Raw genomic sequence first — 112,883 nt, forward strand, 5'->3', positions numbered from 1 at the left:
AGCCGTAAGCTAGTGTAGCGTTCTGTTCTTGATGGAACCTATATGAATTCGGCGTCTCCAATGCTCTACTGCGACCACAACGTGGAGAGAGCGAGTGCGAGTTGCCCCCGAGATCATGTTGACCGACGAGGAGCGAACCAAGTTGACGAGGCTGGTTCGGTCAAAGCTCACGAGCGTGAGGCTGGCGCAGCGCGCGCGCATCGTGCTGCTGGCCGCCAACGGAATGCAGAACAAGGACATCGCCGAGCAGTTGGGAATCGGACGCGTGCAGGTGTCGCGTTGGCGTGAGCGGTATGCACAATCGGGGGCTGGCCGGTATCGAACGCGACTTGCCGCGCGGTGCGCCGCCGGTGAAGGTGGACACGGCCGCGGCTGGTGGAACTGACCACGCAAAGCCAAGCCCGAAGCAGCCACGCACTGGAGCACGCGCAAGATGGCCGCCGAGTTGGGCGTGAGCGCCAGCACCGTCATGCGCCATTGGCACGCCCACGGGTTGAAGCCGCACATCGTGCGCGGCTTCAAGGTCTCGCGCGATCCGAAGTTCGTCGAGAAGCTTGAAGACATCGTTGGCCTCTACATGTCGCCGCCCGAGCACGCGCTGGTGCTGTGCTGCGATGAGAAGAGCCAGGTGCAGGCGCTGGATCGCACGCAGCCCGGCTTGCCGTTGAAGAAGGGGCGTGCGGCCACCATGACGCATGACTACAAGCGCAACGGCACGACCACGCTGTTTGCCGCGCTCAACGTGCTCGATGGCCAAGTCATCGCCCAGTGCCAGCAGCGCCACCGCCATACCGAGTGGCTGAAGTTCCTGCGCAAGATCGACCGCGAGACGCCAAGGACAAAACGCTGCATCTGATCGCCGACAACTACGCCACCCACAAGCATCCTGCGGTGCAAGACTGGCTGGCCAAGCATCCTCGATTCAACATGCACTTCACACCCACCTCGGCATCATGGCTGAACATGGTCGAGCGGTTCTTTCGCGACATCACAACCGAGCGACTTCGCCGCGGCGTATTCACCAGCGTGCCGGAACTGGTCGACGCCATCAACGAATACATCGCTCACCACAACACCAACCCCAAGCCGTTCATCTGGACCAAGAGCGCTCGCGACATCCTACAGAAGGTCATTCGCGCCAACCGCCGCTTAAGTTCCAAACAGAATGGAACGCTGCACTAGCGAGGTAGGCGTTCGCGCTGTTTTCCGAGAGCGCCTGCATTGCAGTGTTGGCTGATTAGGCCGCTTCTCTGCGATGAGGAAGCGCTTTGGTTCTTACCAGCCAAGCCGGTGTACGACCGCGACCGGACCACGTTTTGCCGGTTTTGGGATCCATGTACTTGGGCGGCAATGGGGATTTCGCCACGGTGTTACCGCCATCCTTCGCAGGCCGCCCGCGACGACGCTTTGTAGCAATATCGAGTCGGAGCCGGCCAGGAAACAGCCTGCCTTGGCAGCCTGTTGCGCTGCAGGCGCGTGAACACCCGGTCAGCCCAGAGCGCTTGATCGGTGCGGCTGCTGGATAGCCGCGACTCATATGGCTCCACTACGTCGTCTGGGGCGACCAGGCCAAGCTTCGCACTCAGGATCGCCAGGCGAGCTGGTGGCGCACGCAGTAGGCCACCGAGAACCTGAAGAGAGCGCCCTGATAGAGCTCGCGAGCCGGGGCTGCGTGGTCCAGCTTCCTGCCACAACAGGCCACGAGGACCAGCGTGTCGGCAGACGCTTCCGCGCGGGGCGGGCAGTCGAGAGAGAAGGACATGTCAGGGATTGCCGTTAGTGGAGCGATCAGAATGGCAAGTCGGCCTACACCCACGCAAACTGGTCCAGCGACACCCCGCGTTCAAATTTATTGAGCCTCTCTTCGCCGTAGGAATAATGTGGAGTGGTACGCAATTCGGAATAAGCGGCTAGCCCGCCCCAAGCGAACGTCCTTCAAAACCATTGAACCCACGCTCACTTTAGCTGACTTGAGTTGCGATTATATTTGCGAGTACCATGCTAAAACGAAAGAAAAAAGGCGCCTATTTGCGGCGCTTCCTCGAGGTCTGCTGAGACCCGATCCAGCCGGAGTCAATTCCATGCCGTTCGTTCTCCCCGCCGTCAAATCGCCATCGACCAATGAAGGGGAGCAGCGGCGTCCGACGCCGGCAGCAAGTCCGCGATCGTTCAGCTTTTTCGCTCGTCCGCCGGCCGCCGCACCGGCCAATGTGGCGCCGCCGAGCAATACCACGCCGACAGCACCGAGTGGGGAACAGCCGCGTGAGAGCACGGCTGCGCCGGCGCGGCAGCCGGCGCCAAAGCCTGCTGCTGTCTCCGGCCCGCCCGGTTCAGTTTTGGATCCGCCCGCACAGCGGCGACACCGGTTCAGGCGGCGCAGCAAACTCCGCAGGCCGCGTCCTTCGGCACTGCGGCCACCCCGCGGGCCACCGCAACGGCTAGAGCAGCGGCATCGGCCAAAGGCTTCAGCTTCGGGTCGACCTCGCTGCGCCCCGCTGCCCAGGCAGCGCGAACCTACACCGATCAGCAGCGCGCGATCATCGAGGCGCAAGCTGACATCGTAGTGGCGGAGGCATATGCCGGCACCGGAAAGACCACCACCGCCGTTGGCTTTACCGAGGCGCGCCCCGACCTGCGGACCTTGTACCTGGCATTCAATCGCGCCAACGCCAAGGCCGCGCAAGGCAGGTTTCCAAGCCACGTTACCTCAATGACTACGCACGCCCTTGCGTACTCCGTGCTCACGCAGGACCAGCGCTCGCGTGTGGAAAACATCTGGAAGCCGGCGACCATGCGCAAAGACATGGCCGTCATCGGCCTCGATGTCCGGTACCGCGAGGCGGCTATCACCCAGCGCATCCTGGCCAGCTTCTTCGCCAGCAGGGATGCTGAGCCGACTGCAGCGCACGCCGATGAAGCGCGTAAGGTCCTGAATGCACAGGACTTCACGGTCGAGCAATGCGTGCGATATGCGAACCGCGTTTGGGGTGCCATGAAGGACAAGAGTGGCCGGATCACGATTCCGCATGACGCCTACCTGAAGATGTTCGTGCAAAGCAAACCCAATCTGGGCTACCAGATGCTCGTCTTCGACGAGGCACAGGATGCAAACCCCATCACGGCTCAGCTGGTCGAGTTGCAGCGGGAGTTCGGTACGAAGCTGCTGTACTTGGGAGACCGCCACCAGTCGATCTACGCGTTCCGCGGCGCGACCAACGCCATGGAGGGTTTGCCTGCGAACGCCACGGTGCTGCCGCTCACTCAGTCCTGGCGCTTCGGACCGAAGACGGCAGGAATTGCGAACCAAATTCTTTCTGAGCTGAAGGGCGAGACCAATCAGATCGAGGGCCTGGGCAGTGACGCACCCTGGCGCGAGGGCGCGCCGTATGCGTTGCTCTCTCGTTCCAACGCGGAGCTGATCAAACAGGCAGTTGCCCGGCGGGGCCGCGGGGTGCACTGGGTTGGCGGGATCGAGGGTTACAAGGTGCACATCCTCGAGGACGCGTGGCGCCTTCGCTCCAACCAGCGAACCGATATCAGGGAGCCATTCATCCGGGACAACTTCACGTCCTGGCAGGAGTTCGAGGATTACGGCGAGGAGACCAAGGATCCTGAGGTGAAGATCCTGGTTGAACTGGTCGACCAGTACCGTCATGAGATTCCGCAGCTCGTGGCGGAACTGCGCGCCAACGAGGAGAAGAGCGACAAGTTCGCCGACTTGGTTGTCGCCACGGGACACAAGGCAAAGGGCCTCGAGTGGGACCAGGTGAAGCTTGCGGACGACTTCACCGTGCTCGAGAAGGCGGAGCAGTCCATGGCGGACTTCGGTCGGATCGGCGCGCAGGAGGCAATGCGTGACGATGGCACTGATCAAGAGCTCAACCTGCTCTATGTGGCGGTCACGCGCGCGATGAAGTCTTGCCAGCTCAACACCGAGACCTTGGCGTGGATTGCGGATCTACCCGCGCATCGACAGCGGCGGGATGAAGCGGACATGAGGGTGGCAGCAGCCGCCCGACAGCGTCTCGGCGCCGAGGCCGTGAGAGTGCGCAGGGAGATCCTGGAGGTGACGGACAACGCCTTCATCCACCTGACGCCGCCCCGATTCTAAGTTTCTCCGGGGCGCCTGCCAGCCCGTCGCCCCCGTTTTCAACCCACCACCACCCATCCACACCTGTTCGAGGGAGATTAGATGACCACGCTCACCATTCTGCAGAACGCTGGCGGCATGCATGCCCACGCCAACCAGATCCTGGCCGGCACGTTCGGCGCGATCGACACCACCGGGAAGTTCCACATTGACCCCGCGCTGGTGCCCGCCTCCTATTTCTTCTCTCTGATGCGCAATGGTGTTGCGGTGCAGCCCGGCGACGTGACCACCATCGAGGCCGGCGACGCCGTCGTCAACGCAGTAAAAGCCATGTTGACGCATAGCCTGGGCGAGCGCTGGCAGGAGGCATACACGCGCGCCGGCCAAGTCGCCGCCCGCCGACCGATTCCGGGCAACGACGTAGCGCAACTCACCGACGGCGTGACGCCTGCTGTCGCGGGCCAGATCCAGGCAATCACGAGCTCCCCGACGGTGATTGCGCAGGCGCTGGCCAGCGAGGGCGAGATTGCGGGCGAGGGCGTGCGCCAGGCTCTGGAGGGGTTTGCCTGCCAGCCGTTCGAAGTCGGTGTCGCGCTGAAAAACATTCGCGTGGACATCTGGCGGGAGGACGAACACCCGGATAGCGAAGACCGGCTGGATGCGGACGATGAGACGATCTACCGATTCCTGGAGCAGCCCACCGATGAGCACTTTGCTGTATCGACCTCGGCCGATGCCGTTACGGCTGGCTGGTCGGACGAGCGATTCTCCCCGGTTGTTGCCCTGGCAAACCCCGCCCCTGCGATCAACGCTGGCGGTGCGAGCGACGCCTATGCCGATGTCGGAGCGACCATGCGGGTCATGGCACGCAGCGCCGAAGAGGCCGCAGAGATCGCGGCGGCCGTATTCAGCAATCCGCAGCTGCGTCACATGTTCGTCAACAACATCAATTTTGCCGCGGACCAGATCTACCGAGTCGACCAGGCGCCGAATGATGGCGAGTGGGCCGGGCAGACCGCAACGGAAACCGCTGACGACGTGATCAATCGTGCACGGGAGCGATCGCGCGAAGGCGGGTGGGGAATCTAAGCAGAAAAAAAAGAAGGCGCCCGGATGAGCGTCCTAAGCAGAAAGCCCGGGCTCAATCGGGCTCGGAAGTGGATCGCAGTATAGCACCATATAATTCGGCGTAGCGTATCAACACGAAGTTCAAAGATATTTTTGAACCAATGAGCGCGCGAGCCAAAGAGCGATTGATGAAGATTCGGAAGGATCTGCGGTCGATGCCGGCCGACCTGCCGTCGGCGTTGATTGGCGATGGCGGGCACGCAGAAATTGGTACGCATGACAACGGGCCGCGGTACACAGATGCTGCTGTGCTCGCATCCAGAGGTGCGACTGCCTCAGTGGGTGCCGCGGCCGGCGGTAAGGTGGAGGGCGCAGCGCGAACGTCATTCCGTTTTGGTCAGGCGGCAAAAGCCACCGAGCCGGCGCAGGAGCCGCCTATGAGCGCTGATGCGACGACCGCCGCGGAGATCCCACGTATCGGAGCAGATCGGCTGCCTGGCGCGCGGCCAAGCTTCAGCTTTGCTGCACGTCCGCCGGTCGCGCATAGCGCCGCGAGGGACGCCCGGCCGGCCGAGCACTCGTGCGACAGCGGTTCCGCCGAGGGGCAGTCGCCGCGAGCGGGGCCTACCTGGAAGCCAGCGAAGAAGTCACAGAGGTTGGCAACTTTGAGGCGCCGCCGGCGTTGGAGGTGGACGATCTCGATGCACCATTTAAGCAGGCCGAGTCGGCGGGGACGGTCCGTCGCGCGCGGTTCGACGCGCGTGTGGCTGCCCGCAATGAGACCTCGCCGCCGGCGTACTTTGGCTTTCAGGGCCGCGGTGAAGAGGGCGGGAACCAGCCCTGCGGCATACCTGGGAGTGCGTTTATCGGATATCCGTCCGACCTTCCGATCGGGACGGCCTTCTCGCGGGCCGTTTGGGCACGCGCAACACGTCAGGCGGGGCCGGAGCACGCAGTTGTTGAGATTCGCACGGCCCACGGCGGCGCGGCGATGGTCGTGGTTCCCTGGAGCCAGGCAGGCTCTACCCACGGAAGCAACTTCAGCCCGTGGCCCGAGATCGACCGCGCACTGCTCGTTGAGGTCCAGCATCGAAGCTACGCGGAGCAAGGCTATCGGAGCGTCCGGGTCGGCACCGCTGGTTTCCACAAAGAATTGGGGATTGTGGAGATCGCGCGGCCCGATCTCGCCGCGCTCAAGCGTGAGTTGGGCGGGGAAACCGACCGCGTCTTCTATGCAACGGTGCAGATTGCGGCCGATCCGGGTTCACCTCACTCCCCCGGTCAGACCGAACGGGAGTTCTGGGTAGTGCTCTCGGAGGATACGGTCCGCCGCCTGGCAGCAAGGGGGTATCGCCAACAGATCGAGCCGAGGCAACGCACCCTTGGCATCTGGCATAACGGAATACTTGCTGCCGGCGGCCGTCCGGAGCTGCGGCTCGCCGACGAGAATGCTGGTCTGCAGGCATTGCCGCCTGCGGCCCCGCCGAACCCGGCGCCGGGTTCATCGCTCGATGCCAAGTGGTCGGAGGCGGAAGGCGACTTCGTGCTGGACACCGTCGAGCGCCTGCTGGCCGGCGGGACTCCGACTATCCAGGCGGAGGAGGCCGGGATATGGGAATTGTATGAGCACCGCAGGGTGAAGCTGGGCCTGCCGGAGTCGGCACGGCCGGCGTTCCTGCAAGAGCCATTCAATGCCGGCGCGCAGTGCCCTGATGCACCGTCACCTGGTGAATCCAGTGTGGCTCCCGGTGAGATCCGCCGGGTCGAGGCCACCGGCGAGCTGCCGGCCAATTCAGAGGGTGACGATGTCGTTGCCGAGCCGCCCCGGAGTCCTCGCTTTGCGTTTGGCGGGCGACCGCGTAGTTGAGGAGAGAGTAAATGCCAATCGATTTCCGAGCGCTTCTTGATCCCGCGAGGATCCGCGAAGCCGAAGCCATACGTGCGGAGCAGGAACGGGTGCAAGCTGCCCGTGACGCCAGGATGCGAGCCGCCCTCGCTGCGCTTGGGCACGCGGAGGTGGCGAGCCGCCTGAACGAAGCCGAATCCAGGTTCGTGCGGCAGGCAACTGCAAGGTGGTACAGCTCCGGATACCTGACCGAAGCGCAGACGAATTGGGTAATGGATCTGGCGGGCCGCAACAGCCTGATATTGCTGGATCCCGCCGGAACGTACGTCCTGCATGATGTGAATGGATATATCGTGCGATCGGAGAGCCGATCCGGCGGCTCGATGGTGGTGGTGCCCGACGTCGACACACTCGTCGAGCACGCCAAGGACGCGAGCTGGTCTGATCGAGACATCGGCGCCATTCAGCAGCGATGGGGCGGGCGGCAAAACCAGGCTACGCACGTTGGGCGATTCAGGTTCGGCGCAGCCGGGCAGGCTTCGACTGAGGACTCTCTTTGCCGCCAAGAGCGCCAAAGAGCTTGAGCATAGGAAGCCAGACGATGAAACAGGCTTTGACCGTCAACATGCATGTCGCCGACATGAAGCGTGCTCGCTCGGCGGCGGACCGGCTCGGAATGGGGTTTGAGGAATACGTCCTGCTGTGCGCGCACCTGATAGGTTCCGCAGTACTCGAGGGGCGGAAGACCATTGAGGTACCGGCTGGGTCTGCAAATACCGAGAACTGGAACGAATCGGGGTTGAAGTGCGTGCGAAGAATCTACGAGCAGGTGGCGGCCTGATGGCCGTATTACTCATGGGAACCGCCCTGCTCAGCGCTTGGGGATTGGGGCCCTTGAGACAGACAGAAGGGCTCCAAGCGGGCTTGTTCTGTGCCGGCTTGGTGCTGCGTTACCTAATCTAGAGAGGCCGCCAGCAAGCGGGGGACTGGGCCAACCACGTGCGACCTTGGCACGCCGGGCTGTCCAATTCCACGAGGACAAAGCCACCTCTGGCGCGCTTATGGAGCGTTCTTCTTGGCCTCTCTACTATCGCAAGCGGCTTGTCGCTTCACAATCGCATTCAGCGTGTCGACAAATGCCAGCGAAAGCCTCGACAGCGGCTCGATGTTGACATTGTAGATTTGCACTGAGGCATTTACTTCCGTACGCACAGGCACTGCGACAATATTCCGCCAGGCTTGGCCAAATACCGTCATGGCGTCGACAAGGGCGATGTCCGCGCCAGCCTGTGCCAAGAATCCCATTGTGGCGCTAATCCCGACGGGACACCGGCTTAGCACGCGGGCCTGGGGACGTCCGCAGGATCTCGTGCACGAGGACCTGATCTGCTACGGGTCGGACGTGCCAATCAGCCTGCTGGTGCACCACGTTTTCGGCAAAGAATGCGCGCAGCCCGATGTCAAGGTGCAGGTAGAACAAGCGCATGTGGCACGCGCCCAGCAGCCGGGCTCCAGATTGGGATGGGACAGCGGCATATTTGACACGGCCAAATCCACCTGCCCTGACAGGAGGGTGCGCAACATGTTGCTCGCGATCTGCGTGCGAACCACAACGCGCACGGCGGGATGAGCCCTTGCGGAAACTTGCAATGGGGTTTGGCAGCAACGTCTATCCCATATTCGGACTGCAGGAGATTCTTACGCTGCCGGTGCGATTGGCCACCAAATCTTCTGCCACCCCGTTCACGCGCTCCACTCCTTCGTAGACGGCATTCACTTCACCTAACAGTCGACGGGCCTCGGGCGTAGGGTGCAGGCGGCCCTTTGTGCGGACAAACAGGGTCAATCCAAGCCGTTGCTCAGTGTGCGCCATCAGTCGACTGATGGCGGGCTGGGAAACAAAGAGCAGCTTCGATGCGCCACTGATCGACACGGTCAGCATGACTGCGCGAAATACCTCGAACTGGCGAAGGTTCATCTTCATGATGATTAACGTGGTGTTAATGGCCTCAGACAAAAAAGCATAAGGCGGTTAAGTGGCCTGTGTTTACACTGCGTCCCATGGATTCAGCGCGCGCCGCAATGAGCCATGCGGCACATGGTGTGATCAACTGCCGGACAGGAGACTATATGGGCAGCCTCAATTGGAAACCGCCGGTGGCACCCCCGAGCAACTCGCTGCGACCATCCAGAAGGAAAGCCGGCGCTGGGCCGCCCTGATCCGCCAGCGACAGATTTCAGCGGAGTGAGCGCAGTACTTACTCCCGCGCCTTTCCTGACGAGCGGCTGACTACCTCCGTGAGGTAGTCGTGATACTGGTCTTCGCGCTGCGGTCGGCGGCGCCGTAGCGCCGGCCGTGCCTTGGCTCTGCCAGGGCCAAGATGTCCGCGCCACGCTGTCCTAATCCTCTTCTTGTCTGAACATATTCGCTCCCATAGTCCGGGACGCGGTAACGCACATCTTTTGTCAAAATTTTATTGAGCGAGCGATGAAACGCAAAGTATTGGTGTTCCGTAGCAGACGAGCTCTGGCATTCGGCCGCTCTCTCGGCCTTGCCGCATTCGCGACCTGCATGGCATTTCCTGCCCTTGCCGACGTCGAGCTCGACGGCCGGAACGCTACCCCTGAATCCATCGTTCGCATCGCTCGCGGCGAGCCTGTCCGCATTTCGCCGGCGGCACGTCAGCGCGTCCGCCAGGCTCACGACGTCTTGCTGGATGCCGCCCGCGCAGGCAAGCAGATCTATGGGCTGACCGTCGGCGTCGGTCTCAACAAGGACCGGTCCATGGTCGATGCCAAAGGCGAGCTGACCAATGAAATCGTTGAAGCGTCGCGTCGCTTCAACATCGCCCTGCTGCGCGCGCATAGTGGTGGCGCCGGACCCGACGCGCCGGTTGTCGATGTCCGCGCCGCGATGGCTGCTCGCCTGAATGCCTTGCTTTCCGGCGGTGGCGGCGTGCAAGAAAATATCGTCGACGCGTACGTTCGCTTCCTGAACGAGGGCATTACGCCCGCGATCCCGTCCATCGGCTCCATTGGCGAGGCAGACATCACGATCCTCAGCCATGTCGGCGTGGCTATGCTTGGAGAAGGCGACGTGTACTATCAGGGCCGTCGGCAACCGGCGTCCGGCGTTCTTCTGACTGTCGGTATTGCACCGATTCAGCCGTTTGGCAAGGACGGCCTGTCCATCCTCAGCTCCAACTCCTATGCCTCTGGCCTGGCTTCGCTGGCGCTGGTGGATCTTGCGAATCTGAGCCGGCACTCAAAGCTCGTCTACGCGTTGAGCTTGCAGGCGCTCAACGGCAATGTCTCGCCGTTCCTGGAAGACTCGCTCGCCCTGCGGCCATTCCCGGAGACAGTCAAAGCCGGGGCGGAATTACGCCGTCTGTTGAGCGGTTCCAGTCTCTGGAACCAGGATGCGTCCCGCCGTCTGCAGGATCCGCTCAGTTTCCGCACCGGTGTTTTCCTGATTGGCGAACTGGATCGCACACAGGCGGAATTGCGCGCACTGCTGAACGTGCAGTACAACGCATCGGATGACAACCCGGGGGTGGCAATTGGTGTGAAGCCACGATCGGCCCGATGGCAAGAGCAGCAAAGCTATCTGCCCAAGGGCGGGGCAGTGCTCCCCACCGCAAACTTTGTGCCGTTGCCTTGGGTACTTGCGTTTGAGCAGACTGCGATTGCGCTAGGGCATCACTCGCTGGCATCTGCCCAACGCATCGGACGCCTGAACGATCCCAACTTCACGAGCCTTTCGCGGTCCCTCGGCACTGAAAATACGGTCCATGCGTTCGGTGCCATGGAGAAGCCCGCTATCGCGCTCGCCGCGGAAAACAAGGCGCTGGCGCTACCGGTTTCGATGGATTTTTCGCCATCCTCCGGCAACATTGAAGATGTCGCGACCAACGCTCCCGCCGTCGTGCAGCGCGTACGCAAGCAGATCGACAACGCCTATGCACTGCTAGCCATTGAAACCGTCCATGCCGCACAGGCGGCAGAACTGCGACGCCGCAAGGATCCCGGGTTCACGTTGTCGCCCGCCACCCAGGCGCTGGCCGATGCCTTGCGCAAACGCGTGGCCTTTCTCGAGCAAGACCGTCCCCTGACAGGCGACTACCGGGCGGCGGCCGAAGTGCTGCGAGCCTATATGCCCTGATCTGGCCAGCGGCACAACCAGACTACGCCGCGTGGCTTCTTCCGCTGATGCGGTGAAGTCACGCCAGGCGAGATGCGGCAGGGCACGGCGCTCTTGCCAGCCCGCTGAACGCCCATTTTCCAAAAATAAAAGGCTTGTCAAAGGAGGGGAAGCTCATGAAGAAGCAATTCTATGCAGGCATGCTGCTGGCGATGGGGTCCCAGTTGGCTACTGCAGAGTCGTCTGTCACGCTCTATGGCGTTGGCGACGTCGGATTTGAGTACCTGACCAATGCCGATGCAGCTGGGAGCAAGCAGCTTCGCATGGCAAGCGGAAACGTTTCGGGCTCGCGCTGGGGCCTACGCGGGGTTGAGGATCTTGGCGGCGGCAGCAAGGCCGTCTATGCGCTCGAAAGCGGCTTCGATCTGGACACAGGGATGGGCCAGGGTGGTCGGCTCTTCGGCCGACAGGCTTATGTGGGACTGGAAAACCAGTGGGGACGTGTTACGCTGGGTCGGCAGCAGAATGCGCTCTTTGACCTGTTGATCAACTACGATCCGACGGGACTTGCAACTCGGTACTCGGCGTTTATGCTAGACCCCGCCCTGGTTGGCCGTTACGACAATACAGCAAAGTACTCAGGAAAGTTCGGGCCAATCACCGCAGTGGCACTATACAGCTTTGCACGCGGCACCACCGTGACGAGTGGCACCGGCAGCGCCTTCGCAAGCGAGTCTCCTGGGGACGTCAAGAGCGATCGCACACTCGGCGGCGGCCTAGAATACGCAGCCGGCTCATTCGGCGCGACGGTGATCTATGACCAGCAACAGGGCACTGCCGGCATCTCCGGACAGAATTCCGGCCAGGCTGACCGGCGCCTTGCGGCGGCCGGCAACTACATGCTGGGACAGTCGACGATATCCGTGGGCTACCGTTGGTTCAGGGGGGACGTCGGCGTTGCCCCGGGCGGTCAGGCGCGCCGCAATGATATCTATTGGCTCGGCTACCGCCTGCAAGTGTCGCCAGCAGTGGGTCTCGCAGCGGCAGGCTATTACTTCAATGACAGGAACTCCGGGCAGGATCCATGGAGCCTCGTGGCGTCGGTCAACTATGCCTTGTCCAAAAGAACCGACGCATTCCTAACCGTGGGCTATGCGCACAACAAGGACAATTCACGCCTTGGGTTGAATGGATTTGGCACGGTGACCACAGGGCAAAGCCAGACAGGGGTCACCATTAATCTCCGACACAAGTTTTGATTGGGGCCAGCGGTAAGTACGGCTATCTGTTCGAACCAGCCGCTCCTTTCGGAGCGGTCGGATGTCTCAGAAGGGTCCGGTACCGCCGGCCGCCCTTCGATCGCGACCCTCCCTTGGCGGCCATCCACGGAGGCTCGCCAACCACTTCCCGTAGAAACTCGAACGTCGGCGTCGACCAGCTTACGGACCTTCGCTCGAAATACATCCGACTAGGTCCGCTAGTCGGGCTGGTTCACGCCCAAATCCTCGCGGCTTTCGGGCTGTTACGCACTGGTAATGGCGCTGTCGCGGGCGCCGTAATGTTCGATGACTTGCACGATGATCTTTAGCGTCTCCTCCAGATGATGGACGGTCTGGCGCTTTGCGACTTCCACATCTCGTCAAACTCGGCTGCTCTCTCGTCTGCTGGAACATCTTCAGGCGCGCTGAGCAGTCTCTTTGAAACGATCTCTCAGCAGCCAAAGGTAACCGGCTGCAAGCCTGCTGGCGTCGGAGTTGTGTGAGCAATGCTCGGCCAGTGCCGCGTCCGGATTGACCTCGCCGCCAAGCGTGACAATGCCAGCTCGTAGGTGAAGGATCATCTCCTGGGGCAGGATAACGAGGAGACGGGCAAGAGGTTGTCTCGGTAGGCCGTCGCACAACAATACTGTCAGGCGAGGGTCCGCGGCGCGCTCCCATGCGTCCATCGCCTCACGCGGGCAAACTATCGGCCCGGCCGCCACCAACCAGATGTCGTCCCCATCCTCCCCGAATAGCACTGTCACGGATCCTATGGGATTACCGTCGGCCTGATGCAGGCCGACCGCAGCGATGCGTGTCTCGGCAAGCGCCGTGGGGCGCGGGATCGCTTCGGTCGGCTCAACGACCAGCGTCAGCCCCGTAAGCGGGGAGAAGTAGGCGAACTGCGGCATACCGGTCACTCAGATATCGGACCGCGCCACGCGACCCATGCCGCGCAACCGGTGATGGCTACAGCATCGAGCGTGGCCGCATTCGGAGTCGGCATTGCCATAGCCGTCGCCGTAGCAACGGCTCCGGCCAGAATAAGGGAGATGCCCATAATGGTCAGATAGCCAAGGTCAACCCGACGTCCGACTTGGGGATGGTCCTCGTCGGGCACCTCTGGCGCAGGAGCAACCGGTGCAGGCAGAGCGACATGGTGCTCTGGCCCCTTCGTGGCGGCGATCTCGAACATGGTGTCAGCCTCGGCCTGGGCAAGAGCCTCGATGCGGTCGAAATAGGCGTAAGCGGTCCTGCTTGCAGAGTGGAGTTCCATAGAGATGTCTTATCGACACGACGAGTTCCGACTAAAGCCATCCGATTATATTTCGGCGCAAGTTGACACAACGAAATAAAAAGAGGCAGAATCGCACCCGTAATTCGGAGCGCGCTTGAACGCGCGTAGACGCGCTTGAAGGCGCTTTAAGGCGCTAGGACGCGCTTGGGTGGCACGGTTCGGCGGTCACTGGCGGGCGGGTGCCCGCCAGCGCTGCCATCAAATCAGATCTCGAGGAAATCATGGCGAGCAACCAATTCAATGACGTAGGCGGCGGCGTACATCCGGTCGGTGTGGACGACGGTCACTTTGGTATCAAGGTTGTCGCTGGGCCTGGCCGCTCTTTCGTCATGCCGGCCCGCGCCTGGGCAGGGAAGCTGTTGACGGCGCAGTTCCATGACAGTCAGGCCCCCGACAATGTCTACGAAACGGCGGACGGCGAGTTTGTTACCATCACAGCGAGCGACGTGGCGGCACCCGCAGTTGATACCCGATCGGCGGATTACCCGACCTCGAGCGTGAACCGCGCCCTGGTGGCGCATGCGCTGATCGAAGCCGGCGCGGCCGGCCACCAGGTGTCTATCGTCACCGGCCTGCCGGTCGACCGGTTCTACCTGCGAGGAAGCAAGAACGTTGAGCTGATCGAGGCAAAGAAAAGCAGTCTGCTGCGGCCCCTCGCTCGTCCGGCGGGAGCCGAAGGTCTGGCGCCGCTTGCTACGGTGGTGGACCACGCAGTGATCTCCGAAGCGGTGGCTGCGTTCCTGGACGCTCAGCTCGACTTCGATGGCAACGAGGATCCGGAGTTCAGCGAGATCTCAGAGGTCATGCCGGTGGCGGTTGTGGACGTCGGGGGCAAGACTACGGACATCGCTGTCGTCCGGGAGGGCGGGGCTGGGCTCTATTCGGAGAAGTCCGGCACAGCAGAGGTTGGCGCGCTCTACCTCTATGACCAACTCGACCGCCGCCTTCGCGAGGCCTTCCAGCTGAAGGAAGAGGTTCCCTTTGCCTATCGCAAGCGTGCAATTGAGACCGGCACCTACATGCTGTACGGGAAGAAGCACGACGTCAGCGAAATGGTGAGCGACGCACTGGATGACTTCGCGGTGCAGGTTGGCCACGAGGTTTCGAAGCGCCTGAAAGATGCCAGCATCTTCGGTCGTACCCTCTTCGTCGGAGGTGGGGCACGACTGCTTGCCAGCCGTCGCGCCCAGGTCTTCCCGGGCGTTCCCGCCGAGGGCATCTGGATCCCCGACGAGCCCGAATTCGCCAACGCGCGCGGCATGTACAAAGCCGCCTACGCAAGCCTCTTCCAACGGTGAGCGCCGTGCCGGACATTCGCCTCAACTTCACGATCAGCCTCGAAGAGCATCCCGAACTGGCTTACCTCAAGGCCGGCGCCGGCCGCCGCGGTGGCCGCAGTACCGAGGTGATTCGGCTTCTGAAGCTCGGCGCGAAGGCGGACATGGCGCTGCGGGCGATCGAGGAGGACCGGTTGACCAAGGCCGCCAGGGAAGGCTTGCTTGCCGAGGGCTCACCCCTGAGGCATCGCAATGGCGGGGCAGCTCTGGCTAGACAGACTGCGGCGCCGGTCGCGTCAGCTCCGCCGGCGCCGGCTGCGGCGAGCCCTCATGCGCCGGCGGGCACCGCCTATCCAGTGGATGAGCCACATCAATTGCCGACTGCGGGTGCGCTGCCGACCCAAGCAGATCCGCACGTTTCGCGGGGCGGGTTTGCTGCGAACGCGGAAAGGACCCAACCCGGGGCGCCGCGGCGTAGCGGGAAATCCAAGGCGTCAGCATTCATGGGCTGACGGACTAGAACTTCGGAGAGCAATACAAATGAAGACCCTCATGGAGATTGCGCAGGCGGATCGGTACGACCTAGGTCCCGACGACCTGGTCATTCGAAATGCGATGGCCGACTTGGCGGTATGGCTTCGCCAGAAGCTTGGTTGCCTGACGGCCGTGGCGTCCGGTAGCCGAATCGTGGCGGTGTCGCCGGAACTGAAGGCCGCACTGCTTGCGCTTGAGCACGGCGGCGAAGCGGGGCAGGCCGCCGTGGCCGCCGTACCTACGGTGAACGAAGAGTAAGGGTCTGGACCAAGTCTTCCCCGCATCCCCACAAGTTATGGCGTTTTCTACCCCTGGTCCTTTCCGGGTTGACGAGTCCGAGTGGAAGGCGGCTGTTGATGCCGCTCGCGCCGCTTGGCTGGCCAAGTGGCCCAATCATTGCCGGCGTTGCCACGGTGACCCTGGGGAGTACAACCCCGCTGCTGACAGGCTGGAAGGGGTGTGCCCGGAGCGCACGCCCACCGGAGCGTGCCCGCGTTGTGGATCGAAGATGGCGCCACCGTGCGCCGTCTGCGCGGACTGCCAGTGGAAGCGCGACGGGGACCGGGACTGGGACGAGAACAACAACCACTGCCCATAGTGAATTTCTCAACTGAAGCGGAAAAAGTGATGATTCGAGCGAACGCTGCGCACGTACGCAGCCTGATCCTCGTCGGTGCGATCGGCGTAGTAGCTGCCCTCGCAGGCTGCGCTGCCGCCCCCGGCAGCTCTGGCGCCACCGAAGCAGAAAAGGCGATCAGCGCGCAGATTGATAGCGCAATTTCTCAAGTCAAGGACCTGCCGGGCTGGAGTGTGGCAGCTGATGCCGCGCCGCAGCCGGCCGCGTTGGGTGGCAAGTACCTCTCCGGCTCGTTTCAGGGCGACGCGGCGCAGCTGCTGAGTGTTTTGGCGCGATCGAGGGGCATGAGGTTCCAGGTAACCGGCCCAAACCCCCGGCTTCCGCTGTTTGTCTTTGTTGACGCCCAGGGAATGACGTTCGAGGACCTGTTGCGTGATGTCGACAAGCAGTTTGGTCAGCGCGCTAACGTGGTCTTGGGCAACGATCTGATCGAGATCCGGTACCGGTAAGCAGTTTCGTCCGCTGCTTTAAAATTCGTCGCAGTATTACAATACGAAAAATGATTGGCGGATGGCCGCCTTTCTCTCTGCTACGCAAGGAATGGTATATATGAAACTCAAGCTGATGGCGGTGGTCGTCGGACTGGCCTGGGAAGTCGCGGCCAGTACGGCTGCGCACGCCCAGCCTGGCTCGGAGAACCTGCAGAGACTGCTGAACCCGACAAAGGGCGACCAGCTTGTCTTGCTGTCACCGGTACGTACTGCGGCGCTTCGGGCGATGGCGCAGGCCATAGGCACGCAGACCGGAATGATCGAGCGTGCACGGGAAATCGGACGGGTGATTGAGCGGCGCCAAGCGGATCTGGATCGCAGCTTCCGCTTTGGTGACCTGGTGATGGGACAGGGCGTTCTACCGCCGGTGATCATCAAGACCGAGAACGCCCGGACGGTCTCAAAGAGCGCGATGCGCGTTGCCGGGGCGGTCTACAAAATTTCCGAGCCGGCCCGCTTCCAGAGCGGCTCTCCGAGCTGGCGCGACTGGTTGCTGATGGGTTTGCCGACTGCCGACGAAATGCCACCGCTTCCGACGAACGAGCAGCTGCTGCCGCGGGACGCTGAGGAGCGCAGATACTGGGATCAGCAGGTCAAGGCGGCCTTCGAGGATGGCCGGCGCCAGGCGCAAGAGATCTTTGATAACAACCTGGCGAATCTGAAGCAGGTCTACCTCGGCATGCGCACCTTCTACGATCTGTATCAGCGTGGAATGGTGAGTCTGCCCGAAATCGCCCGCACACAGGACATCGTCAACAAGGACGATCCGAACACCATTGTCGTGGGCGACACCTTGTTCCGAATCACGGTCAATAGCGACTTCGTGACGAAGCCAGACCGCTGGGTGCCCCTCATGGCCACGCCCGGTGCTGAGACTCGTGCGGCCACCGAGCGAACTGAGCGGATGATGCGTCGCCCACCGGAGCCGGCCGCGCCGCAGAGTCACAAACCCCTCCGGGCAGACGACCTGACGCGGTTCATTCAGCAACTGCCCGCTGCGCAGTCCCCCATGAGCCCCCAGCCGGCGCCCCAGCCACAGCCAACCACCGCCCAGAGTCCGATCCAGGTGATGACGCCGGCCATGCCGAACCCCGCCTCGGTGGCTCAGATCGAAAGCGGTCCGCGCACGCACCAGTACGCTTCGTCCGTGGACGAAATGCGGGCGCTGGCAGAGCAGGCGGCGCAGCTCGCACAGCGTGCGGAAGAGGCGCGACTCGCCTCAATGAAGGCTCTGCAGGCGCTACAGGTAGCCCAGTCGGCAGGGGCGGCCATGTATGGCAGCCAGCCCGGCGCGGTCGCCGGTCAGCAAGTCTATGTGGCTATGGCCGCTCCGGTGCCGCCGGCAGCGAACCATGGGGCCTGGAACAGCAGCCCAAGCTATCCTGCGGCGCAGCAGCAGGCCGCCCCACCGCCGACCTATCAGCGCGTGGTGTACCTCCCGCCGGCGCCCGCGCGCGCCGATCCTGCGCCAACGCCGGTCCCCGTACGCAGTGGATACCACGCGCCGCTGTGGCAAGACTCGCCCCGGGCAGGGAGCGGATCATGAGCGGATCAAGCTTGCCATTTCCCCTCAGTGTCAACTTCACGCGGGACGAGTTCTACGAGTTCCTGCGGGCTGCCACATCTGTTGCTTCAGATATCCTGATTCAGTCGGGGGACTACGGCTGGATCGAGGTCTATGGTAAGCAGGTGAAGGCGACTACCCGAATGCTTGAGGGTACCGAAATCGAGCGCGCGCTGAGCTTCCTGTATGACGGCTCTGGCGTGTCGCAACTAGCCGACGGCAAGCCAATCGACGCCGAAGTCGAGATCCAGGCGGTGCCCGGGGACTTTGATCGCGTGCTCCGGTACCGGATGAACGCGACCGGGTCGCGGGTGGGGCGCATCGCGCGCGGGATCTCTATCACGATGCGGGTGGTGCCCGAGGCGCCGCCGCCCTATGACGAACTCAACCTGCCACAGGACATTACGGACAACCTGTTTCCGCGCTATGGCCTGGTTCTGGTTGTCGGTACCACCGGCTCCGGGAAGTCGACGCTACTGGCATCCGCCAACCGACGCAGGCTTGAGACGCCCGGTGCACCAGTCAAAATCATCACCTTCGAGGACCCGATCGAGTTCACCTATGGCTATGGCTATGGCCAAACCCCGCAACCATCACAGGTCCAGATTGGCAGCAACCTGAAATCTTTCGCGGAAGCCGGCCGAAATGCCATGCGCCGCAAAGCGGACGTCATCGTCATGGGCGAGTCGCGTGACCGCGAGTCGATTAACGCGTGCTTCGAGATGGCCCTGACTGGTCACGCGGTCTACTCCACCCTGCACGTTGACACCCCGGCAGAGGTCTTCGCGCGCATGGTGAGCTTTTTCCCTGAGGAGGCCCAGCCGGCAGCCGCAAACAAGCTGCTCGACACCCTGAAGCTGGCCATCGCGCAAAAGCTTCCTCGCACGACCGATGGCAAGCGTGTTGCCGTGCGCTCCTGGCTGACGATTGACCGCGAAGTCAAACGCGCTCTGGAGCAGCAGCCGTTTGAGCGGTGGGGATCGATCACCCGTGAGCTCCTCGAGCAGCGGAAAACCTCCTTTGACCACCAGGCGCTTCCGCTTGTCGCTGAAGGGATTCTGGACTTTCAGGCATTCCGCGATGCGACCAACATGACGATCCGCGAGGCAGCTGCCTTCCTGGAGGAACACGGGCAAACTCACCGGATCCCATCGAGCCGAGAACTACTTCTGGAGGCGGCATGAAGATCGCGGATTGGGTGAGATCTGCCGAGAGTATGGGGCTGCCATTCACCAACATCCCGGCGTATTGCAGCTTCCCGATGCTGGTATGTCTGTTCTACGCGCGACTGTGGACGATGGGCTTCGCCATCATCATGACCGCCGTCGTCTGGTGGTTGCAGCGAAAGGGATACACGCTCAGCTGGATGATACGCCGGGCCCGGTCAAAGCTGCGAGGGGAGCGCGTTTCAGCGAGGCCTATCTGGCACGTGCGCCGTTTCTCCCGCCTGCAGGACCCCGGCGAGGAGTACTGAGCAGATCCGATCAAAACGGTTGGCCCCATTGATGATATTTCGGCGTTACATGTTAAAATGAAATATGACGACTGCCGCAAGCGCGGCCGTGGAGGAATCGAATTGAAAAATGGCATGCAGCGTCGCAGAACCCTTCGTATGGGGGCAATGATCGCGATGGCGGTCGCGGCAAGCTCCGCGTTTGGCTTTATTGATGAGCGGCAGGCTGTACCGCAGTCACCGACTGCACCTTCGGGTGCTGTAGCCGCGACCTCCGTCGCGATGGTGGTACCTGGCGCAGCCCGTCGTGGTCCGGATGCCTTGCAGGGCGACTTCTCCGGGGCCGAGTGGTATGCCCCGTACCCAGGACCATATGGCCCAATGCCCCTGGCGGACTCCCTGATCGCGCAGCTGGTGCCGATCATCGGTCCGATCAGGCTCGAGGGAGAGTCGGGTTTGCTGCAGACGCCGGTGGTGATCCCCCAAGGTGTCGCGCGTAGCGCAGCGTTGCTCACGGTCGCCGAGCGCGCAGGGGTGGTGGTGCGCGTAAAGGGAAGCGTCGTGAGCATCGAACCGATGCGCGTAAGCCCGATGGCACTGGCCGAACAGATGGTGCCTGCGCGGCAGGTCGCGTCTAGCCCGTTGGCGCCGCCCGTCTATCAGGATCCTGCAGCGTTGCTGCCAGTGGTCGGGCCGGCGGGCTCACCAGCCCCACAGCCGTCGTTCAATCCGGCTCCGATCGAACGCTGGGTCTCCCAATCTGACAAGGGGATGACGCTCAAACAGGTGCTCAAGGAATGGGTCGACCGTACTGGTCAATGGAAGCTGCGCTGGAATGCGTCGACCGACTATCCGGCACCCGATATGGAGTGGAGTGGGGATTTCCTTGAGGCGGTTGACCGCACCATGACGCCGTACATGCGAGTGAAGCGCCCGATCGAGGTGGTGCTCCATAAGGAGCAGGGGATTCTCGAAGTCGTGGACAAGCGCAACTGAGGCCAGACAATATGAAGCACAACACGATTGGCCAGCGAGCTGGCAACGCCCGAGTCGCCCGCGTTGGGGCGACCGCGCTGGCAGCCGTGCTGCTGGCCAACGGTTGCGCGCTACAGCGCGTGAGCGAAGGGATGGACAAGGGCAAGGAGGTCGCTGACCGGGCTTCGGCGTTGGTCAACGGCATGCGCACTCAGAAGCCGGCTTCGTCGCCGTACTCGGCTATTCGCGAGGGGTCCGGGCTATACGTCGATGACTCGCCGATTCCGCTTGGTGGGAATGCGGGCAAGGGCGAAAAGAGCCCTCTTGACTGCATGGTGACCTTCAGCCCCTATGCGCCCACATCGATCAGCGAGTTTGCTGACGACGTAGCGAAGCGGTGCCGCGTGGCGGTCAACGTTACCCAGGAGGCGTTGCAGCAGCTTAGCGGCATTGGCCCATCCGGGGCGCCGTCAGCATCCAACCGGACACCCGCGGGGGGGTTGCCATCGCCGAACCTCAACGGTGGCGGAAACACGATAAGCCTGGCGAACAGTTCGATTTCGGCGCCGCGCGGTATTAGTCAGGCCGGTGTCATCACCGGAATTCAGTGGCGTAACCGGCCGCTTCGAGGGCTTCTCGACCTTGTTACCGCTCGCCTCGGCCTCGGCTACAAGGTCGACGATAGCGGCATCACGATCTACTACGTAGACACCCGGGTGTTCAACCTGGACATCATCCCGGGAAAGATTGACGTCAATACGATCGTCCAGTCAGGCAAGACGAGCGGAAGTTCGGCCACCGGCAGCGGCACGCAGGCATCGAATCAGTTTGACTCTGCAGGCAGCCGCCAGTCCACCAAACTCGAACTCCAAACTGACATGATCGAGGGGATGCAGAATACTCTGAATGCCCTTGTTACAGCGAACATCGGTAAGGCGCATCTCAATCCGGCGACGATGGCCGTCACGGTTACTGACCGTGCGGACGGTATTGCTCGCGTAGAGTCCTACGTGAAGGCGGAGAACAAGCGCCTTACCCGTCAGGTGACGCTTAGCGTTCAGGCCTTCACCGTCACGCTGAAGGACGAAGACAGCGTTGGGCTCAACTGGGACGCCGTGTACTCGTCGCTCAATAAATACGGCATCAACTTCAAGTCGGCGTTCTCCGTGCCGACGGGCGGTGGATCGGCCTCGGTTGGCGTCGTCAGCCCCACGAGCCCGTGGGCGGGTACCAAAGCGATGGTTGATGCATTGTCGACGCAAGGTCGAGTTTCGACCGTGACAACTGCGTCCGTGACGACGCTGAACCTTCAGGTCGCGCCACTACAGGTCGGCCGCAGCCAGACCTACATTGCAAGCTCCTCCAGCACGGCTGTCTCGAACGTGGGCAACCAGATCTCTCTCGTGCCTGGCAACTTCACGACCGGCTATAACATGTCCCTGTTGCCACTATTGCTCGATGGTCAGGAGCTGCTACTTCGATACGACGTCAACCTGAGTTCGCTACTTGATCTGCGTCGCATCGAAGCCGGTACCTCCAAGATGGAAGCTCCAGATTTGGATAACCGGATCCTCAGCCAGAAGGTGAAGCTGAAAGCCGGCCAAACCTGGGTGCTCTCGGGCTTTGAGCAGATGGGGGATGACACCACCCGCAGCGGCACAGGCGACGCGCGTTTTTGGCTCCTGGGCGGTAATCAGAGCCGCAAAACCTCGAAGGACGTCATGGTGTTCTTGGTAACACCCGTGGTCGTCGAGTAAAGGGCGGACATGGCGAGAGCTAAGAGAGGTGGCCGCACGGCCAGTCTGGCGCCGACCACGGACGTTATAGTGATTGCGGGCACGGCTTATGCTGTCGGTTTGCTCTGGCAGTCGGCGTCCAAGCCAAAGGGCTTCATGCGAGAGGTCAAGGGATTCACCAAGCAATATGGCCTCCGACAGTTCGTCGTGCGAGAAGGCTCGATGACGCAGATAGGCTACGTTGTGACCGCGCCGGGTACGCGGCCGTTTCGGAAGGCTCAGGCGCTGGTGCCGACGCTTGCGGATCAGCTGGGCACATCTTGGCTCGGCGTATTCGAGGTCACTGAGCGCATGTTCGTGATGGCTGGCGTGCACAATGGGGCGATCATTCCTGAGGCTGACATGGCCGGCAGCGAGGCGAGCGTCCGTGCGCGGTTCGACGAGATCGTGGGGCTGCCTTGGGCCAAGATCTATGCGCCTCGGAGTTTCTTCGCCGCAGCTGAGAGCCTTAGTCTGGACGCGGTGTTGAGCCGTGACGCCTTGAAGCGGGCCCGCTCGGGCCGTGCGCGCGTTTATCCGATTCGATCGACCGGGCCGGATTTTGGGCGGCGCGAGGTCATCCTGTACGGCGGCGCCGCGGCGGTTGCCCTCGCTGGCACCCTCATTCAGCATTACCTTAATGTTGCCCGCGAGGAGGAAGAGGCGATGCAGGCGGCATTCACCGCTGCGCGCGATGCTGAGAACCTCGAGAAGGAACGAAAGGCTGCCATCGAGCAGGTCAAACGCAAGGCCCCGGTCCCGCAATGGCCAAATGAGCCGGCGGCCACGACGGTGCTCAGCCGGTGTATGGATGCGGCTGTAGAGGACGACCGAATTCCCGCCGTCATTGAAGGTTGGCGCTTCAATAACGTGACATGCGATGGCACGCGCATGACCGTCAGCTACGACCGCACCCCTGGTGCAAGCGAAGACGGTTTCCTGGCTGCTGCCCGGACGCATTTCCCGACCGTGAGTGTCACACCGGAGGTCGGAACGGCGATCGGACCAGTTGGTGCCGAAGCTCCCATGTTGCCGCGAGGGGACGTACACCTCACAACGTCAGAGCAGGCTGAACTGGAATGGAACTCCCGCTTCCAGCGCCTGAATGTGATGAAGGTACCCGAGCTCACCAAGAAGCAGCCGCCGCCAAAAGAGCCACCCCCGCCAAGCCTGGTGAAGCTAATTGGCGAAGCTCAGGCGCAGGTGCCGGATCCTTGGTGGAACGAGTACACGTTCTCGGTTTCCAGTCCGTTTCCGATTGACCAGGTCATGGGACCGCTCCTCGATCCCGGTTTGGTGATCTCGGAAGTCAAACTCTCGGCCGGCGCTGGTGATGCGCTTGGGGCCGGAAAGCAAGTTGGCCTGCAATGGACGATCAATGGAGTGGTATATGCAAGAAAGTAGTCTTCGGTCTGCAATTGCCTTGGTAGTCGGTGCAGTCCTTGCCCTGCCAGCGGCCGCGGCGCAAGACGATCCCGCGGACGTTGTCGCGCAGAAGCGATCGCTTGCCGTCTGGTCTAGCCTTCACCAGCAGACGATGGTGGTGGAGGCGCAGCTCACGCTGGCAAAGAAGCAGCAGGAACTAGAGGCGCTTCAAGGCTCTTCGGCCCGCGCTAAGGCAGCGGCGGCAGCCGCCGAGGCCACGCGGAAGGACACCGGGATGCCAGTCGTAGCCCGCATCAGTGGCGAATCGGGCAAGTTGTTCGCAGTGGTAACGTACCCCGACGGACAAGAAGCGGAGCTTGGCGCCGGCGAGCGGCTGCGTGGAAGCGGTTGCCGGGTAGAGTCCGTATCCGACTCGGCAGAGCGGGGCGTTCCGGCTCGATGCGGGAAGAAGACTGTTCGACTGAAGTATGCCTCTGAGCGCAGCGCCAGCCAGGCCGGAGCGGCGGCGCCGCAAACCCAGGCAGTGACCCAACCGGGCTTCCAGAACGCGCAGCTGTCGCCGCCGGCGATGATTCCGGTCACGGTAGGCCAGCCACCCATCTCGCAAATCAAAGCGCAATAGAGGCGCACGATGGATAAAGCGACAGACCGAGTGCGCGATGCGATCGCGAACGCGCGAAGGCGAGGGCTTGTTGCATGGTCCGCCGCGCGCGGACTGTATCCGGCAAATGACGCGGCTCGTAAGCTGCTGTGTCTCACCAGTGACAGCGTGCTGCATGTCCTGACCGGCCAGCAACTTAACCCACACGTCAAGAGCTATCTGCAGCTGGTGCGCGCGCGAGGGGGCGATTCGATCCGCACACGGGAGGTTGGGTACCACGAGCTGGAGCTTCTCTACAGCGAGCTTTCTGGCGATGGCGAAACGGGTAAGGTGGGTGCAAACGAGGTGCAAGCGTCGGATCGGCAAACCGAGGTGATCGGCTACGTGAAACAGGCCGTTGCCGAGGATGCCTCCGATATCCACTTGGTTGTTGGGGACGAGGTCGGAACAATTGAGTTTCGGCTTGACGGCGACTTGTACGAGTTCTACCAGTTGTCGGCGCAGCACGTCAGGGATCTGATGTCCTCTATATACCAGTCCATGTGCGACGTTGCCGACGAGACCTTTAAGACTACCCGCAGTCAGGACGCAAGGCTGAGCTCTGCCTATGTCAAGCAGATGGGCATCTACGGTGCCCGGGTAAGCACGAGGCCGACCGACAAGGGCATCATGATGGTGATCCGGCTCTTGTACAGCAAACATCAGGCGGCGAGCTCGATCGCATCCCTCGGATTCCTCCCAGAACAGACAGAGGATCTGAAGACGATGCGCAGGTCTCGTTATGGGATCAACGTTGTGACCGGGCCAACCGGTTCGGGTAAGTCGCTCACGCTGTCCGTGATCATGGGAGAAACGCTGGAGGAGGGCCGCCAGCGGATGGCCGGCTCGCCAGCGGCGGGTGGCCGCGGCCGCCCTACCGGCATTCGGGCGATCTCGATTGAGGACCCACCTGAGTACAGCGTGCCGGGCATGCTGGCCACGCCGCTGAATTCAGAAGGGGCAACCGAGCAGCAAATCTCCCAAGCCTGGTCGACTGGGATCTCCGATCTTCTGCGAAAGGACCCGGATGTCCTAATGATTGGCGAAATCCGGGACAAATCCTCGGCAATCGCCGCATACCGCGCGGCCATGACTGGACACGTGGTCTGGACGACCTTGCATACAAACGACGCCACATCCGTGCCACAACGCCTGGTCGATCTCGGCGTTGACTCGAGCATGATCCTTGATCCGATGCTAACCACGGGGTTTGTGAATCAGTCCTTGACCAAGAAGCTGTGCAAGGCCTGCTCCAAGCCGTACGCGGAGCACAAGCACGAGTTGCCGGCGGATCTGGTCGAGCGCATTGAGCGATATTGCGATCCGACCAACATCCGTCTTCGCGGCCGGGGGTGTAACGAATGCCGCGTCGGTGCAGTGGGCCGGGTGATGGTCGGAGAGACTGTCGTGCCCAACGGCGAATTTATGGACATTTATCGGGATCGAGGCAAGATCGCGGCTCGAAAGTACTGGGTAACCGAGCTGGGCGGAGTTACCAAATGCCAAGCCATGATCAGGCGGATCAACGCTGGCGATGTCGATCCCCGAGACGGGGAGGCCGACGTGTCGCCGCTCGATACTGATCTGCGCATGATTGGTGTCGCTGGCGGTACATCAAACTCAGGTAGCCGGCTGCGCGCCGCGTAAGGAGCAGAAGTGTTTGAGAAGGCAGTGGAACTGTGGGAACAGCTGCAGCACTGGAGAGCTCGGCAGGCGATTGGCGTGGATGCGCGGATCGACTTTTACAACCAGATGTCCCTGATGCTGAAGATGGGCCTACAGATCCTAACGGCCCTGGACCGACTCTACGTCATCGAGTCAAGCGAAGGCCGTCGCCCAAGCAGGCCGGCAGCTTTGATGCTGGCAGACATCATGCACTCGATCCGGGAGGGAAAGTCACTAGGCGAGGCACTGGAGAGATGGGGCTCGCCTCAAGAAGTAGCGCTGGTCAAGGCTGGCGAGGAGGCCGGCAACCTCGAGGACCAGCTCGCTGTGGTGGCCGACATGTTGGCGGCAAAAGGCGAGATGGTTGGGACCGTTCTCAGCGCGACGGGATATCCAGTGGTCGTAATCGGCTCGGCCTTCGGGATGCTCTACATGATATCGACTGTAGTGGTGCCAAAGTTGTCCAAGCTTACGCCACCTGACCGCTGGGATGGCGCTGCGAGGCTCCTCAACCAGGTAGCGAGCATGGTGAACAACTACTGGGCGTTGGTGTTCCTCATTCCTGTGATTTTGGGGGTAATCGCCTGGTCGATTCCAAACTTGAGCAAGGCGGAGATCCGAGTCTACCTAGACAGGATCCCGCCATGGTCCTTCTACCGTGCGCTGCATGGCTCTGGATTTCTCGTGAACATGTCGGTGATGCTGAAAGCCGGTATCCAGATGAGTGAAGCGTTGCTACTCCTCTCGGAGGAGGGGGGGCCATGGCTGCGGACCCGAGTTAGGGCCATCTTGCACGGGATCAATCAAGGGAAGACATTAGGGGAGGCCATGCATGCAGCCGGGTATGAGTTCCCGGATCCTCGCGCTGTCCACATCCTTCGGGCGGTTTCCGATGTCGACGGTTTCGAGGAAAGCATGGCGCTGTTCGCCTCATCATGGATGAAGCGATCACTGGAGGCCGTACGAGTGATTGGCCGCTATCTGCTGGCGCTCGGCATCTTGTCTGCCGGCGGCTTGCTGCTGGTGATGGTGTTCGGGATCTTCGGGTTGATCCAGAGCTCGATGGGAACTTTGGGCTAATCGCATCTAATGCGGAGCATAATACTAACACAAAAGATATAATTAAGTGCCGCGGCCAGCGCGGGAACATTACTTAGAGAGGAATGCAATGAAATCGAAGATCCGTGGCCATTTGAAGACCAGTGCGCACGCTACCCAAGGTGGCTTCACCCTGATCGAATTGATGGTTGTTATCTCCATCGCGGTGATCATCTACGCCCTGGCCGGTAGCCTGAGCAATACGGCGATCACCAAAGGTTCGGCACTGGAGGAATCGACCAATATCCAAAACCTTTTCGCTTCCCTGCGTGATATCCGCTCGTCTCAGGGCTACCCGGCTTCTGCAAACCTGGTACAGGCGCTGCAGGATCAGAACACCATCCCTTCGAACGTCACGATCACCGGTGGCGTCCTGAAGAATACCTATGGCGGGAACTACACGCTCACGACGATCGACAGCGGCGGGACCGTGACGATCGCCTCATCGAACATTCCCAACGCTGAGTGCCGCAAGCTCGTGACTGGTGTGAAGAAGAGCATCCCCCGCTCGGTCGGGGTCGGCGCTACGGCGACGATCGACATGGCGACAGTTACCACCGCTACGGCCACTACGCTCTGTGGTACCGCCACCCGTGTAACGCTGATCTGGTCGTCGGCGGACGTCTAAGGCCCATGCCTCTTTGCCGGCCGTGCCTCTAAGGTGTTCGCGTCCGGCTTCAGCTATCGACAGGAACGACGACATGAGACTTGGGGACCTGACCTTCCTTGATCTGTACCTGCATCCGCAGGTCGCGCTGCTTAAGAATCTGACTAGTTCAAGTCAGCTGGTGGACGTTGCCCCGCCCGAGCTCAAGGCGCAGCTCGATGAGATTCGTGGTCGTTGCCAGGCCACGTATAGTGAGACCCAGGTCCCTGAGTTCAGCATCGTTGAAGATAACCGGCTCTATCGGGTAACAGCGCAGGAAGACCATGCTGGTGCGGTGCTCTTCGTGCTCCGGCAGTTCCAGCGCGCGCTCAAGCCATTCCGGGATCTGGGGTTACCGCGGCACGTAGGCCTGAATCTGCTTTCCAGCAATCTGAAGGGTTTGATCTTGTTCGCCGGCGAGCCGGGAGTAGGGAAGTCCACCTCTCTGTTCAGCACCGTCGTCCAGCGCCTGCATATGAACGGCGGAGTCGCTGTAACCGTGGAGGATCCGATCGAGCAGCAACTGTCCGGTGCCCACGGGGGCGGGTATATGTTCCAGTTCCCAGCCAGTCGGCTCACCGGCGGCTATCGGGAGCCGCTGTTGCGGGCATTGCGAATGCAGGCCGACATGGTCGTGGTTGGCGAGATCCGTGATAGTGCCGCCGCATCAGAGGTTGTCCGAGCATCGGCCAGCGGCCAGCTTACGTTCGGGACGATCCACGCCGGATCGGCCTCCCAGGCGCTTGAGAAACTTGCGATCCTCGCCGCCTCGGGCGAGGGAGGTACTAGTAGCGAGAGCATGCGATACATGCTGTCGCTTGGCGTGTCTATGGTGATCTGGCAGACCATGCTGATTCTTCCCAATGGTGGGCGCCAGCTGTCGGTCCGGGCGCTGTCGTGTATCGGTGAGGATGGCCTGGCGATTCGCAGCAAGATTCGGGACAACAAGCTCCAGACCCTCGAAAACGATATCGAGCACCAGGCCCGCCGCGGCGCAACCAATCAGGTACTCAAGACAGCATGATCAACAAGAGGAACCGGCGTGGTCGACGCCGCGCGAGAGGCTTCACGCTGATCGAGATGACCGTCACATTGACGATCATCGTTTCCGTACTCGGCATGATGTGGCCGATGCTGGGTGATTACGCTGATGAGCTGGTAAACCGCAGCGCGGCGGATCAGCAGCTACTGGTGGCAAAGGGGGCTCGCAAATACCTCGATGACAACATCGGGACGGTGACGGCCGGGCTTAGCGGCACGACGCCAACATCCATCCCGTTTGCGACGATCCAGAACGCGGGCTACATTCCAGCGGGGGTGAGCGCGACCACACCGTATGGTCAAACCTTCAACATCGTCGTGCGCAGACCTAGCGCAACTGCAACCAAGTTTGAGGCGCTTGTCGTTACTTCTGGTGGGTCGTCCATCAGCCCCAAGAATGCACAGCGGATCGCTCGCATGCAGAGAGGCGTCGGTGGCTACATCGCTCCAAGCAACACCAACTTGATCAAGGCACCTGACGGGCAATGGAACTCGCTGGCCAGCGATTTTGGCGTTGCTCCTGGCGCTGGCCACATTGCGACCGCGCTCTTTTCATCTGACGGCGACGGGAGCGGCGACTATCTGTGGCGGAACGCCGTACCTGGTCGTCCAGAGTTGAATCGCATGAACACCGCGATCGACATGAACAACCAGGACATGAACAACGCCAAGACGGTTACAGCGACTACAGTTCAGACCCAGGACGTGAATGCTACCCGGGCGACGATTTCCAATCGGATGACGACGCAAGATGCGGTGGTCAACAGGGACAACTATCTCTATGCTGCGGCCGTGCCCGGCACGGCCTGTAGCCAAGAAGCGTCGGTGCGCCGGAACCAGAACACGTGGGCTAGCTTGGTGGTATGCGGCTATGGTAAGTGGCAACCGGTCGGCAACGCTTTAGAGGGGATCTATGACGGCGCACCGTGCTCGCTTGCTGATCAGGTGATGAGTGATGTGAACAGTCGCGGCTATATCTGCCGCGGCGGTTTCTGGAGGCTCTTTCGCAATGCCTTTGGGAATATGACCATCAATCGCAAATTCGATAACGTTACCGACGGGGTGACGATCGGGAAGGACTACTGTCCGGGCGGAACGGCGTGGGCGCTCTACACGCCAAAGCAGCAGATGGTGAACGTCACCGGGAACGTGATGCCTCCGATTCAAGGCGTCTACTTCTGGCTGAACGACTACGGAACATATTGGTACGCGCAGGCAAGTGCCGTGTCTCCGGCCGCCTGGTACTCGGGCAATGATGTGGGTGCGATTGGGGGACAACTGGTAGGCACAGTCACCACTGGTTGCTCGTACTAAGAAAAATAGGAGGGATATCTGTGCGAGATGCATTCCGGATGCTGGCAGTGGCTATTGCCGCGGGCTATACGTGGACGCCAAGCGCCTCGGCCGAGCTGATCCAGTTGCCGGCGCCACCGATGACAGTAGCTACCTGTCGCGCGGACCAGCATTGGGAACGGCGGCCCAACGGCATGCCCTGGTGCGTTATTAACCAGCCACCACCGCCGCCACCACCCCCACCGCCGCCGCCTCCTCCGCCGTGCCTGTATCAGGCTAATGTCTTTGGAATCTATATCGGGGATATGGGTAGTTGTTCAGCAGATGGCGGCTGTGAGGGCAAGGGATACGTAATTTTCTACGGCGGCGTCGTTGCTTCCGAAATGTGGGTTGGCTATATGGATTGGACTGAGCTTAACGCTCGAGCCAATGCCGCCATCGCAGGAAGTGGATATCGGATGGGCGCATACATAACCGGCCAGTTGAGTAATGGCAACAACATGGGAAGCGCCTCATACGAAGTCTGTAGGTAATATTTTCAGACTGCCCTAATGAGCAAGGCCCGCTAGCGCGGGCCCTGTTCTATCTGGCGTCGAACTTAGGATCGGCTAGATCAGAACGCCTTGAAGCTCCACGATTTGCTGATCGCAACACCGTTGCGAGCGCCTGCGAAGGTAGCCGTGTACGCACCAGCAGCCAGGGGAGCGGTGGGCAGCATGAAAACGACGCCCGCGTACAGGTTCGAGTCAGAAATCGCGCCGGACATAGAGCCAGACTGCGCCGCCGATGGCACCAGAACGCGTACAGGCACCGAGGCACCGCCCGGCCCGGTAAGCGTGAAGGCGCTCACCGTCAGCACATCGCTCGCGTTGGGCGCGCCCACACGGAACATGATCGGCGTGCCTGCCGAGGCCAGGTCGGGTGCCGGATTCGGCGACTCACTTGCTGGCGTGAAGGAGCCCACAACGGTATCGTTGTCGAGCGGGTAGTAGGCTACTGCGTTTGCCGGCAGTTGCTGGCCGCCCCATTGCGGCAGACCATACCCGCTGCCATTCGCACCGGTGACAACGCCAAAGTTGATCACGCAGAGGTTGTCATGGAATGCGATACCAACAGTCTCCTGACCGCTCGTTGCACCTTGCAGGTGATAAACCGAATGCAGGAAGGCCTGTGCGCACTCGGCGCCGCTCAGGTATCCCGCTTTGCCCAGCTCCTGGCCGATCCACTGGTTCTTGCTACCGCCGGCGGCGACAACCTGGTCGTAGGGATTGGCGCCGGTAAAGCCCGTCAAACCCTGCGTTTCAAGGTGGGAGGTGGTGTTGTTGGCCTTCGCGTAGTTGAGATGGTTCTCTGCCGCGAGATCCAGCACAGCATCTTGCTTGAGCATGCCAACGCCCATTTTCTGGCGGAGCGTGTTCAGGGCATCGAAGGCGGAGAGTCGCTGATCTGCGGCGCCATAGGTTGGCGTCGGAACGCTGGTCGCGGGCGGGACGGACGTCGGAGCCTGGGGTGTGGTCGGAGTGTTCGGCGCGGTCGGAGTGGTCCCAGGGCTGTCCCCGCCGTCACCACCGCCGCCACCACATGCCGCGAGGAGGGCGGAGAGGGCAGCCACTGCGACAAGACTCTTCTTCATGATTTTTCCTTGTTGTTGGGGGGGTCAGTAAGATCAGAATATCGATCCACAAGTGACCCACGCAAATTTCTTCTTACCCTGATACGGCAAAGGAGCCTCCTTCGGGGCGCACGAGAGGATGCCTGTTATGTCGGCAATCGCGAACCAAACTTTAGTCGGAGGGAAGGCAAAGGCGCCGCGACCGAGCGTGCGGTGGACTGCCAATGAAAAGGCCCTCTGCGAAGAGGGCCGGGACTAGATCTGCGGACTTCTCAAACCTCGACTGGGATGTGGGGTGCGTCCAGGATGAAAGGTGATTCGATCAGGGCAGGATCGTAGCGGAACGAGCAGACGCTGCGTTCGATCTTGGAATCAAAGATTCGCGCCGTGTGGGTGAGGACCCGCAGATCGGGAATCAGTTTGAAGATCCGGTGCGCGATGAAGGGGTAGTCCCGCACTAGCAGGTTGCAGTACCGGGTGCCCCAGGGCTTATATTCGGCGACCACCACAGGCCCATCGTAGCCGGCCTCGTCGAGCCACTTGACCAGGTAGGGATGCAGATAGGCCAGGACATCCTTGGGCGCATCGCCTAGTTCCAGCACCCGCAGCTGCGTGAGATCGAGCGGCTTGATCCGGGCCCAACTGCGCATGACGTCCCAGGTGCCAATGCGGGTATCACTGTTCAGCTCATTGCCGCCCCGCTTGGCAATCCTGGTGGCGCGGATGTCCGCCTCCTTCTGCTGTCCCTCTTCGATATCCATGATCCGATACTGAAAATGGGCGACGTGCAAGGACATCTGCCGACTGCTCGCGTACAGATTCGCATCCATCTGGATGTTCAGACGGTTCTTGGCTGGTACGGCCGTCAAGACGTTGCGAGCGCGGTAGCGCGCGACATTCGCGGTCGGGTCGGCGTCGTCGAGCTCGACCTGGTCGTCCAACAGGGGTACCGACGCGTGCTTTAGCGAGACGCCGCGGATCTTCTTGTCTTCCGGCGCGAAACTTGTCATCACCAAGCGCACACAGCCGAACCGCGCAAGGTGCGGAGCCTCTTCCCTCGTGCTAGTGCCACGAGCTGTGCCAATTGCGGCGGCGGCTTGAACTGCAGCAGCACGCTCCGCTTGAGCGCGGCGGGTCTCGGTGGTATCCATGAAATTTGGCCTTGGCTATTACGGTTTAATCTGATCGCTCAAGCAGCGCGTTTGCCGGTGTTCCGAGCCCGAGGCTGGGCTGCTGCCCTGCGGACAGGGCGTTGCTCCAGGAAGGCAGGGTCTTCGGGGGGAAAGGCCTTCTCGTCGATGTCCACGCCGCGCGCCTCCCAGCAGAATCGAGAAAGCTCGTAGAGATCTTCGCGGACCTGTTTATAGTGCGCGAGGCGCCCCCAGGTGTACCCGGCGTCGTCGTCCGGCTCCAGTAGCTTCGCGATGAGATTGCGCTGCTCCCTCAAGCCAGACTCAGGCGCCATCCAGCGATAGAAGCTCGTCTGGTGTCGGTCAAACATTGCCGTGACGCGCGTGGCAATGCCAACTCGAATCCGCCCAGCCTTATCCTCCAGCGTGGGGCGGCTGGCAGCTCGCAAATACTCTTTCGCGTGCATGGACGACTCGGCCAACGAACTTGCTACCCCGGCCAGGAGTAGAAAATCGCGGTAAATGTAGGCAATAAAATCGTCCATGTGCCAACCTTGCAGGGCGAGCGACATGTGTCGGGGTTTGGCCTCGTAGCAATAGAGCAACATCTCCATCTCAACGGACGCAATTTCCGACTCTTGATAGCTGATGCTCTGGTTCGGCGTCAAACCCAGCATGAAGAGGACGGTCTGAGTGTTGAGTCGTTGCAAACCCAGCGTATCGAATTCACCGGATTGCTTGCGCTCAATATTCTCGAGGGCCGCACGGTGAGGCAGGTTGCCGATTCGCTCGGCAACCTCCTGCTTCGTGAGCGGGCGAAACAACTTCTCGTTGGAACGATAATCGCGTATTAGTCGTTGAATACGCGATAATTGCCCCTCGTCGCGCTTGGCTTCCGCCTTCTTCTGAGACATTTAGTTCCTGAGTGTTGCACGGTTCAACCGCCCGTCAGATACCTTTCCAAGTCCCAAGTCTGCTGGTTGAGACCTTACCAGGCTGCGTCAAGAGCTGGCCTCGGCCGGTTGAGGCGGCACGCCATCGGACGGACGCGCGAAAACTTAACCCCCCACCAAAGGGGTAGCGGCGCCATTTTAACCTATTGCGGATGCTCAGTCTAATGCGAAACTTGCCAGTCGCATATGGGTGTCGCCAAGTGCAGAGTATGCAACGACGGGGTGGATGTAGGTTCCACACTTGTGGGGGGCTAGTAGTCAGATAGCTCTGCGGCAAACCGAACGACGTCGCCGTGGTAGCGAAGGACGCACGGTCCGATCGCGCCGTCGCGCTGCTTGGCGATGATCACCTCGGCCGCATCGGGATCTGGGGTGTTGGGATCGTAGATGACATCTCGGTACAGGAATAGGATGATGTCCGCGTCCTGCTCGAGGGTGCCGGATTCACGCAGGTCCGCGAGGATTGGCCCCTTACCCGCGCGCTGCTCGAGGGAGCGTTTCAGCTGCGAGAGGGCGATCACCGGGCAGTTCAGCTCCTTGGCCAGCTGCTTGAGGCCCGCCGATACCCGGCTTACATGCCGCCCCCGTCGTCGCGGCCGCGGCCGCTTTGGGCGACGATCCGCAGGTAGTCCAGCACCACGACGATTTCACCATGCTCGCGCTTGAACTGGCGGGCCGCGGTGCGGATATCCTCCAGGGTCCGCGATGGCCGGTCGTCAATCCAAAGGCGCATCCCCTGGTCGTAGGTGAACCTGTGCATGACGTCGGCCATCATATTGATCTGCTCGTCGGGCAGGTGGTGTCTGCGCAGCATCCGCAGCGGAACGCCCGACTCACTGGAAACGACCCGCATGCCCAGCGCCGCGGGCCCCATTTCCAAGGGAAAAACCACGACAGCGCGGCCGCCTCCTCGGAGCGGTTCGCGATTCACCGCGATGTTCCGGCTAAGATTGAGGGCAAAGGCGGTCTTCCCCATGGATGGCCGGCCACCGATGAGAATGAACTCACCATCCCGCAGCCCGCCGTTCAGCGCCTCGTCCAGTGCGGGATAGCCGGTGGCGACGGCCGTTGTGGGCGGCTCGTCGGAGAGCACGGCGTCGGCGATCTCCTCGACCACGCCGCTGATGTGGCGCGGGCCGGCGCCCGCGGCCTGCCGGTCAGCCAGGCTGGTAGCCTCGTCCACAACGCTGCCGAGGATCTCTTCGACGCTGCGACCGCCAAGTGACGCCACCTGGCCAAGTAGATTGGCTCGAATCCGGCGCCGCGCGCTTTGGTCCCGCACGATGGCGGCGTCAGCCAGCACAACGGCCTCGTCAGCCCTGGCCCAGACTGGGTCAGCAACGAGCTGCGCCAGGTATTCGACGCCGCCAACGTCGTGTCCCTTGGCCTTTGCACTGGCCAGCACCGCGGTCGGTGACCACCTTCCAGGAGGCAGGATGCCGCATGCGCAATCGCGCGGTGTGCGGGAAGCGAGAAGTCCTCTTCACCGACCAACCGCTAAGCAAACGCCAAGTCCGGACTACTGCGGAGCACCCGCGACAGAACGACGCGCTCGCTCTCCACGGCGGTAAGCGCGTCAGCGGAAGGCGCCGACCGGCCATTGCTCGCAATGCGAGCAGTGGGCTCGACAGTCTCACCGTCATCAGCGGGTCGAAGATGGCGTCAGATGCGACCACTATGGTTTCAACTCGGAAAGAAATTCATAAATCTTCCTTAAACATCACTTAAGTCGCCGTGATCGCCTGCCGATATGACGTGCAGTCTCAATAGGGAATGTCCTGAATCTTGTCGAGGTCCTCGATCTCGCCAAGCTGGGTCTGTGGCATAGGGGCGCGATCCATTTGAGACGCAGGCCGGGCAAACGAGACTGACGAAGATGTGGCGGCAGCCGATGCCGCCGCTGACTTGGCAATCGGATTTCTGGTCGTGAATCGCGGAGCCGATTGGCCGCTGTGTCTACCGGCACCGCGGCCAGTCAGCTCGTCCTGGGCCAAGTGTTGGCGAGCGTATAGCGTGGTGGTTTGGGTGCACGGAGGTGACTCGGAGGCGTTGCGCCTTTGGGCCTCTGCCGCCGGTGAGCCAGGAAGGTGAGCGGCGACCGTTGGCACGCAGCTCAGCGCTTTCCATTGGGCGCCGCAGAGCGCGGCCGACACGGCAAACACCGCGCCGTCGGGCGCGCCGGCAAGCGCCCCCCGGATCTGACTGAGATCCTCGGGGGTGATGGTGACCGCGAGCGTGCCGAAGCGGATCGCCGGCTGGGAGTCCGAGACTTCAGTTGGGATGCCGATCACGGTGAGCATTCCACACGGAGCAGGCGAAAACGCGCCGGTCATCTCCTTGCCCGCCCCATGGCTAGGCACAGGGCTCGGCGTCGTCATTGTCGTTTCCGGATTTGGCATCCACCCGGTAGCGGCCGACTTTGTGCCGGCGAACTGAGAGGGAAATCGAAAGGAAGTCGTCATCAGGTCTCTCGTGTCCGAAAGGTTGCACTCGGGTTTTGCTAGTGATATATTGCGCACTAATGGTGTGCTACCAAATATATCAGCATGCCACTGACCCGCGCAACTCTGCTTCCTACCCGGGAGCATCTGACGTAAGGGTCTTCTTGGGGAGGTTGAGATGAGTGGTCGAACTGGTCAGGGAAGGACTGCGATGATGGGGCGCGGGTTCCCATCGAGCCGCATTGGCTTGCGAGCCTCCCGGCATTCGCTCACGATGATCCGCGCGTCGTGCGCGGCTCGATCAATCTCCTCACCGCAGCCTGGAGCGTTAGTCCCGCCGGGACTCTCCCGCTCGACCCCATTGCGCTTGCGCAGTACTCCCGCCTCACCGTAGACGAGGTGCAGCGGTACCAAGCTGTCCTTACGGGTGGGTGGATCGTGAAAGGTGACCGCATGACGTTCCCACCGATGGCAGCTCTGGCCGAGCGCCTCGCGAGCGCTTACCACAATGCGATCCGCCAACTAGAGGACTCGCTCACGGTGGCGATGCAAGCACCCGACCTCTTTGGCGACTCGCTCATCGTCGAAGATCTTCCTTCCCCAGCCCCGCTGATCGCAAGGCAGGCCGACGAGGGCCAGGCAACCTCACTTTCTTCGCGTGCGTCGTCCTTTCGCCGCGCGCCAGCCAAGCGCTCGCTGCCTGAAGGCGCCGGCCTGACTGGCGAACTGTGTGCTTATCTGACCAGCAATGGCTTTGCTCCCGAGCAGTTCGACGACATTTGGTCCCGCTTCGAGGACTTTGTCCGCGGACGCGGAATGCAGGCGGCCGACTGGTCGGCGCAGTTCCGCACCTCGGTGCGAAACGGCATCTCGTATTCCCAACTGGTGCCACACCAGGCGGCCGCGGCGAGCGCTCATCCGAGGCAAGCAGTGAGGTTTGCCCTCGGGCGTCGCACGGGAGAAGCGGCAGAGCACACCAGCATCGAGAGCCTGCGCCGTGTCCGCGAGGCCATTACCCGAATTTCTCCGGCCACAGTATGAACGCGACTCAAGTCGATGCCCGCCAGTTCTGGGCTGCGGTCAATGGTATGTACAAGCACCATCCGACCGACAGCGAGACCCTGATCTGGGAACTGGAAGTCTTCAGCAAGTTTGATAACGACTCCATCGTCGATGCGCTGCGCGCGCACGTGCGATCGTCCGAGTTTGCTCCCCGGCCAAACAGTGTCTGGCGGGCCGCGGGCAGTGCTAGCGCTGTGTCCCCGCGGCTGGCGCTAGGTCACGTTGTCCAAGCTGTGAAGAGGCATGGTCCATACCGCAGCCCCAACCTGGACAACCCGCAAGTCGCCATGGCGATCCTCGGCGGCTGGGCGACCGTTTGCAAGGAAATCCCTGACCCAAGCAACGGGTTTGAGTTTGAACGATATACGAAGCGATTCGAGGCCGCGTACGAAGCCGCGCGCGCCGATGTTGACGTCCGCAAGCTCACGCCTCCGCCTGTCTTGGGTCTCACGGACGCCGCGCGGGTAGGGCCCAAGCCAACCCATGCGGTTTCCTTGCCGGGGAACCAGGTGCAATGAACACCGAAGTCACACTTTCGCGAGCGGAGGCCCAACAATGGATCGCGCCAATTCTGGCTCGCTCTATCCGGGTCACGCTGATCGTGATCGCCGTGCTGCTCGTGGCGCACGTCGCGCTGCTTCTGACCATTGGCGCTCAATGTTCCCGCTTGGTCGGCCTTTCCGGTACCGGTTGGGTAGTGCCCATGGACATACTGAGCTGCAACAACCCCGGCGCAAAGCCGGTGTACACCGGGCCAGTTCGGGAAGCGAATCGCGCCTGGGTAGAAAAGAACGCCGATAGGCTGAAGTGAAAGAGTAGTTGACGATGCAACCCTCCAGTTTCGCGCCCCGTAAAAATCCCGCGCTCGCCGCCGCAGAGTCGGCCCTCGCGGTCGTCATCGGGCGACCGGGCGAGAACGGTACCAGCGACGCCGCGTACATCGGCAAGCTTCTGACGGCTCTAATCATCACGGTGGCGATCGCCTTGACGTTGCTGTTGATCGATGGCGCATTGCTTATCCGGCTGATGAAAGGCCGCACCGACGTCGTGGCAATTAGTGATACCGGGGCAGTGATCAAGACGGTGCCGTTGGATCAAGCATTTGTCACAGAAACTCGCATGCTCTCGACCGTCGACGAGTGTGTGCGGCGTTCCTTTTCGCATGACTTCGTGAACTACAGGCGAACCTTCAATGACGCCATGCCGTGCTACACGGAGCCGGGTGGAAAGGCCTACGCCGCGGCAATCGATCCGTTCTTCAAGGATCTGCGTGAGCGACGCTTGGTCATGGCGTCCGTGACCGAGCCCGCCACGGTTGCGCGTGGGCCGTACCTCGCCGGCGGACGGGTTACGTGGGATGTGCAGGCGCCGGTCACCCTTTATTACAACGGTCAATCAGGATCGTTCGCGCCATTGCAGCGGCTGGCCACAGTGCGGGTGGTGCGCGTACCGCTAGAAGAAAACACCCGAGGAGTCGCAATCGACTCGATGCAGCTAGCGCCATATCAGAAGCGATAGCGCCTTAAGAGGCCGGGGAGACAAGGGTGCAGGGCCATATTGGGTACGGCGCTGCGAAGAAGAACAATAAGCCAATTGGAGAAGTACGGTGCGGTTGCTGGAAAAGGGCATCGGGCGGGACGTCGACTATTTCGTCGGCGACATTGAAAGACTAAGGGACGAGGTTGGGGCAACAGAGGCAATCGGACGCTTGCAGAGTTCGTTTGCCGACGAGGCGCACTCGACGTGGCTGCGCTCGGTCGGCGGACTGCAGATCAGGGTTGCAAGGACGCAGCGCGACTTGGAACGGGTGCAAGTCTCAGCGCCGTCCGATCTTGCTGTCGGTCTGGTACACGGCATGCTGCTGTTTCACACAGGTGAGGGCAAGCCTATGATCAAGCGCATGCCAGCCATCACCCGCGAGTACGTGCAGCTCGAACTGGGACCGGACCTCACCGGCCCCCTCCTGGAGGTTGGCCGGCATGCTGCAACGCAAGGCGCGACGCTCTTCGATCAACTCGATCAGGAACATGGGGAATATCTCGAAAAGATCGCAATCGGCGTCCAGGCGGGCCCACGCTCGTGGTTGCTGGACGCGATGGAAACCGCCCCGACGCAGTTCGCCTTGGGCGTCGTCACTGCGTGGGTACTGATGCGTATGCGAATTCAGGACAGCGGCGGTGCTCTCTTCGAGTGACATACGCGGGATGACAAGATGACCAGTAAGCAAGGCACGGGTATCACCCCCATGAAGTATCCGCGTGTCTACGCGGCCGTAGCCGCAGTTCTGGCGCTGGCGGCTGGCAATGCCGCAGCGCTGCAGGCGCAAGGCCCAGCGGCGCCACCCGCGGCAACGAACACTCAACCGGCAACGCAGCCCAACCAGGCAACCCCGCCAGCCGCTGGCGTCCAAACTATGGACGCGCAACAAAAGGCTGGCGGCAGCGGCGGCCAAACTTCCAATGTTGTGAGCGCGCAGCCCCTTCCGTCTCCGAAGCTTGACCTGAAGAAGGAAGCGCTGGATCAAACTGCGCCGATGGATGCTGCCACGACTCGAGCACTCATCGAGGAGCTTTACAAGCGCTCCGGCGCCGCGTCCGCGCCGGCAAAGAACACGGCGAAGCCGATCGCCTCGCGCTTTGTGGTCGACCTTTCTCCAGGCGCGACGCCCCCGGTTGTGCGGATCTTCCGCGGCCAGGGTGCAACGGTCAGCTTTCTCGACTCGTCGGGAAATCCCTGGCCCATCGAGAAGGCGCGCAATTTCTATGAGCAGGCCATGACGGTTACCCAGCTGGGCCCGCACGTGGTGACGGTCGAGAGCAACTCGGACCACGCTTCTGGATCCGTGACTGTCCTGCTCAAGGGGCTGGCGACGCCGCTCACGTTCACCGTGGTTCCCAGCCAGAGCGAGATTGACTACCGCGCCGACTTTATCATCCCCGGTCGCTCGCCTGACGCCCCGGCACGGCTCGCGGGCGGCCTTGGGCGCGTGGGAATTGCGGAGCGTGGCCTGGAGAATTACCTCTACGGCCAGACCCCGGATGGGGCCCGGCGTCTCGAAGTCCAGGATCTGCCTCTTGGGTTGGCGTGGCAGGACCCCAGTGGGCGGCTGATCCTACGCACTCAAGCCATGGTGGCCTCTCCCGGCCCCTACCAGGTTCTGCCGTCATCTGACGGCACGACGGTCTATGAGCTGCCCGCTGTGCCAGTACTTCGCGTCTCGGTGGACGGCCAGATCCGTGCTGTCCATATCAAGGGGCTGACTCCCGGTGTCGGTGGTGGCGATAAGGCAGGTGTCATGAAAATGAGTGCAAAAGAGCAATGACCGATACTAAAGAGAAGACGCGGCGCCCGCTGGATGCTGGCGCCAAACGAAATCTGCTGATCATCGGCGGCACGATCCTCGGCGGCGTTATCCTGGTGACGGCCGTAGCCATGGTGGCCAACAAGTCGCAGCAAAAGCCAGAGTCAACCGCCGACCTGCGCCAGATTGCAGCACCCGCCAGTTCCCAGCGCAACAGGGATGTCGAGGACCTGAGCCCCGCGATGAAGGAGCGGATCGCGTACGTTCAGCACAACGAGGCGCAGGCCGCTCGTCGGGAAGGCCGAATGTATCTTGGCGATACCGCCGACCTGGGGCCCAAAGAGCTGGTCGGAGGCCGGAATCCCGATCCGGGCCAAGGCCAAGGACAAGGTCCTGGCTCGTCGTCCTATCAGCAGTATGGTGCGCGTGCCGCTCAGGTGACCGGACAAGCTAGCCCCGGGGTTTCCGGCGACACCCGTCAAGCGGAGCTGGAGCATATCCACAAGGGCTTGGAGCGCCAGCTCGCCGCAATCGTCAGTTCGATGGCGCCAGCCAAGGGCGTGGCGGTAGCCATCACGACGGTTGAGAAGACGACTACAGCAGCGGCCGTTGCTGAAGCCGGGAGCGCCGCCGGGGCAACACCCACAGCGAAGGGCACACAGATCGTTGCAGGCCTGGAGATTTTCCCAGGCCAACTGGCTTCGCCTGTCGACACAGACAGAACCAAATATATTTCGGCGTATATTGTTGGTGGTAAACTTGATGGTGCGTTCTTAACCGGGGAGGCTGTGCTATCTGCGCAGGGCGAGGACGTCAGCGCGCACATGACATCGATGAACTGGAAGGGTAAGTCCTACAAGGTCGATGCTGTACTGCTTAACGAGCAAACCGCCTCGGATGCACTGAATGCCGACATCGATCACCGGCCATTTTCGCGGTTTGTGATGCCCGTGCTGGTCGCTGGCCTTGCGGGCGCGTCCACGTATTTCACGGCGCGCGGTACGACGCCGACAACCTATATTCCGAGCACCGTGGTGGTGGGCGGGACGACGGTCAATGGCAATGCTGTGGTCCAGCAGCCAGCGCCATCCGCCAGCCAGGCGATGGACCAGGGTATCGGCAAGGGGATCGAGAAGAGCATGCAGCTTGCAGAGCGGGAGACTCAGCGATATGCGAATCGCCCGAATCGGGGAACGCTTGACACGCGGACGGCGATCGGTGTGCTTTTCCGGCAACCCGTGATGGCAGCCGACTGACAGGATCACGGCCAGTAGGCCTCGCTGATTCACCAGCAATTGATAGTGGAGAGATTGAATGTCTTCTGGCATGACGATTGAATCAACTGGGTGGGATGACCCGCTGCCTTCTCACGACCCGGCGACACACCGGGAACCGGCCGCTGCAGCTGCTGCTGCTTCACAGGCTACTGCAGCCACGCCATCCCACGACCCCTGGGCCTCGGACCCGAATTGGGAAAGCGAGGCGGTTGCGGCCAACGCGCAGTCGCCCGCTGACAATGCCGGAGGTGCCGCAGCTGCGGCTCCCGCGAGCCCGGGAGGTTCGGAGGCCGAGAAGGCAAAGAAGAAGCGCACCGCAAATGTATTGATCGCCGGCGTGGCGGTCGCCCTGGTGGGCGTCGTTGGCTCTGGGCTGGCGATAAAGATGAGCCGTTCGAACCAGGCTGCAGAGGAGTACGTGCCGGAGCCGGTGGTGAAGGCTCAACCTGCAAGTCAGTCGCCGCGGCAACCGGCGCCGGCCGCTCCTATCATTGCCCAGCAAGCGGCGCCGCAGCCCGACATCCAGCCGGCTGCAGACACGATGGTCGTAGCGAAGTCCGACTTGAGCCCGGCTCCTGCTAGCGCCATCGCGCCGGGCCCGGCGCCGGCGGCAGCGCAACCGGCGGTCGTAGCTTCACCGTCGACGGATGCCTCGGGCTTGAGCGACCTAAAAGCCAGGGATTCTGCACTCGAGGCGGCGAACGCTGAGCTCAAGGGCAAGATTACAGCCCTCACCGAGCGGGTAGCTGCTCTGGAGTCGAGGGGCCAGGCCGCGCCGACTTCGACAGATCAAAGCACGCGCAAACAAACTGCGGCGCATGCGTATAAAGCGAAACAACAGACCAAGCTTGCGTACGAAGCCGATGTCGTACGCGGCAAGCCGGGAGGCACCGGCGCGGCGAAGGCAGAGGCGGAGCACCCGTCGAGCTGGAGCGGCTATCGGACGGTGGCGACTTACCCGGCTACGGGCAAGGCCGAGAAGGCGTGGGTTACCAATGGCAAGGGTCTGGTCGTGGTGACCGTTGGCTCGGAGATCGATGGCGTGAAGGTTTCGCGCTTGGCCGGCACGACCGTCTACCTGGCGGACGGCGGCAAGATCAGCGTGAAGTGAGCCGAGGGACAAGACGATGGATTGGCAGGCCTTCCTGGAAGGGTCGATCGCGTTCTGCAAGGCGCTCGTTTCGCTACTGACGTCGGGGGCGTGCGTTCTCGGCGCGACGTGGATCGCTTTCAGCGGCCTGCGCAAGCTCGTCGCGGCTAGCAAGGGCCATCGTCAAGGACAGCCAACGATCGGTCCGGTAGCTATCAATTTCCTGATCGCAGCGCTACTCGCTCAGCTTGCCACGGTGGCGGGCAATGCCGTCGAGTTGTTGTTCGGCACTGGCATATCGGATCCGCGCGAGGCGCTCTCGTATATGCCCAGTCAAGTTGCCGGCAACGAAACCCTCATGTTTGTGGTGAGCGTCGCGGTCTACTGGTTGGCAGCGCTTGGGTGGGCTGCTGTGTTTCGTGGACTACTGCTTTGGAACTCTCTCAGTGAGGGTGCGTCGGCCGGCGGCAGGGACCTTGGTTGGCGCGGGTTCTGGCATGTGCTTGGCGGGGCCTGTCTCATCAACATTGGAGGTCTGGCTGGCAGCTGGTTCGGAGGTTAAGCCGAAGTGGTGTACCCAACGTCGCTTCGCATCTTGGGTGGGAAAGTCCGCCGCGTCCGGATGGAAATCTTTGGTGATTAATAGGGGAAAAACATGAAAGGTATCAAACACAAAGCGAGCCGCCTGGGTGCCAAGACCTGGTCGGCATGGAAAGGTGCGTTCGCCCGGGTGACTGTGGCGCTGATGGGCGTGAATGCGTCGAAGGCGGCGTACGCCGCTGGTGGTATTACGGGCATGCTCGGCAACATCGACTCCACAGCCAAGGCGTCTGTGACCACGCTGGTGAACATTGCGATGGTGATGGGCGTGGCCGGCGTCCTGTACGGCCTTAAGCTGATCAAGGACAGGAGCAATGAACGGGAGAACGTGAAGATCAGCCAAATCCTGTTCTCCCTCGGCGGCGGTGCAGGTCTGATTGTGATCTGGTTCGTGATCACGATGCTGGTTGAGACCACGGGCGGTAGCTCCAGCGACATCGGTCGTCAGCAGAGCTTCTAAGGACAGAGTTACCAGAGCCTACCTGGGAGTTCGATGCCCCAATCATCGAGCTCGACCCCTCCCAACCTGGCCGGGCAGGGTGTTAGGCACCCGGCACCCCTTCGATCTCTCTCATGCGTACGGAGGAGCTCGTGAACGCTCTACTTGTCGGCATCAAGCGTCGACTACAAACGGCAGGCGCCAAGAGCCCTGACGCTGCAATTGCGCTCGCGGAGGATAAAGCGATCGCAGCGGAAAACTTCACCTGCACGGTGTGTGGATTTCGCAGCAAGTCCACGACCGAGGCACTTCACCTCAACGGAAATCACGACGATATCAGCGCACGCAATCTGGCCGGGGTTTGCGCGCTCTGTCACCCATACCAGCATGTGGGCGAACGCACACCAGCGGCGCGGTCGCAGGGGGAGAAGATTGCCCCGCAGACCCGCCTAATGCGCGTGCCATCAGTAGCCGAGGGTGGCATTTCTGCCGGCGACCTCAACCATCTCTATCGAGCGATCGCGTGTGCGCTTAACGACCAGCGCGAGCGAGATCAGGCCTTGAAAGTCCTGCAGGTAGTCAACGAAGCCACTGTATTCGCCAAGGCCAGTTGGGGGTCCGCTTCCCCGCGGGACTTCCACGCTGCCATGCTGGCGCTTTCCGATGGGGAGTACGCGCATCGGGGCGAGGCGGTGGAGGACCTGCGCCTGGCATTCCACGAGCACTTGCTCACCGCCATCGGAAGCAAGCTCCAGGGAGAGCATAGCGGCCTTCCCGTATCCAGCTGGACGGAGCTGTCCTCACGGACACTGATTAAGCTCGATACGCACGCCGTCGGCGAGAAGGAGAACCTATGATGGCGCTTGCGGCAAGGCCGTCGCTGGCAATCCATGCGCCGATCCAAAGGACAACTGCTTGTGGTCTGGTGATCTTCGACGACCCGCAGGAGCGTGGTGCGGGAACCGCATATCTCCCTGATGCATTGCCGCAGCGGATCCGGTCGATGAACGACCTTCGCTCGGACATGATCTGGGTGGCGAACGTGCCCGATCGGGGTATCTCTCGTACCCATCCTGGGCTGCGGGCAAGCGACTATTTTGGCGCCAGCATCTCGGACATTGCCTACGATCTTGGACTGGCCTATTCCCGCGGCTACCCACTAAACGCGCAAGAGGGAGTGGCAATCGCGACAATCATGTCCAGGGCGGTGGTCGTCGCGTCGAGGGTGTACGGCTGGGACTTGGATGGCGGTGCGGCGCCTTTAGGTGGCGAGACTCTCTTCGAAAATATTGCCATGGCGATGCGCATGGAGCCACCGCACAAGGCATCAGGCGACTCGATTGGCAGCCGACTCGGCCACGCCTGCCAGGATCGCTCCGCTCCGAATTGGCCGTTCGAGCCGCTCGAGAGGCTAGTACCGGTGACGTTGCGGTTCAACCGCCTGGCGTATGCCAGGCAACTACTGGCTCAACTAGTTCCGGCAGGGGCGGACTGGGTAGAGGTCGGGCAAGGTCAGCGAATTGACAGGGCGCCAACACTTGTGAACCTTGCTATCGACTGGAGTGAAACGGCGCCGGATGTGGTCGCACTTGCTGCATTCGGCCAGACGGGGAAGAGGAAGCAACAACTCCGCCTCTGGGCGTGTGGGCCGGAGCTGGACTGGCTGGGACCACTCTGCCGCGCACATGTTCACGCTGCGCTGATAAATGAGAGAGGCTACTCTCTCTTGGCGGCACCATTGCAGATGCCGGTACCCCTCGCGGTTCGCTCCCAACTGACCATGTCTTACTCCGCTGGTCTGGTGGGTAAAGCACATCTGGATGCCGTCCTATCCGCCGAGTGCTATCAAGGGAGTAAAGGGCGGTTTGCGTCGGCCACCGGCGCATGGCTGCGGGCCTATGACCGGGGATTCATGTTTGGGGTCGCCTGTCGCGCTCATGCAGCCGGGTTCCTCGTCAGGCGCTACGGCGACGGAGAGATTGGCCTACGCGTCCGTGAGGACCAGCTCCAGGCTCTATTGAAGTTCAAGCGTGACCTTGGGTTTATGTATCCCGCAATTGAATCGCTGGTGCCTGGAGTCTCGCCTTGCGAAGAAGGAGAGGGCGGTTGGGGTACCGTGACGACGTCGGAAAGCTATGGTGTGGAAGGTGGGAGTTGACATGGAAAACGAACTGATTACGACAGGCCGATATCCGGACTTCTTCGAGCCTTTCTCCGGGCCGGATGCCGCGTTCATGCCTTTGCTGGACCGTGGTGGGCTGCAAATGATCGTGGAACTTGACGATCTCGCAATGGACGGGGCGAGGCAGTCGGCGGTGCGTGCAACCATGCTCTACCAGAAGTACGCGCAGAGCGACAAACGGCGAGAGGGCACACGCGCCCTGATGGCGATCTTCGCCGAACAGCTGCAGGTCGATGTCGCGGCGGGCCAAGCCGCCCCCTTGATCCCGACGATGAACCAGGTGCAGCCGCCGTCTGCAGACCGCACGCGTGAGACTGGCGCCTGAGATAGACCGATACCGAATTCTCGACATGATTTCTACCTACATTGTGATCGCTGTGGTCGTATTGGCCATCATGGCACTGGCGATCGTGAACAAAGGCGCCCTGGAGCGCTCCCTGTATTACCTTTCCGGCTTCTTCCTCGGCGGAGATATCCAGTCGCGGGTTGCCCTGATCTCACCTGTTGGCCCGAACACCTTCATCACGTCGACCGGCGACCTGGTGTCCTACTTTCGCATCCGGGGCGCCAAGCGACATATCGGTCCGGACGACTTTGACAGGCTCGCCGATCGCCTTGGGCACCAGCTCCGTACGATTCTTGGCGATGGAACTGGGCGCCAGCACAGTGTCGCGTTTGGTTACCTCTCAGCCACGCATGGGACGAAGCGGGTGATCACTGAGGCGCTCAACTCATCTATCAATACGGCATCCCGGCTCGGTGCAGGCGACCATGCCCGGGAATGGTTTAGGCAGCGAATCCAACTGCTCAGCACCGTGGCGAGCGATGAGACCATCTTAATGGCCGCCTTTACCTTGCGAGGTGGCCTCGCGCAAAAGGAGGCTGAGCGCGCCACAGTTGCCGCTGCTGACCAGGTCTCGGCCGCGGCGAAGGCAAATGCCGTCGGTGGCGGCAACGCCGACTTCTCTCAGTCCGTTGTTCCAGTCGCCGGGCTGCTCGAGGCGCGGCACGACGCCATGCTCAAGAGTTTGCAGCACAACTTCGAGAACCAGGAGGCAGGCCTGGGCCTGATGATCGACAAGCTTGACTGCGCGGAGGCCGGCGCCGCCTTGGGGCGCTATGTCAACGGCAGCGACCTGCCTGGCAGTTGGCGGCCGGATCTCTTCGGATTCAGGGCACCGACCGCGTCGGCACTTCAGCGCAAGGGGGATATTGCCCATGCCATGCCGGCACCGTTGGCGCGCCAGCTTTTCAGCGAGCCGACCACCGAGGTCTATGATGACTTTGAACTCTGCCGCAGGGCGGGATTCTGGTATGGCGCCATCAAAATGGACGTGTGTCCGCATGACGATCCCGCACCCAGCTTCTCGACCCTGATGGAGCGGATCGGCAAGGAGTTTCCAGTTGCCTTGTCGTTCGAGATCAGCCCCAATGGCCTGGAGTTCAAGAAGCTCGACCAGATGTTCGCCGGATTCTTCGGTGGGTTTGGCACCCACAATCGGGCGCTGCGAGATGCCTGGAACTCGCTCAAAGCGATGCGGGACCGCGGCATGTACATCGCGGCAATCCGGGTTGTCTGCTCGACCTGGGCGCGCAGCAAGGAGGAAACCTGCGACCAGCTGGCCAAGGTGAAAATGGACATCCAGAACTGGGGTGGCTCAACTGCGAGCAACGAGTCTGGAGATCCGACTTCGCTGCATGTGGCAGCCGCTCCTGGCCTGGGACGCGGAAGCCCGGCTCCTTTCCTGCCCGGTCCGATCGGGACCTTTGCGCGCATGCTGCCGGTGTTCCGACCTGCTTCTCCGTGGACAGAGGGGCAGCTTCTGTTGCGCACACGCGAGGGCAAGCCCTATCCGGTTGGGTTTGGGACCACAATCCAGGCTTTCTGGGGCACGCTGATCTTTGCGCCGCCCGGACGCGGCAAATCGTTCCTCATGAACGTCATCAACGCCGGCCTGGCCTTCTCGCCGGGTTTGTCCGAGCTGCCGTACATGACCATTATCGACAATGGCATGTCCTCGGCTGCCCTGGTAGAGACTCTCCGTGCGATGCTTCCTGCAAGCAAACGCCACCAGGCAGTGTCAATCCGCCTGCGCAACACGCCGGATTTCGCCATCAACATGTTTGACACCCAGCTCGGGGCGGAACGGCCAACCGAGCGTGAGCGGGATTTCCAGATCGCGATGGTGCTTGCCATCTGCCCAGGCATGGGCGAAGAGGGCAGTCGGTATGTGGGTGCTGTCATTGATGCTGCATACGGCGACGTCGACCGCTCGAGCATCAACGCGAAGCGCTGGCAGTATGCGCTCGACCCGGAGATCTCAGAACGCCTCGTCGCTGCTGGGTTCTCAATTGACGAGAATCGCCTCCCGCGAGTTTGGGAGGTCGTCGACAAGCTCTTTGATTTGGGCGAGGTCCACGCAGCTACCACCGCCCAGCGGTTTGCCGTCCCCACTCTCGAGTCGCTCGTGGCCGCGGCCCGGATGAAATCGGTACAGGACCTTTACGCCAAGACGCCTGCAAAGTCAGGTGAACTGATCACCGACGTATTCACCCGATCGATCTCCACGGCGATGCGCGAGTATGCGCTTTTCTCGACCACTACGCGTTTCGACCTGGGTGACGCACGTATCGTGGCCATTGACCTGGAAGAGGTGGTCGCCTCGTCGGTCTCCGAGGAGAGCAAGCGGCGCGCGGAGATGATGATCCTGTTCGCACGGCAGCTCGGCGCGAAGAACTACTTCCTCAAGTGGGAGGAAGTCGACCCGCTGATGCCCGAGCGGTACAAGGCCTACCAAGCGCGACGGGTCAAGATCATGTGGGAGACATTGAAGTTCCTGGAATACGACGAGTTCCACATGGCGTCTGGGAAGGAGGCAGTCATGTCGCTCGTCGTCGAGGACTTCCGGGTCGGCCGCAAGTACAACGTGGTTCCTTTACTGTCGTCACAAATGTTGCAGGACTTTCCGAAGCCGCTGCGCGACAACGCTACTAACTTTTTCATCCTAGGTGTGGGCTCGGAGGAGGCTTCCCATGAGGTGGCCAAGGTCTTTGGTCTGAGCGAATCCGAGCGTCGGATCATCACCAACGACTGCCTGGGCCCGACCGAGAAGGGTGCTCCGCTCTTTGGCCTCTTCAAGACCGCCGAGCGAGGTGACGTCTCGCAGCTGCTCTATAACAGCGCCTCCAGTCTGGAGCGGTGGGCTTTTAATTCATCGGCGCTGGACGTCGGTGTTCGACGGGCTGTGGTTGAAAGGCTCGGTGGCGATTCCTGGCGTGGGCTTGTAGAGCTGGCAAAGGCGTTTCCCTCGGGGACTGCCCGACATGCAATCCAGGAGGCCCGGATGAACATGCGAGCCGACGAGCAGGCGGACGAGAACGGCATCGTAGCCACCGTGGCGCGCAAGATGGTCGACCGCCTGTTGAGCGAGAAGGCGTGCTGTCGAGAGGCCCTTGCGGAAGACTAAATAGGACACGTAATACCGTATCGTAGTGGCCAATTTACTTCGAAGGCGCGCAGCCTCTGATCCATGTAAGCCGGATGTGTGACCCTAATTTTCTGAGATTGAACCGCTTTCATGCTTGAAAGTTGACTGGCGTCCCCGAGAAAGTGGCGGATAAGTTCCGGTAAACCGTATCTTGTTTGGTAGATTTCCGGGAGTGCCTTATAATTCGCCAGAAAGTGGTGAGCTAAACGTTACCCGGGCGAACTCCCCCGGGGGATGTCGGAAAAGAGACACTTGAATGGCACCGTCCCGTAAGGCCCTTGATCCACAGACAGAACGCGAAGTGGCCAGCCTGGCGCACTTCTTGACCCTGAACGCTCTGTCGCAGAGCGCGGACTTCGATCGCCATTCCCTTACGTTCCAGGGGGGGACGTCTCTAGCCTTGGCTTGGGCCTCCCCTCGTTTCTCGGAGGATCTGGACTTCATCGCCGGCAACGTCAGGCCCGAGCAGCTGTCCGAAGCAATGCACCTCGTCGCCCGCGAGGTCCAGCACGCAATTGTTCCCTTCTATCCAGGTGCCAAGGTCGACTTGGCCGACAAGAGCGGAAAGGGCAAGCAGCTCGCCATGTTCCAGATTGGTATCACCCTGCCCGACGTGGTCGGCAAGGTGAAGGTGAAGACCGAGTTCTGGCAGGTGCCACCTGACAAGGCAGCGCATTACGAAGGTGTACACCGGACTCTAGCCCCGAGCGGAGGCGCGACTCTTTATACGACGGTCCGTCCCATCTTCAATGTTGCGACACCTAAGCAGATCCTTTTTGACAAGCTCAATGCCATCGCGCACAGGGGGCGACTGAAGCCAAGGGATGTGTTCGACGTCTGGTTCCTCACCACGCAACTGCGCGATGGGTCTGCTGAAACGGGGCAGGCATTCAATGCTGACAAGGTGTTTGGCGACGTGCCGGAGTTCCTTGCTTGGATGGACAACACCGCGGCGCTCTACAATCAGACAGCCTTTGACGCGATCACGGGTCTGCAGGACTTGGTGGAGAAGCCGAACGAGGAGTTGATGGCCAGCATGGAAGTGGGGCTGAAACCTTGGATCGCCCCGGCGATGTGGAATGCAATGTGGCCACAGACCGTGCAGGAGATGGTGGATGTCACCAAGCTCCATTGCTCGCGAGCGGTCACGATCCTGATCGAGAACGCGCCGGAGGACAAACCCGTCCGGACCTCCCCGGAGAAGCCGTGAACTCGTTTAGGACGCTGCGCAAAATGCCGGCGGTGTTTTCGCTGCGCGACATCTCGGTACTGCTCGACAAGGACCACGCTGCCGTAAAGGCAACTGTTGCGCGATGGAAAGAGCAGGGCATGGTGCATGCCGCCGGGCCCCGCCTGGGGCTCTACTACAACCTGGTCACACATCCGAACTGGGAAGAAAATCGCGCGCACGCTATCAAGATGGCATACCCATCTGCCGTCGTCATCGGTCCAACTGTCCTGCATCGTTACGGGTGGATCACGCAGATCCCGCAGTCTGTAGCCATCGCTGTCTTGAACGATGGCAGCCACCCCTCTATGGAAGGTGTGGAAGTGTTCAAGCGGTCAATGCGGTGGTATCGAAAGTTCTCCCCCTGGGGTGAGCCTGTATACGGGCTGCCGGCGCTCACCCCGGAGAATGCGTTGCTCGACTGCCTCGAGCACGCTGGCAAGATGTGGTGCCCCAATGCGGATGACCTTGATGAGTTCGATGTCCCGGCAGATCTGCTGGAGAAGGTCGCGGAGCACGACGAGCAGCATGCGGTGACGTTGAAGCGTGATCAAAGGCCTTGCTGACGGCGATGGGTTAGTCTCGCCTATCGGCGATCATCATCACTCGCGTCCCGCAGGGCGGGCTTGATACTTGTGCCGCGCCGTGCCTGCCAACCGTTCTGGCGCTGCCTCGCGTTTCAGAACGGAAGGTCTGGCGTTGCCTGATCGGAGGCTTGCTGTGGCTTCGACTTTCGCGAAGCTCTGGGGGCGGGCTCGGTGTCCATCAGATCGGCGGGGTATAGATTGAGGAAGGTGCGCGCGACTTCTGGGTCGCTGCAGCTCAACCAGTTGTCCCACTGATCGCGATGCAGGATCACCACCGATCGCTTCTCCTTCCCTGGGGCGTGCATGCGGCGCATCAGCGGGTGGTTTTCGGCGTTCACCGTAAGCATGGTCCAGGATGTGAAGCCGTCCGGCCAGTCACGCCACAGGCCGGCGATAGCAAAGTTCTCTTGGTCACGCGCCCAGATCCGGTACCGCACCGACTTTGGCCCGGACTCGTAGTTGGGTTCGAATAGCGCGGACGCTGGGGCCAGGCAGAGCTGCCCATTTTTCCAGGCTGCCGAGAATGTTCTCTTTTCCCCAACAGTCTCCGATCGGGCATTCGTCGTGTCAAAGGGTTTGACACCGGGTGGAATCCGGGACTTCGGCATCATGCCAAAATTGCCCAGTACGGCCCGCTTCTCGCCGGCGGCATCGAGCCGCACGATCGGGGCCATATAGTCGGGCCAGGTCTCCGGCGGGTATGACTCCGCAGGTGTGAACGGCTGTCTAAAACCGGCACTAAACGGCGGCGCGGCTTAAAGATGCGGAGCAACTCCTGTATTGCAGGACGTCCCGAGGTCTTCTGATTTGATATTGAAGGTTGTCACCGGGCGCGTCGGAACGAGCCCGTAGGGCGAGTGCAGACGCGCCCGGTGACGGGAATTCCGCAAGGTGGTGACGTCGCAGGTGGGATGCGGTAAAAAGATCGACTTTACCGCCGAAAAGAAACAGGCACGACACCGATCCAAACCGCCAAGTTCATCCCGATGTCGTGCCCCACTCGTGCCAAGGGCGCGCGTGCCGGGCCAGTATGGCATGGCACGCCAATCCCGTCGAGGCCGTTTCGGCATGAATGGGGATTGCCGATGCCGGCCACGGGCCGTCTCTGTGTGTGCGCCCATTGCCGGGCGCAGGTCATTGTTTGCCGCCGCTGCGACCGCGGCCAGATCTACTGCAATGGCGGCTGCTCGCAGGCAGCGCGCCGCGCCAGCCTGCGCGAGGCCGCCCAGCGCTACCAGCGCAGTCGCCGCGGTCGTCTTGCGCATGCAGAACGGATGCGCCGATATCGAAGTCGTCAAAAGAAAGTGACGCATCAGGGTTCCGCCACGCAGGTCGCCGATGCTCTACTGCCGCTGACCTTGACGATGCCGGCCAGAGCACCGGCGCCCGCTGGCGCCTCAACACCTGTGCCTGAACATTGCCACTTCTGCCGTTGCGCATATTCGGGCTTTGTCCGCCTCGGACCACTGCGTCGTCGGGTCTTCCGTGATGTTCGTACGACTGACCGCACAGGACACGACCCATGACCATTGGAGTAGAACTTGAAGCTCAGATTCTGCGTTACTACCACGTCGAGAAATGGCGCGCCGGCACCATCGCGCGCCAGTTGCATGTGCACCGCGACACCGTTCAGCGCGTGCTGGCGCAGGCCGGTCTGCCCAGGATTGGTAGCGTGCAGCGGCCCTCGCAGATCGACGTCTACCTGCCATTCATCCATGAGACGTTGAAGAAGTTCCCGTCGCTCACGGCCAGCCGCCTGTATGCGATGGTGACCGAGCGCGGCTACCGCGGTAGCCCGCATCACTTCCGGCACATGATTGCGCTGCACCGGCCGCGCCCACTGCCCGAAGCCTATCTGCGTCTGCGTACCTTGGCCGGCGAACAAGGGCAGGTCGACTGGGGTCACTTCGGCCACCTGCAGATCGGCCGCGCACGCAGGCCGCTAATGGCCTTCGTGATGGTGCTGTCGTGGTCGCGGCAGATCTATCTGCGCTTCTTCCTCGATGCGCGCATGGACAGCTTCCTGGCCGGCCATGCCGGCGCCTTCAAAGCCTGGTCGGGCCTGCCCAGGGTCCTGCTTTACGACAACCTGAAGAGCGCGGTCCTGGAGCGCCAGGGCGATGCGATCCGTTTCCATCCGACGCTGCTCGCGTTCGCAGCGCATCATCGCTACGAGCCTAGGCCGGTCGCCGTCGCCCGGGGCAACGAGAAGGGGCGCGTCGAGCGGGCCATCCGCTATGTGCGCGAGAGCTTCTTCGCCGGACGCACCGTGACCGATCTCGACGAACTCAATGCCCAGGCCGCCCACTGGTGCGCGGGACTTGCGGCCGATCGCCCCTGCCGGGAAGAACCGACGATCAGCGTACGCGAGGCGTTCTCCCGCGAGCAGCCCAGCCTGCTCGCCTTGCCGGAGAATCCCTATCCGTGTGAACTGCAACTGACCGTCAAGGTCGGCAAGACACCGTACGTGCGCTTCGACCTGAATGACTACACGATTCCGCATACCCATGTGCGACGAACGCTCACGGTGCGGGCCAGTCCCCGGCAGGTACGCATTCTCGATGGCGCGGAACTGCTCGCCACGCATGAGCGCAGCTACGATCGCGGCGAGCAGATCGAGATCGCCGCGCACATCAACGCCTTGGTCGAACGCAAACGCGAAGCCCGCCACCATCGCGGACTTGATCATCTGGCGCGGGCGGCGCCGGCCAGCCAGGCGCTGCTGCTGCGCGCGGCGGAACGGGGCGGCAATCTGGGCAACATCACTACCCACCTGCTGCGCCTGCTCGACCGTTATGGCGCCGCGGAACTGCAAGCGGCGATCGAGGAAATCCTCGCCAGCGATGCCGCGCCTCACCAGAATCCGGTGCGCCTGGCGCTGGAGCGCCGGCGCGAGGCGCGCCAGGCACCGCCGCCCGTGGGCATCCATCTACCTGAACACGTCCGGCACAAGGACAAGCTGGTGATACCCCACCGCCTCGACATCTACGATCAGATCACGGGAGATGCCAATGAACACGCCTGAGAACCTGCAAAGCCGTGCAAACGCCTTGCGCCTGCATGGGCTACTGGCGCACTGGCCGGAGGTCGCCGACGCCGGTTGGGTGGCGCCGCTGCTGCAATGGGAAGAAGAGGAGCGCTCGCGCCGCTCGCTGGAGCGACGCATCCGGGATGCCCGCCTGGGCAACTTCAAGCCCTTGTGCGACTTCGACTGGGCCTGGCCGACGCGCTGCGACCGGGCCGCCGTCGAAGAATTGATGTCGCTGGAGTTCGTCAAGGACGCGGCCAACGTCGTGCTGATCGGCCCGAACGGCGTCGGCAAATCGACCCTGGCGCTGAATCTGGCCTATCAGGCGCTCGTCCAAGGGCACACGGCGCTGTTCACCACCGCCGGCCAGATGCTCGGCGAGCTGGCCGCCCTCGACAGCGATTCGGCCTTGCGTCGACGCCTGCACCGCTATGCCTCGCCGGACGTGCTGGTCATCGACGAGGTCGGCTACCTGTCGTACTCGAACCGACATGCCGATCTGCTGTTCGAGCTCATCAGTCGCCGATATGGCGCCACCAGCACGGTGGTTACAACAAACAGACCATTCGCCGAATGGTCTGAGGTGTTCCCGAACGCCGCCTGCGTCGTCTCGCTGGTTGACCGACTGGTGCATCGTGCCGAAGTCATCGCGATCGAGGGCGAGTCGTATCGCGTCAAGGAAGCGCGTGAGCGGGCCGATCAGCGAGCAAAGAAACGCAACGTGGCCCGGGCGGAGAAAAAGCCATCATGACGCATCTGCACCTGCCTTCAGGAATCACCAACGGCCTGGACTTCCTGATCCCAGACAACTGGTCCCCAGAACAGGCCCTCGCCGTCGTCGAACTCATCGACGATCTACGCGAGCGGATCTGCGCGCACTACCAGCTCGCGCTGCATGACCTGCTGAGTGAGCAGCGCTCGCCCCCCGAGAAAGGCCTCGACGATCCGTTCTAACCAGCACCGTCCCTCCCAAACTGCAAGGGGCCGTACGCGGCCCCTTGCTTACCCAACCATACGCCGCCATTTACTGTCGCTTTTACACCGCCGTCAACAGCAGGAGGCTCTACGCCATAGACGTCGCGCAGCAGCTGGGCCTGGACGGGAATGTAGTTGTTGCACATGCTCTACTCCTTCACGCGGTATATAGAGATCCCGGCATCTTCGAAGCTCGCCACCATGTCGTCGACGATATCAAGTAGCGGATCCCTGCCGGGGCTCATGTCTAGCATGCGGAGAACCGTGCGGTAAGCTGCAATTTCGTGCCAAGGCGGTTGTGATCCAGTAGAAAGCGAGTGAGCGCACTTGTTAAGCACGACTGACAGTTGAGCATACTCGTCTTGCAACCCTTTGTTAAAGAAGTATGGTCTCGCCTCGGGAAGCTTCCGAAATGCATGTTCCAGCGCGTCTTCCGCTTGCCATTGCCAATAGCTCATGTCACAGCTAGTCCACGAACTTCATGTGTGCGCGCCGATCGCAAAGTAGGTCACAGTCCTGTTTCGGTATCACTTTGATCGCCCATCCGAAGTAGCCCCACGTTGTGGCCAGGTCCTCTTGCCAGCACGCGTCGCAGGGGAGGGCATGTGGCGGGACCTCACCGGCGAGGATATCTTTGCTTATGGCATTAAGGCTTTTCGGATTGTTGCAGTAACACTGGAACTGTTTGTCCCGAATACGGACATGCAGCGGCCCGACCACGCGTTGGTAGAGCTTGGGTGAGACGATGCGCAGCCGCTGGTGCACTGCTTCGAGGATCTCCGCTCGGCCAAGGCGTTCTGCATTCGCCTTGAGGTTCAGCAGTTAATCTTCGGTGTCGTGTCGGCCCTGATGAATCCTAGTGAGCAAGCTGGACATTAGTCTCCTCCTGACTACCGGCAAGTAGTTTAACCGCAGCAGCGACCGAGATATCAGAAGGAAGGGCATCAATAAGGATGGGGTTCAGAGCGTTGAACGCTCCGGTAGCCGGGCGGCACTCCTGCTTGTGCGAGACACCTGTGCCGAGGACCCACAGGAAGCGCATTACTACTTGGGCAGCCTCTTTTATGCCGGGCAGTGGAAACACCTCTCTTGGCATCAAAGGACTGACCAGTTTTGACAAATTGCTGGCTCAGTCGCTGGCTGTGCCCAATTGGTTTTCCCGATACAGAAAGTCGGTTGCCAGAAGACACGGGGTTCATCGTGCAGAAGGCCTATCGGGCGAGCTTGGACCGTCATAACGCTGATCCCTACAGCGAAGTATTCGAGAGCCCGCCTTGGGATTGAGATGCCGCGGCGGGGCTGCTTACCTAGCAAGTTGAGGTCATGCGGCGGCCGAGGCCGTCTAGCAGAAGTCTCGGCTCGCTGGCTCTAGACCTCCGAGGAGCGGTGTCAGATCTACGACGTGCTGCGCGATCAGGTGCCGCACGTCGCCTTCGGATTGCCACTGGCCATAGATCCCGATGAGCGAGGCGTTGAGAATCTCCTTGCGGAAGCGCTCCAGCACTCCCGGCCAAACGATGACGTTGACCACGCCCGTCTCATCCTCGATCGTCATAAACAAGACGCCGTTTGCGGTGCTCGGCCGCTGCCGCACCGTTACGATCCCGCAGCCGCGGGCGAGCTGCCGATTCTGGTAAGTGCTCAGCACCGAGGCTGGCTCGAAGCGGCGCGCCGCGAGCTGCGGCCGCAGCAGTGCTAGGGGATGCCGGTTGAGCGTGAGCCCCATGGCTCGATAGTCCGCAACGATCTCTTCGCCCTCCGTCTGGGGGCGCAGGGCAGGGCGGTCTTCGATCAGGTCGGCAGGCCGTAGCAAGTCTTTGTCGGGTACGGCAGCGGCCGCCTGCCAGAGCGCTTGGCGCCGATCGCCAGATAGCGTGCGCAAGGCGTTGCCCGCGGCGAGGACCTGGAGGTCGTGGCGGTCCAGGCCTGCGCGGCGCGCGAGATCCTTGATGGAGTCGAAGTGGCGAGCTGCCCGGTCGATCTCGATGCGCTGCGCCGCCTCCTCGCGCATCCCGCGTAGGCGCGATAGACCCAGCCGCACCGCAGGCTGCCCGCCTTCTCGCCGCTCAAGGGTTGAATCCCACAGGCTGATGGTGACATCGGCAGGCCGTACCTCGACGCCGTGGCGCTTGCCGTCCTGCACGAGTTGGGAAGGGCTGTAGAACCATCTCCTTATACAGAAGTAGAACGGCCTCCGCAGCGGGGCGGGATAGCTGATGCCGCGAAAACTCTGGGGAAAGGGGTTGTAAACATCCGCAGACTCGCGTTTACTCTCGGATTTTCGAGCGGCAATGAGCAACGAGTCGGGGGCATGGGTGGACGAGGAATTTGAGAGTCTGGATCTTGGTGATCCGCGGCGGGATCGGCGCGCCAAGGAATTGCTCAAGCGGTTTGCGGCCCTGCCTACGGCGAGCATTCCCGGTGCGTGCGATGACTGGTCGCAAACCATTGGGGCGTATCGGTTTCTGGGCAATGAGCAGATCGATTGGCGGGACGTGATGCAGCCCCATTGGGAGCGCACTGCAGCGAGGGCCGCGCAATTTCCGGTGGTGCTGTGCATCGCTGACACCACCGAGCTGAACTTCAATGGCCAGGAAATGGAGGGGCTGGGGCCGTTGAGCTACGAAGCCCAGCGGGGAATGTATCTCCATCCGACCTACGCGGTGACGCCAGACCGGGAGCCGCTGGGGGTGATCGATGCCTGGATGTGGGCTCGGGAACTGAAGGACGCCGATGGCCACCGCAGCGGGATCAAGGAAAGCGTGCGCTGGATCGAGGGGTACGAACGGGTGGCGGAGCAAGCCGCGCTGCTGCCCCAGACAAGGCTGGTGTATGTGACGGACCGCGAGGGTGACATCGCCGAGCTGATGGCGCGCGCCCAGGAACTTGGCCAGCCGGCTGACTGGCTGATCCGCAGCCAATACAACCGCAACCTTGCTGAGGCGGGCAAGCTGTGGGATAGCGTTGACGCCAGCCCGGTGCTTGGGGAAATTACCTTTATCTTGCCAGGGCGTGCAGGCCAGAAAGCGCGCGAGGTCAAACAGGAGCTACGTGCACAACGTGTGCAGCTGCCGGGTACGATTGGAGCGGCGCTCACCTGTGTGGAGGCCAGGGAGATCGGAGCGCCCGCTGGCATCAAGCCAGTGGTTTGGCGCTTGTTGACGAACCGAGAAGCGCAGGACGCCGATGCTGTCATCGAACTCGTCGACTGGTACCGAGCCCGATGGGAGGTGGAGATGTTCTTCCATGTCCTGAAGACCGGCTGCAAGGTCGAAGCGCTACAGCTATCGCACATGGATCGCGTGGAGCGGGCCTTGGCGTTGTATATGGTGGTGGCGTGGCGCATTGCCCGCTTGATGCGGTTGGGCAGAACCTGCCCGGATCTGGATGCGTCACTGTTCTTCGACGCCGACGAGATTCGGGGGGCATACGTGCTCGCCAAAAAAGCCCGCCCGAAGGTACCAGTCACACTCAATCAGATGATTCGGTTGGTGGCTTCCCTGGGTGGGTTCCTTGGGCGCAAGAGCGATGGTGAGCCCGGCGCCAAGACGATCTGGATCGGCATGCAGCGAACCATGGATGCCGCGCTCACCATTCAGGCACTGCGGGAAGAGTCATGACTTCTGTATAAGGAGATGCTGTAGAACCCCATCGGCTGGCTATTGAGTAGCGCGCAGAGGAAGGCCGCCGGCTCGTGGCGCTTGAGCCAGGCGCTCGCATAGACTAGCAGGGCGAAGCTGGCCGCGTGGCTCTCTGGGAATCCATATTCGCCAAACCCTTGAATCTGTCGGACGATGTTTTCCGCGAACTCCAGATCGTAGCCCCGCTCGAGCATGCCGGTGACGATGCGCTCTTGGTACTTCTCCAGCCCTCCTTTACGCTTCCAGGCCGCCATCGCGCGCCGCAACTGGTCGGCCTCGCCGGCGGTGAATCCGGCCGCGAGCATGGCCACCTGCATGACCTGTTCCTGGAAGATTGGGACCCCCAGCGTACGGGAGAGGGCGACTTTCATCGCCTCGCTTGGGTAGGTCACCGGCTCGAGGCCTTGCCGCCTGCGCAGGAATGGATGGACCATGCCGCCCTGCACGGGACCAGGCCGCACGATGGCGACCTCAATCACCAGGTCGTAGAAGGTGCGGGGACGCAGCCGCGGCAGCATTGACATCTGCGCGCGCGACTCGATCTGGAACACGCCGATGGTGTCCGCCTTGCACAGCATGTCGTAAGTCTCGGGATCCTCTGCCGGGATGTCCTGCACTTCGAAGAGCTCGCCGCGCTGCTCGCTCACCAAGTCCAGCGTGCGACGGATGGCGGATAGTATTCCCAAGGCGAGGATATCGACCTTGAGGAGGCCGAGCGCGTCGAGGTCATCCTTGTCCCACTGGATGATGCTTCGCGCGGCCATGGCCGCATTCTCGATGGGCACCAGACGTGACAGCTTGCCCGCCGAAAGGACGAAACCGCCAGGGTGCTGAGAGATATGACGGGGGAAACCGAGCAGCTGCGTTGCCATGCTTGCCCATCGCTGGGTGAGCTCGCTCTCGGTGTCCAGGCCGCATTCGACAAACCGCTTGATCAGGTCGGATCGGGAATCAAACCAGTGGTGAGCCTTGGCGACCTGGTCGACGATGGCCGGATCCATGCCCAAGGCCTTTCCTGACTCGCGCAGCGCGCCGCGGGGGCGATAAGTGGCCACCGCCGCGGTGAGGGCGGCGCGGTCCCGGCCGTATCGACGATAGAGGTACTGGATTACCTCTTCGCGCCGCTGGTGCTCGAAGTCGACGTCGATGTCGGGTGGCTCGTTGCGCTCCTTCGAGATAAAGCGCTCGAAAAGCAAGTTGCCGCGCGCCGGATCAACCTCGGTGATCCCCAGGCAGTAGCACACACTTGAGTTGGCTGCAGAGCCGCGCCCCTGGCACAAGATGCCGTTGTTGCGCGCAAACCTGACGATGTCGTACACAGTCAGGAAATAGTGCTCGTACCGAAGGTCCTTGATCAGCGCGAGCTCGTGCTCTATCTGGGACTGGACCGAGAGCGGGAACCCTTGGGGAAAGCGTCGATACGCGCCGGCGAACGTCTCCTGCCGTAGGTAGTCTTCCGGCGACACGCCGGGCGGAGTCAGTTGGTCCGGGTATTCATAGCGCAACTCATCGAGCGAAAAGGTCGAGAGATTGGCGATTTGCACGGACTCGGTAAGCGCGCGGTGCGGATAGATGTTGGCCAGACGGAGGCGGGAGCGCAGGTGCTGCTCCGCATTCGCAGTCAACTCGTACCCGCACGCTGGTACCGGTTTGCGCAGACGGATGGCACTGAGCACGTCATGGATGGGTTTGCGCGAACGCACGTGCATGAGCACGTGCCCGGTGGCCACCAGGCGCAGGTGGTTGGTGATTGATGCGCGCAGTACTCCTGCCCGGTGGATGTCATCCATGGCCCGGTACAGCAGGGTGAGGCTGATCCACGCGCGGCCGGCGAAGGTGGCGGTGATCCACCGTGCCTGGGCATCGAGGGTCGCCTCCGGGGTGCAGAAGTCCGGCGTAAAGATGATCGTGCAGTCAGGCAATCCACGTAGATGCTCAAACCCCGGCCCGGGTCGGTCCAGGTCGCGCTGAGTGAGCCGGTAGGTTCCTTTTTCCGCGCCGCGAGTGCGCGCCATGGTGATGAGCTCGCACAAGTTCCCATACCCCTCGCGGTTGCGCGCGATTGCGACGAAGGAGAGCGACGGGCTGCCATCCTCGTTCACCAGGCGGAACCATGCCCCAACCAGCAGCTTCAGGCCGTGGCGCTTTGCCTCCGTGTGTGCCCGCACGATGCCCGCAAGGGAGCACTCATCTGTGATAGCCAGGGCGCTGTATCCCAGCTGCACGGCGCGCTCCACCAACTCCTCCGCGCGCGAAGCGCCTTTAAGGAACGAGAAGTTCGAGAGGCAGTGAAGCTCGGCGTAGCCGGGCAGGCCCGCGGCGGTCAGATCTGTGTCCATTTGCGAGTCTCAACCGAACAGCCCGTGCAGGTACCACCGAGCTGTGTCGCCCTCAGGGCTGGCCATCCGCTCGCAAAAGATCCAGTAGAACGAATGGTCCTTACCCTCGGCGACGTAGTAGTCGCGGGTCACCAGGTCGCCCGCCCACCACCCCGCCTCGATGCGCTCGGGTGGCGATACCAGGTGCAGGGGCGAGCCATAGAACGGCCGGTGGTCCCGCTCCAGCAAAGCGATGGGTTTGTCGAGCAGCCATGCTGGGCGGGGGAGGTTGGGCCCGCGCTGGGCTGGGCGGGGCTTGCCGACGGCCGGTTCCCAGCCGTTGGCCACCTCCGGTCTGTAGTCTGCCTGTAAGGCGGGGCGAAGGATGTTCTCGGCGCCAAGCCTCGCGGTGAGCAACTCCATCACCCGTGCGTGGTCTTCCGGCGTGCCGCCGGGCTCGGGAAACAGATCTTCGCTGGGCGGATCCTTCGGCTGTACGTCCGTGACCGACAGGCGAACGGCGATCATCGGGGCCTCCATCTGTACGCGGGCGAGTCGCTCGCGCAGCAGGCGCATCAGGTGGTCCTCGCTCCAGCTGGGCTCCGCTAGGGCGATCTCGACTACCGTGGGCGGCACCGCGGAGCGCCCGCGCTCGTGCTGCAGCTTGACGGCAATCCTCGTCACGGCCAATTGATGGGCGGCCAGCCAGCCCAGCATCTGGACAATCAGGCCGCGCGCATAGAGCAAGGTCGCCTCGGCGTGCTCGATGCGGTCGGGCAGTTCCGCGCGTGCAGTAAAGCTTGGCGGCGCTTCGAGCCACTCGAAAATCTCGGGCGCCAAGCCGAGTGCCCTGTCCAACGTTTCGTTGAGTTCCTGGCCGCACCGGCGCTGAAGGCCGGCGCGCGGCAGCTGGCGCAGGTCACCAAGCGTTCTACAGCCCAAGCCATCCAGCCATTCGAGGTAGGGACGGGCTGCTGGCAGCACCGCCGCCGACATCCCGGTGACCTGGCGCTCGAGGGAGCGATGGGACAGCGCGCGGCCGCCGCCGGCGCGTGCCAACAGCCAAGCCCCCTCAGCCGTCGGGGCGCAACCGGTCACGGGTGTCACGCCAAGCGCGCGGGCAGTCGCGCGTACGCGGCGCAGCAGCTTCCGGATGCCGCCGAAGAGTCGCAGGCTCGCCGATACGTCGACCAGGACGCAGGCCTCCTCTGCTTCGACAACATTGGGCGAGAACTGGAGCAAGGCGGTCGCGGCGCGACGCAGGCTCTCGGCTTCCTTCTGGAGCGCCCGGTCGAAGATGAGGGTCTGCGGCGCCATGGTCAGTACACCGCCCCGGCGCATGCCAAGGCGAACGCCGGCGCGTGCTGCCATCGGGGTCATGGCACACACCTTCTCGCTTTCCAATACTGCCGTTGGCAGCTCAGTGGACCAGCTCGGCCGGAACACTTCGAGGGGTAGCGATGGCAGGTGTAGGCAGATCCACAGGCGCAACATGGCGGTGGAGAAGGCTCGGCGATGGCTCGAGCCAGATAAGCAGCGGCGCATCCTGCTGGGGGCCGCGCCGCTTGAGAAAGGTCACCTCGATGCCGCCGGCGGCCGGACTGATGGCGAGGCGTAATGGCGCGGGGGAAGCGTCGCGCGCGCAGGCGATAGGGCGCACGAGGCAAAACAGGGCTTCGCCCGACTGAGCGGCCAGGTGGAGACGGCGCAGCGCGTCTGAGCGGATGTGCTGTTGCCAGAGCAGTACGGCGCCGCAAGTACCGGCGCGCAGCAGCTGCTCGGTAGCCCACAGCGTGTCGGCGGTTCGCTGTCCCCGAATCCACAGGATCTGCTGGGCCGGCAAGCCCCAGCTTGTCAGAGCGAGCGCCTGTGGCGTGTGAGGCGGCTGAATCAGCGCAACCGGCCGCGAAGCGGCGGCGAGCAGGGCCGGGCGCAGCAGGCGCAACTCGCCCACGCCAGGCTGCCGCGTGAGCAACTCAACCAACGTGCCCACCGGCCAGCCGCCGCCAGGCAGCTCGCTGGCCAGTTCCGGATAGCCGGTTGGCAGCGTGCGACCGGCCGGCCGCGCCAGTTGGGAGGCGCGCCAAAGTGCGGGGTGGATGGTTTCCGGGTTTGGGGTGGACATGAGGCTGCAGAGCTGTCTGTCCGTACAGTGTACTGTATGTTTATACAGTATTGGTGACCTCTGGCGAAATGTGCTTAATTAGGTCCATAAAGTGCAGGGAAGCGGATTAGTGAGACTTCGCCGCTTCCCTGGAAATACCGAATTGATGAGACTGCGGGGATTCAGCGGCGGGTAGCGTTGCGCTGACATGGCGGTCGCAAAAAGCCCGCCGACGCAGGGCACCGAGTTTTTTTAAGGACAAGGTCGCCGGCGACGGGCCGCAGTCGACCCGAACGAGACGGTCACCACAGTCTCCTTATTGAGTACGGCATCGGATAGATGCATGCTTGGGGATGTCGCCAGCCAAAATTGAGGGGGTGGTTCATGACGCAGCGAGCACGGGATCTCTATCGGAGTTCCAATGGCGACCGATGGTCGCTGGTTCACGACCTGGATTCAGGACGAGTGTTCATCCGGCATGAGTCCAACATGCCATCGGGCGGCCAGACATCCGAAATAGCCGTTGGCGATTTCCTCGTGCGCGATGCGCACGGACCAGAGCATGCCGAGTTGTTACGGCTTATCGGAACGCTTGTCGAATCCGGCTGACGTCGGGGATCGGCCCCGCCCTGCATGCGACCGCTTCTACGCAGCCATGTGTGCGCGGAGGATGCCATGTCCAATAGTTACGATCTTTCGGGGAAAACGGCGCTGGTGACTGGCGGTGCAAAGGGGCTCGGCCGGGCGATCGTTGCGCAACTGATCGACAGCGGCGCAAGCGTTCACGTTTGGGATATCTTGCCGTTCCAGATGGACGGCGCCAGTACTGAGGTCGTCGATGTCTCCGATGCTGAGCAGGTTGCGTTGGCGCTGGCGCGACTGGTCGATGCCGGTTTTCGCTTCGACATCCTGATCAACGGTGCCGGCTACCTCGGCCCGATGCAGCCGTTCGAGAATCACGAGGCCGGACAATGGCATCGCATCATCGCCGTGAATCTCCTTGGGACCATGTACGTCCTGCAGGCGATGCTGCCGCATATGTTGCGCTGGGGTGGCGGCCGCATCATCAATATGGGCTCGATGGCCGGCAAGGAGGGGCTGGTCGGGCTGGCCGCATACTCGGCGGCCAGCGGCGGCGTGGTGGCGCTGACCAAAGCGATCGGCCGCGAGATGGTGAGCCGTAATATCTACGTTAATTGCGTGGCGCCTGGCCCCATGGATACCGATATGATCCATGCCCTCGGTAGCCACGAGGTGGCGGCCATGGTTCGTGATAGCCCAGCGGGGCGTCTCGGTGATCCGGCTGAGGTGGCACACCTGGTAGCGTGGCTATGTTCAGACGCCAGCCGCTTTAACGCAGGCGCTGTCTTTGACATGTCCGGTGGGCGAGCGCGATTCTAAGTGAAGTGCGGATCTTCGGTTGACATGCCGCCGCTGCTGCCAGTCGGTCTATTGTGGCCCAACGGCCGAGGGTGGGAAAGAGACAGTGAGCAACCGGTGCGGAGCAGTCCAACGAACTCGCGCTTCAAAACAGGGCAGTCTCGCTATTTCCGGTTCCAATACAGGAGAGCGCTGGCAGAACTAACTGCTAAGTTGTTGATTTTTCGGAAAGCGCAGTCTCACGAATTCCGGCTGCACCTTTACTGGCAGAGAAAGACCCTCTAGAGATCCCCGGCTACGAGCCAAAATGGGAATACGTCCTTGAGCTACCGGTCTTGGTGGGGAACAAAGTCGGGTAGTGGCACCGGAGGTGTGAGGAAAAAAAGAGACGGCGCCCCGGTGGCGCCGCTTTAGTTTGTTTTGACGTTACATGATACTGCAAAGGATGGTTTAGAATCTGGTGAGAATCCTCTTTACCGACACCCGATGCCGACATCCCTACCGGTCATACACCGCTCGAGCCAGCTCCTGTCAGCCGCCCTGGCGCGGAATGGCCTTACACCCGAAGCCGTGAAGGACTGGCATCCGGACCATGATACGCCACCACCGCTTGGAACCGGCGGCATGACGTTTGCTGTTCGGGCATCGCTTCGAGCCATCGAGAGCGAGGCTGCCAGTCATGATTTGCGGGAGACCGGCGGGCCGGCACTACTCTCGATGCCGATGGAAGTTGCATCGGAGTACTTCTCTGCTTGGAAGCGCCGTTGGGGCGTGGGGACAGTCACCGAAGAGGGACAGGATGCCCCGACTCATGATCGTCCGCGGGGCTGACCATGGTCGCGAAGAACATCGACATATCGGCCTCGTTGCGCGCCGCGGCAGCGGAAACCGACTTGAGGGATCTTTGGACCCAACTTTGCGACCTGCTGAGGGGGCTGACCACGATTGCTGCATCGAAGCTGGACGATGCAGAGCGTAAGTCCGTGAACAAGCTGGCGCAGATCGCGAATAGCTACGGTCTGGTGGTCCTTGAGATGATGGAGCAGAACAACTTGCCGGCCAGGCAGCGCACGCTGTCCCAAAGCTTGGTGGCCGATTTCACCAAGGTGATTCGCTTCTTTGTCGAGGATGCCAGACAGTCGATGAATCTGCCACGCAGACAAAACGGCTGAAACCCGGCCCCCCAGTCCGCCAACTTTGGCGGGTAATCGTCGCCTATTAAATTGCGTAGCATAATGACAAACGTAAATATAAGTAGCTGGATGCCTACTCGAAGCGGACTGAGGGTCAATCTCGCCCACCCCGAACCGGAACAATTCGACATCCGTGACATCGCCTTGGGTTTGGCGAGGGAATGTCGATACGCGAACCAGCTGGACTTCCACTATTCGGTCGCGCAGCACAGCGTGATCGTTGCCCGGCACATCGATCCCGAGTTTGCCCTTGACGGACTGCTACACGACGCGTCCGAGGCATATATCCGGGACCTTCCGTCCCCGCTGAAGGCGCTGCTTCCGGATTACAAGGCAGTAGAGACTCGCATCGAGCAAGCCATCCGGGTGCGCTTTGGGCTCTCTCCTGACTCCGACCGGCGTATCCATGACCAGGTCAAGGCCGTCGACCGGCGTGTGGCCGCTGCCGAGCGCCAAGATCTGCTGCCGCCGATAGCAAACCCGGTTCCTCTCACGGAGGAACCGTGGCATGCCCTCGACGGGATCGAGCCGATTCCGGAGGCTATCGTGCCTTGGAGCTACCAGGCCTCGTTTGCCGGCTTCCTCTACATGTTCGCCCAATACAGCGATACGTATGTTCTCCATCCAGACATGACACCGTTCGTTCCCCACGAGCTGTATTTCGATAACGAGCCAGAACCCTACAGGGAGCGCCTACGCTGTGCCTGAGAACCTGACCAATCTGACCTCCGCGCCGATGGTTGGCGATTCGCCTGTCACGGCGCGCAACTATGCCGCGCAAGCCCAACGGTCGTTGCGCAACTACGTGCAGTTGGTTGAGAAGAGGGGATTGCGGCACGACGCGTTCGTCCTCACACACCTCGTGCACCGCCTGGGCGAGGCGGTGCACTTCGCGGTCCCCGACAACGCTGCCATCCTCGAAACTGGATTTCGAGGCGTGGAGGACGGGCCGCTCCGACTGCCGTTTCCGGAAATCACGATCGAATACTTCGTCCCCTTCAACCCCGAGCAGATTGGCGACCGGCTTCATGCCCCAAAACGGCTGATCTACGCGTGCGAAGTGACCCGGGATAGCTTGCCGGATTGGCTGACACCGGTACACCACGACATGATTGCCCGCTCGCTGCTCAACTGGGCTCGGGAGAATCCTCAGCTCGGCGCCGGTGAGCGTGGAATCCTTGTCTGGGGCGCCGCCTATGTCCAGCCAGGTCCCAATTTGGAGCCGATCTGGGCGCCGGAGTCGGGGTTTTGGCTGCTGCCAGAGCGCTACCCCGACTCCGCTTCGTACTCGCAGGAGTTGCGCCGCGAAAGGCACCAACGGCCGACCGATTCCGCTGCGCCCTTCGTGGCCGGCCGCCGGCCAATGCTTGTGGGTGGCATGGTCCCAGCGATGCTCGACATGTTCCGAATTGCAATGGATGGGCGGCCGGGCCAGGAAGACCAGGTGATCGCCGATCTGCAGCGGGATATCTCGCTCGAAGCCGGCGCAGTGCTCGAGTTCATCGAAGCGTGCTCCTGCAGCAATATTCAGGCGTCCACCCTCACCAAAGGGATCGAACCGGGCAGCCCGCTGGCCAAACGTCGCGCGGCAGATGGGAAGCTCCCGATGTTTGAGACGAAGGTACTGACAATCGACGTGACCGGACGCTCCAGCGCAGGCGCCAGCGGCGGCACTGGTGGCACCGGCAGAGCCAGCCCCAGAATGCACATGCGCCGCGGTCATATCCGGCGCCTGGAGGACGGTCGCCGCATCTGGGTCAACAACGCAGTGATCGGCAGCCAGACCAACGGCCAGATCCAGAAGTCATACGCGATCGAGACCCCGCAAACCTCCCGACCCCGCCCGCGCGGGTGATTCCGAGCCCAAATCGACCATGAACGCACTGGTTTTTGACACCGAAACAACCGGGAAGAGGGACCCAGGCCTCGTTGAGGCCGCATGGATCCCGATTCCGTCTCCGGGCAAAATCAAGCAGCTCGCCGGCGAACTCGTTGGCGATGCGTGTGCCCGCGACACCATGGTCCAGCGCTTCAATCCCGGCAAGCCGATCGAGTTTGGGGCCATGGCCACGCACCACATCACGAACCAGGCGGTTGAGCACTGCCCGCCGGCGTCGACGTTCCGCCTGCCGGCCGGATTGACGCACCTGATCGGCCACAAGATCGATTACGACATCGATGTCATCCACGCGGCGGCGCCGTCGGAGGGATACGGTGAGATCAGGGGCATCTGTACCTTGGTCTTGGCCCAACGACTCTGGCCCGAGTGCGACAGCCATACACAGTCAGCGCTGCTCTATTTCCTGATGCCGGAGGTCGCACCAGTACTCGCCATGCACGCGCACGATGCTGCCGTCGACGTTGGCATCAACCTTCGGCTGCTCAATCTGATCGTCCACGAGTTGCAATGGCGCGGCGCGCTCCGGCCTGACAGCGAGTGGTCCTTCGCCGATCTGTGGGAGATCAGTGAAATTGCCCGGATTCCCGAGTTCATGCCGTTCGGCAAGCATAAGGGCCGCCCGATCGCCGACGTTCCGCGCGACTACTGGGGCTGGTACTTCGAGCAAGCCGACATCGATCCGTACGTGGTGCGGGCCTACCGGGAGGGCGGGCAACCGTGGCCATGGCCTCGCCCAGACGCTGGCCACCCAGCGCCGCAGGCATCGGTATCGGTTTCGAAACCCGAACCGGTGACGGCGCCGCAGCCGGCTCAGTCCAACACCGCCCCCCGATTCAGTTTTTCACCGCGGCCGCGCGCCTGAGAAGCTCGCCAGCAGCACAAACCCAACTCCAGAAGGAAAGACCATGCAAACGACTAGTGAACACATTACGACCCTGGTGTATGCCGAACTGCGACGCGATGACCAGGTCGCCGTCATGATCCCCGCCCGCGACGGGCGCGGTGAGCCGACTGTCGTTGGAATCTCCACGGACACAATCACCTGGAAGTGCGCGGACGGCACCGTTGAGCGCTTGGGCACGCCCGCCGCCCCGGTTTCGAAGGATGTGATCGAAGCAGTCGCCAGTGCAGAGGGCCTGCTGGTGATGCTGGGCGACACCGCCACGAACGAGCTCATCGGAGACTTTGTGCTCCAGGGCGCGCCGGCGGCTTCTGTCGCCTGATCTGATTCCGCACAGATCGGAGCAAACTATGACCAAAGCAGATCAAGTCGACCCGACGGGAACGGATGTCCCGCCAAATCTTGCGAAGCTTAGCCCCAGAGCGCAGGAGTTCATCGCTCGATTCTCCAGTACCAAAGGCGCGAAACTCGGCCTGGGCGGATTGGCTCGGCCGAGCAGCATTACGGTGCACGGACCGAGCGGCCCAAATAAGGATCGCTTCGTTGGCTGGCTGAGGCGAGCGGCACCAGTGCTGGCCATCTCAGGCGCGATGTTGGCGGCCGCAGGAATGTACGCGCTGACGTACGGTTCCGCGCATGGGGAGAAGCCGGGCGTTTCGGGAGCGAACCCAATCGAACTCCGAAGCGAGAGGTTGCAGGAGCGCATGCCAGGCACCATGGAAATGATGCGCGAGGCCGCGAAACTTGTCCGGGTGAACCCCGAGCCGTACTCAGTACTTATTCGCTCCGACTCTGCGCTCGAGGGCCTCTCACCGACGGAGGTGCTTGCTGGGTTTGCCCAATCGGTCAATGCCGTCAATTCCCCGGCGCGCTCGCTCAAACAGATCGACAGTGCAGTCCGAGAGATTGTTGCTGATGCGTGGAAGAATGATTCCTCGCCGCTTATGGGACTTGCTGCGTATATGAAGTCCCCGGACAAATGGAAGGCCTCTGTAGCCCAGATGCGCATGCAAGGCCCGCAGGCCGTTTTCGACGCCGCGGACGCGCTGAGCTACGGATGGGCATACGCGCGCGCAGTCCACCAACTCCTCAGGGCACAACTCAGTGCCACCACGCCGCGAAACGTGCAGGCCCGCAAGGTCGGTGCGGACTTCGTGGACATTGCCCGCTCGGCTATCGGCCTCGCACAGTCAGTGGCCGGCGCCACTGGCAATCGGGACATAAATACCACCGCCAGGGATTTGAGCGGCCTCGCTCGCGATGGCGTCTCGATGTACCAGCAAGGGCAGTCGGTCGGTTCGGCGTCAGGCACGCGGCGCGTGGACCAGGTTTCCCGTATGGTGGACTCCGCGGGCCGGATTTATCAGAACAGCCAACGAGCAACGCATGAATACGACAAGCGTGCGCTCGACAGGGCGACAAAGGAGCTTCGACAGAACGGCTACGGCGAGGGCGCTACCATCCCGCAATACAGGGAGCGTGAGGGTGGTTGACTCGGCATTTGCTGTGGTTGGGGGGCGAGTCAGGCCGCTGGCGTCAATGCTGGCTTGCATGGTCCTCGCCCTTGCGTACGGTGGCGCTGCGGCCCAGAACGTCAACGAGTCAGCGGGCAGCATCTTCACGGCGGCAAACACCGCCGTGAAGCAGGGCGACTACAACACGGCGTATCGCCAATACCTTCGGCTCGCCATCAATGGTCACCCGGAGGCCCAGTTCAACCTCGCCCTCATGTACCAGCGCGGGGTGGGGGTGAACCTCGACCCGGCTGAGGCAGGCTACTGGTATGAGAAGGCGGCGGCGAAGGGGATCGTCGATGCGATGCTAAATTTCGGCACGCTGTATGACGTTGGCGGCGGGTTGGGCCCGAACCTGGACACCGCTGCCCAGTGGTACACCAAGGCGGCGAATGCGGGCAGCGCACAGGCAATGTGTAACCTGGGGCTGCTCTATACGCGAAACAACAATTTACAGCAGGCCAAATACTGGTATGACCAGGCGGCCCAGGCTGGATACGCTCCGCCAGCGTCCTTCCTGCAGGCCCTGCAGCAGCTCCAGAACCAGTCACCGAGCAACTAGCGTGGCTTCCTTCATCTCGCGTGCGAAGCGCGCGCTCCTCCCATGGCTTGCCGTCGGCGCCGCGTTCGCCCCGGTCGCGGGGCAGGCCGCGCCGTCGCAGACCTTCTTGAGCGATCTCGGTCACGTGGTTGGGCAGATGCTCGCCAGCTACAGCCGGGAGGCCGATACACCGCTGCAGGTTCTGACCTTCGACACCGGGGATGCAGCAGTGCGCGGCTTCCTGCAGGCGACCACCAGTCATAGCGCCGATGAGCTTCTCGCTATGCAGGCCTATGACAACATGAAGGTCGCGCGTGCGGTTGGAGGATTCAGTGAGAGCAGCGAGCTGCCGACGTGCGTGATCTTCTATGACTCCAGCCGTAGTGACCTGCTGGACGGTTACGTGCGTTCCGGCGCTTTCGAGTACGTGGAGGCACTCCACTACTTGGCCGCCCATGAGTTTGGCCACTGTATGGAATGGCACCAGACTCGGCGCGCGGCGGGCCGGGCAGGCGCCACTTTCCGGGACGTGCGAGCGTCAGAGCGACTGGCCGACCTCGTCGCGCTGACTTACTTCGCCGCCAACGGAAACTGGCGCGGTGCAGCCAGGATCCTGGAGTTCAATGCCAAAGTGAGCGGGGCCAAGCCAGGGGATCCCCACAGCAATGCGCGGGAACTACGCGCCGCGCTCGACCAGCTTCAGGCGGGTGCCCAGCACGGCAGGGGCATGCCCGGGACGATGCTGGCCATTTATCAGACGGCTGCCGAGCTGCAGCGGCGTAATCAAACCACTTTCAAGGACTGAAACCATGCCCGTCGGGCTTGCCATCGCACTTGCGATGTTCATTTGGTTCGGCTATTTCGCCTCTTCTAACGCTGAGGATCAGGACACCCAGGCCGCGGAGCTCGATGTGGGCAGCGTGGTCACCAACATGCAGAACTATCGCGCGGCCATCGTGAACTACGCGCTCGCCCAAACCGGCGGGAACCTGGTGAACTACGCCAACTTCAGGACCTTCACCGGGCCAGTACAGCAGTTCATGCCGGACGCGGCCGCTCAGTCCTCCTGGTTTAGCCGCCGCTCGGACGTACAGGGCTTCCTACGTAACGGCGAGATCTTCCTCTTCTACACCCCGAGCGGGGTGAACTCCCGCTTGATACCCGGCGTGCGCGCTGAGCTGCAGACGGCGATGAGCGCTCGCGGAACGGTCGGTGTCGCGCAGGGCCAGCAGCTCATCATCACGTCGAGCGGAGCGGTTGCGCCGGTATCGCTCCCCGCAGGGATACCGAATGGGGCTTCGGTGGTCTACATCGACGCGACCACCAGCCTTCCAAGGATCATCCGTAGGGTGACATGTCAGGACCGCTACGGCAATTCGCCCACTGGCGTGTGGAACAACGGGCCGGTGTTGCAGGAGCAATTCCAGTATGAGGATGGCACTTTCACCAACTGGCAGGACGCGCCGGCCGGCGTGGGACCCACCTACACCCCTTGCTCAACCACTTGAGGGTCGGACGATGCTGATGCGATATGGGTGGAACGTCTTGTCCCTACTGCTGGCCAGAGAGATCAGTTGCCGCACGGCAGTCATGGCACTTCGTAAGAGACCGGCCGCCGTGGCCGGAAAACGGGGAGGATTCATCGTCGATCCTGAGTTTGAAAAAGGCTCCACCCGTAGATTGGAAGATGAGTATGAATAGACTATTCGGCTACGCCATTTCAAGGACCGGATTTCACGAGGAGAGCGGGAGGCCACTGCCGGAACTGGTAATTGGCTCCGCCCCTGGGATGTCAACCGCGGTCATATGGGCCTATCGGAACAGAGCACATCTTTCGACGGCGCAGGGAGCACCAAAGGAGATAGTTGAAGCGTTCTCGAATGTCCCATTGCGATCACTCGATGCGGATGTGGTCAGTCGCCACGCCGTCGACACCGCCTGGATAGTGACGTCACTCGGGGTCAGAAGAAGTGCGCGCCCCGATTTGGTCCGAGTCGTTGCTCTCGGCAAGGATGGCGAGGGATCGATCCTGTTTGAGGCTAACACCCTAACGTCAGAGGCAATCACCTCGATGCAGCGAAACGCTATTGGCAGGTCGCTACGCGAAGTACTTGCGATGTATCCCTCCGTCGACGATTCGCTATTCTGAGCCACGGGACCAAGATGATGGAGACGCTGAACGCCTCTTTGCACCGACGGATTCGGGAGGTAGTTGAGAACGGGATGGCGCAGGTAGTGGGGGCTGACCAGATTCCAGCCGCATCTGGCTTTACCGCCTTACTGGCAGCAAACCTACGCTCTAATCGCCCGCTCCTGCATGGTGTAAAGGTTTATAGAGGCTCGAAAGATCCCGATGTGAATGCGGGTACATTCGACGCGCACTTCAAGCATGCTACGCCCCAATTCGCTGTCGCTCGGGGCTATGCAGAGACAGCGAACGAGAACATTGGCCTCGCCTCAAAGGACACAAGAGGGATCGGGGTGCTCGCAGAATTCGATTTCCCGCCTGACGCGATCTTCTACCGAAACTTCGGGCTCGAATCAGACGGGCTCGCCGGTGCGCCGCTAACGGTGCAAGAAGCGGAGCTGAAGCTGAAGCCCCTTGTCGAAGAATATGCAAAGGCCAGCAGCGATGGTGAGCTTCGAGCGGTCACGGACCGCGTCGAATCATTCTGTAAGACCTACCTGTATGAGCTTGCTCTGCCAGCAGAGCAACCACCGGTACGCCAGTGGGTGGTCCAGCATGACGATTTCGGCAGCCGCTTGCTTGCCCACCAAGATCGTGGACCGCTTGCAGAAGTCTTGATCGATGTTCTGCTAGCGAGAAAGAGTGCAGTCGATGAGCACCTGCCGAGCAAGATCGCTGCCGAGCTACGTAATGGCGGCATCTGCGGCTTGGAGCGCCTGGAACTGTTTTCTCCTGGCCTGACCACAGCGCTAGCGGGTACGGTCAGAGAGATCGATAAGACCTTGGGAGATCTACGTACGGCGACCAGAGCTCAAACCCACGACTCGCTCTCGGCGGCAATAGCCTGGCGCAGGGAGGCGCAGTCGGGACTTAAGCTCAGTCGGTTGACGAATGAAGGGTTCGCTATCGAGCACGACGATCCGCGGCTGAAAGTTATGCCGAGCCTCCAGAAATCAATCGCTGATATCGAGATGGCGGTCCGGCAGCAGGAGGCGAAACCTAAGCGGGAGGAAGTTCTTGCCATATTGAAGTCGGGGTATGAAGCCTCCTCCCGAGGCGCGCTATATCGTATGGCACTGAATGAAGCGATGAGCCAGGCGACCGACCTCTCACAGAAGATCGATAGATGTAGGACGGCGAGGCGGAGCGCCGCTGACCGTCTGGAAGAGGTCGAAGCTCACCATGCGGCAAGGATGAAGGGCGGATTCTTGTCTCGCCTGCTGTACCGGTTCGGTGATAGGCGGCAAGTTCTCGAGGAGATCGAGTCGCGAACTAGACATATCGCGGCCCTTGATCGGGCGGTGCACCAATTCTCTGCTCGCTGGAATGAGACAGATCCGGAGCGAAAAGACCTGGCGCGCACCTTGGAGAAGGTGTCGGAGCATATAGGCGAGCTTGAGAAGAGGCTCGATGACGTAGGCCAGGCGGGTGACCTCAGCTTCCTGCCTCCATCGATGCTGGAAAAATTGAAGCGCCTGAATCCGGAGGAATGGATGGCACTAGCAAATGCAGCGAGTGAGGAGTTGCGGGACGCGGGCAAGTTGATCGAGAGAGGCCACGCCGCGACCCAACTGTTCCGAAGCATAGCCACACAAGGAACTGGAGACCAAGTTCGGGCCGAGAAGGACGCCGGTCGTCGCCACCATTCCGACTTAGAGCCGGCTAGCTCTGAGCGTGCGATCGGGTACGCCGAACTCGATCCAACACTCGCCCCGGAGAGATACGCACGAATGCGTCCATGAAGGCCATCTCGTGCATTGCCAGAACACTGCATTTGCGCCGTTCCCCCTCTGTTTTTGCAAGATACCTTGTGTCACAGAAACGGAGTGGATACCAATGAAGATCGCAATGGAAGTGATGGCAGTGCTGGACCGCGCGGCGGTGGAAGGCAACGCCATCAAGCTGACCCAGCAACTGGACCCGGCACTGTATAAGCGGGTGAACAAGGTCCTCGACGCCGCCGGCGGCAAGTGGAATCGTAAGGCGCAGGCGCACCTGTTCGAGCGCGACGCGGCTAGCACCATTGATCAGATCCTGCTGACTGGTGAGATCGTGGTTCCTCAGGACTTCGGCTATTTCCCAACCCCGCCCAATGTTGTGGCCCGCCTGTTTGAGCTGGCAGGGCTGTCCCCGGGCATGACGATGCTGGAGCCGGAGGCTGGAACTGGCAACATCGCCCGTCCCGCTGCCGAGATCTGCACGGTCGACTGCGTGGAGTTGCTGGAGGCGAACGTCAAGGTCCTGCGTGAGGCCGGCTTCGCCCGTTCGATCGTGCAAGGCGATTTTCTGGAGCAGGTTCCTACTCCAGCATACGATCGGATCATTATGAACCCGCCCTTCGAAAAGCAGGCGGACATCCGGCACGTCACCCACGCGCTGAACTTTCTGGCCCCGGGCGGCCGCCATCACAGCGGTGATGGCAGCTGGCGTGAGCTTCCGCTCGAATCGGCTCGCGGAGTCTTTCCGCGACCTGGTCAATGCCCGCGGTGGCCAGATCGAGCCCCTCCGCGAAGGGGCGTTCAAGGCGTCCGGCACGATGGTGAGCACGGTGATCGCCACTATTTCCGCGTGAAGCGGTTAGGTCTGATAAGAAGGTGACCTGTCCGGGCCGGGCTAGCCAGCGCGAGGCGGGTGCTCCGATTTTTCCGAGGACGCCAGGAATAAAGCCGGTTTATGATGGAAAGGAGCGCCGGCAGTTTCTCTCTCGTAACGAAGCTCGAAATCGAGCGTATTCCGAGATTGAAGAGACCATGCCCATCAAGCGCGCCAAGACCCTCAAGCCTTCCCAAATTCGCCATTTACTCCGCGTGACCGAGGCCACCAGCCGGCACCCGGAGCGCGATGCGCTCATTCTGCTGTTGGGCTTCACCTGCGGGATGCGGGTATCCGAGATCGCCCGAATCGAAGTAGCCGACATCCTGTTGCCAGGAGGCAAGCTCCGCGAAGAGGTGAGCCTGCGCGCCGCGATCACGAAAGGTTGCCGCCAGCGCTGCATCTACCTCAGCCACGCCAAGACTGTCGTTGCCCTGGAGCGCTACATCGAATGGCGGTGGCGGCGCAACAAGGGCACTGCGCTTGATCGCAGCGAGTGGCGCGGCCTGATGCCGAAGACGACCCTCATCCTGACCCATAAGGGCAGCGGCTATGAGCTGAGCGTCAAGCGCCGCATCAACGAGGCGGGAGAGCGGGTCGAGTACCTGGCGGCCGACAGCCTGCAGAGTTACGTGACTGGCCTCTATCGCGCTGCTGGCCTGGCGAACGGTTACAGCAGCCATTCCGGGCGACGCACGTTCGCAAGCCGGTTGCTTGCCCAGGGTCATTCCATCGAAACCGTTCAACTGCTGTTGGGCCATGCCGAACTGGATCATGTCGCGCCGTATCTGGAGGTGCCGCGCCAGGAGCGGATGGAGGCCATGGCGGAGGTGGGGGACAGCCTCTGTAAGTGGTGCGACGTGTGACGCCGAGGCCGCTTTCACGCTTAAGACCCAGAAGAGAGAATGCCCTTGCACTTCCATGCTCCTTACATTAAAGTAAGGAATGTAAACATCAGGAGGTGCTATGGCTTCTGCAACCGTGACATCAAAAGGGCAGGTCACAATTCCTGTGGATGTTCGGACCCATCTAGGCCTATCTACCGGGGACCGCATCGAATTCGTGCTCAATGAACAAACGGGACGCTATGAAATGGTCCCTGCCACCCGCTCGGTAACCGCTCTCAAAGGCATTATCCGCAAGCCCGCCAGGCCCGTCTCGATTGACGACATGAACGCCGCTATAGCGGAACAGGGAGCCGCGGCCCGATGATCGGTCTCGACACGAATGTACTGGTCCGGTATTTCGCGCAGGATGATCCTGTGCAGGCTAAGCAGGCAACAGAACTGATCGAGTCGCTGACCGCAGACTCCCCCGGTTATGTCACCCAAGTAGCACTGGTCGAAGTCGTGTGGGTGCTGGGGCGGGCTTATGGTGCGGACCGCGATGAAATTACGCAGGTGGTCGAGACGCTGCTGCGGACGAAGGAGCTGGTAGTCGAAGCGGCGGAGACAGTCTGGAAGGCCTTGCGCCTATATGGCCGCTCGTCGGCGGATTTCGCCGACTGCCTCATCGAACGGATGTGTCACGACGCGCAGTGCGAATACACGATGACGTTTGACACGAAAGCGGCCAAGGTCGCCGGAATGCGGCTCCTAAAGTAAAAGAAAAGTATGAAACCGAACAGCAACCGGATCTGTACGTCAGCTGGACTCGTCCTTGCGGTACTTACATCGACCCTTATAGCGTCTCCGTACGCTGAAGCTGAGACATCTTTTTCACCGAAGGGGCTTTACGACGCTGCCAGATCTTACGAGCAATCTGACCCAGCGACCGCAATTCGGCTGTACAACGATTCGGCGGCCGCCGGTTATCTTCCCGCACAACTACTTTTGGCCGGGCTGCACAGATCCGGGATTGCGGGAGTAGAGAAGAATTGCAAAAGGGCGATTTACTGGTATGAACTAGCCGAGGAGCAGGGGAGTCTTGAAGCGATCGGCGGATCGAGCGAGTATATATGCAGACGAGACTGGCGAATGCTACTCCCTTCAGTCGGCGGTAACCTTGTATAGGCAGACGGCCGAGAAAGGAAGCACTCAAGCACAGCATTCCTTGGCACTTCTCTATATGCAAGGGCGAGGCTTACCCAAGGACAATGTGCGAGCCTACGCTTGGCTCTCCACATCGATGAGGGGTGGAGATGCCAAGTACCAGTCTTCGCTCCGATTGCGCGACGGGCTTGAACGAGTCATGACCGCGAGACAAATTGACGAAGCGAAAACAATGTCGAGAACGTATGTTTCGAAGTACAGAAAGAATTAGGAAGCTCATATTCTTATCGCGTGACTGCAAGGCGCGGACGCGCACGGGACCAATTTGGCTGAAAAGCCTGATGCCTGCCTCGTCCAGCAGTTCGCGCATGCGTGCTGATCTCTTCCTGATCCCCTGATTGGTCACTACCCCCATGCCTCCGGATTCTTTGTTTGCCGCGCTGGCCGCGCCCTTATGGGATGACATCGACGAGCGCAAGCACCTTCCACTTTACCGGCCGCTGCTCGCGCACTACACGTCCGTCGACAACCTGCGGAACATCCTCACGGGGGAGGAGCTGTGGCTTTCCAACCCTTTGAGCATGAACGACCATGAGGAGATGTACTACGGGCTGCAGCACGGCATGCAGGCTATCAACGAACACAAGGATCTGTACCAGACCTGCGAGGCACTGGGCTGCTATGAGGCGTTCATGGGCCAGCTTAGGGCCTGCCGGCAGCGCTTTGACAACGAGCACGCCCTCGACACCTACGTCGCTTGCTTCTCAGAGCATGATCCGCAGGAGGATGCTGATGGCCGACTGTCCATGTGGCGCGGCTACGGTGGCAACGGCAGTGGCGCCGCGCTTGTCTTCGACACCTCGCAGCTGAACATGAGTCAGGAATCCCCGTTGCTGATTGCACCGGTCGAGTACATGAGCCGAGAAGCCAGGCTGGCATGGATCAGCCGGCGGCTGGACCTGTTCACCACGACCATGCAGCGATTGCCAATCAACAAGGACAATGCGGGCATGGCTGCCAATGTGCTCTTCCAGCGGCTACTCCAGGCCTCGCTCTTTTCCAAGCATCGCGGCTTCTCGGAAGAACGCGAGTGGCGGGTAGTCTATTTCCCCGACCGGGACCAGGCGGGCCTGCTCAAAAGCATGTTCGGGTACTGGATTGGCCCGGGCGGCGTGCAGCCCAAGCTGAAGTTCCGCCTCGCGCCGCTGGCCGGCATCACCGACCCGAATTTCGGGCTCGACAAGCTGGTGCACAGCATCATCCTCGGTCCCACGCACAATCCGCTGTCGCAGCGCGCGACGCTGCGCATGTTGGAGCTGGAGCGCCCGGCGCTCGCTGCGCGTCTGCGCACCTCGTCCACCCCGTTCCGGCCGACCTGACCGCCCGCAAAAGGGCTTCCGCCGATGCAAGTCAAGAGATAGGAGGAAAAGAGCACCATGATCGATTGGCTTCCTGCCATTTTTTTGGAGCGTCCCCGACGTCTGTTGGAAACGGGACGCCTGTTCGCTTATCTGGGTGGGCTGTGGTGCATGGCGGGGATCGCCGGAGCCTTTGCCACGCGCGTGATCGGCCTGGCGCAACACACCGCGCGTGCAGGCGTGCCGTCGCCGCGTCTAGTGAACCTCTACCCCGACCTGCCGACTTGGTGGGTACCGGAGAGCTGGTTCGGCGCGCTGCCGGCAATCGCGTTGGTGGTGTTCGGCCTGTGGCTCGTCGCCGTAGGCAATAAGTTGCTGCGCTTCCTCGGCGAAGCCCAATAGGCCTTTCATCGGAAAAGAAGATGAATGAGCCTGATGCGGCGGTGCTCGACCTGGTTGAGCAATCCATCGAGGCGGCACGCCGGCTTGGAGTTTCGTGGGATGAGGCAGTCGAAGCCTTTGGTCTAGCGGCGAAAGCACTAGCTGTTGCTGCAGCGAAAGCGGATGCTGGGTCCGAAGTGGCCCGTATCGAGCTGGCCAGGATGAACCTCGAAGCAGGTTTCAGCAAGGCCGTAGAGACGAAAGTTCTGCGGAACGGGTCCTACGCTTACCACTAGTCGGAATAGACCACCGTCATGTACACCATTCACTCGCACGGCGTACTTCAAAAACGCGCTACCTCCCGCGCCGCGGGCCTGATGCTTTGCATCGCGCTGGGCTGCGCGGGGCACGGGGCGCTGGCTGCCGATCGCGGCACGGAGCCCACAGGCTTTGGTGTCACTGTGCAATGTGCGGATTGGCTGCGCAATCCCCAAAGTGTAGGGATGCAATCCTGGCTGGTCGGCTACCTCACCGGCATCAACCAGATGCTTGGCCAACGCTACAACGATCCCCTTCGCGGGGTTGAAGCGAAGGAAGTTTTGGGCGAGGTAAGGCGGTTCTGTCAGAGCAACCGCAGCGCAACGCTGGCGAGCACTGCTTACACCTATTATCTGTACTTATCGACCAAGTCCAAGCCTGAGCGGGCTGGCAACTGAACGGAAAAGGGCATGAAGCGCGTCGGAACCATACTGTGCCTGCCGTGGCTTGCCGCGTGTCAGGCAACAATGCCTCAAAGTCCGCAGCACGCTGGCGATTCGGCGATCACCAGAGTTCAAAATTGCGTTTGTTATGCAAGTGTGGAAGGGCAGAAGCTGCAGCCGTGGGAATTGAGTTGGGACGACCCAGCGAAGCTGCGGACGCAACTGACGCGTTGTACATGTGAGGCGGATATCGACGTGAGCAATGTCCGCGATCCTCGCCGCTACCTCACACCCGGCACAGTAGTGAAGTAGGAATCGGAAAAAGCCTGGTCACAAATCAAACGGAAAACGGTACATGGGCTTCTTCGAACTGACCACGGCGGGCGCAATGCTCGCCAAGGCGAAACGAGAACTTGTTCGGCTCGAATGCGAGGAGTCGATCGATCACGCTTACAATTTTTTCACCACGGCCTACCACGTGACTGACTACTTGAAGCCGGTTCTCTCGGCTGCCGACCATAGGGCGCTGGTAACGGAACCGGCAATCCATCTTTGCGCCGACGTATGCAACAAGGCGAAACACATGACGCTAACTCGTAGCCGGTCGGACCCTTTGACACATTCAGATTCCGGGGCAATCGGGGGTGCTGCAATCAACAGCGTCGCTATAAACGCCTCCGGCGAGCGCTGGGTTCGGTGGGCGGATGGAACGCAACTGGAGCTTGTGCAGTTTGCGAAATTTATCATAGCTTGGTTCGAACAATTTTTTGCCGCGCATGGCATCACCTCCGAGGCCTAGGAAAAGGACAAAATTTCACCCGACCGATCAAAGTCACGGTCATTTCAATGCGGGGGCGACAATGTTTGCAAACGGCTCAGTGATCGACCAGAAGTACTTCGTGCGCGGCTTGTGCAGCAACTCTGGTGGCATGGGTACCGTACTCTTCGTTCACCACGTCCAGCGTGCCGACGCGCTGCTGGTTCTCAAGTACTGCAAGCACGGTGACGAAGAAATGTTGCGTCGGTTTCAGCGTGAAGTGCGTGTCATGCAGAGTTTTGCCGGCAATGACGCCGTGGCGCAGATCGTCGATGCTAACCTTGCGCATATGCCGCCGTACTTCGTCATGCCATACTTTGAGAATGGTGACGTGTCGCGGCACGCCGAATTCATTCGCGCTAGGGCAGATACGACCGAGTTGTACTTCATGCGGATGATCGACTGCATCGAGCAACTCCACATGCGCAACATCTTTCACCGGGATATCAAGCCGCAGAATTTCCTTCTCGGCGGCGGCAATCTGGTTGTATCGGATCTCGGGCTATGCACGCAACTTGATTCCAGCACGATGTTCACACGCCAATCGGTCTGGGCAGGTACGCCGGGCTATATACCTCCCGAGTTCCTCGACAATGGTGGATTCCGGAATGCCGACGCCCGCGGCGACGTTTTCATGCTCGGTGCGACATTTCGCAACATCCTCGCGGCTGACGGTGCCTTCATACCTCATCCGGCGATTCAGGCAATTTTGGCCCGTGCGACTGCGCCGGATAAGTCGCGGCGATATGCCAGCCTAGCCGACCTGCGCCAAAGTCTCAAGTCCGCGTTCGACGTCATCTTGAACCGCCAACAGGGACAGGCAGGCGCGCTGGAGCTCAAGCAACGCATAGTCGATAGATGGACGGGATCGCACCTCGCTGATCCGGCCGAGATCGGGACTTTTATCCAGGCGCTTATCGTTGTTCCGGCCGCCGAACGGGAGACGATTTGCCTAGACCTGAAGTTGGAAATTTTCGAAGCGCTAGCGGCCTCCACCTTGGAGCCGGGGTTGCTTTCACAGTTCTTGGACTGCTATCGCGAAATGGCTGAACACAGCAGCTATGGATGGTCCTTTGCCGAAGTTATCGCCGACAACTGCAAGCTCCTTTTCTCGTCCATGTTCGTTGGAGAGGAGGACAAGGCAGAAGCGTTACGAATTGCCGTAATCGCGGCGGAGCGCCAAAACAGATTCGCGGCGATGGACACCTGCCGCGATATGATCGTAAGCGTTGGCGCTGGCGACTTTGGCCTTGCACAACGAGTGCATGACCTAATGATGGAGTATGACCACTACTTCATGCAGAACATCGACCCTGGGCAATGCAAGGCGATGGCCGTCCGCCAGGGCGTTGTTCAGCTAAAGAAGCGTGCGGAAGCACAAGCCGCTGCGGCCCAGCTGAACAACCCGTTCGCATTCGGACAAGGCCAATGAAAAACGGCGGCTACATCGGCACTATAAGCAAACAGAACTACATCCCTTGTGGAACAGGCATGAACTATGATGAATCCGCCGCTGAATCAAAGCGGCAAGAGCTGCTAGACGCCGCATTGTCAGCCGGCCCCCCGGTTCGCGAGCTTCCTGCCGCTGTGCTCGAATCCGTCCTAGAAGCGTTCACAAGCGTGACGCCCCCGCAGAAGCCGGAAGTTTGTCTCGAACTCGTCACGGTGAGTTCGCTCCACACCAGGCCAAAAGCTCAGTCGCACAAGCCGGGGAATGTTGTTCTCAACTGGCGCAAGCTGGTCGATATCGTCCCGGATATCACGCTCGCGGGCCTTGGAGCCGTCACCTTGCCCGTAGCGCCGGTGGTGGCGGCAGCTCTTGCGGGGTTGTATGTTTGGAACAAGATTTGGCGTGGAAGTGTAGAGGATTTCTCGGAGGTCGAAGCCCTAACGATCCTCGCGCTGTGGCAGCATCGAAATGGTGAAAACAAAGTCAACGAGAACGATGGCTTGGTAAAAACCAACCAACTACGCGCTCAGTACTCGTTGCCCACAATGCCCCCCGGGCAGTATGCAGCTGTTGTTAACAGGCTCGTTGAGATCCATTGCATCGAACTCGAGAATGGGGTCATCTGGTTGCGCGAATGGGTTCGGGTAAAGTACTCCTGATCGAACACGACGAAGAGTAGGAAAAGAGGCAACAATGCACAGGGTCAGGTCTTGGCTCAAGCAAACAAATGGATGGCAGCGCATCTGGTGCGTCCTTGTCGTTCTCAGCTTACTTGGACTGCTACTTGGTATGTCCGTTGGAAGAGTCGAAGAGAATTTCGATGGCAGCCAGCGCAAATATCTCGGCTCGTTGATCTGTACTTATGATGAGAACTTTGTAGCGTGCAACATCCTGGCAGTTGCTGCATGGGCTACTGCGAGCGTTGGGCTATACGCCCTTGGTTTGGCGTTTGCGTGGATAGTCCGGGGCTTCAGGGATGCTGGCCACGGCGGTAACAAAGAAGGCGGTGAGTGAACGTCAAGGAAATGCTGCACTTCGCACAAGAGCAAGTTCAACCCAACAAGAAATGCGAACCATGAGAACAAGACTCCCGCTGGCGATGCTGGCCACCACGGCGCTGCTTGGCTGTGCCACCACCGGTACCGATGGTGTCATCCCGATCGGTCCCGACATGTACATGATTGGAGGGCTTGGGAATTTCACCGACTTCTCGGCCAGTGCTGTCAAAGCGCGCATGTTCCAGCAGGCAGCGAAGTATTGCGCGGACCAAGGGCGCGTGATGTCGCCGATGGGCAGCACCGGCAAGGATTCGGGCTACGGTACCTACGCCTCGGCCGAAGTGCAGTTCCGCTGCTTGGCCCCCACCGCCGCCAGTCCGGCGAGATAGCCCCCCGAGCGTGGCTGCCAATGGGCAGCGATGGCGGTCAGTCGCCACAACGTAAAACATGGCACCAGCGGAGAACTTATGAAGAAGCAGATGCAGGCAGTTTCAGTTGAGGTCGCCGATGACGGTATGGTGGTCCTTACTCAGCAGATTAACGACCTGAATGACCCGGATCCGATAATTCACTTGACCGTAGAGCAGACACCCCTGGTTGCAACGTGGCTCTATGAGGCAGCGGGATGGGCAACAACTCACGGCGACGAAGCTGAGAGTGAGGCGATTCCTGTGCGGTACTTCGCGCGAGGTCCTGATGCAGAAGCCGAGCAGCTTGACGTGTTTTGCAACGCACAAGGCATGGTGGTACTGAAGATCGATGACGACGCATTCATCGAGATTGCCCCTGCGATGGCAAAGCGGCTGCGGGAGCGGATCTCAGTCGCGATCCGTGAGTCGATCACGAACATGCTACGGCCTGACGTAGAGGCATAGGGAAAACATCAGGGAGAAGCCCGTGTCAATGTACGACGATTTTGAGACGATCAAGGGAGAGAGTGCTTTGAAGGTTTTCCTGAGCACTTACGGCTTTCAGGAAATCAGCGCAGGCCCGAAGTGGAATCTCGGTGAATACGAGATGACGTGTCAGGGAACAACATTTCGTGTTGGATACCGTTGGCACGACCCGTCACAGGCGTTCTCGATTCAGCGCGACATTCACAAAGCGCAACTTTGGTCGATTGGAGCGAGCGAGATTGCACAGGTACACGGAAACGTTGAATTCCACGAGGATGCTTAGCCCTCGCTTCGGCCGCTGAACTGGAAGTATGATCTGCAGTCATTCAACTGCAATGTGATCCTTCAGAGCGGGCACGTAGGTAGATGGCCAGAGACTCTCGGCAATTGGGGAGATGATCTCCTTGAGGGACCGAGCAGACGTAAAACGTGGCTGGGTAAGACGATGCTGGAAGCAGGCACGACGCCGACTCCGATGATCGTTGCACACAAAGCAGGGCACTATCTTCACCCTAGAGAGCGAAACCTGCTGTTTTATGAACCATACCAGCTTATTGAAGGACACATGCGACTAGCATACTTGCACGGCATGATTCGCCACGGGCATCCTCGTGTCGATCGAATCACGACGTGTTTGTAGCGACCCTGCCTGAATAGACAGGAGAAGACCGGATGACATTAACTGTGCTTGCAATTGCAGCCGCCCATGCGGTTCCCGTCATTTGGGCGGCCAACCGATGGGGAACCCGAACATCTGTCACGGTGGTTGCACTCATGGCCTGCATAGCAGGCGCTATCGGCAAGAGCAAATATAGTGGCGTCGACCTCTTTTTTGTCGTTGCGGCCTACGCTTTGTACTTTCAATCGCTGGAGCCGTTTTCATTGCGTTTGTCAGGGAAGAAGAGCGACGCCAATACCAAGAACCACGAATGACCACTGACCGAGGAAAAGCAAATGGCTGTTCCAGATTGGATTAGCTACGTTGGGTTGGCCGGGGGCATCATAGGCACAGCGACCGGCTGCATGGCGTATTGGCGCACGGGGCAGTTGAAGGCTCTTGATCTCCGTCTTGAACTCTCACGGCAGGATATTGAGGTTCGTCACCTTGTGCTTGGACTGAATGACTTGCTGGCGCAAGCGAGACGATCTCGCGAGGCGGTCGCTGCGGCCACCGGCAGAGTTGGATCAGGCTGGCTTCAAGGATGGATGACACAACTGCAAGCAGATGAGAATGAAGTTTTCGGCTTGTTAGGCGCATTGCCGCCAGAGAACGCGAGCTACCGCACCGCGCCGCATTCCGACCTGGAATCGGCTCTTTCGGCGAGGCATGCGACTCGGGTAAAGGCTGATAGCCTGCGAAACAAATATGTCGCATCCCTCGCGGAAGATGATCGGCTGCGTAGCGAGATCAGGGCTGCTCACGTTCCGCCAGACAACAGATAGGGAAAGCGCCCCGTGCGCCCGAGGCTGGCCGGTAGCCAGCGACTAACAAAAGTTGACAACCGATGGATAACTGGAAACCAATTTTCGACGGTACGATTGACGGCCGGCCGGTCACACTTAAGGAATGGAAAGATGACGAGGGCCGCCAACTGCAGGTGGAAACCAACTATGGCGAGGATCAGATCCTTGGTGACGGTATTCCTGGCGTGATCGGTGTGCCTGTGTCAGCAGACGACAAGATGCTTGTAGATGCATCGACGCCGGATGAACTGGAGCGCAATCTGATCGAGCAAGGCGGTTTCTCGCCAGCGGGCGCGAAGGAAATTGCTCGCCATGCTTGGTTGCCATAACGAACCGAAAAGCAACGGCGCGAATTGCGCCCCGAATGTTGGCCGGTAGCTAACGAAGCGATGAACAAAGCATGACCAAAAGCGAACTGATCGACGCAATTGCGGCCGGTGTAGACGGCCTGACCAAAGCCAAGGCTGAGCAAACGCTGAATGTGACTATCAGCGCCATCATGGAGGCTGTTGGCAAGGGCGACACTCTGAGCCTGATTGGCTTTGGCACGTTTAGCCAGGGGGAACGCAGTGAGCGTGTGGCGCGCAATCCCCGCACCGGCGAGGAAATCAAGGTCGAGGCCGCGAAGACCGTGAAGTTCAAGGCTGGCCAGAAGTTCAAGGATGCAGTCAACCAATGACCCTTCGCAGCTGAACTCGATTCGCTGCGTGCCCAGCTTGGGGACGTAGCGAATCGGCCTGCGTTCGCTGTCGCTGCTCTTACACGTTCACAATCAAAAGCGGAAAAGAACCAGGCGCGAGCGGCGCCCCGCACGCCGGCCGGTAGCCGAGCGGCAAAGGTAGAGAAAAATGTTGCAAATGACGATGATCCCAAAGGCGAAAAGATAGACACAATCGTGGACTACATTGCCGATGCGGAGAGCGAGGCCCGGTCTTGAACGTGGCCCTAATGGGTGCATTCAAGGGCTTTCCTCTGGCCTGATGACATCCGGACAGCAGTCGAGGAAGCGATGCTGAAGCGCTCGCACAGCGCCAATCCGGATCCTATCGCCTGACGACACCGCGGCGACCATCCCGTTTCCTACCTCCAGCCCATTTGACAATCGAAGTATGTCGGCGGCCAACCGGACGGGGAATTCGCCGGCAACCACGGCTAGCGGATGAATTCCCGCATGGACGTACGAGTTCAAGACACCCCAATTCGGGCCCTTGAAGGATGAGAGCATCTGGTGCGCTGATTGCGCTCCTGGGGCTTGCGTCTTTCCGAGCTGAGCGACCATCTTGGAAAGGGTAGGCACCCCTTCCGCCGCCTCGGCTGCCTCTTCCGATAACGGGGCGGAGATTAGAGCGAGATCGCTGTCCGAAGCCGCGTAGCCCAACCAGGCCGCGCGGGTGAAGGCCTCGTATTGAAGTCGCAGCAGACCTATTGCAGGCGTCAGCAACTGGTGTGCGATGGCCAACCGCACCCCTGTCGCGTGATCCCAAGCGACGGCGCACGCCCGCTGCGCAACCGACCACCGGAAATCGTATGGGCGTGCGCCGTCTATGGCATCCGCCAGGGCGTCATGTAGCTCCTCCGACCTGCCAAGCAATCTCTCTAGGTTCACGTCATTCCTCTCGTTGGCGATCGACCACGCCTATGCACTGAATCATACCGGCATATTTGCGTGGTACCCCCCACTCCTCTGTAGGCTCTCCAAATCGAAACACGCCGCCGCGCCAGCCGCGAGAAGCGACATGGAAGCAGCACGAGCATGCGACTGACACTTAAAGAGCTGAGGCGGCTTTCCCCGCAGACGGCTGATCGCGTCGAGCGAGATATCGAGAAGCGGGCTGGAGATCGCGAGCGGCGGGTGAAGGCCTCAGCCGAGCGCGGCCACAGCGTGGGAGGCGAGGGAAGCTACCTGGAGGCTGCATTCGACCAACAGCTTCGCGCGACGTTTGGCCGGGAGCCGCACCCAGCGTTTCGGTGGCGTACAGAGTTCCGCTTCGCGCTGCCGCGCCTGTACCGATTCGACTTCGCCTGGCCAAACCTCCTGATCGCGGTGGAGCTCGAGGGCGGGATCTGGAATGGCGGCCGGCACACCCAGGCGCGCGGTTTCATTGAGGACGCACGCAAGTACAACCTGGCAGCCGAGATGGGCTGGACCGTGCTGCGGTACCCCGGCACCTTGGTGAACTCCGGCGAGGCAGTCTCCCAGACCGAGCAAATGCTGCGGACCGCACTGCGCAAGCTGCAGGACGATCCCAGACCCTGACCGATCAAACGTGAGCTTAAGTGCAACCAACAAATTCGCATATGACCACCAGCCAAGAGAACCCCTCTTTCAACGAACAGGTAACCCAGCTCATCGAGAGCATGCTGAAAGGCAAGAGGATCTGGAGCGAGAACGGCTGCGCGCTGTCGATGATCTGGATAAAGGCTATGCAGGGCGTGACGCGCGCAAATAGCCCGGTTGACGCGCTGCTCGCGCACGCCAAATCGGAGGCGGCGCTCAACGCCATGGCGCTGGCAGGAGACTTCACCGAGCGGGAAGTCCAGGTCCTGAGCTTCCAGGCAAGTGCCGTTCTGACGCAGGCATTGCGGCGGTTCGGCGATCTGTCTGCGGAAGGGGCAACCTCGATGTTGAGCGTGGAGGTCGACGTCGGCTCAACCAACCACTACTTCGCGGCCGTTGGCGGCTGCGCCGGCGCCACGCTTCATTGACCCACCCGATCAAGACGCACGAGCCGCAAGGCGACCTTTATCCCGGGTGAGGGGCGGAGTAGCCCCAAACCCAGCTTCCCGATAATCTCCCATGATCGCAGCAACGATGCCGAGCACGGCAGGACAACTCACGGCCATTGATCTCTTCGCAGGTGCCGGCGGTTTCACCGAAGGCGCACGCAACGCGGACATCAATGTGATCTGGTGCGGCAACCATAATCCCCAGGCCGTTGAGTTCCACGCGCGGAATCACCCGAATTCCATCCACGTCTGCCAGGACCTGCACCAGGCGAACTGGACCGAGGTTCCTCGCCACGACGTCTTGCTAGCATCGCCTTGCTGCCAAGGCCACTCGCGGGCCCGCGGCAGGGATCGCCCGCATCACGACAGCCAGCGCAGCACTGCGTGGGCGGTGGTTAGCTGCGCTGAGTATCACCGGGAAGAGCTCGTCCTTGCCGAGAACGTCTTGGAGTTTCTGGACTGGACGCTATATCCCGCTTGGGAGGATGCTATGCACCGGCTTGGCTATAGCGTTTCTCCCCACGTCGTTGATTCCGCGGACCACGGCGTACCGCAACATCGCGTACGGCTCTTCCTCGTCTGCACCCGCTCAAGGAGCCCAATTCAGCTGAAGCTGCCGAGGCGCGATCACGTGGGCGTCGGCTCGGTCATTCAGTGGGATGAGCACCCGTGGACGCCAATCCAGACGCCGCGGCGCAGCCCGGCGACACTGCGGCGGATCGCCGCCGGCCGGGCCCGATATGGCCAGCGCTTCGTGGCGCCTTACTACGGCAGCGGCAGCGGGGAGACAGGCCGCAGCCTCGATCGTCCCATTGGGAACACTCACGACCGTGGATCGCTGGGCCGTCATCGACGGGGAGCGGATGCGCATGCTGCAGATCCCGGAGGCGAAGGCAGCCATGGGGCTACGACAGGACTACCAACTCCCGACAACCAAGCGTGACGCCATGCGGATGCTTGGAAACATGGTAAGCCCGGTGGTCGCGACCGACATGCTGCAGGCCGCCCGCGCGCAGGCGTAATGCGCGGAGCCTTACGGGTTACTCGCGTCCCGATTTGCGCAGTTCCCTCCTCGATCGGTAGTTTGGCTTCAACAAGTCCTGCACTGCAAGGAGACCCACATGATGAGTGTGAGCGCTAATCCGCCATCGACAGCAATCGGGCCATGCTATCGCGTGAGCCCGTCCCTTGATCGCTCGCCCGCCGGCCACGATGGCAAAGGCTGGAACCGTCTGGCGATCATTCCTATGGACCCTATTGACCGGTGCCTGCTGCGCCCGAAGTACCGCCAGGCCGCCTTGGACACGCTTCGTGGCATGGGTCACTACGGGGTACCCACGGCCTACTATGCGTGCACTTCCGCGGGGCCGTGCGGGGCGTGCAGCCTGCCACAACAGCCACGCGAGCCTTGGCTGGATTCCTGGGAGGTCGAGGAGACCACGCAGGGCGCGCTGTTCATTCATGAGATCGGCAACCCCGGGGCGCCGGTGCGCACATTCACCGACTGGGCTGCGTTCATGCGGGGCGTAGATGCACCGATGCTGCGCAGGCGCATCGAGAACATCCGTACCACCTGGAGGGCAGTATGAAGCAGCGCCAGCTACGCGCGGTAAAGCGGGGCAGTGCCGGCTCGGCACAGCTCGAAATTGTCCAACTACTTCGTGAGGCGTCCTACCGGCGCCGAATCTCTGAGGTCTGGAGCGACTTTGTCGCGCTCGGCGCCATTACATTCGCGCAGATCGATCGGCGCGGCCACGACGAACGTGAAGCCGAGTACTTGCGGATTGTGAAGCGGTACACAAAGGAGGAGTTCGACGCGCTGGTCTGCGCCTTTGTCCGTCTTCCGTTGGCGTTCGAGGCGAATGTGGGACCGTGTGGCGTGCCAATCCACTTCGCCGACATCCTGGGCGAGATTTACTTGGCTCTCGAGCTTGGGAACAGCGCCATGGGTCAATTCTTCACGCCAGGCGAGGTCAGCAAGCTGGTGGCGGCGATGACCATGGACCGGGAGTCCATGAAGGCGCATATTGCCCGCGACGGCTTCATTTCCGTCCACGAGCCGGCAATGGGTGGCGGGGCGATGCTAATCCAGGCCGCTGCAGTCATGGCCGAAGCGGGGCTCAACTACCAGCGTCATATGGTCGCTGTGGGTGTGGATCTGAGCCTCACCGCCGTGCATATGGCCTACGTCCAGCTGACGCTCCTGCACATTCCCGCAGTGCTGATCTGCGGCAACAGCCTGACCGTGGAACACTCCTCTGTCTGGTACACACCCGCCTATATCCTCGGCGGCTGGGCTTCCCGTTTCCCCGTTTCGCCTGATGAACCAATGCGCGAGGTGGCGCTGCACACCAAACCGGTCCCTGAAAGCAACGCATTAGCCGCCTAAAGAATAATTCGCAGTATAATGTGAATACAAAATAAATAGACAATGCACAGGATGATCAACGACAGCATGAAGGCCGGCCTCGTTGCAGCGGCCATGCTCATGGCACCGTTTGCGGCATGGAGTGCTCAGACGGACTGCCCTGAGAGCTATGCCGCCGGCTTTGCGCCCGAGGTTTGGCACGATAAGCTGTCCAAGGGCACGGTCGAGCTCTGCTCCTCCCAGTTCGGCGTCGTCTATTCCAACCTCACCCGAACCCCGCTGTGGTCCGCCGAGAACCTGAGCCCTGGCCGGTTCTCGCTACCACGCGACTTCCCGCGGTATGACGTCTTCTATGAGGACAAGCGGATCCCGTTTGGCTGGCGCTCCACACTGGATGACTATCGAGGAAGCGGCCTGGACCGTGGCCACATGACGCCGTCGGCCGACGCCAGCAATCCACATTCGGACCATGAGACGTTCGCGCTGACCAATATTGTGCCGCAGAGTGCTGACGGCAACCGGAATGCTTGGGCAGCGATCGAGAAAGCCGTGCGATCCCTTGCCCGGCACCGCCAGGTCTTCGTGATCACCGGCCCCCTCTTCATTCCGGAAGAGGGCAAGGCCATCCGGTGGCTCAACCGTCGCGTCGCTGTTCCGTCCCACCTCTACAAGATTGTCTACGACCCCGCGAACAACTCCGGCGGCGCATACCTCCTCGAGAACCAGGACTACAGGCGGCCGCGTGAGGTGCCAATCCAGGAGATTGAGCAGCTCGCCAGAATTCGCTTCTTCCCTGATACAGCTGCCATCCGCCCGATGAAGCTGCCCCGACCGCGATGGGATTGAAACCCGTCGCCGAGGCCACGCCGTTGGCACCTGCCTATACCGTTCTGCGCATCACGAAGCTAAAGACGTGGGATGCGGTGACCGCCGCCGGTCAATGCGACGGCGCGCAGTTGCTTCTCGGCGCTGGCGGCCCCGGTTTGCTCGCTGCTGTCCGTTCCCTGATCGGTAAACAAACGGTCCGCACAAACGCCGTGCTTGCCGTCCAAGTGCTGATGTCGGTGACGCGTCGGCCCCAACCGGCGGGCGAGCCGGCAACCGGCGGTGAGTGGCGCGGCGACCGCCTGCAGGCGTGGACCGAAGCGAGCATTAGTTGGCTGCGGGGCAAGTACGGCGATCGGCTGGCCTTGGCCACGCTAGACGCCGGCGGGCCGGCTCCCGTCATCCTTTCAATCCTGGTGCCGCTCGACGAGCGGGGGAAGCTCAACGCCCGGGCTCTCTTTGGAGGGACACGTCTGCGGCTGGCCCAGCTGCAGAGCGAGTACGCGGCGAGCGTCGAGGCGCTTGGGATCAAGCGGGGAGGGGAGGCAACTCGTGCTGCGGAGGCGGCCACTGAAGAGGTTGCTGCGCTCAAGCTGCAACTCCTGGCGGTATTGGGAGAGAAAGCTGAGCTGCAAGGGCGCCTGGCCCAGCTTGAAGGGGAGCAGAAGCCAGTGGCATCAGTACCGCCCACGGAGGAAGCCTTTCGCGCCGAGCTTGAAAGGCGTGGGCAGGTGAGGCTGGTTCCGTAGTCGTGGGGATTCCAATAGATGCAACTAACCGCCGAGAGACCAGTCAAACCCCCAACGCTAAGCATCCACATCAGGGGCACGGCAGCTGGCATGAGAGCTCTCTTGAGAGAGCCTTCATCCGAGGGTGCCATGCGCAGGATTAGCTTCTGGGGCCAACGAAAACAATGCTGTATACCCACAAAAGAAGCTCGGACATGCGTAGGGTAGGTGAATCGGCTGCGGGGTGCCGAGTCCCTTCCCGGCCTTGCGCTCGCTCTCCATCAGGAACGTGGTTGGCGCGTTCTCGCCGTCGGCCAGTTTCTGCTGCACGGCGACGCTTGCCGGGTTATGCATCCCGGGCCGCAACGTGGCCAGGTGCTGGAACACCCGCTCAATGAGCCGAGCGTAGCGGTACCGGTGGTGCTTGTGCAGGTCGGAGTCGTCGAGGAATTCGCCAATATGGTGCGCCTCCCAGGCGGTGATGGAGAGCTTGCGTTCGGCGGTCCAGCGCAGCCACTTGCGCCACATGAAGCCGTAGATTTCCGCGCTACTCTCACTCACGCCGCGCCTGGCCAGCCAGTGATCGAACGCGCGATCAGCATCCTTTTTCCATTCGGCGAACGCGCTGCCGAAGAGGGCTTGCTGTGTGTTGCGGGTCCGACTGCTGGTTTTCATAGGGGATTCTCCGTATATCGAGCTCACTTGAGTGTTGCGATTGCGTTGAGCATACCCGAGCAATGCGCAGAAAAACGCAAAAAACCCTTGAAAATAGGCTTCGTCGTGGCAATATCGCGTGCAGTGTTGCGCGGCAGCCCCTCAGGACCCGCCGGCACATCAACCACCGAGACTACGAACCGATATGGCAACCAAAGCTAAGACGACTGCCAAGGCCGCTGCGAAGCCGGCCGCTAAGGCCCCGACCAGGAAGGCCGCTGTGAAGCCGGCCGCGAAGGCTCCAACGAAGACCGCCGCCGCGGCACCGGTGGCCAAGCCGCTGAAGGATACTTTTAACAAGTCCAGCCTGCTTGCTCACCTGGTCGCGGAAACCCAGCTCGAAGCCAAGACCGTGAAGACCGTGCTGGCCCAGTTGGAAAACACGATCGTGAGCGCGCTGCATAAGAAGGGCGCCGGCGAATTCACGCTGCCGGGCCTGCTGAAGGTGACGGCGGTTCAGGTACCCGCCACCAAGAAGCGCTTCGGCAAGAACCCGTTCACCGGCCAGGACCAATGGTTCGCAGCGAAACCCGCCTCGGTGAAGGTTAAGGTCCGCCCGCTGAAGAAGCTGAAGGACGCCGCGGCCTAATTTCGCGGGGCCATGAAGAAACAAAGGGAGCTGAATGCTCCCTTTGTATATCGCCCACTTCTCAGTTCAATCGTTCTATTTCTGCCAGATGGCGAACTACGCGCATTTCTTCTCTATTACCTTTGTCGTTTTCGGATTGTTGATGCTGACAATGATCAAAGGTTCTGAACCGTGGAGGATCTCTGTTCTAATCGTTGGGGTTCTCCAAATCCTGCTCGCATCACTCGCGTTTGGTGCGCTCACGGATGCAGGTGCGCTGCTTGAGGCGTTGAACCAATTTGGGAAGGTTGATAAGCCGACCTACACTGCAGCGAAAGCCGCAACTGGCGTCTGGCTCTTCATCTTTCCGGCCGTAACTGCCGCGATCGGCACTAACTTGGTCACTTCCTGGTTCTTGGCAAAGAAGCCAGACTAGCACCAGCCGACGGGCGGTCTTTCAGAAGCCGTACGGCATCGCCGCCCAGTCCTTCAAAACCCGGTAGTCCCACTCAGGCATAACGATGCGGCTGGCTTCCGCCGCCTCCAGGATCTGCTCGCCCACCCAGTCGCCGAGCCGGTTGCCATGCAGCATGAAGAAGAACCACGCAAAAGGGTGGCCAGCCTTCACGTCGAACCGCAGCAGCTCATCCCAGAGGCCAAAAACCGTTCTGCTGCGTTTGTCCTCGATCTTGGGCAGCCGCTTGGTCGTCGTCCAGGCCGGAATCACGCTGAGATTCCGCTCGCTGGTCTGCGGATCCGTGTAATCCGAGACCTGGAATACCCAGTGTCTGGATAGCTCCGCGCCGCTACGACCGGCGCTCGAGCGGTCCCAGTCAGCAAAGAAGCGCGCCAGTCGCGGCTTCTTGCGCCGCAGCTCCGGAAACTCCTCGAACATCCTGGAATGTCGAACCTCACCGGTTTCCATGTCCTTGACGCGGAGCACCTTCTGCTCCGCGGCGCGCTTTTGCTCCTCATCGAGCTCCGCCTCGAGACCCAGCACGTCCGCCAGGTTGGCCACGCTCTCCAGCGCATATGCAGGGTCACCGAACTGAGCTGGATCGCTGTAGGGGTAGCCGGAGCAATTATCTAGCCGCCGCAGATCTTCCTCGCTGAGCAATGGCCGGCGGCGCGAGATTTCCTGCAGCGCTGCTTCACCGCCGCGTTCGTACAGCTCCTTGAAGCGGTAGAAGCTGTCGCGCGAGTAGCCCATCACACGGCAGGATTGGCTGACATTGCCCAACTGCCGGGCCAGTTCGAGGATGCCGACTTTGGCGCGGATGACTTTCTGTTCCTGAGTCATGGCGGACTCCTTGTGAATTCCGCTGCACAGTGACGCTTCGGGCTACGCCCTCTGCGCCCTGTGCAGCGGCTCGGAAAACCAACCACTGTCAGGTTAAGTCTAGTCTTTCACACTTCATGACTGTTGCTCTTCTGGTACTGGTATCGGAGAACTCACGAGAAAGCCAGCAATTCTTGAGTGGCTGCACCGTCGACTGGCGTGAAGCCAAGACGAGAGAAGTAGCCGGCGGCAGTTTCAGTTCTGACGACCAGGGATTCGATGCCGACCAAACGTACTTCGGCTACCAGTGCGGAAACCAGCGGGGCGGCCAGACCGGCACGTCTTGCGCGTTCCGCCACGGCAAGCCCTTGTAACAGGGCAACGTTGCCGCCGAGTATCTTCGATACCGGCGCACCCAAGGATGGCGGTTCTGTCCCGGCTGACATGAAACTGCACCGCTTCGCCATGTATTCCGCCAACGGGCAGTGAACACGACCGAAGCAATGCTTCGACGTCACGAAGGTCTGCCTTGCTCGCCCGACGCGGCCTCATAGTGTTACCTGCAAATCCAATGAGTGATGGCGAACGCCTCGGCGTCCCCGTCCGTTACCCACCAGCATGGCGCTCGCCCATTTTAGTTGTCGTAGTCACCATGCCAGCGTCGCCACTCGCCTCGACGCTCGCGCCATTCGCGTTCGCGCCAGCGTTGCTCCTGCCACGCACGCTCCCGCCACGCACGGTGCCGCCAGTCATCGTAGTAATAGCCCGGAGCAACGACCACAGGCGGAGGTTGGACGAATACCGGGGCGGGCTCGTAGTAGGGCTGCGGCGGGACGACAACCGCTGGCCTGGGAATCCCGATACCGATATCCACGTCCACGCGTGCCTCAGCTGCGTGGGGAGTGAGCCCGATAACCCCGGTCAGAAGCATAAGTGCTGAAACGTTTCGCATGACTTGCTCCTTCTATTTCTATGGGCAGTCTAGGCCGCCGCAGTTCGATGGGGCATTAGTCAAATCGCACGACTGTTACTTTCTGTAATGCGATGCAGGGCGCTGGGTTTCCCAGCGGGCATGAACGCACGCGGACAGCGTCCGCGCGGAGGATAACTTCCAGAAGGACGAGGAAGCCGGCTGAGGGTAGAGTCGGGTTCGGTAACCTCGCGATTGTTTGCCAGTTGCAGAACTTACGGATTGTCACGACTTGTCGGTCAACTCGGACGACGACCGTACCGTTTTTCCCGGTAAGCAAGGCGCATTGCTGAGCTGCTAAATATCTCTCAGGAGTTCACATCATGAAGAAGCTGTTCGCTGCTCTCGCCTCCGCCGCCCTCGTCGGTACCGTTTTCGCGCAGACTGGTGTGCCAGCTTCCGCGACCCAGCCGCAGGGCGAGGCGGCGAAAGACCAGGTAAAGGTCGTCAAGGAGAAGAGCACCACGCAGGCAAAAGCCGACAAGAACAAGAAGAGTGCCGGCGCGCAGGGCGATGAAGTAAAGGCCCAAGCTAGCGCCAACAAGGAGAAGGCTGACGTAAAGGCTGATGCCAATAAGTCCGCCGCCAAGGGCACCCACCACAAGACGAGCAAGACGAAGGCCACCCATACGGAGGCTGGTATGGCGAAGGTTGAAGCAAAGAATGATTCCAACAAGGCGAAGGCCAAGGCGGATGTGGCGAAGCCCGAGGCGCAGCCCGAAGCCGCGAAGGCCGCAGCCAGCGTGGACAAGACGAAGAAGCAGTAAGCTGCTCCCATCGAGCGAACCGAGGGACCGTTGCCAGGGCGAAGGCCATTGCAACGGCGCTTGAGTGCTGGAGCTTTGCGGAGAGCGCAGGTTAGCTGGAAGGCCAGCCTGGCCTCTCCGCACTTGTCACGTTTGGGGAATCGTCATGAAGCCCATTCTCGCATTGCTGATTGCCGCCTCTACGCTGCTCGGCGGTTGCGTCGTGGTCCCATACGATAGCGGTTACTATTATGGTCCGTACGGGTACTGGGGCTACGGATACCACGGACACCATCGACACCACGGAGATAACTACTAAGGCAGAGAGACCGGCAACAATGCCGCGACAAGCGGGGCGCTGGCTTCCAACTGCACGGCTCCAAGCACCTTCTCATGTGTGCAAGCAAAAACCATTTTCAGGCGCCTGGGTTCTTCGAGGCGAAATCGCGCCGGACGCTCGCTTGGGCGTTGACGAAGCGGCCTGCATGTCGGCATGAGTGATGGAAGGCATGCGTCAGTCCCTGCCGCAAGGTGACGGCAAAGCGCTCGTCTCGAAGTGGCTCATGCAGGGTGTACCCATTGGTCAGCGTAAAAGTATCCCCAAACGCCGGCACCGTCAGCGGTTCGGCCAGGCAACATGGTGTCCCTTATCGCCCGGTACCAGATGGTCATGCGTACCGGCAATGAACGCAAAGACGCCGGCGCTTGCTGTCATTCGCCTCGAACCGTTACCGCTTCAAAAAGTGCTTCGAAAGCGTGCATTCATCCCGTGCAAAGCCTGCGGGTTTACGAGCTTCAGCAGAGGCGTTGGTGTTGTTCATAGGCAGACATAGGATGTTGATGATGTAACGGTCATTAAGATGCCGGCGAGTAGAGTATGCAGCGTAGCAGTGCCGGCTTCGGCGCCGCCAAAGTAACGGCTTAGACGTGCCGGCGCCGTGAGACGCTATACGTGACTTCGTGGCTCCGGCTCAACAAGGGTTCATGATGCCCAAGTTCGCTGACTTAGTAAGCCTGCTAAGATTTTCTGTTGTCTTGCTGGTGGTCTTGGGGCTTGCGCTAGTCGCAATGCTCGTACTTACTCAGATGCCTGGCCACTCACACATCGGTCCACTGCCGACAATGTCGATGGATGAACTGGCTCTCTCGGCACGACTTCGTGAACATGTCAGGAACCTAGCCAAGGCTGAGCACAATGTCCAGAAGTACGCGGAACTGGAAGCCGCTGCGAAGTACATTGAGGGCACCCTGGCGGCTGAAGACTACTTCGTCAGTCGACAGGAGTATGACGCGCTGGGAAAGAAGGTTCGCAACCTGATTATTACGGTTCCGAGCAAGACTCAGGCCGGTAAGCGCGTAATGGTAGTTGGAGCACACTATGACTCGGCGATAGGTTCGCCTGGCGCTAACGATAACGCGACAGGTGTGGCAAGCGTTCTTGAGCTAGCCAAGCGTTTGAAAGACGCTGGGGCAACGGCTCAGTCCGACATTGTGTTCGCACTGTATACAAACGAAGAGGAGCCGTTCTTTGGGACGAACCTCATGGGTAGCAGCGTGCATGCTCGGTCGCTCAAGGAAAAGGGTACAAATGTGATAGCGATGTTCTCACTCGAGACCATGGGGTACTACTCCGACGTCAAGGGCTCGCAGAAATATCCCGGCCCGCTGAAAGCGTTCTATCCGGAACAGGGGAATTTTATCGGCTTTGTGGGCAACGTCGGGTCTCTGGGTCTAGTGCGCAAAGTTACGGCCTCTTTCCGGCAGCATGCTGCCTTCCCGGCGGAAGGGATTGCTGGCCCACGGGCGATTCCCGGCATCGATTGGTCAGACCATGCACCGTTCATGGACCAAGGCTACCCATCGTTGATGGTGACCGATACCGCCCCATATCGGTACCCGTACTATCACAGTGCGCAAGACACCGTCGACAAAATTGACTTCGAGAAGCTGGCGCGCGTGGTTGTCGGTCTTGAGGCGGTTGTGCGAGACCTTGCCAACAATCCCTAGGGGCTAATGGTCCCAAGGCTTGGTTGGCGCCCACCGTCAGCTTACGGCTGCCGCGCAAGCGCCGTAAGACACTTGGTCGCCGGCTGGGTTGCAGACAACCTGGACAATGACACCCGATTTCCGAGGGGCGAGGATTGTAGGGATGCATCATATAGCGGGCGAGGTGGGTTGCTCAGACACCCCCCGCCATCGAGATTTTAGAATGCCGTAACCCTTTCACGCGCAGCTTGGCCAGGCCACTACACCAAGCAAATGATCCGGCTGCGCCATGCCAGCCAGATCAACGGCAGCGAGGCCAACGAAATCATCTTCTTGAACTCGCACGACGGCACGAGCAGCTACCAGATGCTCGCCGGCATGTTTCGCTTCGTATGCCAGAACGGCCTTGTCTGCGGCGACGCTGTCGCGGGCGTGCGCGTACCAACGGTTGACTCTCTGATGATTCGAAGCCGCCGGCAACCGCCGGCGGTTTTGCAGCGCTAACCTGCGTTCATGTCACCGAGTTTCTTGGCGGACGCCTGAAGGCCTTCCAAGATGCTGTCCGAGACATGGGCAGGGAAATTTGGTGACAGTCGATTGGCCACGTTCGAAACGGCCGTTGGGACCTTGGCAATCAACTCCTCCATGATTGGTTCCGCAGTTGCGCCTGCATAGCACTTAGGTGCCATGGCATTGAACTGGCGGCGCCGAATATCCTTCAACAGATAGTGGCAGTTCCTGCCTGCAACTGCCATGGCGAGCTTAGCCTTGTGGTACGAGACGTGGTTGGGCCCATGCCCGATAATCGGCCAAGCGGAAAGAATGTCATAGAGTGGTGTGAGGTTGTAACGTCCCCCTGACAACATATGGATGCTGAAGTTCTTGGCGTGTCCGTCTGTAGCTGCCAGCATCCAGAACAGGACTTGTGTTGCCAAGAATGTTTTCAGGTCCTGCTCCGGAGTTTGTGACTGCCGGAGGACTGCCGCAATGTCGACCATCCCAGGTCCGCCTTCTGCTTCGTACTTCAGATGGGGAGGCACGCCAAGGACCTGGCAGAAATCCTCTTGCGGCAAACGCATTATCCATTTGCCGCTGTGATGAAGCTGTCGGTCGAATCGCGTGACGACGAGCACCTTCTGCTTGCCGAAGGTCAATATCTCACAGTCGGCCACCGGCAGTCCGAACTCCTTGAAGAGCTGCATGCAAAGCCATTCGTTCTCTACCGAGGTCGACAAGTCAGCTTTCCGGTTGCCCACCAACCCGAGCGGTAGCTTCAAGATATGTGTGGTCGGCGTTGCCCCATGCGGAAGCAGCCATTTCCCTTCGTGATGGAGCAGGGCGGTCTTTTCTTGGGCGCCTGCAATGGAGACGCGGAGATCTTCATCTTCCATCATTGTTCCAGGCCCCGTTGTGGTAACCGTGTTCTCGAGGAGCTTCTCAATGTCGGCGTCAGATAGCGGGGTGCCTTCAATACGGTCGACGTTCTGGGGGGCTTCGTCTTCCTTGAGAAGCTGGACGGCGCCAACGCAGTCTCGTCCTATTGCTTCCAACAGGTCGAAGGGGTCGATGGAAGCGGTCTGATATTTGGTAGCGAGCCGCCGGCGGATGTTGTCGTTATCCGGCAGAAGGTTGTCGAAGTAGTTGCGGACCCGGTCACCCTTCAAAGGAGAGGTGTCGATGCCGAACGGCAGTGAAAGGGACAAGGGGCGTCCTGCGGCAGAAGCCATCCAGTCTTTGTCATACTGGAGCTCCATAGGCCGATGCGGCGGGATGCGCCAGGTGCCAACACGTTGGCCATTGGCCCAGACTGACAACGCCCGAGTGTGTGACTTTCTTCCCATTGATTACCACTCCGTTTCTTGCGATGTGGGGGCGTGGTTTTTCGACTGGAGAACGAGCTCTAAACCATAAAGGCTGACCAAGGCCAGTAACTGTTCCGCAGAGATGGCTTTGGGCTCAATCTCCAAGGCAGACAGCCGGCTTTGGCTTAGTCCAAGCCTGGTAGCGGCTTGGCCTTGCGTGAGCCGTTTGGCTCGGCGAGCCGACCGCAATATTTCGCCTAGCTGAGATGGCGTTGAGAGCACTTGTTTCACGTTGAATACCTGCTATGCGCGTAAATATATTTTACCTGCATTGCTCGTAAAAGTAAATTAGCTGCAATACGGGTAGATACGAGTTGCTACTATAACGAGTGAGGCTGAAATAACTGTTATGCAAATATATATGTATAGCAGGTATTTCAAGGTCCGCGTCGTTGAAGGGTGCATTGGAGTGCATCTGGCCAAGAAAAAAGGCCTCTTACGACGCTCTTGAATGAGCTGTCAGGGGCGCAAGCGTCGCGCCAGGACCACTTTTTTGGCTTGGGAGGGTTCAGGCAACGCGGCGGGAGAATCCGGGCGTGGAGTGCCTCGAAATCCACGTCACACATTTGGAGGCCCGTAGCGGCCCGAACTTGGCCATTTGAAGTTGTTCGAGCATCGTCGGGCCGCTCAAACAGTTGATTCTTCGCGACCTGTACTTCCGGCCCACGCGATCCCTATCGGAGTATGCGCAACTGGCTCAGCTCAACAGTTCGATCGACTGACCAAACCGGCAAGCCCACAGCCAGATACAAGCCGCGGCGGCGCCCTATGTCTTCTTTTTTTCGTCTTGCCAAGCTCTAGTCACCGGGCTGACTGGAACGAACCGCCGCACCCGACTGCTCGGACGCAGATCGGTGTCAATCCAACCGTCCATGTCGGCCGATAGACGACCCCCGGAACCGGCATTCGTGCGCCTTTCGGCGGACGACGACTGTGTGCGTGCTACCCGTAGACCGTGCGCACGATCCGCAGCAGCGCATGCGCCCGGCGCTCAGTGGCCAAGATCGACCTCTCCAGTCACGCCAACGGTAAGAGCGCAGCAGGCATGAACCGCTGTAACCGGTATGCCGTCGCCACTATCCTGTCACTCCTGCGTCCTGCGGATCCCGACCGTTGGTAGTTTCAGTCTTCTTTAAATGAAGCCATTCAAGTGAATGACCTTGGCCTCCTCGGGCTACTGACGCTTGATCGAGGCGTCAATTCGGAGAGGTTGTGGCACTGTTGCGCCAATGATAGAAGGGCTAGAGCAGAAGGCCGCGTGGGCAACCGACAAACTTAGACGCAAATTCAGGGCATGAGCACACCAGCAAATAGCGTAGCCCAACTACCATCATCCGTCGTCGCGCGACGCATCGATGAAGAGAACGCGAAAATTCTCCGATGCCACCGGGCAGGCCATTCTGATTCAGCGCTGCGAGGGAATATTGCCGCCGTCGACGACGATCTCGCTGCCGGTCACGTAGCTGGCCTCGTCCGACAGCAGGAAACGGACCACGCGCCCGACCTCAGCAGGGGTGCCGAGGCGGCCCAGTTGGATGCGGCGTTCGAAGGTGCCTGCAGGCAGGGCCGCGATGGCGGACTGCAGCATCGGAGTATGGATCTGTCCGGGAGAGACGGCATTGGCGCGGATGCCGTCGCGGCCCAGGCTGTCGGCGAGCGAGCGCACTAGCGAGAGCAGGCCGCCTTTTGAGGCGGAGTAAGCCGGAATCAGCGCATTGCCCAGCGTGGCATTGATCGACGCGATGCCGACGACTGCCGCGCCGGGTTGCGCGCGCAGGTCAGGCAGCATGGCCTGCACCAACAGGGCCATGGCGCGCAGGTTGACATCCAGCACGGCGTCCCAGCGCGCCTGCGTCAGGCCGTCGATGCCGCTCTGATCCACCACGCCAGCAGCATGCACCATGCCGCCCAGCGCCGGCAGGGCGGCGCGGGTGCGGGCCAGCGCGTCGTCCAGGTCGGCAGGGGCGCGCAGGTCAATGCCGAGCCCGATGGTGGGCACGTCATAACGTTCGGCGAGCGCCGCGGCGACGGCACGCGCCTTGTCCTCCTGGATATCCCAGATGGCGACCGGCCGGTTTACCGCGGCCAAGGCCGCCGCGCAAGCCTCGCCGATGCCGGAGGCGCCGCCGGTCACCACGACCGCACTGGCCGGTGTGTTGAGGGTCACGCGAAAATCGTCGGTGGCAGGGTGTTGGATCGTCACTGGATGTCTCCCGGATGTCATGGTTGGTCGCGCAGCGGCGCGACATGCGCGGCTGATATTCGCGGCTGATAGGTGCATTGTTTCCGGTCGCGACGGATACAACATAGTCCAAACGAACTAAGAATCGGCGCCTCGGCCGCAATTCCGCCCCGGAACCCTTCCGCCTGAGGTAATGTCTCTGCTCGAGGTCCCGTGGACGCGCGGCGCGGCGTCGGCACGCCGCATGCGCCTCAATCGAGCGGAATGATGCTGTGCAGGACGGTTTGTACCAGCGCCGCCTGCCGGGTCACGCCAGTCTTGGAGAACACGGCACGCAAATGCGCTCGCGCGGTATTGCGGCGGATGTCGAGTTCCTGCGCCGCTTCATCCAGTGACAGGCCCTGGGTCAGCAACAGTACGAGAGACGCCTCCGTCCGGGTGAAATCAAACATATTGCGCAGTAGTTCGGTCGACCCCAATGCCTTTTGCTCGGGGTCGCGGATAAAGACCGCCACCGCGGGCTGGCGCGGACGCTCGGACCACTTCTGCGAGGCGATGGGACGGACCAGCAGTCCCAGCCGGGCGCGGTCGCCCTTGCGCGGCACCGACAGCCCGAGCGGGATGCCGGGCTGCACCGAGTCTCGTAAGGCGATGGCCTGGCGGACCAAGGCCTGCAGCTTGCGGTTTTCCTGCGCCGAGTCGACCATCAACTGGCCGTTGCAAACCACCAGACCATCCTTTTCCGCCAGCAGGGCGTCGGCCATGCCATTGGTGGTAAGGACCTGGCCGGTGTCGTCCAGGATGACCGAGCCGATCAGCAACCTGTCTACCGTGCCGGCGTAGAAGCGCCGCTCCGACTCGGTCGTGTTGAGGTTGGCGTGGATACGTACCGCGCGCTCCAGGTGCGGCACGATGCGCCGGCACACAGCCTTGTCGGCCTCGGAGAAGCGGTCCCTGCCATGTGGGCGGCAGATCCGCAAGCGGCACTCCACACCATGCTCGGCGCGGATGTCTACGCCCATGATTTCAAGCACGTCGTAGGGCTTGTTGAAGAATCGATATATCTCGCTCTCTAACCACCTGGCCTCGCCAATCAACTCATGCACGGTCAGGACTTGTGCGTTGGGCAGGTTGACGAAAGGGTCGATGGCATAGAAGTGCTGCGCGTAGGCGCCCGTTCCGACGGTGGTATCGACCGCGCTGGAAGTGATCATCAGGCCGGGCGACGTATTGGACGGCGGGCGCAGCACCAGCGTCACGTAGTTGGCGGCCAGCAGGTGTCGCAGCGCATCCAGCAGCGACTGCCATGGGATATCAAGCAGTGGGCCGTCGTACACCAGCCCGATCAGATCGCTGATCTCGTCCACGCCGAGTGCCGGCTGGCTCGGAAGCTGTGCGTCGATCCATTGAAGGCTTGTCATCGGTGCTTTCTCAAATCTGCGGCGCAACGCAGTTGCGGCATTGGGCCAGTCCGGCCGTCGGCGGCTAGCGATCGGCTGGAAATAGTATCTGCTTGTCCGTGCCGTGCCAGTGGGTGTTTCCCCCGGGCGCCGGCCCGGGGATGCCTGTCGTGCGCGGGGAAATAGTCCCAACAGACTAGATTTGCACAGGGACGCCCCATGTCGCTCCGGAAGGCGTTGAATCTAGTCCGTCAGGACCATGCCCGTGAAATGGCCCGGCCAGAAGAATACGGCCGTGAGCAAACAGCCATCACGGAGGAGACATGGAAGCGCAGCAGTTCCTGCAGACAGCCCCGCAGCCCACCCGCTACGCCCGCGGTTGGCATTGCCTCGGGCATGCCTCGGATTACAAGGACGGCAAGCCTCACCGGCTCGACATCTTTGGTACGCGCCTGGTGGCGTTTGCCGGCGAGGACGGGCGCATCCGCATCCTCGACGCGTGGTGCCCACATATGGGCGCGGACCTGGCCCTCGGCGAAGTGAAGGGCAACGCCATCGTGTGCCGCTTTCATGGCTGGCAATGGAATGGCGACGGCGCCTGCGAGCATGTGCCGTGCGCCAGGCGCATTCCGCCCAAGGCGCGCACGCGTGCGTGGACAGTCTGCGAGCAGAACCACCTGCTGTTCATCTGGCACGACCCCGAGGGCGCGCCGCCGCCGCCCGAGGTCGCGATACCGCGCATCAGCGCCTGCTTCACGGGTGAGTGGACCGGATGGACGATCCGCAAGATGGTGATCGGCACCAATTGCCGTGAGCTTGTCGATAACCTGGCGGACGTCGCCCATTTCGGGCCGGTGCACGGCTCACCAGCCGTCTATTTCTGCAACACGTTCGATCGCCACATCGGCTACCAGATGTTCCGCGGCGAGGAGAGCGAGTTGCTTGGACGGAGTCTGGTTGCGGACAGCGCGTACTTCGGGCCCGCCTACCACGTGACGCGCATGACGGCGGAGGTTGACGGCAAGCCCCTTGACACCATTCTGCTCAATTGCCACGTGCCGATCGACTCGCAGAGCTTTGAGCTGCGCTACGGCGTCATGGTCAGGAAGGTGCCGGGCCAATCGGAGGAACAGAACCAGGAGATGGCGCAGGCCTACGTGGAGCAGGCGCAAGCCTCCTTCTTCCAGGACGTGGAGATCTGGCACAACAAGATCCGCGTCGACCGCCCCGTGCTCAGCGACGCCGACGGTCCGGTCTATCAGCTTCGCGAGTGGTACCGCCAGTTCTACACCGATGTCGCCGACCTGCCCGCTGACCTTGACCGCAAGAAGGTCTTCGAGCGGCGCGACGGCACCTGGCGCACGCTCGATGCCGTGCCGCCGGAGGCGGTGAGCAAGCTGCACCTGATTTGATTAAGGAGAGGGTTATGCGGCTGAAAGGAAAGGTAGCACTGGTCACTGGCGCCGGGTCCGGCATGGGGCGGGCCATGGCCGAGCGCTTTGCGGCCGAGGGCGCTGCGGTGGTCGTGGTAGACCGCGACACCGCCGCCGCGCAAACGACGCTCGACAGGATCGGTGGGGAGGCCCACGGCATGGCCCGTGGCTGCGACGTCGCGGACAGTGCGGCGGTGGGGCGGTTGCACGAGGAGGTCGCGATGCGCTGGGGGCGGCTCGACATCCTGGTCAACAACGCAGGCATCGGGCAGGTGCCGGGAGACGGGTTCGAGCACTACCAGGTGCGCGCGGCCGAGCGCGGGCGGCAACTGGCGGCCGGCGAGACGCCGACGGTCCATACGGACATGATCGTCGACCTCAACGATGCCGGCTGGCAGCGCGTGGTGGACGTGAATCTCAACGGCACGTTTTATTGCTCGCGCGAGGCTGTGCGGCTGATGACGCGAGCGGGGGTGGGCGGCGCCATTGTCAATATCGCCAGCGTCTCGGCGCTGAGCGGCGAAGGGCCTCTCAGCTATTGCGCGTCAAAGGCGGCAGTGCTCGGCCTCACCCGGTGCCTGGCGCGCGACCTGGGCCCGCGTGGCATCCGCGTCAACGCGATCTGCCCGGGGCCCACGCGCACGCCGATGATGCAGTCCATCAGCGAGGAATGGGCGCGCAGCCTGGAGCGTGCAATCCCGCTGGGCCGCATGGCCGAGCCGGAAGAGATCGCGGCAGCGGCGCTGTTCCTGGTGAGCGGGGACGGCAGGCAAATGACGGGCCAGACGCTGTCCGTCAGCGGCGGCATGGCAATGATTTAACGGCGCAGGCGCGAGGACGACGCTTCCGGGTCGTTGTCCTGCCTCGATTGAAGGATAAAAGGGAGAGCAGCATGCGAGTAACGGGACGTTTGCAAGACAAGGTTGCGCTGATCAGCGGCGCGGGCACGGGGATCGGCGCCGCCACGGCCGCGCGCTTCGCGGCCGAAGGGGCGAAGGTGATGCTGTGCGGGCGGCGCGAGGCGCCGCTGCGCGCCGTAGCCGAGGAAATCCGGTCGCGCGGCGGCGAGGCCGCATGGATTCAGGCCGACGTGACCAACGAGGCGGATGTGGAGAGGGCGGTGGCGCAGACCGTCGCGCAGTTCGGCGGCCTGCATGTCATGGTCAACAACGCGGTCAACTATACCTGGGGCGTGCTCGACGAGGTCAGCACCGAAGCCTGGCGGCAATGCCTGACCGGTAGCCTGGACGTCGCCTTCTTCGGCACGCGCGCGGCGCTGCGCGTGATGAAGGCGGCCGGCGGCGGCGCCATCGTCAACCTGGGTTCAGTGGTGGGCCTGCTCGGCAGTCCGGGGCTGTCGGCGTATGGCGCGGCCAAGGCGGGCGTGCTCAACTTCAGCCGCGCCGTGGCGCTCGAGGGCGCAGCCCACAACGTGCGCGTCAACGTGGTGATTCCCGGTGTGGTCTGGAGCGAGGGCACGCGCGAGGCGCTTGCCAGCGAGGAGGTCGCCCGCGGTACCGCCCGCGCGGTGCCGCTGGGGCGTGTGGGCGAACCGCACGAGGTGGCTGGCGCCATCCTGTTCCTGGCCTCGGACGAGGCGTCGTATATCACCGGGCAGAGCCTGGTAGTCGATGGCGGCAAGACCTGCCGGCTCGACGTGGGCGCCACCGACTATGTGTCGCAGACGTCAGCCGATCGGCGCGCCGCGCCGCAGGCAAGCTGAGCGCACCCCACTGACTGAAGGAGAGGGAAGTGACATCAGACATGGAATCGATGCAAGCCCGACTCGATCGACTCGAGTCGATCAACGAAATCCGCATGCTGCCGGCCAAGTATGCACTGGCGCTCGATATGCGCGATCTCGATGCCTGGACCAGCCTGTTTCCCGAGGACGTGGCGGTGGGCAAGGACCAGGTGGGCCGCGAGCACCTGCGGCGCTGGATAGACGAGACCCTGCGCAACCAGTTCACGGTGACCTCGCACCACATCGGCGGACACATCATCGAGTTCCAGGATGCAGACCATGCGAGCGGCGTGGTGTATTCGAAGAACGAGCACGAGACCGGCCCCGAATGGGTCATCATGCAAATGCTCTACTGGGACGACTACGAGCGCATCGACGGGCGCTGGTATTTCCGGCGACGCCTGCCATGCTATCTCTACGCGAGCGACCTGAACAAGCCGCCCATTGGCGACAAGAAGATGCGCTGGCCGGGCCGTGAGCCCTACGAGGGTTCCTGGCATGCACTATGGCCCTCGTGGAAGGCGTTCTGGAACGCCAGGCCGAATGAGGCGCTGCCCAGCGTCGCCAAGCCGGTACCGCTGGATCGCTTTCTCGAGACGATGCGTCGCGGTTCGGCACTGCCCAAAGTCCGCACCCGCTGATGCCATGCCGAAACCGACCAAGGGATCATAAGGATGAGCGCCAGCCTGTTTGAGCCACTGCAGCTCGGCGACATTGCACTCGCCAATCGCATCGTGATGGCGCCGATGACGCGCAGCCGTGCCGGCGAGGGCGGCTTGCCCACCGGCCTGCACCAGGCGTACTACGCCCAGCGCGCGGGCGCCGGGCTGATTGTCGCGGAGGGCACTTACCCGAGCCGGCATGGCAAGGGGTACTGCCGCACGCCGGGCATCGAGAACACCGCGCAGATCTACGCCTGGCGCGACGTGACAGGTTCCGTGCGCAGCCGGGGCGCGGCGATGGTGCTGCAGCTGATGCACGTGGGGCGCGTGGCGACGCGCCATAACAAGGCGCCAGACGCACAGACGGTGGCGCCGTCGGCTATCCGCGCGCGCGGCACCATCTATGCCGACGGCCAGGGCCTGGTCGAGATGGAGGTGCCTCGCGCGCTGGCCGAAAATGAAGTCACGGCTGTGATCGACGAGTACCGCCAGGCCGCCGTCAATGCGCTGGCCGCCGGGTTTGACGGCGTTGAGCTGCATTGCAGCAGCGGCTATCTGCCGATGCAATTCCTGCTGCTTTGCACCAATCAGCGCACGGACGGCTACGGCGGTTCGCTGAGGGCGCGGCTGCGCTTCGTCGTGGAGACGCTCGAGGCCATCGCCGGGGCGATCGGGGCGGGGCGCGTGGGTCTGCGCATCTGTCCCGGCAACCCCTACAACGACATGCACGATGACGACCCCGCCGCCACTTATGGCGCACTGCTCGATGCCGTGACACCACTCGGGCTGGCCTACCTGCACGTGAGCCGCTCGCCCGATCCCGCGCTGGATGCCTTCGCGCTGGCGCGTCGGCATTTCGGGGGCGCGCTCATTGTCAATGACGGTTTCGACGGCGCGAGTGCCGCGCGCGCCGTGGCGAGCGGCGTCGGTGAGGCGGTGTCGTTCGCGCGCCATTTCATTGCCAATCCCGACCTGCCGCAGCGCCTGCGGCACGGCGCACCGCTGGCCGCGTTCGACCGCACGCTGCTGCATACGCCGGGTGCGCGTGGCTACACGGACTACCCGGCCTACGAGGCCTACGAGGCCGCTGCCGGGCTTGCCGCAACCGGTCAGGTAATTTCCCAAGAAGGTTTGCAACCGTGAGCGACTCCCTGCCACTGATTCCAACCATCCCCAATGCCGTGGCACGCGCGGCGCGACTGCACGCGGATGCCGTGGCCATTGAGGAGGATGGTGTTTCCATCGGCTACGGCGCACTGCATGAGGCGGCGCGAGGCGCCGCGCGTGCCCTGATGTCGCTGGGCGTGGCACCCGGCGAGCGCGTCGCCGTCTGGGCGCCGAACCTGAACGAGTGGATCGTCGCAGCGCTTGGCATCCAGATGGCAGGCGGTGTGCTGGTGCCGCTCAACACCCGGCTCAAGGGCGGCGAGGCCGCTGACATCCTGGCGCGTAGCGGTGCGCGGGCACTGATCAGCATCGGCGAATTTCTTGGCGTCGATTATCCCGGGATGCTGCGCGGGCATGCACTGCCGGCCTTGCGCCACCACGTCATCCTGCGCGGCGAGCGCGACGGCGCCCTGTCCTGGGATACCTTCCTCGCGCATGCAGAGGACACCCCGGAGACGATGCTTGACGCCTGCATCGCCGCGCTCACACCGGACAGTCCGTCCGACCTGCTTTACACCTCCGGCACCACGGGCCGGCCCAAGGGCGTGATCACCACGCATGGTCAGAATGTACGTGCCTTCTCCGACTGGTCGGACATCGTCGGCCTGCGCGCCGGCGACCGTTACCTGATCATCAATCCATTCTTCCATGCGTTCGGCTACAAGGCCGGCTGGCTGGCTTCGCTGCTGCGTGGCGCCACCATCCTGCCGCTGGCGCAGTTTGACGCCGAAACTGTGCTGGTACGCGTCGAGCGGTACCGCGTCAGCTTCCTGCCAGGGTCGCCCACGCTCTACCTGAGCTTGCTTGACCATCCGCGGCTGGACGACTATGACTTGTCATCGCTGCGCGTCGCTGTCACGGGGGCGGCGTCGATCGCGCCCGAGCTGATCCGGCGCATGCGCAAGGTGCTCCGCTTTGACGTCGTGCTGACCGCTTATGGACTTACGGAGTGTTGCGGTCTGGCTACCGTCTGCCGGCTCGGCGACGCGCTGCAGACGATCGCCAATACGAGCGGGCGTCCGCTCGCCGGCGTGGAGATCCGCTGCGTGGACGCTGAAGGGAACGACGTCGCCGCGGGCGAGCCAGGCGAAGTATGGATCCGAGGCTACAACGTCATGCGGGGCTACTTCGACGACGAGGCCGCCACGCGTGAGGCCATCGACAGCGGGGGGTGGCTGCACACAGGCGACATCGGTAGCCTGGATGCCGGTGGCAACCTTTGCATCACCGGCCGGCTCAAGGACATGTTCATTGTCGGCGGCTTCAATTGCTATCCGGCGGAAATCGAGCACCTGATCGGCGCGCATCCGGCGGTGGGGCAGGTCGCCGTCGTCGGCACACCCGATGCGCGCCTGGGCGAGGTGGGCCGCGCATATGTGGTGTTGCGCGAAGGCGCGAGCATCAATGCGGAGGATTTGCTGGAATGGTGCCGGCCCCGCATGGCCAACTACAAGGTGCCCCGTTCCGTGACCTTCATGGCGGCCCTGCCGATCAATGCCGCGGGCAAGGTCGTCAAGCACGAGCTGATGGCGCCATAGTATGTGTCGCAAAACAAAGGGAGGGTCTCGCTGGCCGTGGCCCGTCTCGGCGCTTTGATGTTAGCAATGGCCGAATTGTGCGCGTAGCGGGTTCGTCAGGGGCGGGAGTAAGGCAGGCCATTCAACGGCACGTCTCCCAACTCGCGGAACGTCAGGTGTGGTCGGCATGCGACCTTCGCGAGCCGCTCGGCGGCCGGCACTTCCGATCCGAAGCCGTCTTTCCGGAAGTACGAGAGCGGCCGTTCAACGCAAATTAACCGGACCGCCGGCAGTGTGTCCGGTTGAACGACCTGTCAAAGCCCGCTAGCCCACCCACCGTGCCTCATAGCACAGAGGTCACCCGAGGATACTGGTGCCCCACGCGTTATCAATCGCGAAAAGCCAAGTGCCGTCGCTATGTCGCCGAAGGACATCCGATGCGGTACCGCTCATCTGGTCGGGTTGACCCTCGGCATCCGTGCCGGAGAGGGACCGGTGAACCCAATGGAATGACAAGGCGGCCGCAACGAGCGCCGGCTACGTGGCGGAATTTGCAACTGACGGCTAAGTCCTGCCCACCGGCCGGGATCAGTGCAACAATGAAGCCGTCGGCGCATTTTGCGACGCATCCTCGGCCATGGAGGCGGACATGCTGGAAGTCGAGAAGGGAAGAGTTGTGGCAGCGGTGAGCAGGATTCTTGAGTCTGTGCTGGCCCCGTTATGTGCATCGGCGGCCCTCGTGAGCGTCTTGCTCGCCATGGCTTCGGCACAGGCGCAGTCTCCGTTGTTCGAGACGTTTGCCGTTCCCGCAGGCAGCGCGCCGCACGATGTAGCACCGGCGCCCGACGGCACCGTGTGGTACACCGCGCAGGCACAGGGCGCGGCCGGACGATTGGACCCGCGCAGCGGCAAGGCCGACAGGGTGCAACTCGGCGCAGGGTCGGCGCCGCACGGAGTGATCGTCGGTCCCGATGGGGCAGCATGGATCACGGACGGCGGCCAGAACGCGATCGTGCGCGTCGACCAGAAGACACTTGCCGTGACGCGTTTCCCGCTACCGAAGGACCGGCCGAACGCCAATCTGAATACAGCGGTATTCGACAAGCGAGGGCATCTGTGGTTCACAGGGCAAAGCGGCATCTTCGGCGAGCTCGACCCAGCGCGGGCCAGCATGCGCGTTTTCGATGCGCCGCGCGGGCCCGGCCCTTACGGCATCTGCGTGAGCCCTGACGGCAGCCTGTACTTCGCCTCACTGGCCGGCAGCTATCTCGGCCGCATCGATCCCGCCAGCGGCGCGGCGCAGGTCATCGAGCCGCCGACGCCAAATCAAGGTGCACGACGCGTATGGGCCGATTCGAAAGGGCGCATCTGGGTCAGCGAGTGGAGCGCTGGGAAACTCGGCGTGTTCGACCCGGCAACGCATCAATGGCGCGAATGGCGGCTGCCCGGCCACGACCCGCATGCGTACGCGATATTCGTCGACGACCGGGACATCGTTTGGCTTAGCGAATGGAGCGCCAACGCGCTGGTACGCTTTGACCCGCGCGCCGAGCGATTCGAAGTGCTCACGCTACCGCGCCCGCACGCGAACGTACGCCAGATGATGGGCCGGCCGGGAGAAGTATGGCTGCCCGAATCCGGCACCGACCATCTGCTGCGCTACCGGTCTGGCGCGGACAATGCCAGCCGCAATTGATGGCGCACTGCTGTGACGCGGTCGAATGCGCCGGAACACATTGCGAGCATCCCGCGCGGGGTTGTGCGCTTGCTGCGTGTGGCACGGAATTCGCGCGTGCCAAAGACGTGGTGCGTGCAAGCTGCAGCGGAAACGTCCGTGCCGGTTTGCGATGGATCGGGCAGAGAAGCCAAGCACGAAATGGGCGGACGCGCGAGGCAATGGGTGCGTCTCGCGGCCATGTTCGGCGGAATGATCCTCACGCGTGCCGCGGAAGATCCGGCAGAAGGGCGCCGGTTCGTGGCCGCCGTACGGTCTTGCGCAAGAGGCGCATTGAAAGTACTGACGACATGCTATGGCTTCGGGGCGAATGTGCGAAATTGGCCGAACTCGGAAGCCCGAAGGGGGGCGGATGTGAGCTGCGACTTGACGG

The 112,883-nt window shown here is 61.6% G+C and carries 116 protein-coding genes and 8 pseudogenes; 95 read left to right on the forward strand and 29 right to left on the reverse strand.

Annotated features, from left to right (window positions below; translation table 11 throughout):
- Positions 1–94: 94 nt before the first annotated feature.
- Positions 95–1,182: pseudogene (locus K307_RS00005) on the forward strand (IS630 family transposase).
- A gap of 66 nt (positions 1,183–1,248) precedes the next feature.
- On the opposite strand, the pseudogene K307_RS48735 reads toward K307_RS00005, so the two are convergent.
- Together K307_RS48735 and K307_RS50750 are read right to left on the reverse strand one after the other, a co-directional pair.
- Positions 1,249–1,420 (reverse strand): annotated as a pseudogene (locus tag K307_RS48735) (H-NS histone family protein); the annotation flags it as partial.
- A pseudogene (locus tag K307_RS50750) lies at positions 1,371–1,762 on the reverse strand (DUF6884 domain-containing protein). The pseudogenes K307_RS50750 and K307_RS48735, both read right to left, overlap by 50 nt.
- 723 nt (positions 1,763–2,485) lie before the next feature.
- Here K307_RS50750 and K307_RS00015 point away from each other — a divergent pair.
- The 5 genes from K307_RS00015 to K307_RS00035 all read left to right on the forward strand — a co-directional run bounded on the left by K307_RS00015 (position 2,486) and on the right by K307_RS00035 (position 7,845).
- Positions 2,486–4,111: a UvrD-helicase domain-containing protein gene (locus K307_RS00015; RefSeq protein WP_080744781.1), complete on the forward strand. Its 1,626-nt coding sequence runs from the start codon at positions 2,486–2,488 to the stop codon at positions 4,109–4,111.
- 81 nt (positions 4,112–4,192) lie between these two features.
- A complete protein-coding gene (locus K307_RS00020) occupies positions 4,193–5,179 on the forward strand; it encodes a hypothetical protein (RefSeq protein WP_042875518.1) in 987 nt (328 codons plus the stop codon).
- Positions 5,180–5,846: 667 nt separating this feature from the next.
- Positions 5,847–7,025 (forward strand): hypothetical protein, encoded by a 1,179-nt coding sequence (locus K307_RS00025; RefSeq protein WP_196251494.1) that lies wholly within the window; start codon positions 5,847–5,849, stop codon positions 7,023–7,025.
- Positions 7,026–7,036: 11 nt separating this feature from the next.
- Complete coding sequence (locus tag K307_RS00030) at positions 7,037–7,588, forward strand: hypothetical protein (protein WP_042875520.1); 552 nt, start codon at positions 7,037–7,039, stop codon at positions 7,586–7,588.
- A gap of 17 nt (positions 7,589–7,605) precedes the next feature.
- Positions 7,606–7,845, forward strand: a complete 240-nt coding sequence (locus K307_RS00035; RefSeq protein ID WP_042875521.1) for a hypothetical protein — start codon at positions 7,606–7,608, stop codon at positions 7,843–7,845.
- Between the two features lie 218 nt (positions 7,846–8,063).
- Here the strand turns inward: K307_RS00035 and K307_RS48740 are convergent, their stop codons facing one another.
- Complete coding sequence (locus tag K307_RS48740; protein ID WP_230625373.1) at positions 8,064–8,309, reverse strand: hypothetical protein; 246 nt, start codon at positions 8,307–8,309, stop codon at positions 8,064–8,066.
- A 64-nt stretch (positions 8,310–8,373) separates the two neighbouring features.
- On the opposite strand from K307_RS48740, the gene K307_RS48745 reads away from it, so the two are divergent.
- Positions 8,374–8,634 carry a hypothetical protein gene (locus K307_RS48745; protein ID WP_230625374.1) on the forward strand — a complete coding sequence of 87 codons (261 nt, stop codon included), beginning with the start codon at positions 8,374–8,376 and terminating at the stop codon, positions 8,632–8,634.
- 39 nt (positions 8,635–8,673) lie between these two features.
- Here K307_RS48745 and K307_RS48750 read toward each other — a convergent pair whose 3' ends face one another.
- Positions 8,674–8,988 (reverse strand): LysR family transcriptional regulator, encoded by a 315-nt coding sequence (locus K307_RS48750; RefSeq protein WP_230625375.1) that lies wholly within the window; start codon positions 8,986–8,988, stop codon positions 8,674–8,676.
- Positions 8,989–9,576: 588 nt separating this feature from the next.
- Here K307_RS48750 and K307_RS00045 point away from each other — a divergent pair.
- Both K307_RS00045 and K307_RS00050 read left to right on the forward strand, forming a co-directional pair.
- Positions 9,577–11,166 (forward strand): HAL/PAL/TAL family ammonia-lyase, encoded by a 1,590-nt coding sequence (locus tag K307_RS00045; RefSeq protein WP_051974520.1) that lies wholly within the window; start codon positions 9,577–9,579, stop codon positions 11,164–11,166.
- Positions 11,167–11,321: 155 nt separating this feature from the next.
- Positions 11,322–12,404, forward strand: coding sequence for a porin (locus K307_RS00050; protein WP_042875524.1), 1,083 nt, complete (start codon positions 11,322–11,324; stop codon positions 12,402–12,404).
- Between the two features lie 416 nt (positions 12,405–12,820).
- Here K307_RS00050 and K307_RS00055 read toward each other — a convergent pair whose 3' ends face one another.
- Both K307_RS00055 and K307_RS00060 read right to left on the reverse strand, forming a co-directional pair.
- Entirely contained in the window at positions 12,821–13,315 is a 495-nt protein-coding gene (locus K307_RS00055; protein WP_042875526.1) for a hypothetical protein, read from the reverse strand.
- Between the two features lie 5 nt (positions 13,316–13,320).
- A complete protein-coding gene (locus K307_RS00060) occupies positions 13,321–13,680 on the reverse strand; it encodes a hypothetical protein (protein WP_042875527.1) in 360 nt (119 codons plus the stop codon).
- 242 nt (positions 13,681–13,922) lie between these two features.
- On the opposite strand from K307_RS00060, the gene parM reads away from it, so the two are divergent.
- The 16 genes from parM to pilV all read left to right on the forward strand — a co-directional run bounded on the left by parM (position 13,923) and on the right by pilV (position 30,197).
- Positions 13,923–14,999, forward strand: a complete 1,077-nt coding sequence (gene parM, locus K307_RS00065; protein WP_042875528.1) for a ParM/StbA family protein — start codon at positions 13,923–13,925, stop codon at positions 14,997–14,999.
- Positions 15,000–15,004: 5 nt separating this feature from the next.
- Positions 15,005–15,490 (forward strand): hypothetical protein, encoded by a 486-nt coding sequence (locus tag K307_RS00070; RefSeq protein WP_155300996.1) that lies wholly within the window; start codon positions 15,005–15,007, stop codon positions 15,488–15,490.
- A 28-nt stretch (positions 15,491–15,518) separates the two neighbouring features.
- The gene (locus K307_RS00075; protein WP_042875532.1) at positions 15,519–15,770 is read left to right on the forward strand and encodes a hypothetical protein; all 252 of its coding nucleotides are present in this window, start codon (positions 15,519–15,521) and stop codon (positions 15,768–15,770) included.
- Positions 15,771–16,007: 237 nt separating this feature from the next.
- Positions 16,008–16,598, forward strand: a complete 591-nt coding sequence (locus tag K307_RS44010) for a DotD/TraH family lipoprotein (RefSeq protein ID WP_155300997.1) — start codon at positions 16,008–16,010, stop codon at positions 16,596–16,598.
- Between the two features lie 100 nt (positions 16,599–16,698).
- Positions 16,699–18,186, forward strand: a complete 1,488-nt coding sequence (locus tag K307_RS00085; protein WP_042875533.1) for a type IV secretory system conjugative DNA transfer family protein — start codon at positions 16,699–16,701, stop codon at positions 18,184–18,186.
- A complete protein-coding gene (locus tag K307_RS00090) occupies positions 18,183–19,388 on the forward strand; it encodes a type IV pilus twitching motility protein PilT (protein WP_051974522.1) in 1,206 nt (401 codons plus the stop codon). Before K307_RS00085 ends, K307_RS00090 begins: the two co-directional genes overlap by 4 nt.
- The gene (icmT, locus tag K307_RS00095) at positions 19,385–19,678 is read left to right on the forward strand and encodes an IcmT/TraK family protein (protein WP_042875535.1); all 294 of its coding nucleotides are present in this window, start codon (positions 19,385–19,387) and stop codon (positions 19,676–19,678) included. The genes K307_RS00090 and icmT overlap by 4 nt, the downstream gene beginning before the upstream one ends.
- A gap of 57 nt (positions 19,679–19,735) precedes the next feature.
- Positions 19,736–20,653, forward strand: a complete 918-nt coding sequence (locus K307_RS00100) for a TcpQ domain-containing protein (protein ID WP_080744783.1) — start codon at positions 19,736–19,738, stop codon at positions 20,651–20,653.
- Between the two features lie 11 nt (positions 20,654–20,664).
- Positions 20,665–22,389, forward strand: a complete 1,725-nt coding sequence (locus K307_RS00105) for a PilN family type IVB pilus formation outer membrane protein (RefSeq protein ID WP_042875538.1) — start codon at positions 20,665–20,667, stop codon at positions 22,387–22,389.
- A 135-nt stretch (positions 22,390–22,524) separates the two neighbouring features.
- Positions 22,525–23,811: a type 4b pilus protein PilO2 gene (gene pilO2, locus K307_RS00110; RefSeq protein ID WP_230625377.1), complete on the forward strand. Its 1,287-nt coding sequence runs from the start codon at positions 22,525–22,527 to the stop codon at positions 23,809–23,811.
- Positions 23,786–24,415 (forward strand): type IV pilus biogenesis protein PilP, encoded by a 630-nt coding sequence (gene pilP / locus K307_RS00115; RefSeq protein ID WP_196251495.1) that lies wholly within the window; start codon positions 23,786–23,788, stop codon positions 24,413–24,415. The genes pilO2 and pilP overlap by 26 nt, the downstream gene beginning before the upstream one ends.
- 9 nt (positions 24,416–24,424) lie before the next feature.
- Positions 24,425–26,080 (forward strand): GspE/PulE family protein, encoded by a 1,656-nt coding sequence (locus tag K307_RS00120; RefSeq protein ID WP_051974523.1) that lies wholly within the window; start codon positions 24,425–24,427, stop codon positions 26,078–26,080.
- A 9-nt stretch (positions 26,081–26,089) separates the two neighbouring features.
- On the forward strand, positions 26,090–27,178 hold the full coding sequence (locus K307_RS00125) for a type II secretion system F family protein (protein ID WP_051974524.1): 1,089 nt from the start codon (positions 26,090–26,092) through the stop codon (positions 27,176–27,178).
- Between the two features lie 88 nt (positions 27,179–27,266).
- Positions 27,267–27,824, forward strand: a complete 558-nt coding sequence (locus tag K307_RS00130) for a type 4 pilus major pilin (RefSeq protein ID WP_042875543.1) — start codon at positions 27,267–27,269, stop codon at positions 27,822–27,824.
- A 73-nt stretch (positions 27,825–27,897) separates the two neighbouring features.
- Positions 27,898–28,866 (forward strand): ATPase, T2SS/T4P/T4SS family, encoded by a 969-nt coding sequence (locus K307_RS00135; RefSeq protein ID WP_042875545.1) that lies wholly within the window; start codon positions 27,898–27,900, stop codon positions 28,864–28,866.
- On the forward strand, positions 28,863–30,197 hold the full coding sequence (pilV, locus tag K307_RS00140; RefSeq protein WP_051974525.1) for a shufflon system plasmid conjugative transfer pilus tip adhesin PilV: 1,335 nt from the start codon (positions 28,863–28,865) through the stop codon (positions 30,195–30,197). Before K307_RS00135 ends, pilV begins: the two co-directional genes overlap by 4 nt.
- 592 nt (positions 30,198–30,789) lie before the next feature.
- Here the strand turns inward: pilV and K307_RS00145 are convergent.
- The 6 genes from K307_RS00145 to K307_RS00170 form a co-directional block, all read right to left on the reverse strand.
- The gene (locus K307_RS00145; protein WP_042875546.1) at positions 30,790–31,809 is read right to left on the reverse strand and encodes a CAP domain-containing protein; all 1,020 of its coding nucleotides are present in this window, start codon (positions 31,807–31,809) and stop codon (positions 30,790–30,792) included.
- 251 nt (positions 31,810–32,060) lie between these two features.
- Entirely contained in the window at positions 32,061–32,939 is an 879-nt protein-coding gene (locus K307_RS00150) for a hypothetical protein (RefSeq protein WP_155300998.1), read from the reverse strand.
- A 38-nt stretch (positions 32,940–32,977) separates the two neighbouring features.
- Positions 32,978–33,832, reverse strand: coding sequence for a hypothetical protein (locus K307_RS00155; RefSeq protein ID WP_042875550.1), 855 nt, complete (start codon positions 33,830–33,832; stop codon positions 32,978–32,980).
- A 290-nt stretch (positions 33,833–34,122) separates the two neighbouring features.
- Entirely contained in the window at positions 34,123–34,416 is a 294-nt protein-coding gene (locus K307_RS50210; RefSeq protein WP_329955908.1) for a DnaB-like helicase C-terminal domain-containing protein, read from the reverse strand.
- A 26-nt stretch (positions 34,417–34,442) separates the two neighbouring features.
- The gene (locus tag K307_RS50215) at positions 34,443–35,276 is read right to left on the reverse strand and encodes a replicative DNA helicase (RefSeq protein ID WP_042875553.1); all 834 of its coding nucleotides are present in this window, start codon (positions 35,274–35,276) and stop codon (positions 34,443–34,445) included.
- Positions 35,277–35,634: 358 nt separating this feature from the next.
- Entirely contained in the window at positions 35,635–36,249 is a 615-nt protein-coding gene (locus K307_RS00170; protein ID WP_155300999.1) for a hypothetical protein, read from the reverse strand.
- A 516-nt stretch (positions 36,250–36,765) separates the two neighbouring features.
- Between K307_RS00170 and K307_RS00175 the strand changes: the two genes are divergently transcribed.
- The 16 genes from K307_RS00175 to K307_RS00250 all read left to right on the forward strand — a co-directional run bounded on the left by K307_RS00175 (position 36,766) and on the right by K307_RS00250 (position 51,545).
- On the forward strand, positions 36,766–37,353 hold the full coding sequence (locus K307_RS00175; protein ID WP_155301000.1) for a hypothetical protein: 588 nt from the start codon (positions 36,766–36,768) through the stop codon (positions 37,351–37,353).
- Positions 37,350–37,892, forward strand: coding sequence for a hypothetical protein (locus K307_RS00180; protein WP_042875558.1), 543 nt, complete (start codon positions 37,350–37,352; stop codon positions 37,890–37,892). The genes K307_RS00175 and K307_RS00180 overlap by 4 nt, the downstream gene beginning before the upstream one ends.
- On the forward strand, positions 37,889–38,185 hold the full coding sequence (locus tag K307_RS00185) for a hypothetical protein (protein WP_042875560.1): 297 nt from the start codon (positions 37,889–37,891) through the stop codon (positions 38,183–38,185). Before K307_RS00180 ends, K307_RS00185 begins: the two co-directional genes overlap by 4 nt.
- Before the next feature lie 14 nt (positions 38,186–38,199).
- Positions 38,200–38,892, forward strand: a complete 693-nt coding sequence (locus tag K307_RS00190) for a DotI/IcmL family type IV secretion protein (RefSeq protein WP_042875561.1) — start codon at positions 38,200–38,202, stop codon at positions 38,890–38,892.
- Positions 38,893–38,980: 88 nt separating this feature from the next.
- Positions 38,981–39,568, forward strand: a complete 588-nt coding sequence (locus K307_RS00195) for a hypothetical protein (RefSeq protein ID WP_042875564.1) — start codon at positions 38,981–38,983, stop codon at positions 39,566–39,568.
- Positions 39,569–39,586: 18 nt separating this feature from the next.
- A complete protein-coding gene (locus K307_RS00200) occupies positions 39,587–40,696 on the forward strand; it encodes a DotH/IcmK family type IV secretion protein (RefSeq protein WP_080744787.1) in 1,110 nt (369 codons plus the stop codon).
- On the forward strand, positions 40,693–41,931 hold the full coding sequence (locus K307_RS00205; RefSeq protein WP_042875567.1) for a DotG/IcmE/VirB10 family protein: 1,239 nt from the start codon (positions 40,693–40,695) through the stop codon (positions 41,929–41,931). The genes K307_RS00200 and K307_RS00205 overlap by 4 nt, the downstream gene beginning before the upstream one ends.
- 58 nt (positions 41,932–41,989) lie before the next feature.
- The gene (locus K307_RS00210) at positions 41,990–43,063 is read left to right on the forward strand and encodes a hypothetical protein (protein WP_155301001.1); all 1,074 of its coding nucleotides are present in this window, start codon (positions 41,990–41,992) and stop codon (positions 43,061–43,063) included.
- Between the two features lie 16 nt (positions 43,064–43,079).
- The gene (locus K307_RS00215; RefSeq protein ID WP_042875570.1) at positions 43,080–43,604 is read left to right on the forward strand and encodes a hypothetical protein; all 525 of its coding nucleotides are present in this window, start codon (positions 43,080–43,082) and stop codon (positions 43,602–43,604) included.
- 93 nt (positions 43,605–43,697) lie between these two features.
- Positions 43,698–44,102, forward strand: a complete 405-nt coding sequence (locus K307_RS00220) for a DUF6750 family protein (protein ID WP_042875573.1) — start codon at positions 43,698–43,700, stop codon at positions 44,100–44,102.
- A gap of 131 nt (positions 44,103–44,233) precedes the next feature.
- Positions 44,234–44,938: a hypothetical protein gene (locus K307_RS00225; RefSeq protein ID WP_155301002.1), complete on the forward strand. Its 705-nt coding sequence runs from the start codon at positions 44,234–44,236 to the stop codon at positions 44,936–44,938.
- Positions 44,935–46,239, forward strand: coding sequence for a hypothetical protein (locus tag K307_RS00230; protein WP_042875576.1), 1,305 nt, complete (start codon positions 44,935–44,937; stop codon positions 46,237–46,239). The genes K307_RS00225 and K307_RS00230 overlap by 4 nt, the downstream gene beginning before the upstream one ends.
- A gap of 1 nt (position 46,240) precedes the next feature.
- Positions 46,241–46,588 (forward strand): hypothetical protein, encoded by a 348-nt coding sequence (locus tag K307_RS00235; protein ID WP_042875577.1) that lies wholly within the window; start codon positions 46,241–46,243, stop codon positions 46,586–46,588.
- A 25-nt stretch (positions 46,589–46,613) separates the two neighbouring features.
- Positions 46,614–49,730 carry a hypothetical protein gene (locus tag K307_RS00240; RefSeq protein ID WP_155301003.1) on the forward strand — a complete coding sequence of 1,039 codons (3,117 nt, stop codon included), beginning with the start codon at positions 46,614–46,616 and terminating at the stop codon, positions 49,728–49,730.
- 277 nt (positions 49,731–50,007) lie between these two features.
- Positions 50,008–50,961, forward strand: coding sequence for a nucleotidyl transferase AbiEii/AbiGii toxin family protein (locus tag K307_RS00245; protein WP_042875580.1), 954 nt, complete (start codon positions 50,008–50,010; stop codon positions 50,959–50,961).
- Positions 50,958–51,545, forward strand: a complete 588-nt coding sequence (locus tag K307_RS00250) for a hypothetical protein (RefSeq protein WP_042875583.1) — start codon at positions 50,958–50,960, stop codon at positions 51,543–51,545. The genes K307_RS00245 and K307_RS00250 overlap by 4 nt, the downstream gene beginning before the upstream one ends.
- Before the next feature lie 113 nt (positions 51,546–51,658).
- On the opposite strand, the pseudogene K307_RS00255 reads toward K307_RS00250, so the two are convergent.
- A pseudogene (locus K307_RS00255) lies at positions 51,659–52,243 on the reverse strand (SOS response-associated peptidase); the annotation flags it as partial.
- 845 nt (positions 52,244–53,088) lie between these two features.
- On the opposite strand from K307_RS00255, the gene istA reads away from it, so the two are divergent.
- Genes istA through K307_RS00270 form a run of 3 tightly spaced genes read left to right on the forward strand, consistent with a single transcriptional unit; the run spans position 53,089 to position 55,548 of the window.
- Positions 53,089–54,591, forward strand: a complete 1,503-nt coding sequence (gene istA, locus K307_RS00260; RefSeq protein WP_042875585.1) for an IS21 family transposase — start codon at positions 53,089–53,091, stop codon at positions 54,589–54,591.
- The gene (gene istB / locus K307_RS00265; RefSeq protein WP_042875586.1) at positions 54,578–55,345 is read left to right on the forward strand and encodes an IS21-like element helper ATPase IstB; all 768 of its coding nucleotides are present in this window, start codon (positions 54,578–54,580) and stop codon (positions 55,343–55,345) included. The genes istA and istB overlap by 14 nt, the downstream gene beginning before the upstream one ends.
- Positions 55,342–55,548, forward strand: a complete 207-nt coding sequence (locus tag K307_RS00270; protein WP_039014846.1) for a hypothetical protein — start codon at positions 55,342–55,344, stop codon at positions 55,546–55,548. The genes istB and K307_RS00270 overlap by 4 nt, the downstream gene beginning before the upstream one ends.
- On the opposite strand, the gene K307_RS47180 is transcribed toward K307_RS00270, so the two are convergent.
- From K307_RS47180 to K307_RS00285, 4 genes and pseudogenes are all read right to left on the reverse strand, one after another.
- A complete protein-coding gene (locus K307_RS47180; RefSeq protein ID WP_155301004.1) occupies positions 55,545–55,715 on the reverse strand; it encodes a hypothetical protein in 171 nt (56 codons plus the stop codon). The two genes, K307_RS00270 and K307_RS47180, sit on opposite strands and share 4 nt — an antisense overlap.
- A gap of 3 nt (positions 55,716–55,718) precedes the next feature.
- Positions 55,719–56,027: a hypothetical protein gene (locus K307_RS00275; RefSeq protein ID WP_042875589.1), complete on the reverse strand. Its 309-nt coding sequence runs from the start codon at positions 56,025–56,027 to the stop codon at positions 55,719–55,721.
- Between the two features lie 398 nt (positions 56,028–56,425).
- The gene (locus K307_RS47185) at positions 56,426–56,689 is read right to left on the reverse strand and encodes a hypothetical protein (protein WP_155301005.1); all 264 of its coding nucleotides are present in this window, start codon (positions 56,687–56,689) and stop codon (positions 56,426–56,428) included.
- A 222-nt stretch (positions 56,690–56,911) separates the two neighbouring features.
- Positions 56,912–57,733 (reverse strand): annotated as a pseudogene (locus K307_RS00285) (OB-fold nucleic acid binding domain-containing protein); the annotation flags it as partial.
- Positions 57,734–57,860: 127 nt separating this feature from the next.
- Between K307_RS00285 and K307_RS00290 the strand changes: the two are divergent.
- Positions 57,861–59,189, forward strand: coding sequence for an IS4 family transposase (locus K307_RS00290; RefSeq protein ID WP_042875593.1), 1,329 nt, complete (start codon positions 57,861–57,863; stop codon positions 59,187–59,189).
- Between the two features lie 11 nt (positions 59,190–59,200).
- Here the strand turns inward: K307_RS00290 and K307_RS00295 are convergent.
- From K307_RS00295 to imuA, 3 genes and pseudogenes are all read right to left on the reverse strand, one after another.
- Positions 59,201–61,549: pseudogene (locus K307_RS00295) on the reverse strand (error-prone DNA polymerase); the annotation flags it as partial.
- A 9-nt stretch (positions 61,550–61,558) separates the two neighbouring features.
- The gene (locus K307_RS00300; protein WP_042875595.1) at positions 61,559–63,022 is read right to left on the reverse strand and encodes a Y-family DNA polymerase; all 1,464 of its coding nucleotides are present in this window, start codon (positions 63,020–63,022) and stop codon (positions 61,559–61,561) included.
- The gene (gene imuA, locus K307_RS00305) at positions 62,949–63,653 is read right to left on the reverse strand and encodes a translesion DNA synthesis-associated protein ImuA (protein ID WP_042875597.1); all 705 of its coding nucleotides are present in this window, start codon (positions 63,651–63,653) and stop codon (positions 62,949–62,951) included. Before imuA ends, K307_RS00300 begins: the two co-directional genes overlap by 74 nt.
- 654 nt (positions 63,654–64,307) lie before the next feature.
- On the opposite strand from imuA, the gene K307_RS00310 reads away from it, so the two are divergent.
- The 30 genes from K307_RS00310 (at position 64,308) to K307_RS00445 (ending at position 86,576) form a co-directional block, all read left to right on the forward strand.
- Complete coding sequence (locus tag K307_RS00310) at positions 64,308–65,033, forward strand: SDR family NAD(P)-dependent oxidoreductase (protein WP_042875598.1); 726 nt, start codon at positions 64,308–64,310, stop codon at positions 65,031–65,033.
- 812 nt (positions 65,034–65,845) lie between these two features.
- Positions 65,846–66,184, forward strand: coding sequence for a hypothetical protein (locus K307_RS00315; protein ID WP_042875600.1), 339 nt, complete (start codon positions 65,846–65,848; stop codon positions 66,182–66,184).
- 90 nt (positions 66,185–66,274) lie between these two features.
- On the forward strand, positions 66,275–66,913 hold the full coding sequence (locus K307_RS44015; protein ID WP_051974527.1) for a hypothetical protein: 639 nt from the start codon (positions 66,275–66,277) through the stop codon (positions 66,911–66,913).
- Positions 66,906–68,060: a hypothetical protein gene (locus K307_RS00325; protein ID WP_155301006.1), complete on the forward strand. Its 1,155-nt coding sequence runs from the start codon at positions 66,906–66,908 to the stop codon at positions 68,058–68,060. The genes K307_RS44015 and K307_RS00325 overlap by 8 nt, the downstream gene beginning before the upstream one ends.
- Positions 68,061–68,079: 19 nt before the next feature.
- Positions 68,080–68,967 (forward strand): putative quorum-sensing-regulated virulence factor, encoded by an 888-nt coding sequence (locus K307_RS00330; protein ID WP_051974528.1) that lies wholly within the window; start codon positions 68,080–68,082, stop codon positions 68,965–68,967.
- A gap of 43 nt (positions 68,968–69,010) precedes the next feature.
- Positions 69,011–69,328 (forward strand): hypothetical protein, encoded by a 318-nt coding sequence (locus tag K307_RS00335; protein WP_042875603.1) that lies wholly within the window; start codon positions 69,011–69,013, stop codon positions 69,326–69,328.
- Positions 69,329–69,356: 28 nt separating this feature from the next.
- Complete coding sequence (locus tag K307_RS48390; protein WP_196251496.1) at positions 69,357–70,499, forward strand: hypothetical protein; 1,143 nt, start codon at positions 69,357–69,359, stop codon at positions 70,497–70,499.
- A gap of 58 nt (positions 70,500–70,557) precedes the next feature.
- Positions 70,558–71,082 (forward strand): tetratricopeptide repeat protein, encoded by a 525-nt coding sequence (locus K307_RS48395; RefSeq protein ID WP_196251497.1) that lies wholly within the window; start codon positions 70,558–70,560, stop codon positions 71,080–71,082.
- A gap of 1 nt (position 71,083) precedes the next feature.
- On the forward strand, positions 71,084–71,866 hold the full coding sequence (locus tag K307_RS48400) for a hypothetical protein (protein ID WP_042875607.1): 783 nt from the start codon (positions 71,084–71,086) through the stop codon (positions 71,864–71,866).
- Between the two features lie 4 nt (positions 71,867–71,870).
- Positions 71,871–72,569, forward strand: coding sequence for a type IV pilus biogenesis protein PilM (gene pilM / locus K307_RS00355; protein WP_042875609.1), 699 nt, complete (start codon positions 71,871–71,873; stop codon positions 72,567–72,569).
- A gap of 655 nt (positions 72,570–73,224) precedes the next feature.
- Complete coding sequence (locus tag K307_RS00365) at positions 73,225–74,991, forward strand: hypothetical protein (RefSeq protein WP_155301007.1); 1,767 nt, start codon at positions 73,225–73,227, stop codon at positions 74,989–74,991.
- A 94-nt stretch (positions 74,992–75,085) separates the two neighbouring features.
- Positions 75,086–75,847, forward strand: coding sequence for a methyltransferase (locus K307_RS00370; RefSeq protein WP_230625378.1), 762 nt, complete (start codon positions 75,086–75,088; stop codon positions 75,845–75,847).
- 152 nt (positions 75,848–75,999) lie between these two features.
- Positions 76,000–76,707 carry a tyrosine-type recombinase/integrase gene (locus K307_RS00375; RefSeq protein WP_042875615.1) on the forward strand — a complete coding sequence of 236 codons (708 nt, stop codon included), beginning with the start codon at positions 76,000–76,002 and terminating at the stop codon, positions 76,705–76,707.
- A gap of 100 nt (positions 76,708–76,807) precedes the next feature.
- On the forward strand, positions 76,808–77,053 hold the full coding sequence (locus tag K307_RS44950) for an AbrB/MazE/SpoVT family DNA-binding domain-containing protein (RefSeq protein ID WP_080744792.1): 246 nt from the start codon (positions 76,808–76,810) through the stop codon (positions 77,051–77,053).
- Positions 77,050–77,445, forward strand: a complete 396-nt coding sequence (locus tag K307_RS00380) for a PIN domain-containing protein (RefSeq protein WP_042875616.1) — start codon at positions 77,050–77,052, stop codon at positions 77,443–77,445. The genes K307_RS44950 and K307_RS00380 overlap by 4 nt, the downstream gene beginning before the upstream one ends.
- A 9-nt stretch (positions 77,446–77,454) precedes the next feature.
- Positions 77,455–77,853, forward strand: coding sequence for a tetratricopeptide repeat protein (locus tag K307_RS50755; protein ID WP_419187096.1), 399 nt, complete (start codon positions 77,455–77,457; stop codon positions 77,851–77,853).
- Positions 77,854–78,260: 407 nt separating this feature from the next.
- On the forward strand, positions 78,261–79,211 hold the full coding sequence (locus tag K307_RS00385; protein WP_042875618.1) for a DUF2971 domain-containing protein: 951 nt from the start codon (positions 78,261–78,263) through the stop codon (positions 79,209–79,211).
- A gap of 57 nt (positions 79,212–79,268) precedes the next feature.
- Positions 79,269–79,592 carry a hypothetical protein gene (locus K307_RS00390; RefSeq protein ID WP_042875620.1) on the forward strand — a complete coding sequence of 108 codons (324 nt, stop codon included), beginning with the start codon at positions 79,269–79,271 and terminating at the stop codon, positions 79,590–79,592.
- 20 nt (positions 79,593–79,612) lie between these two features.
- The gene (locus K307_RS00395; RefSeq protein ID WP_042875622.1) at positions 79,613–79,867 is read left to right on the forward strand and encodes a hypothetical protein; all 255 of its coding nucleotides are present in this window, start codon (positions 79,613–79,615) and stop codon (positions 79,865–79,867) included.
- Between the two features lie 18 nt (positions 79,868–79,885).
- Positions 79,886–80,287, forward strand: a complete 402-nt coding sequence (locus K307_RS00400; protein WP_042875624.1) for a hypothetical protein — start codon at positions 79,886–79,888, stop codon at positions 80,285–80,287.
- A 340-nt stretch (positions 80,288–80,627) separates the two neighbouring features.
- Positions 80,628–81,071 carry a hypothetical protein gene (locus K307_RS00405; RefSeq protein ID WP_042875626.1) on the forward strand — a complete coding sequence of 148 codons (444 nt, stop codon included), beginning with the start codon at positions 80,628–80,630 and terminating at the stop codon, positions 81,069–81,071.
- Positions 81,072–81,150: 79 nt separating this feature from the next.
- Positions 81,151–82,521: a protein kinase domain-containing protein gene (locus K307_RS00410; protein ID WP_196251498.1), complete on the forward strand. Its 1,371-nt coding sequence runs from the start codon at positions 81,151–81,153 to the stop codon at positions 82,519–82,521.
- Positions 82,518–83,198 carry a hypothetical protein gene (locus K307_RS00415; protein WP_155301008.1) on the forward strand — a complete coding sequence of 227 codons (681 nt, stop codon included), beginning with the start codon at positions 82,518–82,520 and terminating at the stop codon, positions 83,196–83,198. The genes K307_RS00410 and K307_RS00415 overlap by 4 nt, the downstream gene beginning before the upstream one ends.
- A 416-nt stretch (positions 83,199–83,614) precedes the next feature.
- Positions 83,615–83,926 (forward strand): hypothetical protein, encoded by a 312-nt coding sequence (locus K307_RS00420; RefSeq protein ID WP_155301009.1) that lies wholly within the window; start codon positions 83,615–83,617, stop codon positions 83,924–83,926.
- A gap of 78 nt (positions 83,927–84,004) precedes the next feature.
- Complete coding sequence (locus tag K307_RS00425; RefSeq protein ID WP_042875633.1) at positions 84,005–84,412, forward strand: hypothetical protein; 408 nt, start codon at positions 84,005–84,007, stop codon at positions 84,410–84,412.
- Between the two features lie 28 nt (positions 84,413–84,440).
- Positions 84,441–84,716, forward strand: a complete 276-nt coding sequence (locus tag K307_RS00430; RefSeq protein WP_042875635.1) for a hypothetical protein — start codon at positions 84,441–84,443, stop codon at positions 84,714–84,716.
- Between the two features lie 389 nt (positions 84,717–85,105).
- Positions 85,106–85,366, forward strand: a complete 261-nt coding sequence (locus K307_RS00435; protein WP_042875637.1) for a hypothetical protein — start codon at positions 85,106–85,108, stop codon at positions 85,364–85,366.
- Between the two features lie 21 nt (positions 85,367–85,387).
- Entirely contained in the window at positions 85,388–85,876 is a 489-nt protein-coding gene (locus K307_RS47190) for a hypothetical protein (protein WP_155301010.1), read from the forward strand.
- 62 nt (positions 85,877–85,938) lie between these two features.
- Positions 85,939–86,226 carry a hypothetical protein gene (locus K307_RS00440; protein ID WP_042875639.1) on the forward strand — a complete coding sequence of 96 codons (288 nt, stop codon included), beginning with the start codon at positions 85,939–85,941 and terminating at the stop codon, positions 86,224–86,226.
- A gap of 71 nt (positions 86,227–86,297) precedes the next feature.
- Positions 86,298–86,576 (forward strand): HU family DNA-binding protein, encoded by a 279-nt coding sequence (locus tag K307_RS00445; protein ID WP_042875641.1) that lies wholly within the window; start codon positions 86,298–86,300, stop codon positions 86,574–86,576.
- Between the two features lie 279 nt (positions 86,577–86,855).
- Here K307_RS00445 and K307_RS50760 read toward each other — a convergent pair whose 3' ends face one another.
- Complete coding sequence (locus tag K307_RS50760) at positions 86,856–87,503, reverse strand: DUF6988 family protein (RefSeq protein ID WP_051974530.1); 648 nt, start codon at positions 87,501–87,503, stop codon at positions 86,856–86,858.
- 147 nt (positions 87,504–87,650) lie between these two features.
- Here K307_RS50760 and K307_RS48405 point away from each other — a divergent pair, with 147 nt between their 5' ends.
- The 7 genes from K307_RS48405 to K307_RS00485 all read left to right on the forward strand — a co-directional run bounded on the left by K307_RS48405 (position 87,651) and on the right by K307_RS00485 (position 92,566).
- A complete protein-coding gene (locus tag K307_RS48405; protein WP_196251499.1) occupies positions 87,651–88,154 on the forward strand; it encodes a hypothetical protein in 504 nt (167 codons plus the stop codon).
- A 41-nt stretch (positions 88,155–88,195) separates the two neighbouring features.
- A complete protein-coding gene (locus tag K307_RS00460; protein ID WP_042875645.1) occupies positions 88,196–88,603 on the forward strand; it encodes a hypothetical protein in 408 nt (135 codons plus the stop codon).
- A gap of 91 nt (positions 88,604–88,694) precedes the next feature.
- Entirely contained in the window at positions 88,695–89,567 is an 873-nt protein-coding gene (locus K307_RS00465; RefSeq protein ID WP_230625379.1) for a DNA cytosine methyltransferase, read from the forward strand.
- Positions 89,568–89,745: 178 nt separating this feature from the next.
- Positions 89,746–90,213, forward strand: a complete 468-nt coding sequence (locus K307_RS00470; protein WP_155301011.1) for a hypothetical protein — start codon at positions 89,746–89,748, stop codon at positions 90,211–90,213.
- The gene (locus tag K307_RS00475) at positions 90,210–91,013 is read left to right on the forward strand and encodes an N-6 DNA methylase (RefSeq protein ID WP_051974532.1); all 804 of its coding nucleotides are present in this window, start codon (positions 90,210–90,212) and stop codon (positions 91,011–91,013) included. Before K307_RS00470 ends, K307_RS00475 begins: the two co-directional genes overlap by 4 nt.
- 51 nt (positions 91,014–91,064) lie before the next feature.
- Positions 91,065–91,838 carry a DNA/RNA non-specific endonuclease gene (locus K307_RS00480; RefSeq protein WP_196251500.1) on the forward strand — a complete coding sequence of 258 codons (774 nt, stop codon included), beginning with the start codon at positions 91,065–91,067 and terminating at the stop codon, positions 91,836–91,838.
- Positions 91,835–92,566, forward strand: a complete 732-nt coding sequence (locus K307_RS00485; RefSeq protein ID WP_155301012.1) for a plasmid recombination protein — start codon at positions 91,835–91,837, stop codon at positions 92,564–92,566. Before K307_RS00480 ends, K307_RS00485 begins: the two co-directional genes overlap by 4 nt.
- A 114-nt stretch (positions 92,567–92,680) precedes the next feature.
- Here K307_RS00485 and K307_RS00490 read toward each other — a convergent pair whose 3' ends face one another.
- On the reverse strand, positions 92,681–93,220 hold the full coding sequence (locus tag K307_RS00490) for a hypothetical protein (protein ID WP_051974534.1): 540 nt from the start codon (positions 93,218–93,220) through the stop codon (positions 92,681–92,683).
- Between the two features lie 184 nt (positions 93,221–93,404).
- Between K307_RS00490 and K307_RS00495 the strand changes: the two genes are divergently transcribed.
- Positions 93,405–93,848, forward strand: a complete 444-nt coding sequence (locus K307_RS00495; RefSeq protein ID WP_042875649.1) for an HU family DNA-binding protein — start codon at positions 93,405–93,407, stop codon at positions 93,846–93,848.
- Between the two features lie 34 nt (positions 93,849–93,882).
- Positions 93,883–94,263, forward strand: a complete 381-nt coding sequence (locus tag K307_RS00500) for a hypothetical protein (protein WP_042875651.1) — start codon at positions 93,883–93,885, stop codon at positions 94,261–94,263.
- 675 nt (positions 94,264–94,938) lie between these two features.
- Here the strand turns inward: K307_RS00500 and K307_RS44955 are convergent.
- The 3 genes and pseudogenes from K307_RS44955 to K307_RS48410 all read right to left on the reverse strand — a co-directional run.
- Positions 94,939–95,127 (reverse strand): annotated as a pseudogene (locus K307_RS44955) (helix-turn-helix domain-containing protein); the annotation flags it as partial.
- A 152-nt stretch (positions 95,128–95,279) separates the two neighbouring features.
- Positions 95,280–95,624: a GNAT family N-acetyltransferase gene (locus K307_RS44960; protein ID WP_230625380.1), complete on the reverse strand. Its 345-nt coding sequence runs from the start codon at positions 95,622–95,624 to the stop codon at positions 95,280–95,282.
- 116 nt (positions 95,625–95,740) lie between these two features.
- Positions 95,741–96,058 (reverse strand): hypothetical protein, encoded by a 318-nt coding sequence (locus tag K307_RS48410; RefSeq protein ID WP_080744795.1) that lies wholly within the window; start codon positions 96,056–96,058, stop codon positions 95,741–95,743.
- Positions 96,059–96,399: 341 nt separating this feature from the next.
- On the opposite strand from K307_RS48410, the gene K307_RS00510 reads away from it, so the two are divergent.
- From K307_RS00510 to K307_RS00520, 3 genes and pseudogenes are all read left to right on the forward strand, one after another.
- Positions 96,400–96,843: a hypothetical protein gene (locus tag K307_RS00510; protein WP_042875653.1), complete on the forward strand. Its 444-nt coding sequence runs from the start codon at positions 96,400–96,402 to the stop codon at positions 96,841–96,843.
- Positions 96,844–97,806: 963 nt separating this feature from the next.
- Positions 97,807–98,829 (forward strand): M28 family peptidase, encoded by a 1,023-nt coding sequence (locus K307_RS00515; protein ID WP_042875654.1) that lies wholly within the window; start codon positions 97,807–97,809, stop codon positions 98,827–98,829.
- A 240-nt stretch (positions 98,830–99,069) separates the two neighbouring features.
- Positions 99,070–99,252 (forward strand): annotated as a pseudogene (locus tag K307_RS00520) (DUF932 domain-containing protein); the annotation flags it as partial.
- Positions 99,253–99,308: 56 nt separating this feature from the next.
- On the opposite strand, the gene K307_RS00525 reads toward K307_RS00520, so the two are convergent.
- Both K307_RS00525 and K307_RS44970 read right to left on the reverse strand, forming a co-directional pair.
- Positions 99,309–100,649 carry a type II toxin-antitoxin system HipA family toxin gene (locus K307_RS00525; protein WP_042875659.1) on the reverse strand — a complete coding sequence of 447 codons (1,341 nt, stop codon included), beginning with the start codon at positions 100,647–100,649 and terminating at the stop codon, positions 99,309–99,311.
- A gap of 3 nt (positions 100,650–100,652) precedes the next feature.
- Positions 100,653–100,901, reverse strand: a complete 249-nt coding sequence (locus tag K307_RS44970; protein ID WP_080744796.1) for a helix-turn-helix domain-containing protein — start codon at positions 100,899–100,901, stop codon at positions 100,653–100,655.
- A gap of 404 nt (positions 100,902–101,305) precedes the next feature.
- Here K307_RS44970 and K307_RS44975 point away from each other — a divergent pair, with 404 nt between their 5' ends.
- Positions 101,306–101,392 (forward strand): hypothetical protein, encoded by an 87-nt coding sequence (locus tag K307_RS44975; protein ID WP_419187131.1) that lies wholly within the window; start codon positions 101,306–101,308, stop codon positions 101,390–101,392.
- A gap of 683 nt (positions 101,393–102,075) precedes the next feature.
- Here the strand turns inward: K307_RS44975 and K307_RS00530 are convergent.
- Entirely contained in the window at positions 102,076–102,873 is a 798-nt protein-coding gene (locus K307_RS00530) for an SDR family NAD(P)-dependent oxidoreductase (protein ID WP_042875660.1), read from the reverse strand.
- 230 nt (positions 102,874–103,103) lie between these two features.
- Positions 103,104–104,273, reverse strand: a complete 1,170-nt coding sequence (locus K307_RS00535) for a helix-turn-helix transcriptional regulator (protein ID WP_042875662.1) — start codon at positions 104,271–104,273, stop codon at positions 103,104–103,106.
- 302 nt (positions 104,274–104,575) lie between these two features.
- Between K307_RS00535 and K307_RS00540 the strand changes: the two genes are divergently transcribed.
- The 7 genes from K307_RS00540 (at position 104,576) to K307_RS00570 (ending at position 112,471) form a co-directional block, all read left to right on the forward strand.
- Complete coding sequence (locus K307_RS00540) at positions 104,576–105,664, forward strand: Rieske 2Fe-2S domain-containing protein (protein WP_042875664.1); 1,089 nt, start codon at positions 104,576–104,578, stop codon at positions 105,662–105,664.
- Positions 105,665–105,678: 14 nt separating this feature from the next.
- Complete coding sequence (locus K307_RS00545) at positions 105,679–106,506, forward strand: SDR family NAD(P)-dependent oxidoreductase (RefSeq protein ID WP_042875666.1); 828 nt, start codon at positions 105,679–105,681, stop codon at positions 106,504–106,506.
- Between the two features lie 71 nt (positions 106,507–106,577).
- On the forward strand, positions 106,578–107,408 hold the full coding sequence (locus K307_RS00550) for an SDR family NAD(P)-dependent oxidoreductase (protein ID WP_042875668.1): 831 nt from the start codon (positions 106,578–106,580) through the stop codon (positions 107,406–107,408).
- A gap of 41 nt (positions 107,409–107,449) precedes the next feature.
- Positions 107,450–108,070, forward strand: a complete 621-nt coding sequence (locus tag K307_RS00555; protein WP_042875670.1) for a nuclear transport factor 2 family protein — start codon at positions 107,450–107,452, stop codon at positions 108,068–108,070.
- A 33-nt stretch (positions 108,071–108,103) separates the two neighbouring features.
- Positions 108,104–109,234: an alkene reductase gene (locus K307_RS00560; RefSeq protein WP_042875673.1), complete on the forward strand. Its 1,131-nt coding sequence runs from the start codon at positions 108,104–108,106 to the stop codon at positions 109,232–109,234.
- Complete coding sequence (locus K307_RS00565) at positions 109,231–110,796, forward strand: FadD3 family acyl-CoA ligase (RefSeq protein WP_042875675.1); 1,566 nt, start codon at positions 109,231–109,233, stop codon at positions 110,794–110,796. Before K307_RS00560 ends, K307_RS00565 begins: the two co-directional genes overlap by 4 nt.
- A 628-nt stretch (positions 110,797–111,424) precedes the next feature.
- Positions 111,425–112,471: a lyase gene (locus K307_RS00570; RefSeq protein ID WP_042880967.1), complete on the forward strand. Its 1,047-nt coding sequence runs from the start codon at positions 111,425–111,427 to the stop codon at positions 112,469–112,471.
- The last annotated feature ends 412 nt before the right edge of the window (positions 112,472–112,883 follow it).

Source organism: Cupriavidus necator A5-1 (genome assembly GCF_000744095.1).
GTDB classification, from domain to species: Bacteria; Pseudomonadota; Gammaproteobacteria; order Burkholderiales; family Burkholderiaceae; genus Cupriavidus; species Cupriavidus necator_A.

Bases quoted from the DNA above. Each gene is read 5' to 3' on its own strand.
- K307_RS00020 (WP_042875518.1), top strand. From the start codon at position 4,193: ATGACCACGCTCACCATTCTGCAGAACGCTGGCGGCATGCATGCCCAC.
- K307_RS00030 (WP_042875520.1), top strand. From the start codon at position 7,037: ATGCCAATCGATTTCCGAGCGCTTCTTGATCCCGCGAGGATCCGCGAA.
- K307_RS00035 (WP_042875521.1), top strand. From the start codon at position 7,606: ATGAAACAGGCTTTGACCGTCAACATGCATGTCGCCGACATGAAGCGT.
- K307_RS48740 (WP_230625373.1), bottom strand. From the start codon at position 8,309: ATGGGATTCTTGGCACAGGCTGGCGCGGACATCGCCCTTGTCGACGCC.
- K307_RS48750 (WP_230625375.1), bottom strand. From the start codon at position 8,988: ATGAAGATGAACCTTCGCCAGTTCGAGGTATTTCGCGCAGTCATGCTG.
- K307_RS00045 (WP_051974520.1), top strand. From the start codon at position 9,577: ATGGCATTTCCTGCCCTTGCCGACGTCGAGCTCGACGGCCGGAACGCT.
- K307_RS00050 (WP_042875524.1), top strand. From the start codon at position 11,322: ATGAAGAAGCAATTCTATGCAGGCATGCTGCTGGCGATGGGGTCCCAG.
- K307_RS00055 (WP_042875526.1), bottom strand. From the start codon at position 13,315: ATGCCGCAGTTCGCCTACTTCTCCCCGCTTACGGGGCTGACGCTGGTC.
- K307_RS00060 (WP_042875527.1), bottom strand. From the start codon at position 13,680: ATGGAACTCCACTCTGCAAGCAGGACCGCTTACGCCTATTTCGACCGC.
- parM (WP_042875528.1), top strand. From the start codon at position 13,923: ATGGCGAGCAACCAATTCAATGACGTAGGCGGCGGCGTACATCCGGTC.
- K307_RS00075 (WP_042875532.1), top strand. From the start codon at position 15,519: ATGAAGACCCTCATGGAGATTGCGCAGGCGGATCGGTACGACCTAGGT.
- K307_RS00085 (WP_042875533.1), top strand. From the start codon at position 16,699: ATGAAACTCAAGCTGATGGCGGTGGTCGTCGGACTGGCCTGGGAAGTC.
- K307_RS00090 (WP_051974522.1), top strand. From the start codon at position 18,183: ATGAGCGGATCAAGCTTGCCATTTCCCCTCAGTGTCAACTTCACGCGG.
- icmT (WP_042875535.1), top strand. From the start codon at position 19,385: ATGAAGATCGCGGATTGGGTGAGATCTGCCGAGAGTATGGGGCTGCCA.
- K307_RS00100 (WP_080744783.1), top strand. From the start codon at position 19,736: ATGAAATATGACGACTGCCGCAAGCGCGGCCGTGGAGGAATCGAATTG.
- K307_RS00105 (WP_042875538.1), top strand. From the start codon at position 20,665: ATGAAGCACAACACGATTGGCCAGCGAGCTGGCAACGCCCGAGTCGCC.
- pilO2 (WP_230625377.1), top strand. From the start codon at position 22,525: ATGCGAGAGGTCAAGGGATTCACCAAGCAATATGGCCTCCGACAGTTC.
- pilP (WP_196251495.1), top strand. From the start codon at position 23,786: ATGGAGTGGTATATGCAAGAAAGTAGTCTTCGGTCTGCAATTGCCTTG.
- K307_RS00120 (WP_051974523.1), top strand. From the start codon at position 24,425: ATGGATAAAGCGACAGACCGAGTGCGCGATGCGATCGCGAACGCGCGA.
- K307_RS00130 (WP_042875543.1), top strand. From the start codon at position 27,267: ATGAAATCGAAGATCCGTGGCCATTTGAAGACCAGTGCGCACGCTACC.
- K307_RS00135 (WP_042875545.1), top strand. From the start codon at position 27,898: ATGAGACTTGGGGACCTGACCTTCCTTGATCTGTACCTGCATCCGCAG.
- pilV (WP_051974525.1), top strand. From the start codon at position 28,863: ATGATCAACAAGAGGAACCGGCGTGGTCGACGCCGCGCGAGAGGCTTC.
- K307_RS00145 (WP_042875546.1), bottom strand. From the start codon at position 31,809: ATGAAGAAGAGTCTTGTCGCAGTGGCTGCCCTCTCCGCCCTCCTCGCG.
- K307_RS00150 (WP_155300998.1), bottom strand. From the start codon at position 32,939: ATGGATACCACCGAGACCCGCCGCGCTCAAGCGGAGCGTGCTGCTGCA.
- K307_RS00155 (WP_042875550.1), bottom strand. From the start codon at position 33,832: ATGTCTCAGAAGAAGGCGGAAGCCAAGCGCGACGAGGGGCAATTATCG.
- K307_RS00170 (WP_155300999.1), bottom strand. From the start codon at position 36,249: ATGACGACGCCGAGCCCTGTGCCTAGCCATGGGGCGGGCAAGGAGATG.
- K307_RS00175 (WP_155301000.1), top strand. From the start codon at position 36,766: ATGACGTTCCCACCGATGGCAGCTCTGGCCGAGCGCCTCGCGAGCGCT.
- K307_RS00180 (WP_042875558.1), top strand. From the start codon at position 37,350: ATGAACGCGACTCAAGTCGATGCCCGCCAGTTCTGGGCTGCGGTCAAT.
- K307_RS00185 (WP_042875560.1), top strand. From the start codon at position 37,889: ATGAACACCGAAGTCACACTTTCGCGAGCGGAGGCCCAACAATGGATC.
- K307_RS00190 (WP_042875561.1), top strand. From the start codon at position 38,200: ATGCAACCCTCCAGTTTCGCGCCCCGTAAAAATCCCGCGCTCGCCGCC.
- K307_RS00200 (WP_080744787.1), top strand. From the start codon at position 39,587: ATGACCAGTAAGCAAGGCACGGGTATCACCCCCATGAAGTATCCGCGT.
- K307_RS00205 (WP_042875567.1), top strand. From the start codon at position 40,693: ATGACCGATACTAAAGAGAAGACGCGGCGCCCGCTGGATGCTGGCGCC.
- K307_RS00210 (WP_155301001.1), top strand. From the start codon at position 41,990: ATGTCTTCTGGCATGACGATTGAATCAACTGGGTGGGATGACCCGCTG.
- K307_RS00215 (WP_042875570.1), top strand. From the start codon at position 43,080: ATGGATTGGCAGGCCTTCCTGGAAGGGTCGATCGCGTTCTGCAAGGCG.
- K307_RS00220 (WP_042875573.1), top strand. From the start codon at position 43,698: ATGAAAGGTATCAAACACAAAGCGAGCCGCCTGGGTGCCAAGACCTGG.
- K307_RS00230 (WP_042875576.1), top strand. From the start codon at position 44,935: ATGATGGCGCTTGCGGCAAGGCCGTCGCTGGCAATCCATGCGCCGATC.
- K307_RS00235 (WP_042875577.1), top strand. From the start codon at position 46,241: ATGGAAAACGAACTGATTACGACAGGCCGATATCCGGACTTCTTCGAG.
- K307_RS00240 (WP_155301003.1), top strand. From the start codon at position 46,614: ATGATTTCTACCTACATTGTGATCGCTGTGGTCGTATTGGCCATCATG.
- K307_RS00245 (WP_042875580.1), top strand. From the start codon at position 50,008: ATGGCACCGTCCCGTAAGGCCCTTGATCCACAGACAGAACGCGAAGTG.
- istA (WP_042875585.1), top strand. From the start codon at position 53,089: ATGACCATTGGAGTAGAACTTGAAGCTCAGATTCTGCGTTACTACCAC.
- istB (WP_042875586.1), top strand. From the start codon at position 54,578: ATGAACACGCCTGAGAACCTGCAAAGCCGTGCAAACGCCTTGCGCCTG.
- K307_RS00270 (WP_039014846.1), top strand. From the start codon at position 55,342: ATGACGCATCTGCACCTGCCTTCAGGAATCACCAACGGCCTGGACTTC.
- K307_RS47180 (WP_155301004.1), bottom strand. From the start codon at position 55,715: ATGTGCAACAACTACATTCCCGTCCAGGCCCAGCTGCTGCGCGACGTC.
- K307_RS00275 (WP_042875589.1), bottom strand. From the start codon at position 56,027: ATGAGCTATTGGCAATGGCAAGCGGAAGACGCGCTGGAACATGCATTT.
- K307_RS00290 (WP_042875593.1), top strand. From the start codon at position 57,861: ATGAGCAACGAGTCGGGGGCATGGGTGGACGAGGAATTTGAGAGTCTG.
- K307_RS00300 (WP_042875595.1), bottom strand. From the start codon at position 63,022: ATGTTGCGCCTGTGGATCTGCCTACACCTGCCATCGCTACCCCTCGAA.
- imuA (WP_042875597.1), bottom strand. From the start codon at position 63,653: ATGTCCACCCCAAACCCGGAAACCATCCACCCCGCACTTTGGCGCGCC.
- K307_RS00310 (WP_042875598.1), top strand. From the start codon at position 64,308: ATGTCCAATAGTTACGATCTTTCGGGGAAAACGGCGCTGGTGACTGGC.
- K307_RS00315 (WP_042875600.1), top strand. From the start codon at position 65,846: ATGGTCGCGAAGAACATCGACATATCGGCCTCGTTGCGCGCCGCGGCA.
- K307_RS44015 (WP_051974527.1), top strand. From the start codon at position 66,275: ATGCCTACTCGAAGCGGACTGAGGGTCAATCTCGCCCACCCCGAACCG.
- K307_RS00330 (WP_051974528.1), top strand. From the start codon at position 68,080: ATGAACGCACTGGTTTTTGACACCGAAACAACCGGGAAGAGGGACCCA.
- K307_RS00335 (WP_042875603.1), top strand. From the start codon at position 69,011: ATGCAAACGACTAGTGAACACATTACGACCCTGGTGTATGCCGAACTG.
- K307_RS48390 (WP_196251496.1), top strand. From the start codon at position 69,357: ATGACCAAAGCAGATCAAGTCGACCCGACGGGAACGGATGTCCCGCCA.
- K307_RS48395 (WP_196251497.1), top strand. From the start codon at position 70,558: ATGGTCCTCGCCCTTGCGTACGGTGGCGCTGCGGCCCAGAACGTCAAC.
- pilM (WP_042875609.1), top strand. From the start codon at position 71,871: ATGCCCGTCGGGCTTGCCATCGCACTTGCGATGTTCATTTGGTTCGGC.
- K307_RS00365 (WP_155301007.1), top strand. From the start codon at position 73,225: ATGATGGAGACGCTGAACGCCTCTTTGCACCGACGGATTCGGGAGGTA.
- K307_RS00370 (WP_230625378.1), top strand. From the start codon at position 75,086: ATGAAGATCGCAATGGAAGTGATGGCAGTGCTGGACCGCGCGGCGGTG.
- K307_RS00375 (WP_042875615.1), top strand. From the start codon at position 76,000: ATGCCCATCAAGCGCGCCAAGACCCTCAAGCCTTCCCAAATTCGCCAT.
- K307_RS44950 (WP_080744792.1), top strand. From the start codon at position 76,808: ATGGCTTCTGCAACCGTGACATCAAAAGGGCAGGTCACAATTCCTGTG.
- K307_RS00380 (WP_042875616.1), top strand. From the start codon at position 77,050: ATGATCGGTCTCGACACGAATGTACTGGTCCGGTATTTCGCGCAGGAT.
- K307_RS50755 (WP_419187096.1), top strand. From the start codon at position 77,455: ATGAAACCGAACAGCAACCGGATCTGTACGTCAGCTGGACTCGTCCTT.
- K307_RS00390 (WP_042875620.1), top strand. From the start codon at position 79,269: ATGATCGATTGGCTTCCTGCCATTTTTTTGGAGCGTCCCCGACGTCTG.
- K307_RS00395 (WP_042875622.1), top strand. From the start codon at position 79,613: ATGAATGAGCCTGATGCGGCGGTGCTCGACCTGGTTGAGCAATCCATC.
- K307_RS00400 (WP_042875624.1), top strand. From the start codon at position 79,886: ATGTACACCATTCACTCGCACGGCGTACTTCAAAAACGCGCTACCTCC.
- K307_RS00405 (WP_042875626.1), top strand. From the start codon at position 80,628: ATGGGCTTCTTCGAACTGACCACGGCGGGCGCAATGCTCGCCAAGGCG.
- K307_RS00415 (WP_155301008.1), top strand. From the start codon at position 82,518: ATGAAAAACGGCGGCTACATCGGCACTATAAGCAAACAGAACTACATC.
- K307_RS00420 (WP_155301009.1), top strand. From the start codon at position 83,615: ATGAGAACAAGACTCCCGCTGGCGATGCTGGCCACCACGGCGCTGCTT.
- K307_RS00425 (WP_042875633.1), top strand. From the start codon at position 84,005: ATGAAGAAGCAGATGCAGGCAGTTTCAGTTGAGGTCGCCGATGACGGT.
- K307_RS00430 (WP_042875635.1), top strand. From the start codon at position 84,441: ATGTACGACGATTTTGAGACGATCAAGGGAGAGAGTGCTTTGAAGGTT.
- K307_RS00435 (WP_042875637.1), top strand. From the start codon at position 85,106: ATGACATTAACTGTGCTTGCAATTGCAGCCGCCCATGCGGTTCCCGTC.
- K307_RS47190 (WP_155301010.1), top strand. From the start codon at position 85,388: ATGGCTGTTCCAGATTGGATTAGCTACGTTGGGTTGGCCGGGGGCATC.
- K307_RS00440 (WP_042875639.1), top strand. From the start codon at position 85,939: ATGGATAACTGGAAACCAATTTTCGACGGTACGATTGACGGCCGGCCG.
- K307_RS00445 (WP_042875641.1), top strand. From the start codon at position 86,298: ATGACCAAAAGCGAACTGATCGACGCAATTGCGGCCGGTGTAGACGGC.
- K307_RS48405 (WP_196251499.1), top strand. From the start codon at position 87,651: ATGCGACTGACACTTAAAGAGCTGAGGCGGCTTTCCCCGCAGACGGCT.
- K307_RS00460 (WP_042875645.1), top strand. From the start codon at position 88,196: ATGACCACCAGCCAAGAGAACCCCTCTTTCAACGAACAGGTAACCCAG.
- K307_RS00465 (WP_230625379.1), top strand. From the start codon at position 88,695: ATGATCGCAGCAACGATGCCGAGCACGGCAGGACAACTCACGGCCATT.
- K307_RS00470 (WP_155301011.1), top strand. From the start codon at position 89,746: ATGATGAGTGTGAGCGCTAATCCGCCATCGACAGCAATCGGGCCATGC.
- K307_RS00475 (WP_051974532.1), top strand. From the start codon at position 90,210: ATGAAGCAGCGCCAGCTACGCGCGGTAAAGCGGGGCAGTGCCGGCTCG.
- K307_RS00480 (WP_196251500.1), top strand. From the start codon at position 91,065: ATGATCAACGACAGCATGAAGGCCGGCCTCGTTGCAGCGGCCATGCTC.
- K307_RS00490 (WP_051974534.1), bottom strand. From the start codon at position 93,220: ATGAAAACCAGCAGTCGGACCCGCAACACACAGCAAGCCCTCTTCGGC.
- K307_RS00495 (WP_042875649.1), top strand. From the start codon at position 93,405: ATGGCAACCAAAGCTAAGACGACTGCCAAGGCCGCTGCGAAGCCGGCC.
- K307_RS00500 (WP_042875651.1), top strand. From the start codon at position 93,883: ATGCTCCCTTTGTATATCGCCCACTTCTCAGTTCAATCGTTCTATTTC.
- K307_RS48410 (WP_080744795.1), bottom strand. From the start codon at position 96,058: ATGCGAAACGTTTCAGCACTTATGCTTCTGACCGGGGTTATCGGGCTC.
- K307_RS00510 (WP_042875653.1), top strand. From the start codon at position 96,400: ATGAAGAAGCTGTTCGCTGCTCTCGCCTCCGCCGCCCTCGTCGGTACC.
- K307_RS00515 (WP_042875654.1), top strand. From the start codon at position 97,807: ATGATGCCCAAGTTCGCTGACTTAGTAAGCCTGCTAAGATTTTCTGTT.
- K307_RS00525 (WP_042875659.1), bottom strand. From the start codon at position 100,649: ATGGGAAGAAAGTCACACACTCGGGCGTTGTCAGTCTGGGCCAATGGC.
- K307_RS00535 (WP_042875662.1), bottom strand. From the start codon at position 104,273: ATGACAAGCCTTCAATGGATCGACGCACAGCTTCCGAGCCAGCCGGCA.
- K307_RS00540 (WP_042875664.1), top strand. From the start codon at position 104,576: ATGGAAGCGCAGCAGTTCCTGCAGACAGCCCCGCAGCCCACCCGCTAC.
- K307_RS00545 (WP_042875666.1), top strand. From the start codon at position 105,679: ATGCGGCTGAAAGGAAAGGTAGCACTGGTCACTGGCGCCGGGTCCGGC.
- K307_RS00550 (WP_042875668.1), top strand. From the start codon at position 106,578: ATGCGAGTAACGGGACGTTTGCAAGACAAGGTTGCGCTGATCAGCGGC.
- K307_RS00555 (WP_042875670.1), top strand. From the start codon at position 107,450: ATGGAATCGATGCAAGCCCGACTCGATCGACTCGAGTCGATCAACGAA.
- K307_RS00560 (WP_042875673.1), top strand. From the start codon at position 108,104: ATGAGCGCCAGCCTGTTTGAGCCACTGCAGCTCGGCGACATTGCACTC.
- K307_RS00570 (WP_042880967.1), top strand. From the start codon at position 111,425: ATGCTGGAAGTCGAGAAGGGAAGAGTTGTGGCAGCGGTGAGCAGGATT.